Annotated in this window: 96 protein-coding genes (2 of these 96 running past the window's edge); 41 read left to right on the top strand and 55 right to left on the bottom strand. The window is 68.2% G+C overall.

The features are described from left to right. The 4 genes from AC07PU_RS00715 to AC07PU_RS00700 form a co-directional block, all read left to right on the top strand. On the top strand, window positions 1-388 hold the 3' portion of the coding sequence (locus AC07PU_RS00715) for a CopG family transcriptional regulator (RefSeq protein ID WP_495314385.1). The gene continues 38 nt to the left of window position 1, outside the view; 388 of the gene's 426 nt are visible here — the last part of the coding sequence; its start codon lies off the left edge, out of view; it ends in the stop codon at window positions 386-388. Window positions 389-420: 32 nt separating this feature from the next. Next, window positions 421-1,512, top strand: a complete 1,092-nt coding sequence (locus tag AC07PU_RS00710) for an extracellular catalytic domain type 1 short-chain-length polyhydroxyalkanoate depolymerase (RefSeq protein WP_495314383.1) — start codon at window positions 421-423, stop codon at window positions 1,510-1,512. Then, window positions 1,513-2,571 (top strand): serine hydrolase domain-containing protein, encoded by a 1,059-nt coding sequence (locus AC07PU_RS00705; protein WP_495314381.1) that lies wholly within the window; start codon window positions 1,513-1,515, stop codon window positions 2,569-2,571. A 155-nt stretch (window positions 2,572-2,726) separates the two neighbouring features. Further along, the gene (locus tag AC07PU_RS00700; RefSeq protein WP_495314379.1) at window positions 2,727-3,941 is read left to right on the top strand and encodes a GAF domain-containing sensor histidine kinase; all 1,215 of its coding nucleotides are present in this window, start codon (window positions 2,727-2,729) and stop codon (window positions 3,939-3,941) included. Window positions 3,942-3,966: 25 nt separating this feature from the next. Here the strand turns inward: AC07PU_RS00700 and AC07PU_RS00695 are convergent, their stop codons facing one another. Then, window positions 3,967-4,674, bottom strand: a complete 708-nt coding sequence (locus AC07PU_RS00695; RefSeq protein ID WP_495314377.1) for a GntR family transcriptional regulator — start codon at window positions 4,672-4,674, stop codon at window positions 3,967-3,969. 351 nt (window positions 4,675-5,025) lie between these two features. Between AC07PU_RS00695 and hydA the strand changes: the two genes are divergently transcribed. The 9 genes from hydA (at window position 5,026) to AC07PU_RS00650 (ending at window position 14,862) form a co-directional block, all read left to right on the top strand. After that, entirely contained in the window at window positions 5,026-6,459 is a 1,434-nt protein-coding gene (gene hydA, locus AC07PU_RS00690) for a dihydropyrimidinase (RefSeq protein ID WP_495314375.1), read from the top strand. Between the two features lie 62 nt (window positions 6,460-6,521). Then, entirely contained in the window at window positions 6,522-8,138 is a 1,617-nt protein-coding gene (locus tag AC07PU_RS00685; RefSeq protein ID WP_495314373.1) for an ABC transporter substrate-binding protein, read from the top strand. A gap of 73 nt (window positions 8,139-8,211) precedes the next feature. After that, window positions 8,212-9,252: an ABC transporter permease gene (locus AC07PU_RS00680; protein ID WP_203206714.1), complete on the top strand. Its 1,041-nt coding sequence runs from the start codon at window positions 8,212-8,214 to the stop codon at window positions 9,250-9,252. After that, window positions 9,249-10,094, top strand: coding sequence for an ABC transporter permease (locus AC07PU_RS00675; RefSeq protein WP_495314370.1), 846 nt, complete (start codon window positions 9,249-9,251; stop codon window positions 10,092-10,094). The genes AC07PU_RS00680 and AC07PU_RS00675 overlap by 4 nt, the downstream gene beginning before the upstream one ends. After that, entirely contained in the window at window positions 10,091-11,755 is a 1,665-nt protein-coding gene (locus AC07PU_RS00670; RefSeq protein ID WP_495314368.1) for an ATP-binding cassette domain-containing protein, read from the top strand. Before AC07PU_RS00675 ends, AC07PU_RS00670 begins: the two co-directional genes overlap by 4 nt. After that, window positions 11,752-12,693, top strand: coding sequence for an NAD-dependent epimerase/dehydratase family protein (locus tag AC07PU_RS00665; protein WP_495314366.1), 942 nt, complete (start codon window positions 11,752-11,754; stop codon window positions 12,691-12,693). Before AC07PU_RS00670 ends, AC07PU_RS00665 begins: the two co-directional genes overlap by 4 nt. Next, window positions 12,690-13,181 (top strand): ureidoglycolate lyase, encoded by a 492-nt coding sequence (locus AC07PU_RS00660; protein ID WP_495314364.1) that lies wholly within the window; start codon window positions 12,690-12,692, stop codon window positions 13,179-13,181. Before AC07PU_RS00665 ends, AC07PU_RS00660 begins: the two co-directional genes overlap by 4 nt. Next, complete coding sequence (locus tag AC07PU_RS00655; RefSeq protein WP_495314362.1) at window positions 13,178-14,104, top strand: allantoinase PuuE; 927 nt, start codon at window positions 13,178-13,180, stop codon at window positions 14,102-14,104. The genes AC07PU_RS00660 and AC07PU_RS00655 overlap by 4 nt, the downstream gene beginning before the upstream one ends. Then, window positions 14,101-14,862 carry an SDR family NAD(P)-dependent oxidoreductase gene (locus AC07PU_RS00650; protein WP_495314360.1) on the top strand — a complete coding sequence of 254 codons (762 nt, stop codon included), beginning with the start codon at window positions 14,101-14,103 and terminating at the stop codon, window positions 14,860-14,862. The genes AC07PU_RS00655 and AC07PU_RS00650 overlap by 4 nt, the downstream gene beginning before the upstream one ends. Window positions 14,863-14,878: 16 nt before the next feature. Here AC07PU_RS00650 and AC07PU_RS00645 read toward each other — a convergent pair whose 3' ends face one another. After that, window positions 14,879-16,354: an HD domain-containing phosphohydrolase gene (locus tag AC07PU_RS00645; RefSeq protein ID WP_495314358.1), complete on the bottom strand. Its 1,476-nt coding sequence runs from the start codon at window positions 16,352-16,354 to the stop codon at window positions 14,879-14,881. A gap of 128 nt (window positions 16,355-16,482) precedes the next feature. Between AC07PU_RS00645 and AC07PU_RS00640 the strand changes: the two genes are divergently transcribed. Next, on the top strand, window positions 16,483-17,040 hold the full coding sequence (locus tag AC07PU_RS00640; RefSeq protein ID WP_495314356.1) for a DUF308 domain-containing protein: 558 nt from the start codon (window positions 16,483-16,485) through the stop codon (window positions 17,038-17,040). Between the two features lie 142 nt (window positions 17,041-17,182). On the opposite strand, the gene AC07PU_RS00635 is transcribed toward AC07PU_RS00640, so the two are convergent. From AC07PU_RS00635 to pdxR (AC07PU_RS00615), 5 genes are all read right to left on the bottom strand, one after another. Next, the gene (locus AC07PU_RS00635; protein ID WP_495314354.1) at window positions 17,183-17,410 is read right to left on the bottom strand and encodes a hypothetical protein; all 228 of its coding nucleotides are present in this window, start codon (window positions 17,408-17,410) and stop codon (window positions 17,183-17,185) included. Window positions 17,411-17,420: 10 nt separating this feature from the next. Further along, on the bottom strand, window positions 17,421-21,860 hold the full coding sequence (locus AC07PU_RS00630; RefSeq protein WP_495314352.1) for an RHS repeat-associated core domain-containing protein: 4,440 nt from the start codon (window positions 21,858-21,860) through the stop codon (window positions 17,421-17,423). Between the two features lie 207 nt (window positions 21,861-22,067). Next, a complete protein-coding gene (locus AC07PU_RS00625; RefSeq protein WP_495314350.1) occupies window positions 22,068-22,604 on the bottom strand; it encodes a cupin domain-containing protein in 537 nt (178 codons plus the stop codon). Beyond that, the gene (locus AC07PU_RS00620) at window positions 22,601-23,344 is read right to left on the bottom strand and encodes an NAD-dependent epimerase/dehydratase family protein (protein ID WP_495314348.1); all 744 of its coding nucleotides are present in this window, start codon (window positions 23,342-23,344) and stop codon (window positions 22,601-22,603) included. Before AC07PU_RS00620 ends, AC07PU_RS00625 begins: the two co-directional genes overlap by 4 nt. Before the next feature lie 120 nt (window positions 23,345-23,464). Further along, window positions 23,465-24,868 (bottom strand): MocR-like pyridoxine biosynthesis transcription factor PdxR, encoded by a 1,404-nt coding sequence (gene pdxR / locus AC07PU_RS00615; protein WP_495314346.1) that lies wholly within the window; start codon window positions 24,866-24,868, stop codon window positions 23,465-23,467. A 71-nt stretch (window positions 24,869-24,939) separates the two neighbouring features. On the opposite strand from pdxR (AC07PU_RS00615), the gene norR reads away from it, so the two are divergent. After that, window positions 24,940-26,508: a nitric oxide reductase transcriptional regulator NorR gene (norR, locus tag AC07PU_RS00610; RefSeq protein WP_495314344.1), complete on the top strand. Its 1,569-nt coding sequence runs from the start codon at window positions 24,940-24,942 to the stop codon at window positions 26,506-26,508. 12 nt (window positions 26,509-26,520) lie between these two features. On the opposite strand, the gene hmpA is transcribed toward norR, so the two are convergent. The 7 genes from hmpA to AC07PU_RS00575 all read right to left on the bottom strand — a co-directional run bounded on the left by hmpA (window position 26,521) and on the right by AC07PU_RS00575 (window position 33,310). Beyond that, window positions 26,521-27,708 (bottom strand): NO-inducible flavohemoprotein, encoded by a 1,188-nt coding sequence (gene hmpA / locus AC07PU_RS00605; RefSeq protein WP_495314342.1) that lies wholly within the window; start codon window positions 27,706-27,708, stop codon window positions 26,521-26,523. Window positions 27,709-27,893: 185 nt separating this feature from the next. Beyond that, window positions 27,894-28,709 carry a GntR family transcriptional regulator gene (locus AC07PU_RS00600; protein ID WP_495314340.1) on the bottom strand — a complete coding sequence of 272 codons (816 nt, stop codon included), beginning with the start codon at window positions 28,707-28,709 and terminating at the stop codon, window positions 27,894-27,896. A gap of 72 nt (window positions 28,710-28,781) precedes the next feature. Continuing rightward, complete coding sequence (locus AC07PU_RS00595; RefSeq protein WP_495314338.1) at window positions 28,782-29,288, bottom strand: nucleoside deaminase; 507 nt, start codon at window positions 29,286-29,288, stop codon at window positions 28,782-28,784. A gap of 27 nt (window positions 29,289-29,315) precedes the next feature. Then, complete coding sequence (locus AC07PU_RS00590; RefSeq protein WP_495314336.1) at window positions 29,316-30,416, bottom strand: ABC transporter ATP-binding protein; 1,101 nt, start codon at window positions 30,414-30,416, stop codon at window positions 29,316-29,318. A 7-nt stretch (window positions 30,417-30,423) separates the two neighbouring features. Next, entirely contained in the window at window positions 30,424-31,254 is an 831-nt protein-coding gene (locus AC07PU_RS00585; RefSeq protein WP_495314334.1) for an ABC transporter permease, read from the bottom strand. Further along, the gene (locus AC07PU_RS00580; RefSeq protein WP_495314332.1) at window positions 31,251-32,162 is read right to left on the bottom strand and encodes an ABC transporter permease; all 912 of its coding nucleotides are present in this window, start codon (window positions 32,160-32,162) and stop codon (window positions 31,251-31,253) included. Before AC07PU_RS00580 ends, AC07PU_RS00585 begins: the two co-directional genes overlap by 4 nt. 11 nt (window positions 32,163-32,173) lie before the next feature. Then, window positions 32,174-33,310 carry an ABC transporter substrate-binding protein gene (locus AC07PU_RS00575; RefSeq protein ID WP_495314329.1) on the bottom strand — a complete coding sequence of 379 codons (1,137 nt, stop codon included), beginning with the start codon at window positions 33,308-33,310 and terminating at the stop codon, window positions 32,174-32,176. A 245-nt stretch (window positions 33,311-33,555) separates the two neighbouring features. Between AC07PU_RS00575 and AC07PU_RS00570 the strand changes: the two genes are divergently transcribed. After that, a complete protein-coding gene (locus AC07PU_RS00570; RefSeq protein ID WP_495314326.1) occupies window positions 33,556-34,182 on the top strand; it encodes a flavin reductase family protein in 627 nt (208 codons plus the stop codon). Window positions 34,183-34,191: 9 nt separating this feature from the next. Here the strand turns inward: AC07PU_RS00570 and AC07PU_RS00565 are convergent, their stop codons facing one another. The 5 genes from AC07PU_RS00565 to AC07PU_RS00545 form a co-directional block, all read right to left on the bottom strand. Then, entirely contained in the window at window positions 34,192-34,815 is a 624-nt protein-coding gene (locus AC07PU_RS00565; protein WP_495314324.1) for an RNA polymerase sigma factor, read from the bottom strand. A gap of 116 nt (window positions 34,816-34,931) precedes the next feature. Further along, on the bottom strand, window positions 34,932-47,903 hold the full coding sequence (locus tag AC07PU_RS00560; protein WP_495314322.1) for a filamentous hemagglutinin family protein: 12,972 nt from the start codon (window positions 47,901-47,903) through the stop codon (window positions 34,932-34,934). Window positions 47,904-48,219: 316 nt separating this feature from the next. Next, window positions 48,220-49,218: a FecR family protein gene (locus AC07PU_RS00555; RefSeq protein WP_495314320.1), complete on the bottom strand. Its 999-nt coding sequence runs from the start codon at window positions 49,216-49,218 to the stop codon at window positions 48,220-48,222. Between the two features lie 105 nt (window positions 49,219-49,323). After that, complete coding sequence (locus AC07PU_RS00550) at window positions 49,324-49,848, bottom strand: RNA polymerase sigma factor (RefSeq protein WP_495314318.1); 525 nt, start codon at window positions 49,846-49,848, stop codon at window positions 49,324-49,326. A 2-nt stretch (window positions 49,849-49,850) separates the two neighbouring features. Then, window positions 49,851-50,564, bottom strand: coding sequence for a TonB family protein (locus AC07PU_RS00545; RefSeq protein ID WP_495314316.1), 714 nt, complete (start codon window positions 50,562-50,564; stop codon window positions 49,851-49,853). Window positions 50,565-50,727: 163 nt separating this feature from the next. Between AC07PU_RS00545 and AC07PU_RS00540 the strand changes: the two genes are divergently transcribed. Both AC07PU_RS00540 and AC07PU_RS00535 read left to right on the top strand, forming a co-directional pair. Then, complete coding sequence (locus tag AC07PU_RS00540) at window positions 50,728-51,870, top strand: type 1 periplasmic-binding domain-containing protein (RefSeq protein WP_495314314.1); 1,143 nt, start codon at window positions 50,728-50,730, stop codon at window positions 51,868-51,870. A gap of 127 nt (window positions 51,871-51,997) precedes the next feature. Next, the gene (locus AC07PU_RS00535; RefSeq protein WP_296786582.1) at window positions 51,998-52,354 is read left to right on the top strand and encodes a hypothetical protein; all 357 of its coding nucleotides are present in this window, start codon (window positions 51,998-52,000) and stop codon (window positions 52,352-52,354) included. 9 nt (window positions 52,355-52,363) lie between these two features. Here the strand turns inward: AC07PU_RS00535 and AC07PU_RS00530 are convergent, their stop codons facing one another. From AC07PU_RS00530 to AC07PU_RS00510, 5 genes are all read right to left on the bottom strand, one after another. Next, window positions 52,364-52,771: a VOC family protein gene (locus tag AC07PU_RS00530; RefSeq protein ID WP_057589938.1), complete on the bottom strand. Its 408-nt coding sequence runs from the start codon at window positions 52,769-52,771 to the stop codon at window positions 52,364-52,366. Next, window positions 52,768-53,268, bottom strand: coding sequence for a helix-turn-helix transcriptional regulator (locus tag AC07PU_RS00525; RefSeq protein WP_093347260.1), 501 nt, complete (start codon window positions 53,266-53,268; stop codon window positions 52,768-52,770). Before AC07PU_RS00525 ends, AC07PU_RS00530 begins: the two co-directional genes overlap by 4 nt. A gap of 86 nt (window positions 53,269-53,354) precedes the next feature. Beyond that, window positions 53,355-54,029, bottom strand: coding sequence for a L,D-transpeptidase (locus tag AC07PU_RS00520; protein ID WP_093346575.1), 675 nt, complete (start codon window positions 54,027-54,029; stop codon window positions 53,355-53,357). A 17-nt stretch (window positions 54,030-54,046) separates the two neighbouring features. Beyond that, on the bottom strand, window positions 54,047-54,337 hold the full coding sequence (locus tag AC07PU_RS00515; protein WP_208507530.1) for a proteophosphoglycan ppg4: 291 nt from the start codon (window positions 54,335-54,337) through the stop codon (window positions 54,047-54,049). Window positions 54,338-54,545: 208 nt separating this feature from the next. Continuing rightward, a complete protein-coding gene (locus AC07PU_RS00510) occupies window positions 54,546-55,991 on the bottom strand; it encodes an aldehyde dehydrogenase family protein (RefSeq protein WP_296786593.1) in 1,446 nt (481 codons plus the stop codon). Window positions 55,992-56,218: 227 nt separating this feature from the next. On the opposite strand from AC07PU_RS00510, the gene AC07PU_RS00505 reads away from it, so the two are divergent. Continuing rightward, a complete protein-coding gene (locus tag AC07PU_RS00505) occupies window positions 56,219-58,366 on the top strand; it encodes a PQQ-dependent dehydrogenase, methanol/ethanol family (RefSeq protein ID WP_495314309.1) in 2,148 nt (715 codons plus the stop codon). Window positions 58,367-58,441: 75 nt separating this feature from the next. Beyond that, window positions 58,442-59,269 carry a helix-turn-helix transcriptional regulator gene (locus tag AC07PU_RS00500; protein ID WP_495314307.1) on the top strand — a complete coding sequence of 276 codons (828 nt, stop codon included), beginning with the start codon at window positions 58,442-58,444 and terminating at the stop codon, window positions 59,267-59,269. Window positions 59,270-59,311: 42 nt separating this feature from the next. Here AC07PU_RS00500 and AC07PU_RS00495 read toward each other — a convergent pair whose 3' ends face one another. Beyond that, window positions 59,312-59,767 carry an Lrp/AsnC family transcriptional regulator gene (locus tag AC07PU_RS00495; RefSeq protein WP_490875397.1) on the bottom strand — a complete coding sequence of 152 codons (456 nt, stop codon included), beginning with the start codon at window positions 59,765-59,767 and terminating at the stop codon, window positions 59,312-59,314. Between the two features lie 139 nt (window positions 59,768-59,906). Here AC07PU_RS00495 and megL point away from each other — a divergent pair, with 139 nt between their 5' ends. The 3 genes from megL to AC07PU_RS00480 all read left to right on the top strand — a co-directional run bounded on the left by megL (window position 59,907) and on the right by AC07PU_RS00480 (window position 61,856). Beyond that, on the top strand, window positions 59,907-61,103 hold the full coding sequence (gene megL, locus AC07PU_RS00490; RefSeq protein ID WP_495314304.1) for a methionine gamma-lyase: 1,197 nt from the start codon (window positions 59,907-59,909) through the stop codon (window positions 61,101-61,103). A gap of 16 nt (window positions 61,104-61,119) precedes the next feature. Beyond that, complete coding sequence (locus tag AC07PU_RS00485) at window positions 61,120-61,368, top strand: hypothetical protein (RefSeq protein WP_495314302.1); 249 nt, start codon at window positions 61,120-61,122, stop codon at window positions 61,366-61,368. 182 nt (window positions 61,369-61,550) lie between these two features. Next, window positions 61,551-61,856: a DUF1330 domain-containing protein gene (locus tag AC07PU_RS00480; protein ID WP_495314300.1), complete on the top strand. Its 306-nt coding sequence runs from the start codon at window positions 61,551-61,553 to the stop codon at window positions 61,854-61,856. Window positions 61,857-61,972: 116 nt separating this feature from the next. On the opposite strand, the gene AC07PU_RS00475 is transcribed toward AC07PU_RS00480, so the two are convergent. Next, window positions 61,973-62,818 (bottom strand): NAD-dependent epimerase/dehydratase family protein, encoded by an 846-nt coding sequence (locus AC07PU_RS00475; protein WP_495314298.1) that lies wholly within the window; start codon window positions 62,816-62,818, stop codon window positions 61,973-61,975. Between the two features lie 98 nt (window positions 62,819-62,916). On the opposite strand from AC07PU_RS00475, the gene AC07PU_RS00470 reads away from it, so the two are divergent. Further along, window positions 62,917-63,681 carry a helix-turn-helix domain-containing protein gene (locus AC07PU_RS00470; protein ID WP_495314296.1) on the top strand — a complete coding sequence of 255 codons (765 nt, stop codon included), beginning with the start codon at window positions 62,917-62,919 and terminating at the stop codon, window positions 63,679-63,681. Between the two features lie 20 nt (window positions 63,682-63,701). Here AC07PU_RS00470 and AC07PU_RS00465 read toward each other — a convergent pair whose 3' ends face one another. The 5 genes from AC07PU_RS00465 to AC07PU_RS00445 all read right to left on the bottom strand — a co-directional run bounded on the left by AC07PU_RS00465 (window position 63,702) and on the right by AC07PU_RS00445 (window position 68,628). Continuing rightward, on the bottom strand, window positions 63,702-64,472 hold the full coding sequence (locus AC07PU_RS00465) for an enoyl-CoA hydratase/isomerase family protein (RefSeq protein ID WP_495314294.1): 771 nt from the start codon (window positions 64,470-64,472) through the stop codon (window positions 63,702-63,704). A gap of 77 nt (window positions 64,473-64,549) precedes the next feature. Beyond that, window positions 64,550-65,419, bottom strand: a complete 870-nt coding sequence (locus tag AC07PU_RS00460) for an SDR family oxidoreductase (protein WP_495314292.1) — start codon at window positions 65,417-65,419, stop codon at window positions 64,550-64,552. 153 nt (window positions 65,420-65,572) lie between these two features. Then, window positions 65,573-66,793 carry a CaiB/BaiF CoA transferase family protein gene (locus tag AC07PU_RS00455; RefSeq protein ID WP_495314290.1) on the bottom strand — a complete coding sequence of 407 codons (1,221 nt, stop codon included), beginning with the start codon at window positions 66,791-66,793 and terminating at the stop codon, window positions 65,573-65,575. A gap of 18 nt (window positions 66,794-66,811) precedes the next feature. Next, window positions 66,812-67,687, bottom strand: a complete 876-nt coding sequence (locus AC07PU_RS00450) for a MaoC/PaaZ C-terminal domain-containing protein (protein ID WP_495314288.1) — start codon at window positions 67,685-67,687, stop codon at window positions 66,812-66,814. Beyond that, entirely contained in the window at window positions 67,684-68,628 is a 945-nt protein-coding gene (locus AC07PU_RS00445) for a tripartite tricarboxylate transporter substrate binding protein (RefSeq protein WP_495314285.1), read from the bottom strand. Before AC07PU_RS00445 ends, AC07PU_RS00450 begins: the two co-directional genes overlap by 4 nt. A 136-nt stretch (window positions 68,629-68,764) precedes the next feature. Here AC07PU_RS00445 and AC07PU_RS00440 point away from each other — a divergent pair, with 136 nt between their 5' ends. The 3 genes from AC07PU_RS00440 (at window position 68,765) to AC07PU_RS00430 (ending at window position 72,448) form a co-directional block, all read left to right on the top strand. Continuing rightward, window positions 68,765-69,751, top strand: coding sequence for a LysR family transcriptional regulator (locus AC07PU_RS00440; protein WP_495314283.1), 987 nt, complete (start codon window positions 68,765-68,767; stop codon window positions 69,749-69,751). 230 nt (window positions 69,752-69,981) lie between these two features. Beyond that, window positions 69,982-70,431, top strand: a complete 450-nt coding sequence (locus tag AC07PU_RS00435; protein WP_495314281.1) for a DUF4259 domain-containing protein — start codon at window positions 69,982-69,984, stop codon at window positions 70,429-70,431. A gap of 193 nt (window positions 70,432-70,624) precedes the next feature. Further along, complete coding sequence (locus AC07PU_RS00430; RefSeq protein WP_495314279.1) at window positions 70,625-72,448, top strand: AAA family ATPase; 1,824 nt, start codon at window positions 70,625-70,627, stop codon at window positions 72,446-72,448. 255 nt (window positions 72,449-72,703) lie between these two features. On the opposite strand, the gene AC07PU_RS00425 is transcribed toward AC07PU_RS00430, so the two are convergent. From AC07PU_RS00425 to AC07PU_RS00350, 16 genes are all read right to left on the bottom strand, one after another. Next, window positions 72,704-72,991: a hypothetical protein gene (locus AC07PU_RS00425; protein WP_495314277.1), complete on the bottom strand. Its 288-nt coding sequence runs from the start codon at window positions 72,989-72,991 to the stop codon at window positions 72,704-72,706. Between the two features lie 559 nt (window positions 72,992-73,550). Next, on the bottom strand, window positions 73,551-73,820 hold the full coding sequence (locus AC07PU_RS00420) for a hypothetical protein (RefSeq protein ID WP_495314275.1): 270 nt from the start codon (window positions 73,818-73,820) through the stop codon (window positions 73,551-73,553). 288 nt (window positions 73,821-74,108) lie between these two features. Beyond that, window positions 74,109-74,258, bottom strand: a complete 150-nt coding sequence (locus AC07PU_RS00415) for a hypothetical protein (protein ID WP_495314273.1) — start codon at window positions 74,256-74,258, stop codon at window positions 74,109-74,111. A 177-nt stretch (window positions 74,259-74,435) separates the two neighbouring features. Then, on the bottom strand, window positions 74,436-74,777 hold the full coding sequence (locus AC07PU_RS00410) for a hypothetical protein (RefSeq protein ID WP_495314271.1): 342 nt from the start codon (window positions 74,775-74,777) through the stop codon (window positions 74,436-74,438). Between the two features lie 65 nt (window positions 74,778-74,842). Further along, entirely contained in the window at window positions 74,843-75,298 is a 456-nt protein-coding gene (locus AC07PU_RS00405; RefSeq protein WP_495314269.1) for a DUF5990 family protein, read from the bottom strand. A 24-nt stretch (window positions 75,299-75,322) separates the two neighbouring features. Further along, window positions 75,323-78,826 (bottom strand): indolepyruvate ferredoxin oxidoreductase family protein, encoded by a 3,504-nt coding sequence (locus tag AC07PU_RS00400; RefSeq protein WP_495314267.1) that lies wholly within the window; start codon window positions 78,824-78,826, stop codon window positions 75,323-75,325. 20 nt (window positions 78,827-78,846) lie between these two features. Next, window positions 78,847-80,577: an IlvD/Edd family dehydratase gene (locus AC07PU_RS00395; RefSeq protein ID WP_495314265.1), complete on the bottom strand. Its 1,731-nt coding sequence runs from the start codon at window positions 80,575-80,577 to the stop codon at window positions 78,847-78,849. Window positions 80,578-80,643: 66 nt separating this feature from the next. Beyond that, window positions 80,644-81,996: an MFS transporter gene (locus AC07PU_RS00390; protein ID WP_495314263.1), complete on the bottom strand. Its 1,353-nt coding sequence runs from the start codon at window positions 81,994-81,996 to the stop codon at window positions 80,644-80,646. Window positions 81,997-82,007: 11 nt separating this feature from the next. Continuing rightward, a complete protein-coding gene (locus tag AC07PU_RS00385) occupies window positions 82,008-83,177 on the bottom strand; it encodes an acyl-CoA dehydrogenase family protein (RefSeq protein WP_495314261.1) in 1,170 nt (389 codons plus the stop codon). Between the two features lie 83 nt (window positions 83,178-83,260). Next, a complete protein-coding gene (locus AC07PU_RS00380) occupies window positions 83,261-84,079 on the bottom strand; it encodes a helix-turn-helix transcriptional regulator (protein ID WP_495314259.1) in 819 nt (272 codons plus the stop codon). Window positions 84,080-84,110: 31 nt separating this feature from the next. Beyond that, window positions 84,111-85,907 carry a CocE/NonD family hydrolase gene (locus AC07PU_RS00375; RefSeq protein ID WP_495314257.1) on the bottom strand — a complete coding sequence of 599 codons (1,797 nt, stop codon included), beginning with the start codon at window positions 85,905-85,907 and terminating at the stop codon, window positions 84,111-84,113. 21 nt (window positions 85,908-85,928) lie between these two features. Then, window positions 85,929-86,891 (bottom strand): Bug family tripartite tricarboxylate transporter substrate binding protein, encoded by a 963-nt coding sequence (locus tag AC07PU_RS00370; protein ID WP_495314255.1) that lies wholly within the window; start codon window positions 86,889-86,891, stop codon window positions 85,929-85,931. A 61-nt stretch (window positions 86,892-86,952) separates the two neighbouring features. Next, window positions 86,953-87,270: an NIPSNAP family protein gene (locus tag AC07PU_RS00365; protein ID WP_495314253.1), complete on the bottom strand. Its 318-nt coding sequence runs from the start codon at window positions 87,268-87,270 to the stop codon at window positions 86,953-86,955. After that, complete coding sequence (locus AC07PU_RS00360) at window positions 87,267-88,124, bottom strand: fumarylacetoacetate hydrolase family protein (RefSeq protein WP_495314251.1); 858 nt, start codon at window positions 88,122-88,124, stop codon at window positions 87,267-87,269. Before AC07PU_RS00360 ends, AC07PU_RS00365 begins: the two co-directional genes overlap by 4 nt. A gap of 25 nt (window positions 88,125-88,149) precedes the next feature. Further along, window positions 88,150-89,328 carry an enolase C-terminal domain-like protein gene (locus AC07PU_RS00355; RefSeq protein ID WP_495314249.1) on the bottom strand — a complete coding sequence of 393 codons (1,179 nt, stop codon included), beginning with the start codon at window positions 89,326-89,328 and terminating at the stop codon, window positions 88,150-88,152. Window positions 89,329-89,369: 41 nt separating this feature from the next. Next, a complete protein-coding gene (locus AC07PU_RS00350) occupies window positions 89,370-90,347 on the bottom strand; it encodes a Bug family tripartite tricarboxylate transporter substrate binding protein (protein WP_495314247.1) in 978 nt (325 codons plus the stop codon). A 152-nt stretch (window positions 90,348-90,499) separates the two neighbouring features. Between AC07PU_RS00350 and AC07PU_RS00345 the strand changes: the two genes are divergently transcribed. Beyond that, window positions 90,500-91,411, top strand: a complete 912-nt coding sequence (locus tag AC07PU_RS00345) for a LysR family transcriptional regulator (protein WP_395346928.1) — start codon at window positions 90,500-90,502, stop codon at window positions 91,409-91,411. 9 nt (window positions 91,412-91,420) lie between these two features. On the opposite strand, the gene AC07PU_RS00340 is transcribed toward AC07PU_RS00345, so the two are convergent. Next, the gene (locus tag AC07PU_RS00340) at window positions 91,421-92,299 is read right to left on the bottom strand and encodes an aldo/keto reductase family oxidoreductase (protein ID WP_495314244.1); all 879 of its coding nucleotides are present in this window, start codon (window positions 92,297-92,299) and stop codon (window positions 91,421-91,423) included. Window positions 92,300-92,407: 108 nt separating this feature from the next. Here AC07PU_RS00340 and AC07PU_RS00335 point away from each other — a divergent pair, with 108 nt between their 5' ends. After that, entirely contained in the window at window positions 92,408-93,310 is a 903-nt protein-coding gene (locus AC07PU_RS00335; protein WP_495314242.1) for a LysR family transcriptional regulator, read from the top strand. Between the two features lie 21 nt (window positions 93,311-93,331). Here AC07PU_RS00335 and AC07PU_RS00330 read toward each other — a convergent pair whose 3' ends face one another. Beyond that, complete coding sequence (locus AC07PU_RS00330; RefSeq protein WP_495315787.1) at window positions 93,332-93,790, bottom strand: Lrp/AsnC family transcriptional regulator; 459 nt, start codon at window positions 93,788-93,790, stop codon at window positions 93,332-93,334. Between the two features lie 271 nt (window positions 93,791-94,061). Between AC07PU_RS00330 and AC07PU_RS00325 the strand changes: the two genes are divergently transcribed. Next, window positions 94,062-95,483 (top strand): tryptophanase, encoded by a 1,422-nt coding sequence (locus AC07PU_RS00325; RefSeq protein WP_495314240.1) that lies wholly within the window; start codon window positions 94,062-94,064, stop codon window positions 95,481-95,483. On the opposite strand, the gene map is transcribed toward AC07PU_RS00325, so the two are convergent. After that, entirely contained in the window at window positions 95,465-96,259 is a 795-nt protein-coding gene (gene map / locus AC07PU_RS00320) for a type I methionyl aminopeptidase (protein WP_495314238.1), read from the bottom strand. The two genes, AC07PU_RS00325 and map, sit on opposite strands and share 19 nt — an antisense overlap. Next, the gene (locus AC07PU_RS00315) at window positions 96,256-96,534 is read right to left on the bottom strand and encodes a ParD-like family protein (protein ID WP_296740093.1); all 279 of its coding nucleotides are present in this window, start codon (window positions 96,532-96,534) and stop codon (window positions 96,256-96,258) included. The genes map and AC07PU_RS00315 overlap by 4 nt, the downstream gene beginning before the upstream one ends. 157 nt (window positions 96,535-96,691) lie before the next feature. Here AC07PU_RS00315 and AC07PU_RS00310 point away from each other — a divergent pair, with 157 nt between their 5' ends. Next, entirely contained in the window at window positions 96,692-97,882 is a 1,191-nt protein-coding gene (locus AC07PU_RS00310; RefSeq protein WP_495314235.1) for a DUF8607 domain-containing protein, read from the top strand. Between the two features lie 69 nt (window positions 97,883-97,951). On the opposite strand, the gene AC07PU_RS00305 is transcribed toward AC07PU_RS00310, so the two are convergent. Next, entirely contained in the window at window positions 97,952-98,857 is a 906-nt protein-coding gene (locus AC07PU_RS00305) for a LysR substrate-binding domain-containing protein (RefSeq protein ID WP_495314233.1), read from the bottom strand. A 148-nt stretch (window positions 98,858-99,005) separates the two neighbouring features. Here AC07PU_RS00305 and AC07PU_RS00300 point away from each other — a divergent pair, with 148 nt between their 5' ends. Genes AC07PU_RS00300 through AC07PU_RS00275 form a run of 6 tightly spaced genes read left to right on the top strand, consistent with a single transcriptional unit; the run spans window position 99,006 to window position 106,107 of the window. After that, window positions 99,006-100,139 carry a C45 family autoproteolytic acyltransferase/hydrolase gene (locus tag AC07PU_RS00300; RefSeq protein WP_495314231.1) on the top strand — a complete coding sequence of 378 codons (1,134 nt, stop codon included), beginning with the start codon at window positions 99,006-99,008 and terminating at the stop codon, window positions 100,137-100,139. A gap of 28 nt (window positions 100,140-100,167) precedes the next feature. Continuing rightward, window positions 100,168-101,046, top strand: coding sequence for a hydrolase (locus AC07PU_RS00295; RefSeq protein ID WP_208507552.1), 879 nt, complete (start codon window positions 100,168-100,170; stop codon window positions 101,044-101,046). A gap of 27 nt (window positions 101,047-101,073) precedes the next feature. Beyond that, window positions 101,074-102,018, top strand: coding sequence for an ABC transporter permease (locus tag AC07PU_RS00290; protein ID WP_093346492.1), 945 nt, complete (start codon window positions 101,074-101,076; stop codon window positions 102,016-102,018). Window positions 102,019-102,059: 41 nt separating this feature from the next. Further along, complete coding sequence (locus AC07PU_RS00285) at window positions 102,060-102,854, top strand: ABC transporter permease (RefSeq protein WP_495314228.1); 795 nt, start codon at window positions 102,060-102,062, stop codon at window positions 102,852-102,854. Further along, entirely contained in the window at window positions 102,851-104,515 is a 1,665-nt protein-coding gene (locus AC07PU_RS00280; protein WP_495314226.1) for an ABC transporter ATP-binding protein, read from the top strand. The genes AC07PU_RS00285 and AC07PU_RS00280 overlap by 4 nt, the downstream gene beginning before the upstream one ends. A 26-nt stretch (window positions 104,516-104,541) precedes the next feature. Beyond that, entirely contained in the window at window positions 104,542-106,107 is a 1,566-nt protein-coding gene (locus AC07PU_RS00275) for an ABC transporter substrate-binding protein (protein WP_495314224.1), read from the top strand. A 21-nt stretch (window positions 106,108-106,128) separates the two neighbouring features. On the opposite strand, the gene AC07PU_RS00270 is transcribed toward AC07PU_RS00275, so the two are convergent. Further along, the gene (locus tag AC07PU_RS00270) at window positions 106,129-107,595 is read right to left on the bottom strand and encodes an NAD-dependent succinate-semialdehyde dehydrogenase (RefSeq protein WP_495314222.1); all 1,467 of its coding nucleotides are present in this window, start codon (window positions 107,593-107,595) and stop codon (window positions 106,129-106,131) included. Then, the gene (locus tag AC07PU_RS00265; RefSeq protein WP_495314220.1) at window positions 107,592-108,860 is read right to left on the bottom strand and encodes a 4-aminobutyrate--2-oxoglutarate transaminase; all 1,269 of its coding nucleotides are present in this window, start codon (window positions 108,858-108,860) and stop codon (window positions 107,592-107,594) included. Before AC07PU_RS00265 ends, AC07PU_RS00270 begins: the two co-directional genes overlap by 4 nt. A 116-nt stretch (window positions 108,861-108,976) precedes the next feature. Here AC07PU_RS00265 and pdxR (AC07PU_RS00260) point away from each other — a divergent pair, with 116 nt between their 5' ends. From pdxR (AC07PU_RS00260) to AC07PU_RS00245, 4 genes are all read left to right on the top strand, one after another. Next, on the top strand, window positions 108,977-110,452 hold the full coding sequence (gene pdxR / locus AC07PU_RS00260; RefSeq protein ID WP_495314218.1) for a MocR-like pyridoxine biosynthesis transcription factor PdxR: 1,476 nt from the start codon (window positions 108,977-108,979) through the stop codon (window positions 110,450-110,452). 112 nt (window positions 110,453-110,564) lie between these two features. Then, a complete protein-coding gene (locus AC07PU_RS00255) occupies window positions 110,565-111,314 on the top strand; it encodes an extensin-like domain-containing protein (protein ID WP_495314216.1) in 750 nt (249 codons plus the stop codon). Window positions 111,315-111,336: 22 nt separating this feature from the next. Further along, window positions 111,337-112,464, top strand: coding sequence for a hypothetical protein (locus AC07PU_RS00250; RefSeq protein ID WP_495314214.1), 1,128 nt, complete (start codon window positions 111,337-111,339; stop codon window positions 112,462-112,464). Continuing rightward, complete coding sequence (locus AC07PU_RS00245; protein WP_495314212.1) at window positions 112,461-112,970, top strand: endonuclease V; 510 nt, start codon at window positions 112,461-112,463, stop codon at window positions 112,968-112,970. Before AC07PU_RS00250 ends, AC07PU_RS00245 begins: the two co-directional genes overlap by 4 nt. A 17-nt stretch (window positions 112,971-112,987) precedes the next feature. Here the strand turns inward: AC07PU_RS00245 and AC07PU_RS00240 are convergent, their stop codons facing one another. Further along, window positions 112,988-113,529 carry the 3' portion of an ankyrin repeat domain-containing protein gene (locus AC07PU_RS00240; RefSeq protein ID WP_495314210.1) on the bottom strand. The gene runs 91 nt beyond the window's last position, so the window shows 542 of its 633 coding nt (coding positions 92-633); its start codon lies beyond the right edge, outside the window; the stop codon is at window positions 112,988-112,990.

The following is a 113,529-nucleotide window of genomic DNA, read 5'->3' as shown; positions in this document are numbered from 1 at the left end:
CGCCCCCGAATCCGAGAAGATCACCATCAACATGGGCTTCGTCGACCTCGGGCAGGTCGATCTGCTGGTGGCCGAGGGCTTCTATTCGAACCGCACGGACTTCATCCGAACGGCGATACGCACGCACCTCGCGACGCATGCCGACGCGCTGCGCCAGGCGGTGTCGCGCAACATGCTGGTGCTGGGCCTGCAGCGCTTTTCCACGGCCGACCTCGAGGCCGTTCGCGCGGCCGGCGAGACGCTGCAGATCCGCGTGCTCGGCCTGGCCGTCATCGCCCCCGAGGTGAGCCCCGCGCTCGCCAAGGCCACCATCGCTTCGCTCACCGTGCTCGGTGCCCTCCACGCGTCGCCCGCCGTCAAGACCGCGCTGGCGGACCGCATTCGCTGACCTGCCGGTCGGCATCCAACGGACTCTCATCCATGAACACACTTCTCTCGGGCCTGATGCGCGATGCTGCCCAACTCACGCGCACTGGCCGCCTCGTGGATGCCACGCAGCTGATTCAGCGCGCCTTGCGGGGCGACACGTCGCCCGCCGAGGCGCCTCCCACGACGTCTCGAGCGGTGGTGGAAGACGACGTGATCGAAGCGCAGGTGCGCGTGGTCGAGGTGCACCCAACGCCCGAGCCGCGCGGGTCCGAAGCGGCCGACGCCTGGACCCCGGGCAGCTTCACGCACCAGGGCCGCAGCGTCGACTACATGCTCTTCGTGCCCGCATCGGCCTCGGCGCAGCGGGCGGCCGCTCGGCCCCTGGTGCTGATGCTCCACGGCTGCACCCAAGGCGCGGCGGATTTCGCGGCGGGCACGCGCATGAACGAGCATGCGCGCGAGAACGGCTGCATCGTGCTCTACCCCGAGCAGGCGAAGCGTGCCCATGGCCAGAAGTGCTGGAACTGGTTCAAGACCCAGCACCAGCAACGCGGACGCGGAGAGCCCGCCCTGCTCGCCGCGCTGACCGAACACATCGTCGTGCAGCAGCAGGCGGACCGTTCGCGCGTCTACGTGGCGGGCCTGTCGGCCGGCGGTGCCATGGCCGACGTGCTGGGCCATTGCTATCCCGATCTCTACGCCGCGGTCGGCGTGCATTCGGGGCTGCCGCACGGCGCGGCGCACGACATGATGGGCGCGTTGAATGTCATGCGCACCGGGGCACCCGAGGCGCGCGCCGTTGCGGCGAAGGGATCGCAGCCGACCATCGTCTTCCACGGCGACGCGGACCCGACGGTGCATCCGGGCAACGGCCGCGCGATCGTCGCGGGCGCGCTGCCCGGCACGGTCAGCGAAGGCCGCTCCGCGGCGGGCCGGCGCTACACCCGCACCGTGCATCCCGCATCGCCGGGCCGTGGCGATGCCGAGCACTGGCTGCTCCATGGCGCGGGCCATGCGTGGTCGGGCGGCAGCGCCGCGGGCAGCTATACGCAACCCGATGGCATCGATGCCAGCCGCGAGATGCTGCGCTTCTTCCTCGCCCATCGGTCGACGCTCGCCAGCGAGCCGCAACAGGCGCCTTGAATGGGCTCGCGACGCGCCTTCGTGCTGGGTGCATCGGCGCTGGCGTCCGGCATCGGCATACCGGCGGCGGCAGCGGCGGCCTGGATGAAAGCAGGACCCGAGACGCAAGGCTTCGCAGCCGGCGCGCTCGACCGCCTGTTCGAAACGGGAAGCCTGGTGCCCGCGCTTCGCGCCCTTGTCGTGGTCCGGAACGGCCATCTCGTCGGCGAGCGCCACTACGCGGGCACCCGGTCCGACGATCTGCTGCCCATCCACTCGGCGACCAAGAGCATCGTCTCGCTGCTGGTCGGCCAGGCCGTGGCGCAGGGCAAGCTGAACAGCGACCTGTCCCAGACCGTGGCCGAGCTGCTGCCGGACTTGGCCGCCCGCTTTCCCGACGCCGCGGCCAACGGCCTGACGCTGCGGCAGATTCTTTCGGGAACGACCGGCCTCGCCTACGACTACCGGCTTCAAGCCCGCGCGCTCTCGATCTCCGCCGACCCGGCGATCTACGCGATGGGCCTCGAGGCCGATGCCCAGCCACCGGGCCATTGGTCCTACAACGATGCCGCCATCGCGCTGCTGAGCCCGATCCTCGAGCGCGTTCAGGGCCTGGGCCTGGCCGCGCTGGCCCAGCGCGATCTGTTCGACGCGCTGGGGATCGCGCACTCCGCGTGGCAACGCGACAAGACCGGGCGCGCATTCGCGCACCGGGGCCTGTCCCTTCGCACCGCCGACCTCGCCAAGGTGGCATGGCTGGTCGCGGACAGCGGGCGATGGAACGACCAAGCCGTCGTGCCGTCGCGCTGGATCGAGGACAGCACGCGTGCGCAGACGCCGGGCGCCTGGTCGATCCCGCCCATCGGGCCGACGGCGTATGGCTACCTGTGGTTCACCGGGCAACTTCACGGCACCCCGGTCGCGTGGGCCTGGGGCTATGGCGGCCAGTTCGCCTTCGCGGCACCGGCGCTGCGGCTGGCCATCGCGACCGCGGCCACCGATCCCGGGCCCCGGGAGCTGCAGGCGCAGACGACGGCGATCATGGCGCTCGTGGCCCAGGCCGTGGCGCTGGCCGGTTGACCGGGCGCCCCGCCGCCATGTCTTTTGCCATAGGAGCATCCCGACCGTTGCTCGACAATGTCCGCCGACTGGGCCGTCCGCCCGACATGCGGACCCCGTCGATCATCGAAAGACCGATCGGATGACTCCGATCCCCCGAGTCAGGACGACCCCGAATGGAATCCCTGGAACTGGCCGACCACATCCGGCGCGACGTCGAAGCCATCGGCCGGATCAGCGCCGTGCCCTCCATGCTGCGGCTGATCTGCGAACAGACCGGCATGGGCTTTGCCGCCGTCGCGCGCGTCGACGGCGACAGCTGGACCGCCTGCGCCGTGCTCGACCGGATCAATTTCGGCCTCAAGCCCGGCGGCCAGCTCGAAGTCCACACCACGCTGTGCGTCGAGTCGCGCGCGGCGCGCCAGCCCATCGCGTTCGACCACGCGAGCACGCACCCGGTCTTTCGCACGCACCACACGCCCCGCATCTACGGCATCGAGAGCTACATCTCGGTGCCGATCGTCAAGGGCGACGGCAGCTACTTCGGCAATCTCTGCGCGATCGATCCGACGCCGCACGGCGTCGACAACGCCCGCACCATCGCGATGTTCCAGGGCTTCGCCGACCTGATCGGCCACACGCTGGAACTCGAGGACCGGCAGAGCGCCACCGAGGTCGCCCTGTTCGATGCCGAGGCCACCGCCGAGCTGCGCGACCAGTTCATCGCCGTGCTCGGCCATGACCTGCGCAATCCGCTGGCCTCGCTGAGCGCCATCGGCGAGCTGCTGGCCCGGCGCGCGGCCGACCCCGACAGCACGCGCGCGGGGCTGCGCATCCGCGCCACCACGAAGCGGATGGCCTCGCTGATCGAGGACGTGATGGACTTCGCGCGCGGGCGCATGGGCAGCGGCCTCGATGTCCCACGCGAGCAGATTCCCGACCTGGGCCTCGCGCTCGACGACGTGGTGGCCGAGATGCGCGCCGCGCATCCTGCGCGCACCATCGCGGCCGATATCCACGTGACGGACATCGTGCACGGCAGCCGCGGCCGCCTGCAGCAGGTGCTGTCGAACCTGCTGGGCAATGCCGTCTCGCACGGCGCGCCCGACAGCCCCATCGACGTGGCGGCCTGGACGCGCGACGGCTGGTTCGTGCTGAGCGTGAAGAACCAGGGCGAGCCGATTCCGCCCGGCAACCTGCAGAAGATCTTCCAGCCCTACTGGCGGCCCGCCGAGAGCCGCGGCCATGGCGGGCTGGGCCTGGGGCTGCACATCTGCTCGCTGATCGTGAAGTCGCACGGCGGCACGCTGCAGGTGACCTCGACGGCGGAGCACGGCACGAGCTTCGTGGCACGCATTCCGGTGCGGCCGGGGGTCGCGGCCGTCGCCTAGGCGTCCGCGCGGCGGCGCGCCAGGACTAGTTGGCCCCGAAGATGTCCTCGAGGTTGACCTCTTCAGGCTCCTGATGGAGGTTCACGCTCTTCTCGATGTGGTCGAGGTGATGCAGCATCAGCTGCGCGGCGCGCTCCGCGTCCTTCGACTTGATCGCCTCCACGATCAATGAATGCTCGTCGGCCCGGCAGCTTTCCGCCGGGGGCGCGTCGTACACCAGGATGATCAGGCAGGTCAGCGTCGACAGCTCGCGCTGCGTGCGCGCGAGCGTCGTGTTGCCGGCCAGGTCGGCGCACAGGTTGTGGAACTCGCCCGACAGGCGGATGACGGCCCGCTTGTCGCCACGCGTGCGTGCGCCCATCTCCTGGTCCACATGCGTGAGCAAGGCATCGACCACCTCGGGCGTGGCCCGTTGCGCCAGCCGCCGCATGATCGCCGGCTCGATGACGCGGCGGGCCTCGAACACATCGCGCGCCTGCTCGATCGTCGGCCGGGCGACGAACGCCCCCTTGTTCGGGATGAGCTCGACGATCTGCTCGTAGGCAAACCGGGTCAGCACCTCCCGTATGCGGGGCCTGCTCACCTTGAAGATTTCGGCCAGGCGCTCTTCGGCCAGCTTGGTCCCCGGCAGCAGCCGGTGCTCCTGGATCGCGACGTAGATCTTTTCGTAGATCTCTTCGCTGCTGTCGCGCTCGCGGCGCGGCGCGGGGATGGCGGTGGAAGGCGTAGACATGTTTCCAGGCATCGGTTCTTCAGGTGCCAACAATTTTTTAGAAGATTGTAGAAAGTCTAACACCGAGGCCGCGCCCCGCGGGCGCCTCGCTCGACGCCCGGACGACCCTTGCCTCCTCTGCGGAAGGGCCCGATGAGGATAGCCGCACCGCCGGCATGGGCGCCGCGAGTCACCGGCCTTGCGCGTTTCCTTCGAGGGTTTGCCCTCCCTTCCCGCTGCCCATCGACCGGCTAAAGTTATGTCAACAATTTTTTAGACAATGTGGCATATGTTTTGCAAACACTCAAAGCCAATCCACTGAAGTCAAAGAAAGCTCATTTTGTTGAACATTTTTGGTGCGAAAGAACCCAAGTGAGTGCATCCCCTTTTGATCTAGTGATCCGCAACGCCCGCGCGGCGACGGCTTCGGACGTGTTCGACACCGACATCGGCATCAAGGACGGCCGGATCGTCCAGCTGGGGCTGGACCTTCCGCGAGGCAGCCGCGAGATCGACGCGAAGGGCCGCGTCGTCACCCCTGGCGGCGTCGACGCCCATTGCCACCTCGACCAGCCCTCGCCGCCGCCGGTCAGGATGGCCGACGACTTCGACACCGGCACCATTTCCGCCGTCTGCGGGGGCACCACGACCGTCATCCCGTTCGCGGCGCAGCAAAAAGGCGGCAGCCTGCGCGCCGCCGTCGAGGACTACCACCGGCGCGCGGACGGCATCGCCCATGTCGACTATGCGTTCCACCTCATCGTCAGCGATCCGACGCCCGAGGTGCTGAATGCCGAGCTGCCCGCGTTGATCCGCGAGGGCTACACCTCGTTCAAGGCCTACATGACCTACGACGACCTGAAGCTCGACGACGGGCAGATCCTCGACGTACTCGATGTCGCGAAGCGCCATGGCGCGATCGCGATGCTCCACGCCGAGAACTCGGACTGCATCGAATGGCTCACCCAGCGGCTCGAGGCCATGGGCCGCAGCGCGCCGCGCTTTCATGCGCACTCGCGCCCCATGCTGGTGGAGCGCGAAGCGACGCACCGCGCCATCGCGCTCGCCGAACTCGTGGACGTGCCGATCCTCATCGTTCATGTCTCGGGCCGGGAAGCCATCGAGCAGATCCGCTGGGGCCGCGCCCATGGATTGAACATCTTCGCGGAGACCTGCCCGCAGTACCTGTTCCTGACCGCGGAAGACCTGGGCATCGACGACAGCTATCACGGCGCGAAGTGCGTCTGCAGCCCGCCGCCGCGCGACAAGGCCAACCAGGAGGTCATCTGGAACGGCCTGCGAGACGGCCTCTTCAGCGTGTTCTCGTCCGACCATGCGCCCTTCAAGTTCGATGGCCCTGGCGGCAAGCACCCGAACGGCGAAGAGGTGGCCTTCCGCCACATCCCCAACGGCATTCCCGGGCTCGAGACGCGCATGCCCCTTCTCTATTCCGAGGGCGTGCTCAAGGGCCGCATCAGCCTCGAGAAGTTCGTCGAACTGACCGCCACCGGCCCCGCGAAGACCTACGGAATCCATCCGCGCAAGGGCGCCATCTGCATCGGCGCCGATGCGGACCTGGTGATCTGGGACGAGCGCGAGCTGACCATCCGCAACAGCGCACTGCACCACGCGGTCGACTACACCCCCTACGAAGGCATGCGGCTCGGCGCCTGGCCGGCCTTCACGCTGCTGCGCGGCGAGGTGCTGTGGGACGGCAGCTCCTGCGTCGGCCCGAGGAACCAGGGCCGCTTCATCGCCGCCGGTCGCCCGTCGATCCTGCCGCCCGCTCATCTCGCCGCGGCCTGAAGCCCGGCCTCCCCATGCGCCCTTCTCATTTCAACCACCCTCAGAAACTTGGAAAGCCAGCAATGAACATCAAGACCGACGTCGTGCAATCGCTCGCAGGGCCTGCCGCCCGGGCTCTCTTCGCGGCATCGCTGCTCGGCGCGGTCCTCGTGCCCGCCGCGTTCGCGCAGGATGCGAAATCGATCCTCGTGGTGGCCGGTCCCCGGACGCCCGAGTCCCTGGACCAGGAGTACCCGCCGACCGAGGCGACGCACGAAGCGAAGCGCAACATCTACGAGCGGCTGCTGGCCTACGACACGAAGACGGTCGACGGCGTCAAGGTCGAGAACTTCGACAAGCTCGTCGGCGCGCTCGCCGAGCGATGGGAGGTCTCGGCGGACAAGACCTCCATCACCTTCTTCCTGCGCAAGGGCGTGAAGAGCGCGGCCGGCAACGAGCTGCGCGCGGACGACGTGATGTGGTCGTTCGAGCGAGGCTGGAACAAGAACGCCAACTTCCGCTGGTACATGAACCAGATCCTCGGCATCAGCAAGTACGAGGACGCGTTCAAGAAGATCGACGACATGTCGGTCAAGGTGACGCTGCCGAAGACCTCCCCGCTCATCGAGCGCATCTGGGTCAACAACGACCTCGGCATCCTCGACGCGACGGCGGCGAAGAAGAACGCCACCGCCGACGACGCCTGGGCATCGCGCTGGCTGGCGACGCATTCGGCATCGTTCGCGCCGTACCAGGTCACGAAGTTCCAGTCGGGCCAGGAGGTGGTCTACGAGGCCAACCCCAATTACTACCGCGGCGCGCCGCAGATCAAGAAAGTGATCTTCCGCGAGATGCCCACCTCCGCCAACCGGCTGGCTGCGCTGCAGGCCGGCGCGGTCGACGTGGCCGAATGGCTCTCGCCGCGCGAACTCGCCACGCTGGAGAAGAACCCCCAGCTGAAGGTGTGGCAGGTCTTCGGCAACTACATCCACCGCGTGGAGATGAACAACACCACGCCGCCGTTCGACAACCCCAAGGTCCGCCAGGCGCTGAACTACCTGGTTCCCCGCGAGGACATCCTGAAGGCCGTGTACTACGGCAAGGCCCGACCGACCAAGAGCCCGATCTCCGAGATCTATCCGTCCTACACCGACCAGTACTTCAAGTACACCCTCGACGTCGAGAAAGCCAAGGCCCTGCTCAAGGAGGCCGGCCAGCCGTCGGGCTTCAAGACGCAACTCGGTTACCGCACCGGCGACCAGATCGAGGAGGAGATCGCCGTCATCCTGAAGACCGCCTTCGCGCGTGCCGGCGTGGAGGCCGAACTCGTCAAGCTGCCCGCGTCGACGCTGGTCGAGCGCTACTCCAAGGGCACGATCCCGATGTATTTCTTCCGCGACATGGCCATCGTGCCGGACGCCGCCTATGTCGCCAACCTGTGGCTCAACAGCGCATCGCTGATCAACTATCCCAAGTTCAAGAACGCCGAGGTCGACAAGCTGATCAACGAGGGGCTGTCGAGCACCGACGAAGCCAAGCGCGAAGCCGGGATGAAGCGCGTGCAGCAGATCGTGATGGACCAGGCGCCGTGGGTCTTTCTCATGAACCCGGGCTACCAGCTCGCCACGCGGGCCAGCGTGACGGGCTACAGCTGGTACACGCCGAACAGCAACAACTGGTCCGACTTCTCGAAGAAGTGAACCCCGCCGTGCCGGGCGATCCGCGGCTCGCGCGGGCGCCCTGGCACACGCGAGCCATCCAACAAGGAAAGACATGACGCTACGCACGTCGCTGCGATCGCTACCGCGACCGCTTCGAATCGTCCTGGCCAGGCTGAGCATTCTGATTCCGCAGATGTTCGGCGTGCTGCTGGCCACCTTCCTGCTCATCCGGCTGCTGCCGGGCGACCCGGCCCTGCTCATGCTCGGCAACATGGCCACGCCCGAGCAGATCGCCAACCTGCGCGAGAGGCTGGGCCTGAACGGCAGCCTGTGGTCGCAGTTCACGAGCTATCTCTCCACCGTGGTGCACGGCGACCTGGGCACGTCCATGTTCACCGCCAATCCCGTGGCGGTGGACCTGCTCGATCGCGTGCCCGCCACCCTGGAGCTGATCACCTACGCCATGCTGCTGACCATCGTCGTCAGCCTGTCGCTGGCGGTCGTCTCGGTCGTCAAGCCCCGGGGATTCGTGAGCCGCTTCAGCAAGGTCTATGGCCTGGCCGCGGGCGCGGTGCCGGACTTCTGGGTCGGCCTGCTGCTGATCTACTTTCTGTTCTACGTCGCCGGCATCGCACCCGCGCCGTTCGGACGCATCGACGCCATCATGTCGGCGCCGCCCGCGGTCACGGGCTTCCTGACGATCGACACCCTGCTGGCCGGCGACACGGCGGCCTTCGCGTCGGCCGTGGGGCGCCTGTGCCTGCCGGTGCTGACCCTCGCGATCGTGAATGCCGGTGCGCTGATGAAGATGACCCAGATCGTGTTCGCCGACAACTACCGCAGCGAATACATCCGCCATGCGCGCGCCAGTGGCCTGTCGGAGCGGCAGCTCATCAAGAGTGCACTGCGCAACAGCCTGCCGCCGATCATCACGATGGTCGGCTTCCTGTTCGGCTTCCTGCTCGGAGCCGCCGTCTTGGTCGAAACCATCTTCGCTTGGGGCGGACTCGGCCAGTACGCCGTCTCCGCGGTCATGAACAGCGACTACCCGGCGCTCCAGGGCTTCGTGCTCGTCGCAGCCGCATTCATCCTGATCGTCTACACCGTGGTGGACGTTCTCTACGGCATCGCCGATCCGAGGATCGAAGTATGAAGATCATGGTTGCCGCCCATCGGCGTGGCGCGAAGCTGACCCTGGCCATCGGACTCTCGCTGCTGGCCATGCAGTTCCTCGCGATCGTGTTCGCCCCCTGGATCGCGCCGTATTCCCCGGTCGACGCGGACCCGATCAATGCCCTGAAGTCGCCGTCCTTCGCGCACCTGTTCGGCACCGACGTGTCCGGCATGGACATCTTCTCGCGCGTGATCTTCGCGACGCGCATCAACCTGCTCATCAGCGTGACCGCGGTGGCCATCGCCTTCGTCATCGGGGTGCCGATCGGGCTGGCCATCGGCTACTACAAGGGCTGGGCGAGCTCCTTCGCGATGCGCATCTTCGACTTCGTCCAGTCCTTTCCCGTCTTCGTGCTGGGCATGGTGCTGGTGTCGGTCATGGGCCAGGAGATATGGAACGTCGCCATCGTGCTGGCCGTGCTCTTCACGCCGGTGTTCGCGCGCCTGATCCGTGCCGAGGTTCTGTCGCTGCGCGATCGGCCCTTCATCGCCGCGGCGCGCTGCAGCGGCGCGACCGATGGCGCCATCATGTTCCAGCACATCCTCCCGAACGCCCTGACCCCGGCCATCGTCCAGATCTCGATCAGCATCGGGATGGCGATCCTGCTGACCGCCGGGTTGTCCTTCGTCGGCGCGGGCGTGCGGATGCCCACGCCCGAATGGGGTCTCATGGTGAGCAACGGCGCGCAGCAGATGATCCTCGGCGTGTGGTGGGTCGCGCTCTTCCCGGGCCTGGCCATCGTCTTTTCCGTGCTGACATTCGCGCTGCTGGGCGATGCCGCCAAGCAGATGTTCGATCCTCAGACGAGGAGCGCTCCATGAACCCGGTTGCAGAGACATTGCTCGAGGTTCGCAACCTCAGCGTCGGCTTCTCCGATGCACAGGCCTCCCCTGCCCTGCGCGGCGTGAGCTTCAGCTTGCGGCCGGGAGAGATCCTCGGCATCGTCGGAGAAACCGGAGCGGGAAAGTCGCTGCTGGCACGCGCCATCATCGACATGCTGCCGGGCGACGGCCGCATCCTCGACGGCGAGGTCCTCGTTCGCGGCCAATCGGTCTCCCGCATGACGGAGGCGCAGAAGCGCGGACTCCGCGGTGGCGAAGTCGCCCTGATCGGCACGAACGCGAAGTCGCTGCTCGACCCCGTCGTCAAGGTGGGAGAGCAGATCGCCCGCGTGCTTCGCGCCCACCGCGGCATCGACAAGGCACAGGCCTGGCGCGAGGCCATCGCCCTGTTCGAACAGGTCGGCATCGTCAATCCGGAGCGCCGCGCCCATGCCTACCCGCACGAGCTGTCCGGCGGCATGGCGCAGCGGGTCGTCATCGCGATGGCATTGATCGCGCAGCCCAAGGTCCTGCTCGCGGACGATGCCACCCTGGGGCTCGATGCCACGATCCAGCTGCAGGTGCTCGACCTGCTGGTCCAGAAGGGCCGCGAGCTCGGTCTCGCCGTGGTGCTCATCACCCATGACCTGGGCATGGTCGCCGCGTACTGCGACCGCGTGGGCATCATGAAGTCCGGCGAGCTGCTCGAACTCGAGAGCGTGCATTCCTTCCTCACGCAGGGGCCGCGGCATCCCTACAGCCGCGAGCTGCTCGAAGCGGCCAAGGTGCGTCCGCTTCCGATGGTCCCCGACGCTTCCGCGAGCGCGGGCCCGCCGAGCGGGCAGCCGCTGCTCGAGGTCACGGACCTGGTCAAGACCTTCCATGTCGACGGCTCCTCCGACGTGGTGCGCGCCGTCGACCATGTGTCGCTGACCATCGCGCGCGGCGAGACCCTTGCCCTGGTGGGCGAGAGCGGCTCCGGCAAGACGACGATGGGCCAATGCCTCGTCAGGCTGCTGGCATCCGACTCGGGCTCGATCCGCTTCGACGGCCAGGAAACGCTCGCGCTCTCGGACAAGGCGTTCCGGACGGTGCGCCGGCGCATGCAGATGGTGTTCCAGGAACCCTACGTCGCCCTGAACCCGCGATGGCGCGTGCGCGAACTGGTGGCGGAGCCGCTGAAGCTCGGGGAGGCCCTGTCGCGGACCGAGCGCGACGCCCGCGTGATGGAGTTGCTCGACCTGGTCGGCATCGCCAGCGCGAAGGCGAACGCCTATCCGCACGAACTGACGGCCGGCGAGCAGAAGCGCGTCGGCATCGCACGCGCACTGGCCGTGCGGCCCGATTTCGTCATCTTCGACGAACCGACGACCGCACTCGACATTCGCGTGCGCGCCCAGATCATCGACCTGGTGCGCGACCTGCAAAAGCGCATGGGGCTGTCCGCGCTGTTCATCACGCATGACCTGAACTCCGTGCGCTCGCTGGCCCACTACGTCGCCGTGATGCGCCACGGAAAGATCGTCGAGCAAGGCCCGACCGAACAGATCTTCTCGCATCCGAAGGAGGCCTACACGCGCAAGCTGCTGGAAGCCGAGCTTCCGATCGAGGCGAAGGAACCGGTTGCCACCCTGACCCTGGAGACTGCCGAGGCCCCATGACATTCGATCGAACAACCACCAAGCCGGTGCTGGTCACCGGCGCCGCGGGCCTGGTCGGCCGCAAGCTCGCGCGCCGACTGGCCGACCGGCAACGCGCCTTCATCGCGCTGGACCGAACCGCGTCGGTCACCGAGGACGGCATCGAGATCGTCGGCTGCGATCTCGGCGACGTGCACCGCATGTACGCGCTCACGCGGGACGGGATCGACGCCGTGGTCCATTGCGGGGCGTTCTCCGGGCCCATGGTGGCCCGCGATACGCCGCACGCGATGGTGCAGGTGAACATCGTCGGCACCGCCAACATGCTCGAGCTGGCGCGCGTTCACGAAGCCCGGCGCTTCGTCTACTGCTCGTCGACCAGCGCCTATGGCGTCGTTCGATCGCCGGGCCCAGTCGCTGAGGATTGCCTGCTGCAACCCGCGAGCCTGTACGGCGCGAGCAAGGTCGCGTCCGAATACATCACGACGTCCTATGCGCGGCAGTACGGCCTGTCCGCGGCCAGCGTCCGCCTCTCGTGGGTGTACGGACCCGGCAGGACGACGGACTGCGTGGTCCGCACCATGATCGAGGACGCGCTCGCCGCGCGCCCCACGCGCATGGCATTCGGCTCGGACTTTCCCCGGCAGTTCATCCATGTCGACGACGCCGTGGACGGCCTGCTCCAGGCGCTCGATGCCGAATCCCTGCCCAGGACGACCTACAACGTCACGGGCAACACGCGCGTGACGCTGGGCGAACTCGCGCAGTTGGTGCGCCGTGTCTTTCCGACAGCCGACATCGTGTTGCAGCCCGGGCCGGACCCGGTGGACGAGTTCCAGGAACAGTTCAGCATCGAGGCCGCACGGCGCGACCTCGGCTACGAGCCCCGGGTCTCGCTCGAACAGGGCATCCGCTCGTACGCCGAATGGATCGAGGCACGCCGGAGTGGGCGGCCATGATCGAGATCGAGCCGCGCCCTCTCTCGCAAGCCGAGTTCGCGCCCTTCGGACGCGTCATCGAGGCGCCTGCCCTGCCGCGGCGGGACTATTTCGACGCGGAACTGGCCTCTCGTCGATCGCACGCGAACGCTTCGCTGTCCCTGGTCACGAACGATCCGGTGCGCGAAAGCAGGCTCGCGTTCGGCAGCCTCGAATGCCATCCGCACTCGTCCCAGTCGTTCATTCCCATGAACGCCGGCCGTTGGCTCGTGGTCGTGGCGCCCGACGAGTCCGGCCGCCCCGACATGCAGCAGGCGCTCGCATTCATCGCCGGCCCGTCGCAGGGCATCACCTTCCGTCCCGGCGTCTGGCACCTCGGCCTGCATGTGCTCGACAGGCGTTCGACGCATGCCATCTTCATGTGGCGCGACGGGACCGAAGGCGACGAGACCTTCGTCGACGTCGAGCCGACGACCATCGATTTGTCCAAGATCCTGAAAGAGGCTTGATCGTGAACCACCTTCAAAGAGACTTCGTCGGCTACGGCCGCAACCCTCCCGATCCGAAGTGGCCAGGCGGCGCCCGGCTCGCCCTCAACTTCGTCCTCAACTACGAGGAGGGGTCCGAGCCTTCCGTCCACGACGGAGAAGGCCTCACCGAGACCTGGTTCACCGAAAGCCACGGCCTGGCCAACCTCGAGGGGCGAGACCTCGCCGCCGAGGGGCTCTTCGAGTATGGGAGCCGGGTGGGGTTCTGGCGGGTCATGCGGCTCCTGCAGGAGCGTTCGCTGCCCGCCACGATCTTCGGTTGCGCGCTCGCGCTCGAACGCAACCCCGAGGCCTGCGATGCCATCAAGGCATCGGGCTTCGACGTGTGCTCGCATGGATGGCGCTGGATCCAGCACTATCGGTTGTCGCAGGACGAAGAGCGCGAGCACATCCGTCGCGCCGTCGAGTCCCTGACCCGTTCGATCGGCGAGCGCCCGCAGGGCTGGTACTGCCGCTACGCACCGAGCGTCCATACGCGCCAGCTTCTGGTCGAGGAAGGCGGCTTTCTCTACGACTCGGACTACTACGGCGACGAGCTGCCGTTCTGGACGCGGGTCGATGGCAAGCCGCACCTGGTGGTCCCCTACTCGCTGACCAACAACGACGGCCAGTTCGCCGCGGGCGTCAGCACCGGCAACGACTGGTACGGCTTCCTCAAGGATGCCTTCGACATGCTCTACAAGGAAGGCCGGACCCAGCCCAAGATGATGTCCGTCGGCCTGCACATGAGGCTCGTGGGTCATCCCGCGCGCGCCGCTGCGCTGGAGCGCTTCCTCGACTACATCCGCCAGTTCCCCGACGTCTGGGTGACGCGGCGCATCGACATCGCCAGGCACTGGCGCCACGTGCATCCGGCGCCTGCAACCCAGGGAGCCGAATCGTGAAGAGCCCGTTCGATCTTTCCGGCCGCAAGGCCGTCGTCACCGGAGGCAGCCGCGGCATCGGCGGCGCCATCGCCGAGCTGTTCCTCGAACATGGTGCCGAGGTCGCCATCTGCCATCTGGGCGACGAGGCCAACGCCAGCCTGCTGCGCGAGCGGATGGCTGCCAGGGGACACACGCTTCATTGCACCGAATGCGATGTCTCCAGTCCCGCTGCCGTCGACCGGTTCGCCGAATGGGCCACGCAGCGGCTCGGGCAGGTCGACATCGTCGTCAATTCCGCGGGCGTCGGCGGCGGCGACCGGCCCTTCGAATCGACCGACGAGCGCGACTGGGACCTGACCGTCGGCGTGAACCTGCGGGGCACGATGCTGGTGACGCGGGCCTTCTTCGCGGGCATGGCCTCGCGCCAATGGGGACGCGTGATCAATGTCGCCTCCCAGCTCGCCTACAAGGGCGCGCCCGGCCTCGCGCACTACTGCGCGGCCAAGGCCGGCGTCGTCGGATTCACGCGTGCGCTGGCCTATGAGGGCGCCCCGCGCGGCGTGCTGGTCAATGCCATCGCACCGGGGCCCGTGGACACCGATCTGTTGCGCAATCACAGCGAGCAGTGGCTGGCATTCAAGAAGAGCCAGCTGCCGGTCGGCCGGTTCGGCGAGGTGGGCGAGATCGCGCCGACCGCGCTGCTGCTGGCGTCGGAAGCGGGTGCGTTCTACGTGGGGCAGACCCTGTCGCCGAACGGGGGCGACGTCATGCTCTGAGGCTCCGTCAACAGCCTTAGATCAGCCCCCGCGTCGCCGCCTTCAGCGTCGCGGCCGCGCGCGTCGTGCATCCGAGCTTCTGGAACACGCGCTCCACGTGCGTGCGCACCGTGCTGGGACTGATGCCCAGCGCGCGCGCCACCTCCTTCGTGTTGTCGCCCTGGCTGATGCAGCGCAGTACCTCGAGCTCGCGCTGGGACAGTGATGCATCGTCCTGCGCCGGCGCCGCGGGCTTCGGTGGCAGCGCGCCCGGCAGCGTGCTGGCGCACAGCGCCTCGACCACGGCCGCGTCGAAGCGGCCGGCCGCGGCGTCTTCGTTCATGCGCTCGGCCGCCTGATCCCGCGTCAGCGCCTCGCGCCACGGACGGCGCGTGCAATGCGACCACCACTGCTCAGCCGCGGCGACGACCTGCCCTTCCAGCGGCATGGCCGCACCCGAGCGGCCACGGAAATGGCCCGAGCCATCGCGCCGCTCGAAGGCGAAGGACGCGATCTCCGCCTCGGCCGCGAGGCCGTCGATCTGCCCGGCGGCGCGCGAGGTCCAGTACGGCACGAGTCGCACGCGCTCCAGCGCCGAGGCCTGCAGCGGCCCGGGCGCGTTCCAGATCGCATTGGGCACCGAGGCGCGTCCGATGCCGTGGATCAGCCCCGCCTTGTAGGCGCGGCCGCAGCCGGCTTCGTCCAGCCCCATGCGCGCGCCGCAGTCGCGCGCCAGGCTGGCCACGCGGCGCGAATAGCCCGTCATCCACGGCAGCTTGAGGTCGATCACGTCGCCGACCAGTTCCAGCCCCATGGGCCGGCGCATCGAGGCCGGCTGTTCAGCCGCCTCGGCCCAAGGCGCGGCGGGTGCGTCGAGCGCCTGCATCCAGGCCGCGAGATCGGCCGCGCTGGCGTCGAGCAGCGCGGCCGGATAGAGGCTGCCGGCACGGCCGCGCACCAGCGCGAGCGCCTGCTCGATGCCGTAGAGGCGGCCGAAGATCTCGAGGTCGCTGGCCAGCGCCACCACATAGGTCGAGAACGGAACCGCCTCGCCGCGCAGCAGGCCCGGCACGCCGCTACCGTCGTAGGCCTCGAACACCGCGCGCAGCGTGGCTTCGGTGTCGTGGCTCAGCCCCAGCGTGTGGGCGATGTCGCCCGCGATCTCGCAATGGATCTCGGCCATGGCGAGCACGGCGCCGGGCACCGGCGCGCTGTCGTGGGGCTGGCGCATGCGCGGAGCCGACGATGCGAGCAGAGCCCGGCGACCTTCGACGTCGTCGTCGAGGAAGTCGGCGAACTCCTGCGCATTGGCCGTACAGCCCGACCAGCGCAGCAGCGCGGCATGGCGCGCCGCCTCGATCTGCGGCGCGGTGCAGCCGGCCCGCGCGGCGATCTTGCCCGCGAGCCAGGCCGTGCGCAGCGAATGGTCGATCGGCTGGCCCATGCTCAGGTCGCCGATGAAGGCCAGCGCGCGGACGGCGTCGAAAACGGGGATGGTCGTGTCGTCGGACATGGCGCATTTTGCGCGTGTCGGTCATTCGACCGATACCGGCCGCCGGGGTCGCCCGGAAGAATCGTGGCATCCCCATCGCTCGATGGGCAGTCCCTTTTCACTCGCGGCCTCCACCGCCTCTTTTCCTCATGTCCGACATCCTGCAAAACCCATCCCCGCGCGCCGCCTGGCTGCGCAAGCTCTATTTCACCCGCGCCGCCTTCTCCTTCGCCTGGGTCGCGCTGGCCTTCACCGTCGCCAGGCAGTCGCCCGCCCTGGCCACCGTGCTGCTGATCGCCTACCCCGCCTGGGACGCCTTCGCCAACCTGTGGGACGCCCGGATGAGCGGCGGCGCGCAGGCCAATCCCACGCAGATGCTCAACCTCTGGATGAGTACCCTGGTCGCGCTCGCGGTCGCGGCCTCGCTCGTGGCCGGATGGCAGGTCGTGCTGCTGATCTTCGGCGTCTGGGCCATCGTCTCGGGCCTGCTGCAACTGGCCACGGCCATCCGCCGCCGCAAGGCAGAACGCGGCCAGTGGGTGATGATGCTCAGCGGCGCGCAGTCCGCGCTGGCGGGCGGGCTCTTCATCTCGCGGCAGGGCACCGATGCGCCGATTCCGCAGACGCTGGCGGGGTATGCGGCGGTGGGGGCGGTGTACTTTCTGATCTCGGGGGTGGTGATTCTGGTGCGGGAGCGCAGGCGCTGAAGGGGCGGTGCGCCATCGGCCCGCGATAGAAAACCAAAACGCTCCAGCTCAAACCGTCAGGAGCGCCGAGTCATCCATGTCCGATACAGACTTGGCACTCAACTCCCGACGCCTCGATGAGACCCCGCTCCCCGCTTGCCGATCAACGACAAAGATCGACCGCCGCCGCCTGTAGTCGCGCCAGGAACTCCGGAAGCGGGATCCGCGATCCCAGATTTCCGTCCTTGTGAGGAAAGGCGACGCACACGTTCTCTCGACCCTGCTCACGATCCAGCAGCAGGAGAAACTGCCCGTCAAAACTCAACTCCGATACGAGATGCTCGTAGTCCGGCTCGCTCAGGACTGTTGCTTCCCATTTTCCGTCTTTCATTTCTTGTCCTTCATGGCTCGAGAAAGCCGGTGAATTTTCCGTCCGGGCCGAAGCGCGCGCCACGTCCCCCAGGGCTTTCGTGAACATCCGTTCCGCCGTGGCGATTGGGCTTGTCGACACGCGTGGGAGAGTTGACTATGCCATCGAGTGTCTTCTGTCCTTGAGCATTCTTGTCCGCCGGAGTGCCGCGAGCGGGGTCGAATGCGCTGCCTTGGCGATCGCCGTGCTTTTGCTGAGCGCGGCCGGCTTTGGTCAGGTCGCCGCGATCAGGCTCGCTGCCCGACTCTGCATCGGGTGGAGTCGCTCCCGCCGAGAACATCCGGTCCTTCACCCAATCGATGGCTTGCCCACAGGATCGGGCAATGTCATTCACCGCTTTTCGGCACCCAGCGGACAGCGAGCAGCCAACGCCGAGAACACCTGCGCCAGCAGGCGCCAGAACCTGCACGACCTGCCCACGCGGATCCACAGCGCTCAGCGGATTTCCGCCCACATAGCCGAACCTGCTCCAGCCCCCATCCAACCCGATCGGATCGGGCTGGCTGTATCGTCCCGTTCTGCTGTCGTAGCTGCGGAAGTAGTTGTAGAACAGCCCACTCTCCACATCGGCGTACTGCCCCGGATAGCGCAAGTTGAAAACGACATCGGCTGCGGACGTGCTGCCTGCGGCGGGCACGGTCTCCGGCCCGGTGAACCGTTTCGCGGCTGTCGTTGGCGCCTCTTCACCAAACGCGCTGTAGCGCCATTGCCAGGCCGCCTGGCCATCGGCGGTACTCAACCGCCTGGGCGTGTTCAGATGGTCGCTATGCACCGCATACGTCGCGCCGCTGAGCACCGCCGCTATTGGCACTGGCCCGCTGCCCGTGGGCAGATAGATGTACTGGCTCTGCCCCGCGCTGTTCGTACCGCCGCTGCCCACCTCCGCAATGAGCGTGCCTTGCTCGTCATAGACGTAGGTGTAGCCGAGTTGCTCCGCCTCGCTGGTCGCCGGGCTCCACAGCTTCGTGAAGAAAGCGACCAGGCTGCTCCAGAAGCCGGGATCGGCCTCGTCGCCCTGCATCGGCGGGTACTGCGGTTCGGTCTTGAAGACACGCTGGCCCAGCGCGTTGTGCGCGTAGCGCGTGGTGGGACTGCTGTCGGTGGCGCCCGTGGTGGCCGTGCTCAACCGCCCCTCGGCGTTGTAGCCATAGCTTCGCAGTCCATCGCCCGTGAGATCGCCGTTGGCGTTGTAGCCGTAGCTGACCGTGGTGCTGCTGGTGCCGTTGATGGTCTGGCTGAAGCCCGCGAGGCGGTTGCTGGTGCCGACCACGGTGTAGGTCCGGCCGGTCGTCTGGCCGTTGACCACGCGCGTGCTGCTTGTCCGGTTGCCGTTCGCGTCGTAGCCGAAAGTGGCGGTATTGGCCGCGCCCGTGGAAGCATCGAAGCTGACGATGCGCCCGACGCTGTCGTACCCCACGCTCCAGGTGACGTTGCCGCCGGCGATGGTGTCGTGCGTAGGGTCGGTGTCCGCCGGTCCATACAGGTACTGCGTCAGCCCGGAGATGCGGCCGGCGGCGTCGTACACGTAGCTGGCGGTCTCGGTGGCCGTGAGTCGCCCCGCCGTGTCGTAGCTGCGGCTGGCCGCGAGCTGCGGGCTGCTGGTGGTGAAGGCCCAGGTCCACCCCGTCGCCTGGCCCAATGGATTCCAGGTGATGTTGGTGACCAGTGGATTGCCGTTCCAGCTCAGGCCGTTGATGCGGCCCGTCGCATCGTATTGGTAACCCAGGCTGGCCCCACCGGGGTAGCCAACGCCCGCGAGCGTGCCATTGGGGTTGTAGCTGTAGCTGACCTGCTGGACGCTGCCGTTGGCAAGGGTCTGCTTCTTGAGAAGGACCCGACCGAAGGCATCGCGCGTGTACTCGGTGGTGCCGCTGCGGTCGATGATCTCCGACAGATAGCCCTTGCTGTTGGCCGTCAGGTCATAGCGCAATGTCGTGGTCTTCGCATCGGCGAACACGAGGCTGGTCGGTCGTCCCAGTGCATCGCGCACGATGCTGGTGGCCTGCCCCATCGCATCGGTGATCTGGCTCGGCAGGCCCAGGCTGTCGTACTGGGTGCTGGCGCTGCCGATGTCGGCACTGGCCTCGGCGGTGGCGTTGCCCAGGGCGTCTCGGCCATAGGTCGTCGCGACGCCCTTGAAGTCCTGGGCCGCGGTGATGGCATCGAGCGCGTTGTAGCCCTGCGTCGCCGTGGCGTTGGCGGCATCGGTGATCGTCTTGACGCGGCGCAGTCCATCCAGGCCGTACTGCGTGCTCTGGTTCATCCCGTTGGTTTCGGAGATCAGATCGCCATTGGCGTCATAGCCAAAACTCCTGACTTGGTTCACGCCTTCGGTCAGCGTCGCGACGCGATTGAGCTTGTTGATCGTGCGCACAGCCGTCCATACCACGGCGTTGGCGCTGTTGCGGGTCTGCTCGCTCAATCGATTGCCAGCGGCATCCAGGGTGTAGCTGCTGCTCTCGCCACGGTTGTTGCTCCAGCCCGTCAGGCGCTGCGCCGCGTCGTAGGTATAGCTGGTGACCAGCCCACTCGGGAGCGCGATCGAGGCCAGCGTGCCGGTGGGGTTGTAGGTGAAGTTCGTGGTCTGGCTCGCGACGCCACCCACGGTGCGGGTCAGCAGCCGGTCCCGCGCGTCCCAGGTGAAGCTCGTGACGAGGCCATTGGGCTCGGTCTGGCTCAGGAGCCGGCTCGTGGCATCGTAGGTGTACGTGGTGACGTGACCCAGCGCGTTCGTCGCGGTCAAGGCATTGCCCTGGGTGTCGTAGGTGTACGTGGTGGCGGCACCGTTGGGCGCGGTGCGCGTCTGCACCAGGCTCGCGGACGTGTAGCTCAGTTGGGTGGTACGCGCAGTGCTGCTTCCACCGGCGGTGTCGGTGACCGTCTGCTCGAGCAGCTTGCCGGCGGTGTCATGGAGGTAGGCCGTGGCGCGGCCGGTTTCCGTCACCAGCGTCGGCAGCGGGAGCGAGGCGTTCCAATCCGTCGCGATGGTCCGCTGTTCGGGCGCGCCCGATGCCTCCGTGCGCGAGGACTGCAATCCGCGTGTGTTGTAGGCGAAGGTGGTAACGCTGCCGGTCGCACCGGTCTGCGTGGCCAGCAGGCCCCGCGTGTCGTAGGTGAACGAGGAATTGCTCGCCGGGCATCCCGGCGCGGGCTCGCCCTGGATCTGCGAGATGCGCTTGACGCCATTGACGATCGTGTAGTGATACGTCGTGGCGCGTCCAACCGAATCGGTGACGGTGGTGGTCCCGTTGGCGTTGTAGGCGACCTGGGTCAGGCCTGCATTCCCCGCGTGCGTGGTGCTGATCGCGCGGCCGAGGTTGTCGTAGGCGTAGGTCGCGAAGCGGGTGTTCGACTCGTCGGTGATGCCCGTGAGGAAGCGCGGATACGTTGCGTTCTCGTAGTGGTACGTGCGGGCGGTCACGCTCGCGCCCGCGGTCTTGGTCGCCGTGAGCAGCCGGAACGACGTGTCGTACCCATAGGCCACGCTGAAGTTGGGTGTGGTCAGCGAACGCGGCTGGAACTGGCTGTCCTCCGTGAAGCTCAGGCTGTTGCCGAAGCCATCGGCCACGCTCACCGTTCCGTTGGTGCCGTATGTCAGCGTGTGCTGCCAGCCATAGGGGTGCGTCTGCTTGGTCAGGCGGCCGGCCGCATTGAACTCGTACTGCGTGTTGTCGACATCGACGTAGCGCCAGCCGGTACCGTTCTGCGACAGCGTACCGAGCTCGTCCGGATCCGGTGTCACCGTGGCGCCGCTGCGTGCGAAGGGCGACTCGCGGCCATTGGCATGGATGAGCACGACCTCGGAGGCGGTCACCCGCAGCCGGGTGGCATAGCTGTGGCGCCAGTACCCGTCGGCGCTGTTGAAGATGCGCGCGAACCGGAGCGGATAGTGCGTGGAGACGCTGAGGAAGTCCTCCTCCTCCTGCACCTTGTTGCCGAGCGCGAAGTTGATCGGGTTGCCGGTGCACGATTGCGGACCGTTGCGCTCGGTGCCGTCGCCCTTGTTCTTTCGCGGGATCAGGTCGGTCGTGTCGTAGTAGACCGTCATGAAGTCCGACGCGCTGCATCCGCCGACGCTGCCCGAAACGGCGAGGTAGTTCGCGCCGGGACGCAGGGTGACCGGAACACCTCGCGACTGGAGGAAGGACACCACGGCGGTGAACGAGCCCGACTGGCTGAAGAAAGTCGTTCCGTTGAGCGTCGCGCTCACGGTGCCGGCATCGCCCGTGGTGGCATCGCCGCCGCCCGAACCGAAGACGGTGATGTTGGGCGACGTGACCTTGGCGCCCTTGCTCGGCGAGGTGAAGTTCAGCGAACACGCCTGAGCCCAACCGAACGCGCCCATCAGCGTGAGGGCCAACAGCCCGCGCAAGGCAATTCGGTTGCGCTTGGCAACACGATCGAATGACATGGCTTGATCCCTCTAAATCTTTTGAATTAGTCGAATTACCCAATCAGGCAATCTCGAAATCAAGCGTAACTACATGTCTCACACAGTAATTTGAATGTCCTTCTCAATGTCGAGTGAATGTGCGCCAAAGTAATTAGCGAACATCGAATCTCACGCAATTTCGACTCGAAAGTGTTTATTCGAGGCGAGTCGCGCACACCGTCTCGCTCAAGGCGGCAACACCAACGGCCCGCAATCCGAATCCGCGATGAAGGTCGCGATCAGCGACGCCGGCTTCACCGGATCGGGGTTCTCCGCGAACAGATGCAGCGCACGCGGCGGCTCGAACCAGGTCTGGCCGGCCTGGTAGTCGATCGCGGGACCACCCGCCATCTGCGAGCGCACGGTGCCGCTGACCACCACGGCCTGCACCGAGCCCGGGTGCCGGTGCGCGGGGGTGTAGGCCAGCGGCGGGAACTCGACCATGGCGGTGGTGATGGACTTGCCCGGCACGTTCGGCAGCGGCTCGCACGACAGCGGCCGCACGGTCGTCTGCGGGCGCGCGGCGCTGCCCTCGGGCGCGGGTGCCGAGGCGAACATCGGGCGCGTCACGCTGCTGCAGAGGTCGTCGAGCCACGCGACGGTTGCCTGCCTGCCCGCATGCGGCATCAACGCCCATGCGGCCGCGCCGAGGGCGAGCCCCGCGAGCGACAGCGCGACCGCATGTCGCGGCGCGCGCGACGATAGGCGGGCCGCGCTGCTCACGACCTCGCCTCCGCGCCCAGCCTCATCGACGGCGTCCAGCCGAGCAGCCGCTGCGCCTTGCCGCTGTCGACCTCGGGGTTGTCCTCGGTGACGTTGAAGACGCCACCGGCCGAATGGCGCCAGGCCAGCAGCGCGGCCCAAGCGGCCGCTTCGACATGCACGGGGCTCGCGCCCTTGGGCTCGTCGGCGCCGGTGCCCGGGCCGTAGAGCTGGCCATAGCGCAGCACGGTGCCGGTGATGCCGGGTGCGTGAAGCACGGCCTGCTCGAGTGCCACCACGCCGCCCACGCTGATGCGGCGCGCGCCTTCGGCCTCGGTGTCGAGCGGCTGCGCTTCCGCATGCGGCTTGGGTCCCGGCGCGTAGGCCCAGGCGATGCTCTGCGCCACCATGCGCACCGCGCCGGCGGCGCGCGCGGCCTCGACCAGGTTGCGCGTGCCTTCGGTACGCACGCGGGCGTTGCGCGCCGTGGCCTCGGCCATGCGCGCGGGATCGAGGCCGCGCGGCAGGTCGGTGAGCTGGTGGATCACGCCGTGCGGCGCGATGCGCACCAGCGCGGCCTTCAGCGCTTGCGCATCGAACACGTCGACCAGCACCGGCGTCACGCCCTGGGCCTCGAGCGCCGCGGCGCGCTCGGGCTGGCGGGTGCTGCCGTGGACTTCGTAGCCGGCCTCGCGCAGCAGCGGGATCAGGGCCGAGCCGATGGCGCCGGTGGCGCCGGCCAGGAAAATTCTTTCGCTCATGGCGTTCTTTCTCGGATGCGGATGCTTTGGAGCCTCCAGCTTAGGCAGCCGATGGTCCGGCGCACAGTGCCAAGAATCGGTGGATCGGATGGACCATCGCGGCCCATCGCGACGGCGCGTTCAGCCTTGCCGCACCAGCGCCAGCAAGCGCGCGCAGGTCTCGGCCGCGATCTCCACGCGCAGGTCCGCCACGCCGAGCAGCAGCCCCGTGTTCTCGGGCCCGGGCTGCGCGTACCACGGCGACAGCGGCACCGGCGTCAGGCCGTGCGCCGCGAGCGATTGCGCCAGCGCCAGGTCCGACACGCCCGGTGCGAGGCGCAGCAGCACGGTCAGGCCCGCGGCGATGTAGGTGGCCGATGCCGCATCGAGGCAGGCGACCAGTGCCGCGCGCCGCTGCGCATAGACCTGCCGGGTGCGGCGCAGGTGGCGCAGGAAATGGCCGTCGCGCAGGAAGGCCGCCACCGCCAGTTGCACCAGCGGCGCCGGCGCCGGCGGCACCACCGCCGCATGGCGCGCGAAGCGCTCGACCTGGTCCGCCGGCACGACCAGGAAGCCGAGCCGCAGCATCGGGCTGATGGTCTTGCTGAAGGTGCCCACGTGCAGCACGCGCGCGCCGTCGCCGGCGGCCACGAGCGAGGGCGCGGCGCGGGCGCCGAGCTGCAGCTCGCCGAGGTAGTCGTCCTCCACCACCCAGGCCCGCGCGCGCTCGGCCCAGGCGAGGATCGCCTGCCGCCGCCGCGCCGACAGCGCCACGCCGAGCGGTGCCTGCTGCCCCGCGGTGACGACGGCCAGCGCCGCATCGGGCGCGCGTGCCACGCCCTCGTCGACCACCAGGCCTTCGGCATCGACCGGTACGGGCACCGGCTCGACGCCGAGCGCATGCAGGCAGCGACGCGTGGTGGGATAGCCGGGGTCCTCGGTCCAGGCCGAGCTGCCGCGCAGCCCGAGCGCCTGCACCGCGAGCGAGAGCGAACCCGCGTAGCCGGTGGTGACGAAGACCTGCGCTGCCGTGCACGGCAGCCCGCGCGCAAGCGAGAGGTAGGCCGCGATCTCGCTGCGCAGCGCGAGCTCGCCGCGCGGATCGGGATTGATCTGCCGCGCATGCGAGGTGGCGCGCACCGCGCCCGTCATGATGCGCGCCCAGACCTTGGCGGGGAACAGGTCCTGCGCCGGGTTCGCCATCTGGAAGATGCCCGAGCGGCCGGGAAAGCTAGGGATGGTGCCGACGGGCGCAGATGGAACCGCCACGGCCTCGCGCGGGCGCGACGACGGCGGCAGGTGCTCGGCGACGAAGGTGCCGGCCGCGCCCAGCGAGACGATCAGCTGCGCATCGAGCAGCCGCTCGTAGGCCGCGCTCACCGTGCCGCGCGCCACGCCGAGCTGCGAGGCCAGGTCGCGCCACGACGGCAGGCGCGCGCGCGGCGCGAGGCGGCCTTCTCGGATGGCGGCGCGCAGGCCCGCGGCGATCTGTTCGCTGACCGGCTCGCGGGCCGCGCGGTCGATTCGTATCTGCAGCTTCGACATGGGCGGATGTTAAGCAGGTGGCCTTGCGGCCGCTGCGTGCATCGGCGCGCCGCGACAATGGCCACTGCTCCATGACGCCTCCCAGCCTGCTCACCGCCCTGCTGCCCCTGATGGCCGACCTGGCCCAGGACCTGCCCGAGGCCGAACGCCATCGCCGCCTGCTCCAGGCCCTGCGCGCCCTGCTGCCCTGCGACGCCACCGCGATGCTGCGGCTCGACGGCGACTGGCTGGTGCCGCTGGCCGTCGACGGCCTCGGCCGCGACACGCTGGGCCGGCGCTTTCGCGCGAGCGAGCATCCGCGCTTCGCCCAGTTGCTCGAGGCACCCGGCCCCGTGCGCTTCGCGGCCAACTGCGGCCTGCCCGATCCCTTCGATGGACTGGTCGAGGGCGTGCAGGGCCATCTGCCGGTGCACGACTGCATGGGCTGCGCGCTGCGCGTCGACGGCCGGCCCTGGGGGCTGCTCACGCTCGATGCGCTCGAGATCGGCCGCTTCTCGCGCGTCGAGCTCGATGTGCTGCAGGCCTTCGCGAGCCTCGCGGCCGCCACCGTGGTGGTGGCCGCGCGCATGGACGGCCTGGCCGCGCGCGTGGAAGACGAACGGCTGCGCGCCGACAGCTATGCGCGCGCGGGCGGCCAGGCGCCGCGTCAGCTGATCGGCCATGGCGCCGCGCACAAGCGGCTGCTCAGGGAGATCGCGCTCGCGGGCCCGAGCGAACTCTGCGTGCTGATCCAGGGCGAGACCGGCGTGGGCAAGGAACTGGTGGCGCAGGCGCTGCATGCGGCCTCGCCGCGCGCGAAGCGGCCGCTGGTCAGCATCAACTGCGCGGCCCTGCCCGACAACCTGGTCGAGAGCGAGCTCTTCGGCCATGTGCGCGGCGCCTTCACGGGCGCGGTGACCGATCGCCGCGGCAAGTTCGAGCTCGCCGACGGCGGCACGCTGTTCCTCGACGAGGTGGCCGAGCTGCCGTTGCCCGTGCAGGCCAAGCTGCTGCGCGCGCTGCAGAACGGCCAGATCCAGCGCCTGGGCTCCGACCGCGAGCACCGCGTGGACGTGCGCGTGATCGCCGCGAGCAACCGCAACCTGGCCGAGGAGGTGCGCGCGGGCCGCTTGCGCGCGGACTTCTACCACCGGCTCAGCGTCTACCCGCTGCAGGTGCCGCCGCTGCGCGAGCGCGGGCGCGACGTGCTGCCGATCGGCGGCTTCTTTCTCGAGGAGGCGCGCGTGCGCATGGGCCTGGGCGGCGTGCGGCTCGACGCGGGCGCGCAGGCCGCGCTGCTGGCCTACGACTGGCCCGGCAACGTGCGCGAGCTCGAACACCTGCTGGGCCGCAGCGTGCTCAAGGCGCTGGGCCGGCATGCGCAGCGCCCGCGCATCCTCACGCTGAGCGCCGAGGACCTCGGGCTCGCCAGCCCGGCCGCTGCCCCGCCGAAGATCGAGCCCGCGGCCGCGAGCCCCGGCGGCGCCGCGGTCAACGCACAGGCCGGCCTGCGCGAGGCCGTGGCGCAGTTCGAGCGAACGGTGGTGGAGCAGGCGCTCAAGCGCCACGGCTTCAGTTGGGCCGCCGCGGCGCGCGCCTTGCAGGTCGACCCGGCCAACCTCGCGCGTACCGCGAAGCGGCTGGGCGTGGCGCGCCGCTGACCGCGGCGCGATTCACTCGAGCGCCGAAGCCGGCCCGAAGAACTCGAAGCGCGACTGCGCATCGGGCACGCCCCATGCGCGCAACTCGCGCCGCACCTGCTGCATGAAGGGCTTGGGCCCGAGGAAATAGGCATCGACATCGCGCGTGTGCGCGGGCAGCCAGGCCGCGAGCTTCTCGCGGTCGAGCCGGCCGACCGCATGCGGGCGCGCGGCATCGCTCGCGTCGCTCTCGTCGTAGCAATAGAAGCGGCTCAACCCCGGATGCCGCGCCGCCATGCCGTCGATGTGCTCGCGAAACGCATGCACCGCGCCATTGCGCGCGCAGTGGATGAACACTACCTCGCGCTGCGTGGCCAGTGCCTGCTCGAGCATCGCGAGCGTGGGCGTGATGCCCACGCCGCCGCTGATCAGCACCAGCGGCCGCGCGCTCTCGGCCAGCGTGAACTCGCCCGAAGGCGGCAGCAGCTGCAGCGTGTCGCCCTCGTGCACCTGATCGTGCAGGTGGTTCGAGGCCACGCCGCCGGGCTCGCGCTTCACGCTGATTCGATAGCTGCGGCCGTTCGGCGCGGCCGACAGCGAATAGTTGCGGCGGATGTCCTTGCCCTCGACCCGCAGGCACAGGCCGATGTACTGGCCGGGCGCGAAGTCCATCAACGGCCCGCCATCGGCCGGTGCCAGGTGGAACGAGACGATCTCCGCGCTCTCGGCCTGCTTGCGCGCCACCTTGAACGCGCGCATGCCGCGCCAGCCGCCCGGCGCCGCGGCCTGCGCGTCGTACAGCTGCTTCTCGGCGCCGATGAGGATGTCGGCGAGCTGCCCATAGGCGGCGGCCCAGGCATCGATCACCGCGTCGGTCGCGACCTCGGCGCCGAGCACGTCGCGGATGGCGCGCAGCAGGCAGCCGCCGACGATCGGGTAGTGCTCGGGCATCACCTGCAGCGCCACGTGCTTGTTGACGATCTGCGTCGCGAGCGGACCCATGGCCTCGAGGCGGTCGATGTTCTTCGCGTACATCAGCACGCCGTTGGCCAGCGCGCGCGGCTGGTCGCCCCTGGCCTGGTGGGTCTCGTTGAAGAAGGGCCGCACCTCGGGATGCTCGGCCAGCAGCATCCGGTAGAAGTGGGTGGTGAGCGCCTCGCCGCCCTGTTCGAGCAGGGGCACGGTGGACGAAACGATGGCGCGCTGGGTGGCGGTGAGCATGGGACCTCGGGGTGGTGTTGAAAGATGGGGCTTTCAACGCAACCGGTGTGCCATGGGGAAGGGCCTTTCAAATCAACGGGTTAGCGGCTTTCATGTCGAATCGACCGCTCAATATTTCGAGTCGATCCGACTGCCCGTGTCCAATCGACTGGGGGCATCTTCTGCTCGATGCCCGTGCCGCAGCGCTATCCCTTCTTCCGCGGCCGCCCGCGCCCGCCGCCCTTCGTCTGGGGCGCCGGAACCGCCGCGGCCTCGGCTTCCAGGCCGGTGCCCGCCGACGCCGACGCATAGCGCGCCAGCACGTCCCGGATGTCCACGCCCGCGCGAATCGGCGGCAGCGCGCGGTCGGCCACCGCTTCGAGGTGCCGCTGCATCACGTCGGCGGCCGTTGCGAAATCGCCCTTGGCCAGGGCATCGACGATCTCCGCATGCTCGGTCACGGCGCATTCGCTGGAATGCGGCCGGCCATAGGTCGCGAGGATCAGCGAGCAACGCGAGACCACCTCGCGCACATAGCGCTCGAGCAGCTGGTTGCCCGTCATCGCGGCGAGCTGCAGATGGAACTCGCCGGCCAGGCGCATCGAACGCACGGCGTCGCGCCCCGAGGCCTGCTGCTCCTTGACGACGTGCGAGCGCAGCGTGGACTCGTGCGCCGCCGAGAGCTTGCCCGACAGCGTCTGCACCACCGTGCGCTCGAGCCCGTTGCGCACCTGGAAGATCTCGCGGCCCTCCTCGAGGCTCGGGTTGGCCACGAAGGCGCCGCGGTTGGGCTTGAGCTCGACCAGGCCTTCCACCGCGAGCCGGCCCAGCGCCTCGCGCGCGATGGTGCGGCTGGCGCCGAAGCTCTCGCCGATCGCGTCCTCGGGCAGGCGCGCGCCGGGCTGGAGGCTCTGCTCGATGATGGCCAGCCGCAGGGCCTCGTGCACGGTCTCGGTCCGCGTACGGCCGAGCTTGTCGTCGGGGGCGGTGGCGTTGCTCGGCGGGCGTCTGGAGGGTGGCACGGGGCTCGGTGTCGCGTGGCGAAAGGATCGGGAAGCGCGATTATTGCGCCCGCGGCCGTGCCGGTGCCCCGCTCAACGGGAGGGTGGCGGCAGCTTGCGCGGGGCCGCCCAGGCCTCGAGGATCTCGATCGCATCCCACGGCAGGTGCTGCTCGGCGGGCGTCAGGCCTTCGGCGAGCGTGGCACCGGCCACGCGGCGCAGCTCGTCCACGTCGATGGGATGGCGTGCCGCCACGGGCAGGCCCTCGAAGGCCGCGCCCGATTGCACGAGCGTGGCGGCATGAAACAACCGGCGGATGCCCGCCACGCGCATCGCGGCCACGCACATCGCGCATGGCTCGCACGACGAATACAGCTCGCAGTCCGACAGGTCGACGCGCCGCAGCCGCCGGCAGGCATCGCGGATGGCCTCGACCTCGCCATGCGAGGTCGGGTCGAAGTGCGCGACCGAGTGGTTGAAGCCTTCGCCGACCACCTGGCCGTCCTTCACGATCACCGCACCGAAAGGCTCGGTGCCGGGTTTGGCGAGTGCCTGCGCGGACAAGGCCAGCGCCTGGCGCATGAATCTCTCTTCGTACATGTGTGCTGCTCCAAGGTTGATAGGTCGTCAGGCGTTGCGCGGCAACAGCCACGCATGTCTGGGGTCCCAATGCAGGCCCACGCGCCGGCCCGGCGCGAGCTCGAGCGACTCGATCTCGTGCTGCTGCTTCTGGACCCGGAACTCGTGCCCGCCCGGCAGTTCGATGAAGACCGTCTGCGTGGAGCCGACGAACTCCAGGCCCAGCACGGCGCCCTCGAGGCGCGAAGCCCCCGCAGGCGCCTCGGCTTCCGAGGGCCTGAGCGACACGCGGTCGGCCGCCACCACGAAGCTCACGTCGGCGCCCCGGTCCAGCGCGCGCCGCGCCGGCACCGCGAAGCTGCCGAGCGCGCCATCGACGCGCGCCCAACCTTCGGCGTCGAGCGCGCCCACCGTGCCGGTCAGCAGGTTGTTGGTGCCGATGAAGTCGGCCACGAAGGGGTTCACCGGCGCGCGGTAGACGTCCTGCGGCGCGCCCACCTGCTGGATGCGACCCTCGTTCATGATCACGATCCGGTCGGCCAGCGCGAAGGCCTCCGACTGCGCATGCGTCACGTAGACGAAGGTGATGCGCAGCTCGCGGTGCAGCCGCGCGAGCTCGGTCTGCATGCGCACGCGCAGGTGCGCGTCGAGGGCGCTCAGCGGTTCGTCGAGCAGCAGGATCGAGGGCTCGGTGACCAGCGCCCGCGCGATGGCCACGCGCTGACGCTGGCCGCCCGAGAGCTGCGCGATCTGCCGGTCGCCCATGCCGGCGAGCCCCATGCGACCGAGCCAGTCGAGCGCGCGCTGGCGCCGCGCCTCGGCGCCCAGTCCCTTCATGCGCAGCGGAAACTCCACGTTCTGGGCCACCGTGAGAAAGGGGAACAGCGCCAGGCTCTGCCACACCATCGGCGTGTCGCGCTGGTAGGCCGGCACGTCGCGCATGCTGCGCCCGCCGATCAGGATGTCGCCGGACGTGGGCTGGTCCAGCCCGGCCAGCAGCCGCAAGGTGGTGGACTTGCCGCAGCCCGAGGGCCCCATGATGGCGACGAACTCGCCGGCCGCGATGTCGAGGTCGATGCCGCGCACGGCGTGGTGGCCCGCGAAGCGCTTGTCGAGCGCGCGCAGCGAAACATAAGTGTCGTTGTTCATCTTGGTCTCACTCGGTTGCGATGCGTGCGGCCGGTCGTCCGGCCCGCACGCCCATGAAGCGCTGCGCGAGCAGCACCAGCGCCACGCTGACCGCCAGCACCACGGTGCCGATGGCGTTGATCTTCGGACTCACCTGGCCCTGCAGCAGGTTGAGGATGCGCACCGGCAAGGTCTCGTGCACGCCGCCGACGAACCAGGCGATCATGAATTCGTCGAACGAGACCGCCGCCGCGAGGAAGAAGGAAGCGATCAGCGACGACCGGCAGAACGGGATCACGACGCGCACCAGCCCCGTGGCCGGCGACGCACCCATGTTCCAGGCCGCCTGCTCCATGTCGGGCCCCAGTTCGCCGAGGCGCAGGCGGATGATCGCCATCGAGAACGAGGTCGCGATCGCCACGTGGCAGGCGACGATGGCCTCGAGCCGGCCGAACAGGCCGATGCGCGACAGGAAGGCCAGCATCGCCATGCCGAGGATGGTGGCCGGCACGGCCGGCGGAATGGCCACCAGCATCGCGAAGGCCGCCTTGCCGCGGTAGCGATAGCGGTGGTCGAGGTAGGCGGCCGCGAAGCCGAGCACGGTCGAGAGCACCGCGGTGCCCAGCGCGACCACCAGCGTGTTGACGAAGGCGTCGCGCACCATCTCGTCGTCGAGGATCGCGCGCTGCCACTGCAGGCTGAAGCCGCCCCACGGGATCGTGGGATAGCGGTTCGCGTCGAACGAGAACACGACGATGACCAGCATCGGCGCCGCGATGAAGGCGAACAGCAGGGCCAGCCAGGCGTACTGGGCGGCGCGCGAGATCTTCCTGGCGCGCGCGTGGTCGATGCCGGTCATGCCGCACTCCTCGCGCCCAGGCGCCGGGCCAGCCCCAGCACGAGGCCGAGCAGCGCCAGCATGCAGACGCCGATCACCGAAGCCCTCGGCCATTGCGACCCCGACTTGACGGTGTCGACGATCAGGATCGACAGGGTCGGCGGATTGCTGCCCGTCATGAACACCGGGCTCACGTAGTCACCGAAGGCCAGCAGGAAGGTGGTCGAGCCCGCGAGCACCAGCGCCGGGCGGATGGCCGGCAGCAGCACGTGACCCACCACGCGCAGCCGCCTGCAGCCGAGGTTTTCGGCGGCCTCGACCAGCGAGGCATCCACGCCGCCGAGCGCGAACACCAGGATCAGCACCGCAACCGGCAGGCTCAGCGTCAGCAGGCCGATCTGCAGCGACAGCGCGCCACCCAGCAAGGGCAGCGCAGGCACGCCGAACGCGCCCAGCAGCGTGTTCGCGAGCCCCTCGGGGCTCAGCACGATCTGCCATGCATAGATGCGCAGGATGTAGCTCGAGAACACCGGCACCAGCAGCGCCGCGATCGCGGCATCGCGCCAGCGCGCGGGCAGCCGGAACGCGATCGTGTAGGCAGCCGGGAATGCGATCGCCAGCGCGAGCATCGTGGCCGTGGCCGAGACCGCGAGACTGTGCAACGCGGCCTGGTGGAAGCTCGATGCGCCGAGGATGCGCGTCCAGTTGTCGAGCGACAGCGCCGGCTGCAGCTTGAAGGAGCGCACCTGCCAGAAGGTGACGACCACGAGGAACAGCAGCGGCGCCGCGAAGAAGACGAGCTGCCACAGCAGCACGGGCAGGCCGAGCAGCACCGGCACCGTCCTGGGCGAGGGACCGCGGCGCGCGCTCGCACGGCCTCTGGCGGGCACGGGAGCGATCGCCATCGATGGCGTGGAGGAGGCGTTCATGGTGCGCGCGCTCAGAGGCTCTTGAACTGGCTCCACGCGTCGTTCCAGTCCTCGATCGACTGCTTCGAGGGCAGCTGGCGGAACTGGATCTTCTTGGCCTTGTACTCGTCCATCACGTTCGGCCCCTTGAGCGTCATGCGCAGGATCTCGGCCTCCTTCGGCTTGGTCTCGTTGAGCAGCTTCCAGCCGGCCATCGAGGGAATGCTCTTCTTGTTGTCGGCCTTGGTGGCCATGCGCACCTGGCCTTCGGGCGAGGTCGTGTACTGGATGAACTTGCGCGCGAGGTCGCGCTTGGGCGTGCCCTTGACGATCGACAGCGACTCGGTCCACTGCAGCCCGCCCTCCTCCGGGATGATGGTGTCGACCGGCACGCCGTTCTGGCGCAGCCCGAGCGTGATCCATTCGCCGATGCCGGGCACGAGCTGGGCGCGGCCATTGGTCATCGACGAGAAGATGTCGGCGATGGTGTAGAAGCCCGAGGCCTGCGGCTTGAGGCTGAAGAGCTTCTTCTTCACGGCCTCGAAGCGCGCCTTGTCGATGTCGAAGGGCGGGCGGTTGCCGTTGGCCAGGCTGATCGAGCCCATCGACGGCAGGTACCAGTCGAACAGGCCGACCTTGCCCTTGGCCTTCTCGCTCCACAGCGCCGCATAGGAGGCCACCTCCCTGGGCGTGAAGGCCTTGGTGTTGTACGACAGGCCCAGGTAGCCGAAGTCCGTCATGACGCCGTAGAGCTTGCCGTCGAACCAGTGCAGCGGGAATTTCTGGAACTCGGGCCAGTAGTCCTTGAGCGGATAGTCGGCGGGATCGAGCGCCTCGATGAAGTCGGCCTCGTGCAGCAGGTGCATGTACTCGGCGTCCGCGAGCACGACGTCGAAGCTGCCGGGCGGCGACTGGTTGATGACGGCCATCATCTGGTCGCCGCCCACGTATTCCTTGATGCGCACCTTCACGCCATGGGCCTTCTCGAAAGCCTCGATCAGGTAGGGATCGGCATTGCCGGGCCAGGAGAGATAGTTCAGCACCTGGGGCGACGCCGCATCGGCCGGGGTCCAGGCCGCGCCGGCGGCCGCGGCGCCGGCGGCAAGGCCGGCTTGCAGGAAGGTGCGACGGCTGAGATCGCGCGGGGGCGGAAGCGGGGCAGCGGACATGACGACTCCTTCAGAAAGGGTGGAACACGGATTGCATACGATCTTTGCCGCATGCATCCTTCATGCCAAGGGCCACCGGCCGCGAGAATTCCTGAATTCCCCAATGAAATCGACCGATCCTCCCGCATCCACCGAGCCATACACTGCACAACAATGAAGCCTCTAGCGCACATGAACGCACCATTCGCATGCAGAATTAAAAACAAATTGCATGCGATTTCTTAAATAACCGACGCCCAACCTCCATGGAAATCGACTTCCAGACCCTTGACCCCTACGCCCGCTACAAGCTGATGGCGAGCCTCATCGTGCCGCGGCCGATCGCGCTGATCACCACGCTCGAGCCCGAAGGCACGGTCAATGCCGCGCCCTTCAGCATGTTCAACATGGTGGGTGAAGACCCGCCGCTGGTGTTCGTGAGCATCAACCGCCTGCACGACGGCCGCATCAAGGACACGGCCGCCAACATCCTGCGCACCGGCGAGTTTGTCGTGCACCTGACCGACGAGGCGATGGCCGAGCAGATGCATGCCTGTGGCGATTCACTGCCGCGCGGCAGCAGCGAACTCGCGCATGCCGGATTGCATGCGATCCCGTCGAACAGCGTCGCGCCGCCGCGCATCGCCGAGGCGCCCGTGGCCTTCGAATGCGTGCTGCACGAGACGATGGAAACCGAGAGCCGCTACGTGTTCTTCGGCCGCGTGAAATGGCTCGCGGTGCGCGACGGGCTCGTGGACGCGGAACGCTGGCGCGTGCAGCTGCAGGACTACCGGCCCGTGGGGCGCTTCGGCGCGAGCTTCTACGTGGGCACACAGCAGCGCTTCGCGCTCGGCGCCGCGGCTTCGGCAGCCGGCGCCATCGACCAGCTCTAGCGTCTCATCTCAGCACCGGCGCGCCAAGTGCCGGCGCGGGCCGCTGACGCCCACGCACACCGTCTGGCCCGACACCTCGGCGCAGTGGTCGAGCGCCTGGCGCAGGGTCGTGTCCACGCTGCGCAGCGACATCTGCAGCCAATCGGCCACTTCCTCGCGCGTGCGCTCCTCGATGCGCAGCGCCACCAGCACGGCGCGATGCCGGCCCGGCAGGCGCTGCAGCGCGCGGTCCATCGCGCGCATCTCGGAACGCTTCTCCACGATGACATCGGGCCCCGGCGCGGGATCGGCCATCGCCTCCGGTGCCACCGCCTCCTCGCCCGCCGGCTGCCAGAACCGGTTGCGGCGCAGCCCGTCGATGGCCACGTTGCAGGCGACGCGGTAGACATAGGCTTGCGGACTGCGCGTGGGCACCGGGGCCGTGAACTCGCCCAGGCGCAGCCAGGCGTCGTGCAGGCAGTCGCTCGCCAAGTCGGGGCAGCCGAGCTTGCGCACCAGGCGGCGCTTCAGGCTCTCGTAGTGCATGACCAGCACCTCGCGCAGCGCGAGGCCGTCGTCGATGCCGCCGGGGTGCGACGCGTCCGCGTCAGCGGGCCCGGCGACGTCCAGATACTGCATAACGCTCAGGTCCATGGCCGTTCGATCTCCGCATTCAGGGGTTGCAAACTCCGCCGCTGCCGCGCGCAGGAGGCCGCCCTCCGCCCCGCGGCAAGCGGGAGCGGAGGACGCAGGCAGGCGTGGAAGAAGGCCTAGCGGCCTTGCCGCAACAGACGCCGCTCTTCGTTGCTCAGCATCGACAGCACCGCGGCATCGAAGCCGCCGCCATGGCCGAGCACCTGGACCGGAATCCGCGCGTCGGGCCCCGTCGGGGCCGAGGAAGAGAGCGAGCCGGTCTGCGGCGTCGGCTTCTTCTCCTCGCCCGGGCTCGCGCCCGCCGGCTCGTTGCCGAAGCCCAGCACGCGCACCGTGAACACCGAGGGCAGCGCCTGGCGCGCGGTGGCGCGTTCGCGCTGCACCGTGTCCTGCGCGGCCATCGCGGCTTGAGAAGCCGCCGCGCTCGCATTGGTGAGCGCGCCCACGTTGACCGAGGCCACCACCGGCAGGCCCTTCGACTCGCCCTTGACCTGGATGTTGGCGGCGTTCACCACCTGCAAGGCCGCAAGGTTCACGTTGCCCGAGACGCGGATGCCCGCCTCGCCCGCGTCGATGGTGCCCAGGGGCGCGATCAGGTCGACGTCGCCCGGCGGCACTTCCGGGATCGGATCGAGCGTCGCGATGCCCGCGCCCGTGCTCGGCACGTTCGGCGACAGCTTCACGTTGCCCAGCGGGTCGTACTCGCGCTTGGGCGGCGTGTAGACCAGCGTGGTCTTCGAGCCGCGCCCGGCGTTGATGTCGCCCTCTTCCGACCACGCGAGGATGCCGCCGCCGAAGGTGGTCATGATGCGCGACAGGCCCAGCAGGATGCTGCCCTGACTGAAGATCCCGATGTCGCCCGCGCCCTGGGTGACGATGCCCGCGGTCGAGGGCGGCACCTGGCCCTGCACGCCCACCACCACCTGCCCGCCGGGCGCCAGCAGCTCGATGCTGCCGCCGAACAGCGTGCGCACGCCCGAGCCGCCGAACAGGGTGATGTCGCCGTCGCGCTCGATGGCGTTGCCCTCGGCATCGAGCTTCGGGAACAGCGCGGCGATCGCATCGCGCCCGCGCAGGTAGGAGCCGTAGCGCTTGCTGGCCTCGTCGTTGTATTCGCGTCCGCCCGCGCGCAGCTCCGCGAAGTACACCGTGCGCAGGAAGATGTGCTGCTGCTCGGGTGCCAGCGTGCCGAAGTAGGCCAGCGCCTCGGCGGGGCTGCCGCCGAAGCCGTGGGTCTTCTTCAGCCACTCGGCCAGTTCCTGCTCGTAGGTCTTGACCACCTTGCCCGAGCCCGCGAGCGCGGTGCCTTCGGGCAGCAGGTTGGCGGGATCCAGGTACTTCATCAGGCCCGCGTAGGCCGGGCCGCCGGCACCGGTGCCGGCCTGCAGCACGACGTCCGCGCCCGCGCGGTTGTCGCCCGGCACCACCTGGCCGATGCTCACGATCGTGCCCTTGTCGCCCTGGTAGATGTTGCGCCCGGCCGCGACCTCGAGCGTGCCGGGACCGGCGATGCGGGCATTGGCATAGAAGATGTCGCGCCCGGCCTCGATCGACGAGACGTCGGTGTCGTTGGCATTCATGATCACGCTCGGCGCGCCCAGCGGGTCGTTGGCATTCCCGAGACCGAAGCCCACGATGTCGCGCCCCGCGCGCACCTGCGCGGCCTTGGCCGCGAGGTAGGTGGCGGGCCGGGGCGCGCCGAAGGTGCTGGCCGGCTGGCTGGCGCCCAGCGTCGCGCCGACGATGTCGCCGTCGACGGCATACAGCCGGATCGGCTCGGTGTCGCCGCCATGCAGCACGCCGGCCGGCGTGTCCGCGGGCTGGAAGGCGAAGTACCCCAGCGTGGGCGAGTAGGTCGTCGGTCCGCCGACGAAGGGCGGCGGCGCGATGCGCACCAGCGTGTTGGTGCCGTAGCCGTTGATCCCGTCGATGGTCAGCGTGACGATGTTGGACGTGAAGTTCGGTGCGACCAGCAGCCAGGCGGGCTTGAACGGATTGGGCAGCGCGTCGACGCCGGCCCGGGCGCCCGACATGCCGACCAGCGCCGTGGCCTCGCCCGCGCCGCTGGCATAGATCGAATCCGCCGCCAGCAGCTCGAGCTGGCCGCCGGCCGATGGCGTCAACTCGTAGGTGGTGGGCGCATTGCTCTGCTGCGATCCGTAGTAGATGCTGCCGCTGCCGGCCACGGCCCTGAACTGCGCGGGCATCAGGGCGATGCCGTAGACGCCGCCATAGCCTTGTTCGTTGACACTGGTGCCCTGGCCCCAGAACGGCGCCAGGTTGCCGCCGGCGGCGAACAGAGAGACGGCCGTGCGCGGCGTCCACAGCGAGAACCAGCTGCGACCCACGCCGACCTTGGTCGGGTCCGAGGCCAGCGCGCCCAGCACGGTGTAGTTGAACTGGTAGTTCCCGACGGTGCCCGGATCGAGCATGGTGGCATCGCCGTAGCCACCCAGCACCAGGTCGCCGCGGGTGCGGAAGCTCGCCGTGCCGTCGCCGGGCACGATGGCCGGACCGCCGGCACTGCCCGCGAGGCTGGCGGTGTAGAGGTCCACGCCGCGCGGATCCTGTGAGCCCTTGACGCCGTAGGCGAGCTGGAGGCTGCCGATCGACCCCGCGTCGATGGCGATGTCGCCGCGCAGGTCGGCGAAGGTGCCGTTCATCTCGTCGGCGAGGGCCCGGCGGTCCGCGGCCGGCGCCGGATTGAGCGCTCCGCCGATCTTCAGCCGCAGGTCGCCGCCGCCGGTCTGCACCAGCGTGCCTCCGGTCACGACGCCGTCGCGGGTCGTCACCGAGGTCACGCGGCCGGTGGCGCCGACCGCCACCGTGAGGCCGCCCGCGGGCCGGGTGCCGACATCGAGGGCGTTCGGGTCGTAGGCCTCGAGCACGCCGGCATGGCCGTCCACGCGCAGCGTGACGTTGCCGCCGCCCAGCGCGCCGAAACCGTCGAAGCCCGAGACGCCGATCAGCGCGTCGCTGCGGCCCGTGGCGGGGTTGTAGCGCGTGCCGGTCTGCACGTAGGTGCCGAAGTTGATCGACCAGGCCGGCTGCTGTCCCATGCCGTCGCCGCCCTGCGTCCACAGCCAGCTGGCGATGGAGGTGGTCTTGTCGTCCCTCAACGGTCCCCAGTCGGTCAGGTTGCCCTGCGCGGCGATGTAGAGGTCGCCGCCGTGGTCGGGGAACCAGGTGCTGCGATCGTTCAGCGCTGCGTCGTAGGCGGCCACGCCGGTGAGCTTGGCGCGCGGCAGTTCGAAGGCCGCGTTGCCCTCGGGCAGCTCGCTCTGGGTGCCGGCGGTGTAGACGCCGAAGGGCGTGGCCTGGCTGAAGTCGCCGCCGGCCAGGATGTCGAGGTCGCCGGTGCCGGTGCGGATCACGCTGAAGATCGGCTTCTGCGTCAGGCCGCTGAGGCGCGAGTCGTCCAGCGTGATGTTGCCGGCGCCGCGCAGCGCACTGGCCGGTCGCAACGCGCGCGTGTCGGCGGCGGCGAGGTCGGCGCCGCCGACCAGGCGGATCGAGGCCGACGGGCTGCCGGCCGCGAGCATCGGTGCCAGCGCCCACAGCGGCCGCGAGCGCATCGACAGCACGTCCGCCGTGGTCGACACCACCGTGCCCGTGGGCAGCACGGTGCCGGCCGGCAGGTCCATCGACGCGGTCAGGGTGTAGCCGCCGACGAGCACCAGGGGATTGCCCGCCTGCCAGGTGGTGGCGGCGATGTCGAAGTCGAAGGGCAGCGAGGCGCCGGTGCCCAGCGTCGTGCCGCTCGGCAGCACGGTGCCGGCGGGAATGGTCATGCCCGCGGTCCAGGTGCGGGTCGGCGTGGCGATGGTGCCGGTCGCGGTCAGCGCCGCCGACAGCGTGTAGCCCGCGGCCAGCGTCACCGCCTGCGGCAGCGACTTGCCCGCCGCCACCTGGGGCGGCGGTGCCAGCACCACGTCGGCATAGCCGGCCGTGGCCGAACGGAACACCGTGCCGGGGTAGATGACCGCGCCGTCGCCCAGGCCGTAGGCGATGTAGCTGCCCGGGCCGAAGCTGGTGCCGTTCCAGTTCCAGTCGTCCACGCGTCCCGAGACCACCTGGACCGGCTCCAGCATCTCGCCCCAGGAGTTCGCGCCGCCGAAGTAGTAGACGTTCGCGCCCACGTTCGGGTCGTAGGCGGGATGCAGCACGATCTGGCGCGGCGTGGCCTCGCCCGCGCGCAGCACCTCGCCGTCGTGCAGCTCGATGTTGAAGGGCAGGGTCACGCCCACGCCGAGCGTGGTGCCGACGGCCAGCGTCGCGTTCTCCGGCAGCACGTAGTCGGCGTTCAGCTTGGCGCCCGCGAGCAGGAGCACCGTGAAGTCGTCGGGCGAGCCCTTGGGCTTGCCGAAGCCGTCGGTGATGCTGCCCTTGATGTCGAGGTCGCCCGCGGCGCGCACCGTCAGTGCCATCGGCTCGCCGTGGCCGTAGCGGTAGTCCGCGAGGTCGATGTCGCTGGCGATCGTCAGCTTGCCGCCCGAGGCCTCGCTGCTGACGATCTCCACGCCCGGGCGCAGGTGGTAGGCATCGCCATAGGCCTTCAGGCCCGCCAGGCGGCCCTGCAGCGCGCCGTTGGCGAGCGCGTTGGCGTAGAAGACCTGGCTCTTCGCGTCGATCTGGTTCAGGCCGACGGCGCCGGCCGGCACGTTGTCGGCGCCGGTGTCGCGCACGATGGTGCCCGCGGCATCGGTGGGCGCGTAGGTCCAGAAGCCGTTCACCGCGATGCTGGCCGCGCCGCGCACGTTCACCTGGCCCGAGCCATCGACCAGGATGTCGCCGCCCGTCTCGGTGGCGCGCCGCGCATTGAGCACCACGCGCCCGAAGTTCACGCCCGGCGCCGACACGTCCAGCGTGGTGCCGTCGTCCAGCCGCAGCCAGCCCTGGGCCGATGTCAGCTCGATCGCGCCACGGTTCAGGGCCTCGATGGGCTGGCCGTAGCTGTCCACCTGCAGCACCGTGCCATGCGCATCGAGCACCGCGCCGCCCGCGAGGCGCAGGTCGTTGCGCGCGGCCAGCCGGATGCTGCCGGGGCGCTCGCCGGAGGCGTCGATGCGGCCCTTCACCGTGAGGCTGCCGCCATCGACCGAGACCGTGACGTCGCGCGCCTTGAGCTCGTCGCCGATCTCCAGGTTGCCCTGCTTGAACGCGAAGCCGCGGCTGCCGAGGAAGCCGGCGTCGGTGAGCCGGGTGTTCAGGGCCGCGAAGTCGCTCGTGAGCGTGGCGGCGCTGTCGCCGATGCGCTGCGCGCGCAGGTCGATGCCGCCGCCCGCATGGCCCTGCGCGCCGCTGCCGCGCAACGTGCCGTTCAGCCGAACGGCGCCGGCATCGGGCCTGGCATCGGCGCCGTCGTTCAGCGCCGAGACGCGCAGCGTGCCCGCGTCCTCGTGCGCGGCCGACACGTCGATCGTCGAGCCCTGCGCCTGCAGCACGTTGCCGTGCCGGCTCTCGATGACGATGTCGCCGCCCCAGGTGTTGCGCACCTGGTCGAAGAAGGCGAGGCTGCGGCCCGACACGTCGAGCCGCGAGCCCGCGGCCAGCGTGATGTCGCCCTCGGCCGTCAACGTCAGCTTGCCGGTGGGCAGCACGATCGCCGAGGCGATGTCGATGCGACCCGCGTGCAGGTCGATCTGGCCGCCGACCTTGTCGGTGCTGGCGGTGGCGCCGTCGGGCGCGGTCACGGAGAGCGCGCCGCCCGCGTACAGCCCGAGCACCGCGCCGGACTCGGCCGTGAACAGCGGCGTGTTCAGCCGCACCGTGGCGCCGGTGCCGGCATAGGTGGCGGGATCGAAGGCGGTGCTCGGATCGGCGCCGTTCTGGTAGATCGAGACCGTGCCGTTGGCATTGCCGACGATGCGCTCGCTGGCGTTCAGCGCCACGTCCGAGAAGCCCAGCATCAGCCGGTCGAAGCGCTCCGAGCTGTCGGGCTGCGCCGGCGTCGGATAGCCGAACACGATGCTGTTCGCATTGACCTCGAAGCGGCCGCTGCCCGGGCCGCCCGCCATCACGGCACCGGGCGCGGCGCTGCCGTACAGCGGCCGGCTGGCGTTGTCGTTGATGACCTTCGTGAAGGTGTCGTTCCACACCAGCGTGTCGGTGCTCAGACGCACCGTGTCGCCGGCCGCGCCATAGCCGTAGATCGCCGGGCTGTTGAACACCAGCTGCTTCAGGTGCGACTTGCCGGTGGCCGGGTCGATGGTGTCGAGGTCGACCGTGCCGAAGAAGTTGATCGACTTGCCCGCGCTCAGCACCAGGTTCTCGATCGCGGGCACGCCCGCGGCGCGATTGCCGGCGAACAGCGTGTCGAGGATGCCCTGGTCCAGGCTCATGCCCGCCGGCAATTGCGCCACCGCCGCCAGCGCGGCCGCGGTGCCGATGTTGAACGAGGGCACGGCGAGCGACAGGTTGCGCGTGCCGATCTTCGGCGTGCCGACCAGCGACACGCCGAGGTCGGAATAGAAGCCCACCGTGCCTTCGGAGTACAGCGCCACGCCGTCCTTCAGCTCGATGTTGCTGCCGTACAGGCCCGAGGGCGCATCGAGCGTGAAGGTGCCGTTGGACACCAGCAGGATGGCCGTGCTGCCGAAGGGCGAGGCCTTGGGGCCGAACAGCAGGCCGCTGCGCGAATCGAGCCAGCTCGTGCCCTGGCCGAGCGTGCTGATGCTGGCGCCCTCCTCGAGCGTGATCTTGCTGGCGGCGCCGAGCACCACCTGTCCGCCGGTCAGCGTCACGCCGCGCTCGAGCACCAGGTTCTTCGCCATCAGGCCTTCGTTGCCGATCACGCCCTGCAGGGCGATGTTCGGCGTGGTGACGTTCGGCATGCCGCCGATGTAGAGATTGGGCGCCTGCAGCTTGCCGATCTCCGACGCGGCCACGGCGATCGTGGTGGCGTCGTTGCGCGTGGCGCTGCCGTCGGCGGTGATGACGAGGTTGGTGGCGGCGGGATCGGTGTAGACGCCGCCGAGCAGCGAGAAGGCGCCCGGATAGCCGCCCCTGGCGGCCGAGAAGTCGGCGCGGCCGTTGAACACCAGCGCGCTGGCATTGGCGTTGTCGGGCGCGACGCGGGCATTGAAGATCAGCTGCTTGCCGTCCATCTCCAGTTGCGGACGCAGGGTGCCGAAGGTGTTCGCGCGCGCGAACTGGAACTGGTCGTAGCCCTGCTCGTTGTAGCTCGAGTAGGTGCGCAGCGTGGCGCCCGGCGTGACCGTGACCATGGTGCCGAGCGAATCACGGATGGCGGTGTTGGCGATGCCCTGCACGCCGGTCAGCGCGTAGGAGCCGTTGCGCAGCGGCAGCGCGCCCGCGAACTCCTGCACCGCACCGCCGAGCTCGACGCGGAAGGCACCGGGCAGCAGCGCGTAGTTGGCCGGCATCAGCGTGTAGGTGCCGGCGGCCAGGCCGGGCACGCCGTCGGGAAGGGTGATCTGCTGGCCGATGCCGGGCGCAGCGCCGGTCCAGGCCGCGTTGTAGCCGCCGGGCACCGGCGCCGTCTTCGCGCCGGGCACGATGGCGTAGACCTTGCCGCCCGCCTTGAGCGGACTGAGCAGCGTGTCGACCGAGCCGCCGCGGCCGGTGACGAAGGCCGCGCCCAGCAGCTGTCCGCCGCCCGACAGGTCCAGCAGCGAGCCGGCATCGCCGACCAGCGAGGCCGCGTTGATCCGGAGGCCGACCTGGCCGTTGATGCCGAGCTCGTCCTTGGTGAAGACCCCGCCGAACTGGCCCGAGCCCAGGACCGCCTTGAGGACGTCCACGCCGTTGACGGTGTAGTTGACGCCGTCCACCGTGCCGCCGAAGGGCATCGCGAGGCCGCTGGTGCCGACCGAGGTGACGCTGCCGTCGAGCAGCTCGACCTCGCGCGTGGCGTTCAGCGTGAGCGAACCGAAGGGCGCGCGCACGACGCCGCCCTGGCGGATGAGGTCGGCGTTCAGCGTGAGGCTGCCCAGCACCGAATAGGGCTGCGCGGGCACCTCGCCCGTCGAGCGGATCGACAGCACGGACGAGGTCGTGGCATCGGGCGCCTTGCCCGCGCCGGCGCGCGCCACGGCCACCGCGCCGCTGACCGGATAGACCTGCGCGGCGGCCAGCTCGAGATCGCCCCAGGCGCGCAGTTCGGTCGTGCGCCCCGACGAATCGTTGAGCTGCGCCTCGGGCGCCGAGGCGGTGCCGGCGAGGAAGCGCAGGTCGCCGCTGCTTTGCAGCAGCGTGCGGTCGAACTCCATGCGTACCGCGTTGCGCAGGTCGATCAGGTCGGACTCGGCCGTGAAGCTGCCGCCGGTCTCGTGGTCGGGCAGCTTGGCGCCGCCCACCAATGGCACCTGCGAGGACGGCGAACGCCCCACCATCTGGATGCCGCCGTCGAACAGCAGGTAGGGCGCGGCGAGCCGCACGTTGGCGCCGGCCGTGGTCTGGTAGATCAGGCCCTGCTGCAGCGCGAGGCTGCGGCCCAGGCGCAGGTCGACATCGCCGTCGAAGAAGAGGCCGGAGCGCGCCCACAGCGACAGGCTGTCGAAGCCGCCGCGCGCGACCTGCGCGGCGCTCACGCGCGCCGTGCCGACGACGAAGCCGTCGTCGAGCGCGCCGGGCGCCAGGTCGGCCGCGAGGCTGCCGGGCCGGTCGTCCTGCGCCACCATGATCACGCGGCCCGGCCGGGTCAGCGGATCGATGCCGAAGGGGCCGCCGTAGACCGGCGACTCGAGCACCAGCGACAGGCTGCCGCCGCTGGCGCCCGCGCCGCCGGCCGCGGCGCGCAGCTCGCCGTCGAGGAAGAAGCTCTGGTAGGAACTGATCGTGATCGATCCGCCGTCGCTGGCCACGGTCCGCGGCGCGCGCGCGGGACCGGCGGCACCGACGCTGCCGGCCGCGACGTCGAGCACTGCGCTCGCGCCCGAGGCATCGATGCGCGCGCCCGGGCGCACGACCACGTAGGAACTGCTGGACATGACGCCGCTCGCGAGCGGGTTCTTGCCGCCCAGGCTGCCGAGCACGATGGCACCGCCGTCGAGCACGGTGCCGTAGGGCCGGCCCTGCGCGTCGAGCGCGGTGTAGGCGCGGCCCGCGACATCGAGCACCGCGTGTTCGCCGATCCACACCGACATCGCGTCGGCGGGATCGTTGTCCTCGTAGTTCCATTCGTTGGGATGGGCGATGCGCCAGGCCGCGGCCACGTCGTCCAGGTTGCGCGTGTTGACGATGGAGATCGCGCCGCCCGGCGCTACGAAGCTGCCGTCGACGGTGATCTGGCCCTTGCTGGTGAGGTCGATGCGCCGGCCCGGATCGACGCTGACCACCGCCCCCTCGCCGATCACGATGCCGCCGCTGACCAGCGGATTCGCCACCGCGCCCGCGACCGGATTGGGAATGCCGCCGGTCAGCGACAGGTCGGCGCCGGCGCGCTGCTTGAGCGTGCCCTTGAGCGCGTTCTCGGTGAACAGCGGCGGGAGGTAGAGCTGCGCGGCCTCGGCCAGCGCATCGCCGGCCAGCGACTGCTGCGGCGCGCCGCTGCCGAGGCTGGCGCCGGTGAGGCGGTAGATCGGCATCGCCACGTCGACCTTGGTGCCCGGCTTCACGACCGCCCCGGCCGCGCCGCTCAGGTTGTAGGCCGAGAAGCCCTGCTGGAAGAAGGCCTGGGCATCGGTGACCTCGAACACCGGCATGACCGACGCCGCCACCGGCAGCACGGCACCGCGCTGCAAGGCGGTGCCGGCGATGACGTTGAGGTCCATCGCCAGCACGGTGCCGGCGGCATAGGTGGTGGTGCGTCGGTAGATCGGCAGCGGTGCCGTGAAGGCATCGGCCGGCATGACGTAGCCGGCCGGGAAGGAATTCTGGATCGTCACCACGAGGTAGCCGGCCGGGACGAGGCTGCCGGCCGCATAGGCCGCCTGCACGCCCGTCACCGGATCCCTTGCGAACACGCCGTCGATCGGCGTGGTCCAGCCGTTGGGGCCAACGGTGACCGGCTTGTTGAAGGGGATGTTCACGATGGCGTCGGGCGGCACCACCGCGCCCAGCCGGATGAAGTCGCCCGAGGACACCTTCAGCTCGAAGGGCAGCGTGGTGCCGGCCGGCAGCACGAAGTCCGCGCCGACCGTGAGATCGAAGGGCGCCGCCTCGCCGGGCGCCAGCAGGCCGCGGGTCGCCAGCAGCGTGCCGCCGATGGAGATCGCCGCCGGCGTGACGATGCTGAGCTTGCCGCCGCGGGTGAAGCCGTAGGAGGCGATGGTGCCGCCGCCATCGATCACCAGGCCGCCCGCGCTCAGGCTGACGTCGCCGCCCGCGCCGCCGAGCACGCTGCCGTTCGACAGCAACGCCGCACCGGCCGAGGCGTCGATGCGCGAACCCGACTCGAGCTGCAGCGCGCCATTGGTGACCAGCGTCACCGTGCCGCCGTTGCGGAAGGCCGCGCCCCAGGCGCTCGCGGGGTTGAGCGCCGCGTTGGTCCACAGGCCGCGCGTGTCGATCACGACACCGCGCTGGACCGTCAGGCCGTGGAGGTCGCCGAACAGGCCGGTGCCGCCCACCAGGCTCACGGAGCCGCCGCGCGCGCTCAGGCTGCCGTCGAGCGTGACGTTGCCCGAGGTGGTGAAGTCCATCGCGCCGCCCGGCGCCAGCGCGAGGTCGCCGCCGATCGTCAGGTCGCCGAAGGCCACCGTCTTCAGGCCGCCGAGCCCCGCGTCGTTGAGGCGGTCGCGGTTCATCCACACGAGGTTGCCCGTCTTGGCGATCGCGCTCGGCAGCTGCTCGTCCGAGGGGCGCTCGTTGTCGATGCGCACGTCGGAGATGCTCTGCAGGCGCGGACTCGACCCGTCGGTCTTGAGCGTCGGGTCGTAACTCTGGATCACCAGCCGCGCCGGCAGCGCCGCCTGCGTCTGGCTCAGCTTGTAGGCATCGCTCACCGTCAGCGGTCGCGCGTCGGTCTGGCGCGGCCCGTTGTAGACCCGCGCCTCGATGTCGCCGTCGAGCAGCGCGTTGGCCGAGGCGATGACCAGCGAGCCCGCGTCGCGGCCCACGGTGTAGCCGTTCTCCATCTGCCGCTGCGGCGCGATCAGCGGGTTGTAGAAGGAGTCGGTCACGCCCCAGCGCGCGTGCTTGTCCTCGTAGCCGACATACACGCCGCTGTAGACCAGGTCCGCCGGCGCGTTGTTCGCCGTGTAGAGGCGCCCGTCGCTGCCCTTGAGCCAGGTGTTGTGGATGGAGCCGGTCTGCACGTCGAGCGTGCCGCCCGACAGGTTGATGCTCGAGCCCGCCGCGGTGACGGTGCTGTCGCCGGCCAGGTTGACGATGCCGCCCTGCGCCGTCCACTCGCCGATGCCGTGGCCCTGGTTGCCCAGGTAGCCGCTGACCTCGAGCAGCCCGCCGGCCGTGTACCAGCGGTCGCTGTCGTACACGCCCGCGGCCGCGGGCACGCGCACGAGGCGCCGGCGGTCGACCCACAGGTCGCGGTTGAACAGCTTGCCCGCGTCGCGGTTCAGCGGTGCGTCGCGCAGCTCGTTGCCCTGCACGTTGACCTTGACGTCGTTGCTCTCCATCGCCACCCGCACGCCCACGCTGCCCGACACGTCGAGCTGCGCGCCCGAGCGCACGCGGATCGCGCCGAAGGTGGCCGGCGTGGTGGTGGCGACATCCTCCCGCGTGCCGGCCGCCGCGTTGCCGGCCGACACGGCGAGCTGGCCGCCGGTGGCCAGGGTCAGCGAGCCGCCCTCGAAGTCGACCGCACTGCCGCCGACGATCTCGATGCGCGACAGGTCGCGCCGGTCGGTCAGCGTGGACAGGTTGTCGAAGTTCCTGCCGGAGGTGGCGGCCGCCAGGGCGCGCAGCTGGTCGAGTGCCGCCGAGTCCTTGATCAGCGCATCGCGCTGGGAGTCGAGCGCGGTGGTCTTGCCGTCGTCCTCGGTCACGATGGCCGTGACCGCGCCTTCGCCCATGCGCACGGTGCCCTTGGCGTCGTTGGCCGAGGTCAGCAGGTGGACCGTGCCGCGCGTGTTGACCGTGGTGGTGGCCACGGCCACGCCGTTCTGCCGCAGGTCGCGGCCCGTGAGCGTGATGTCGCCCTCGCGCGCCAGCAGCAGGCCGCTGTTGACGACCTTGCCCGCGGTGCTGTCGGCGACGAACTGCGGCGCGACCTCGCTGCCGCGCGTGGTGGAGAAGGTGTTGCCGTCGGTGCCCACGCCCTTGCGGATCAGGAAGCTGTCGCCCGCGGCCAGCAGTGCCTGGCCCTTGCGCGTGGCGATCTCGCCGGCGTTGGAGACCTCGGTGCCCAGCAGCATCACGTAGCCGCCGCCGTCGGTGACCGAGCGCGGCTCGGTGGTCGTGATCTTCGCGCCGGCCTGCACCTCGACCTTGCCGAGCGCGTCGGTGAAGGTGGGGGTCGCCACGCTGGCGCCGTACAGGCCGCCGCTCGTGAACTGGTTGTCGGTGATCCTGGCCGCCGCCGCCACCAGGTTGCGCACGTCGACCTGGCTCGAGCCCGAGAACACGATGCCGTTGCGGTTGGCGATCATCACCGTGCCGTCGGCCTTGATCTGCCCCTGGATCTGCGAGGGCCGCGCCTGCGGATCGTTGACCTTGTTCAGCACGCTCCAGGCCGACTGCTGCTGGAACTCCACCGTCGTCTGCTTGCCGACGTTGAAAGTCTCCCAGTTCAGGATCGCGCGGTCGGCGGTCTGCCGGATCGCGACGTTGGTGCGGCCGTTCGACACGGTCTGCACCGGCGCGTTGGCGTTGAGCCAGCCGGCGGTCAGCGAATCGGTGTCGACCTTGAGGCCGCCGTCGGCCAGTCCGTCGGGAACGGACGTCGGATCGTTCGCGGCGGCCTGCCGTGCCGCGGCCTGCGCGCCCTGCTGCGCCGCGATGGCCTGCGCCGCCAGGTTGAGGTTGCCGATGGAACGCTGCAGTTGCGCATTGGCCTGCTGCTGTTGCGCCTGCGTGCTCGTCAGGCTCGACGCCGGCATGCCGTTGGGCAGCCGGCCCGTGGCGATAGCGGTGTTCTGCGCCATGTTCTTCTGCGCCATCCAGCCCGCGCTGAACGCGCGCTGCGCATGCGCCGTGCCGAGCAGGCCGCCGGCCGCCAGCGCCATCGCGATGGCCCGCGCGATCGGCGCCCTCCGCAGATCGTGCCTCGCCCGTGGATGATGCTTCGCCTGTGTCGCCTGCCTGGCCGCGCCGTTGCGTCCGCCTGTGCTCATGTGATGTTCCCGCCCGCTGGTTGAGTCGTTGCCACGGCCGGCCCCTCGCGCGGCCCGCCATTTCTGGAGAGAACCCCACACCGCTGCGGCAGGAAGCCGCCGATGCAAGGCCCGTCCCTTCTAGATGGCTGGCACCGCGCGAAACCCCGAAGAATTTTTTTCTCCCGGGCCGACGACCGCTGTCATGACGCGGTCATCGAATCCACCCTCAGCTCAGGATCAGCACACCGCCCGGCAACGACCGCGCGCTCAGGTCGAACGAGCGCTGGATCTGCAGCAGCGCCGCATCGAGCGCCTTGAACTGCAGGCGGGCGCTGAGGGTCTTGTGGCGCAGCGATGGCGCCATCAGCACGACGCGCCCGGGCCGGTAGCGGTTGATCTCGTCGATCACCGCGGACAGCGGGCTGCGCTTGAACACCAGCTCGCCCCGGCGCCAGGCCGCCGCATCGGCCGGATCGACCGCGACCGGCGCGCCGATCGACGCATCGTCGTAGCTCGCCTGCTGCCCCACACGCAGCGAGAGACTGCCCGCCGGGTGCTCGACGCGCACCTGCCCTTCGATGCAGGTCACGCAGGCCTTGCCATCGAGAAAGCGCACCTCGAACTTCCCACCCTCGCAGAGACTGCGCCCCTTGCCCGCGACCACGCCGAAGGCGCGCTCGGCGGCGCGCACGTCGACCGCCGCTTCGCCGGACAGCAGGATCAGGCCGACGGTCCGGCCCTCCGCGGCGACCTGGCGCACGCTGGTGCGGGTGTTCATCGTCACGTCGACCTGGCTCGTCAGCGCCACCGAGCGCTGTTCGCCGGCCGCGGTGCGGTAGTCCGCGTTCCACTCGTCCAGCGGCGTCCAGAGCCCCAGCGGCGGATGCACCACGGCCACGCCCGCGACCGCCGCGGCACTCACGGCCGCGCCCAGGAAGACGCGACGACCGAGCGACGACCGCTGCAGCAGCCGCTGGTGGTGGCGCGCGAGTTCCGCGCGCGTGCCCAGCAGCTTGCCGAAGGCGGGCTTCAGCAGGCGCCACTGGTCGCGCGCTTCCTCGAAGGCCTTCTGATGGCGCGGGCCGAGCGCGCGCCAGCGCTGGAACGCCTGCGCGTCCTCCTGCGTCGCCTTGCCCGAGGTCAGCAGCACCAGCCAGGCATGCGCGTCCTGGCGCAGCAGCTCGGGGAAATCGGTCTTGTCGGATGAATCGGAGAGGTCGCGCATCTCAGCTCCTTCGCCTCGCGCTGCCCGTGCGGTCCGTCGCACGCCTGCCTTCTCTCAAGATGGATTTCGCGCGGCGAATCCCCGAACTATTTCTTCTCGACATCTTCATCCCGGCCTGCCGTTTCGCTGCGCGAGGCGGGTCGCGCAGTAGTCCTGGCCCGCTTTCAATTCGTATTCGACGGTGCGCAGCGACACCCCCAGATGCTTGGCGACGTCCTGCTGCGACCATCCCTCCCAGCGCACCAGCAGCAGGATGTCGCGCCGCCGCGCCGGCATCTTCTCGAGGATCTCGTGAAGCGCCTGCAGCTGCGAGCGGTCCTCGGCCACCCGGTCCGGTCCGGCCGCGCCATCGGGCACCAGGTCGAGCAGCACCTGCGCGTCTTCGGGGGACAGGAGCTGCTGCTGGCCGCGCCGCGCCTCGAGCGCGAAGTTGACCGCCATGCGCATCACGTAGGCCTGCGGATTGGCGATCGGCCCCTGGATCTCGCCGCGCTGCAAACGCAACCAGGTGTCGTGCAGCGCATCGTCGGCGAGCTCGTCGTTGCCCACCGTGCGGCGCAGCCGGCGCTTCAGGTCGCCATAGCGCTGGACCAGGAAGCTGCGCAACAGCGGCAGGACGTCTTCGGCCATGGTCAGGGCACCGGCTGGCAGACGCGCGCCTGCGCGACGGCATCGAGCGGCAACACGATCAGCGTCAGCGGCTGCCTGAGGTCGGGCGGCGGCGGCTCGACGCGCAGCGCCGAGAGCGTCGAGATCACGGCCGCGTCGCGCTGCCGGTTGCCGGTCGACGCGAGAAGACGCGCTTGGCGCACCAGGCCGGCGGCATCCACCTGGAAGCGCAGCATCGCGCGGTAGTCGCTGGGGGCGGTGCGCGGGTCGGCGCACAGGGCCTTCCACACCCCGGCCTGCACCGAGCCGTCGTAGCGGCGATGCAGTTCGGCGGGAACATCGCGGACCGCGACCTCCGGAGCTGTCTTCAGCACGAAGGCCGCGATCCGGTCCCGGTGGCCCCCGACGTTCTCCGCCGTCAGGCCGGTTCCGGCGAGCAGCGCATGCAGCGCCGCCAGCGGCGTGTAGCGCCCCTGCACGGCCGCTGAGCTGCGGCCATCCACCAGTTCGTCGTCGAACAGCACCGACTGCCGCGCCGCGTTGGCGAACTGGTCGAGTGCGATGGGCAATGGCTGGGCCGGGATGTTGAATTCGATCTGCGACTCGCTCGATCCCGGCGCGGTGGTTGGGGACTCGATCGGCTGCGCATGCGCGGCGCCCGCTCCGGCCATGAGAGACAGCGAGATCAGTCTTCGTGCCAGCGCGACCACATGACCCAATAGCGGGGAGCCTGCCATTTCCTGTCGCGCAGCCGTCGATTCCAGAAGGGAGGAGCGACGCGAATCGCCCGGGGCCTGAAACTTAAGGACTCAAGACGACACTTTCGTGACAGCCTGCGAGCCCGCCGATGCAAGCGCGGCGGCGAGAACCCATGTCATAAATTCCACCTAGCATGGCCGCATGAGCCTGCATCGCCCCAGCCGCCGCCAAGTCCTTCGTGGTGCGACGGCCATGGCCTTCGCGTCGTCCGTCGGCGCCAGCTTCGCCCAGGGTTCCCGCGCCGCCGAACAGCCGGCGGTGCGGGTCACGCAGCTCATGGACACGTCGCCGAGCCAGCAGGCGCTGTCGCGCGACTATGCAACCGGCTTCCGGCTCGCCTTCGCGGAGCTCAAGGCCACGACGGGGCTCAACGTGCAGCTCAAGGCCGTGGAGGTCGGCGACTCGGACGCCGACGCCCAGGCCGCGCTCAAGGCCATCGGCGAGGACAGCGCACAGGTGGCGCTGGTGGGCACCGTGGGAGAACGCCTCGCGCTCGCGAGCCTCGCGCATGCGGAAAGCGGCCGCCTCGAGATCGCGCATGTCGCGCCCTGGCTCGCCGACTCGCGCTTCGATGCGAACCCGAACCTGTTCGCCCTGTTCGCATCGCGCGAGGACCAGATCCGGCACGTGCTCAAGAACCTCGCGACCATGGGCGTGGCCAAGATCGGCATCGTGTACCCGACCGCCGCTCATGCCACGGCGCTGCAGCCGGGCATGGCGCAGATCGCCGAGCGCCTCAAGCTCGAGGCGCAGGTGCTGACGGCGCCCAAGGGCCGCGACCTCGAAGCCTTCGGCGGCCAGCTGCCCGCCAGCACGCCGTACTTCCTGCTGTTCACGGGCGATGCCATCGAGCTGGCCCTGTTCACGCGCGGGCTCGCCAAACGGGGCGTGCAGCGCACCGTGGTGTGCCTGTCCGACGTCGACACCAACACCTTCCTGCAGCTGAGCCCCGGCAAGGGCGTGCCGATCATCTTCACGCGCGTGGTGCCCGATCCGCGCACCAGCAAGGTGGCGATCGTGCGCAGCTACCGCAACGCGCTGCAGCGCTTCTTCGACGAGGACCCCTCGCCGACCAGCTTTGCCGGCTACCTCGGCGGCCGCTATGCGGGCGCCGTCATCGTCGGCGCGGGCACCGAGCCCGGGCGCGCGAAGCTGCTGACCCAGTTCAAGCGCCGCGCCGCGGTGGACCTCGACGGCTGGCGCTTCGACTACGCGGGCGGATCGCGCGCCAGCAGCCAGGTCAGCCAGATCCTGTTGAACAGCAGCGGGAACTTCGTGGGCTGAAGAACGCGGGGCACGCGGGCGCGCGCGAGCCCGTCGATCGTGACGCTAAGATGCGCGCGCGGCACGGCGACGCCGGGCCGCATGCCCGTCGGCCCCGTGCCGACACGATCGAACAGGGAGAGAAAAAATGAAATTGCTGCTGTCCACCGGCGTGCTCGCCGTCTTGCTGTCTCACGGCCATGCCTTCGCGGAATCGCTCGCGCAGTCCGCGAGCGACCCGCTCCTCGAAGCCGCTGCGTCGCAGGCCGCTTCGTCGTCCTACATCAAGAGAAGCTGGGTCGGGGCCAAGCCGCTGATGGCGTCGGACCCGAACCAGGGGATCTACCCCTCGGCCCGCTGGGAGACGCGCACACGCAGCTTCCTGACCACAGACGGCCTGCCGCCACCCGCCCAGGCCGTGGATGGCCGCGGGCTCGCGGTGGCCTTCGCCCTCAACGCCGTGCTCGACGCGACGGGTGCCAAGGACTACTTCGTCAAGCGCTGAGTCGCGATCTCAGCCGGCGCGCTGGATCATCTTCCACCCGTTGCCCGACGGGTCCCGGAAGCCGGCATCGACGGTGCCATAGCGCTCCACCGGCTCCTGCGTGAACTCCACGCCCTGGGCGCGCAGCCGTTCGTAGCTCGCGCGGCAGTCGTCGACGCTCAGCACCAGCGGCGGCATCGCGCCCTTGGCCACGATCGCCTGCAGCGCCTGCGCCGTGGCCGCGTCATGCACCGGCGGACCGGGCTTGAACAGGCCGAGCTGGAACGCCGGCTGCTCGGGATGCTGCACGGTCAACCAGCGGTAGTCGCCGTTGCCGACATCGGTGTGGACGCGAAAGCCGAGCTTGCCCGCGTAGAAGGCGAGGGCCTCCTCCTGATCGCGCACATACAGACCGACCGTTTCAATACCTTGGCTCATGGAATCTCCTGTGGTTCGGCCTCGTTTGTACCGGCCGCGGCCTGGCGGCGCTTCTCCGAAACTGCTGTTTGGAGATGGGGCCGCTGCGAGGCGCTGACGATGCAGGCGGGCACGGGCCCGAAAGCCTGCGCCTCGCCCTTGCCGCGCGTGCGCACCTCGCCCGGGCTGCCGCCCGTGATGTCGCGGAAGGTGCGCCCGAAGGTGCCGAGGCTGGACCAGCCGGTGGCGAAGGCGATGTCGGTGATCGAGAGTTCGGTTTCGCGCAGCAGCGCGCTCGCGCGTTCGATGCGGCGCGTGAGCAGGTAGCGATGCGGCGGGGTGCCGAAGGCCTGCTTGAACGAGCGCGCGAAGTGGGCTTCGGAAACGCCACTGACCTGCGCCAGCCGCTCGACCGGCCATTCCTCGTGCGAGGCAGCGTCCATGCGGTCCTTGGCGCGCAGCAGGCGGCGCAGCAGCGCGGGGTCCTGAACGGGCGGCGCGGCGTCCGCACTTGCCATGGGTGTGTCTCCTTCGATGAGCATGCCGCCATGCGTCGGCATGCGGCATTGTGTCGCAGGAGCGTGCGGAGGATCTTCGCGGATGCCTACAGCGCCGGCCGCGCAGCGGATGGCGCGCGCGCATCCTTCGCCGGATTCAGGAAATCGAAGCGCGTGGCCACCGGCGAAGACTCGGGCACCACGTAGACCACGCCGCGCCGTTGCCCCAGCGCGGGCTTCACGTAGGCGTCGTAGAAGGCGGCGGGCACGTTGATGCAGCCGTAGGAAATTCGGTTGTCGGCGATGGTGGGCGAGGCCAGCCGCTCGAGCCGGCGGTCGGCCTTGTTGGTGGTGCGCACGCGGTGCATGGAGATCGCGGCGTCGTAGTCGACCCAGACAATGTCCTCGCCGCCCGTGTTGCGCCCCGGCTCGGAAGCGAAGCGTCCGGCCGGCGTGGTGCGTTCATGCGGGCGAATCTTGGCCATGGGGCGCTCGCCGATGCCCGGCACCGAATCGTCGCCGCGCGCGAGACCCAGCAGCACGGGCGATGAGCCTAGCAGCGTGCCCTTCGCGTCGAAGACGAAGACGCTCGCGGCCTTCTTGTCGACCACCGCGAAGGCGCCGCCCGCGTTGTCGCGCGCCGCGACCGCGGCCTGGGCGATGCGCTGGGCATCGGCCGTCAGCGGGGCCGCGGGCATCGCGGGCGGGGCGGCGAACGCCGCCGCGCTCGCGAGCAGCAGCGCTGCCGCCGCCGCCCGCGGATACGGAATGCCTGTGTGCATCACTGAAGCCCGCGGCCTCAGTTGCGGTCGGCGCGCGCCGGACGCATCGGCTGTGCAGCGGCCATGTTGCTGCTGCCCGAGTCCTGCGACATCGCGGAGCCGCGCATCGGAGCCGGTGCCGGGGTGGCGGCCATGGTGTTGTTCTGCGGTGTGGTGCCGGTCGTGCCCATCGGGCCGCCCGCGGGGCTCTGCTGGCCGGCGGCGGTGGCCGGGTTCGGCGGCGCGGTGGTGGGCGGGTTGCCCTGCGCGAAGGCGGCGCCGGCGGCGGTGAGTGCGAGGGCTGCGATCAGGTGAGACGTGCGATTCATGGAAATGCTCCTTGGGGAAATCCGGCAAGGCCGGAAGGTTGAGATCCGCCGGACCGGATGCCCGACATGGATCAACTTAGGCCCCACGAAAAATCGCCAGGTCAGTTCGCGGCGCGGCCTCCTGTAGGAGCGCGACACCCCAAAACGGCACGGGCCGGGCGTGCGCGACGCCCGGCCCGTGCCGGCAAATGCCATCCGGTGGCGTTGGCTACTGCGGCTTCTTCTTGAGGCTGATGACCTGCGGCTGCGTGACCGCCTTGAGCCCGTCGATGCCGAACTCCAGGCCCCAGCCCGAGCCCTTGACGCCGCCGAAGGGCACCATCGGATGGATCGCGCCGTGCTGGTTGATCCACACGGTGCCGGCCTCGATGCGCGACGCAACGGCGCGCGCCTGCTCGATGTCGGTGCCCCACACCGAAGCGCCCAGGCCCACGTCGACGCGGTTGGCCTGCGCGATCGCGTCGTCGATGTCGCGGTAGCGGATCACCGGCAGCACCGGGCCGAACTGCTCCTCGTCGACCAGGCTCGCGCCGTCCGCGATGTCGGTGACCAGCGTGAGCGGATAGAAGTTGCCGGCGCCCGCGCGCGGCTCGCCGCCGCAGACGATGGTCGCGCCGCCGGCGCGCGCCTCGTCGACCAGCCGGCGCACCTTGTCGAACTGCATGCGGTTCTGGATCGGGCCCATCGCGATGCCGGGCTGCGCGCCGTCGCCCATCGGCATCGCCTCGGCGATCGCCTTGAGCTCGGCCACCACCGCGTCGTGCAGCGCATCGGGCACGTACAGCCGCTTGGCGCAGGCGCAGGTCTGGCCCATGTTGAGGAAGGCGCCCCAGAACAGGTCCATGGCGATGGCCTTCGGGTCGGCATCGGGCAGCACGATGGCCGCGTCGTTGCCACCGAGCTCGATGGTGGTGGGCGTGAGGTTGCGCGCCGCGGCGGCCGCGATCTTCGCGCCGGTGGCACTCGAGCCGGTGAACATGATCTTGTCGACGTCGGGGTTCTCGACCAGCCAGCCGCCGACCTCGCCGGTGCCGCTGATGGTGTTGAGCACGCCCGGCGGCAGCACCTCGGCGATCAGCCGCACCATCTCGAGCGTGCCGATGCTGGTGTACTCCGAGGGCTTGATGACCACCGTGTTGCCCGCGCGCAGCGAGGGCACGATCTGCCAGATGGCGATCAACAGCGGCCAGTTCCACGGCGCGATCGCCGCGATCACGCCGAAGGGCTTGCGGTGCATCTCGTCGCGCCGCGTGGCGTCCTCGAACACCACGTCCACCGGCATCTCGAGGCTGGCCGGCACCTGGGTCCAGGCCTCGCAGCCGAACAGCTCGAAGCGCGCGCCCGGCACCTCGGTCGGGCCGACGCCGCCCAGCGGCTTGCCCTGCTCGCGCGTGACCCAGCCGGCCAGGTACTCGGCATTGCCGTGCAGCACCTCGGCCACCTTCATCAGCAGCGCGCGGCGCTCGGCGTCGGGGCGCGCGGCCCAGGCCGGCTGCGCCTTGCGCGCCGCGCGCACGGCCTGCTCGACCTGCTCGGCCGTGGAATGCGGCACGAGGCCGATGGCTTCGCCGGTGGCCGGGTTCTTCGATTCGAAGCTGCGCTCCGAGGTCACCGGACGGTTGTCGACGGTGTTGGGGTAGGTTTGAAGGCTCATGGGGCGCAGTCTGCGAGCCCGCCGCATTCGTGGCATCGCGAACATTCGCGACGGGGTAATCCCGGGGCCTTTCCCCGGGGCCCGGCGCGCCGCCCCTGCGGCAAACCCTATCGCGAAAGCTCGCGATAGCCAGGCGCGCGGGCGCTTTCCAGAATCCCGAGGGCCGCTGCCCTGCCCTCGCCGACCCCGGCCCCCTCACAACAACCGACAAGAAACCAGGAGTCACGATGCCCCACCGCCTTCCGCCCGCTCTCACCGGCCTTCGCCCGCCTGCACGCCTCGCGCTGCTGCTGGCCGGCTGCGCCCTCGCCGGCGCGGCCGCGGCCCAGGCCGTGGACGGCGCGCGCATCGCCGCGGCCGATCGCGAGCCAGGCAACTGGATGAGCCACGGCCGCACCTACGACGAGCAGCGCTTCAGCCCGCTCGCGAAGATCAACGACCGCAACGTCGGCAAGCTCGGCATGGCCTGGACCTACAAGCTCGACGTCGACCGCGGGGTGGAGGCCACGCCGATCGTGGTCGACGGCGTGATGTACACCACCGGCGCCGAGAGCATCGTCTACGCGCTCGACGCGCGCACCGGCAAGCTGCTGTGGCGCCACGACCCCAAGGTCAACGCCGAGTCGCTGAGCCAGGGCTGCTGCGACGTGGTGAACCGCGGCGTGGCCGTGTGGAAGGGCCGGGTCTACGTCGGCGCCTTCGACGGCCGGCTGATCGCGCTCGACGCGCGCACCGGCGAGCAGGTCTGGTCGGTCGACACCGTGCTCGACAAGACCAAGAGCTACACCATCACCGGCGCGCCGCGCATCGTGAAGGGCAAGGTGCTGATCGGCAACGGCGGCGCCGAGTTCGGCGTGCGCGGCTACGTCACCGCCTACGACGCCGAGACCGGCCAGCAGGCCTGGCGCTTCTTCACCGTGCCAGGCGACCCGGCCCAGCCGCCCGAGAACAAGGCCATGGCCATGGCGATGAAGACCTGGTCGGGCAACGGCTGGGTCAAGTGGGGCGGCGGCGGCACGGCCTGGGACTCCATGGCCTACGACCCCGAGCTCAACCTGCTGTACATCGGCACCGGCAACGGCTCGCCGTGGAACTACCAGTTCCGCAGCGAGGGCAAGGGCGACAACCTGTTCCTGTCCTCGATCGTCGCGCTCGACCCCGACACCGGCGACTACGTCTGGCACTACCAGACCACCCCCGCCGATCGCTGGGACTACACCGCCACCCAGCACATCGTGCTGGCCGACCTGCGCATCGACGGCAAGCTGCGCAAGGTGCTGATGCAGGCGCCGAAGAACGGCTTCTTCTACGTGCTCGACCGCACCGACGGCAAGCTGATCTCGGCGAAGAACTACGTGCCGGTCAACTGGGCCTCGCACATCGACCTGAAGACCGGCCGGCCGGTGGAGACCGGTGCCGGCAACTACGGGCCCGGCGAGCAGAAGAAGCTGGTGATCCCGGCTTTCCTCGGCGGCCACAACTGGCACCCGATGTCCTTCAACCCGAAGACCGGTCTCGTCTACCTGCCCGCGCAGGAGACCATGGCCGAGCTCGAGGCGCAGAAGGAACCGCTGTTCCTGCCGACCAAGTCGGTGGTCAACCTCGGCCTGGAGGTGCCCGAGCTGCCCGAGGACCCGAAGATCGAGGCCCAGATCCGCGGCGCCTGGAAGGGCCGCCTGCTGGCCTGGGACCCGGTGCGCCAGAAGGCCGCGTGGTCGCACGACTACGCCAGCGCCTGGAACGGCGGCACCCTGAGCACCGCGGGCAACCTCGTGTTCCAGGGCACGGCCGACGGCCGCGCCGTGGCCTATGCGGCCGACACCGGCAAGCAGCTCTGGCAGAGCCCCGTCAACAGCGGCGCCATGGCCGGCCCGATCAGCTACGAGGTCGACGGCGAGCAGTACGTGAGCTTCATGGTCGGCTGGGGCGGCGCCTTCCCGCACATCACCGGCCCGATCTCGCTGAGCGCCCGTGTGCGGCCCGAGGCGCGCGTCGTGACCTTCAAGCTCGGCGCCAGCCAGAAGCTGCCGCCCGCCAAACTCGCGCCCGCGCTGCCGCGCGCCGCCGACGTGCCGCCGCTCACCGCCTCGGCCGAGCAGATCAAGCAGGCCCGCCTCATGTTCAACGGCCTGTGCGGCTCCTGCCACGGCCTCAATGCCGTCAGCGGCGGCGTCGTGCCCGACCTGCGCTACATGAAGCCCGAGCAGCACGAGCTGTTCGCGGCCACCGTGAGCGGCGCGCGCATCAACCGCGGCATGCCGGGCTTCGCGGGCGTGCTCAAGCCCGAGGACATGCAGCTGCTGCACCAGTACGTCATCAAGCGCACGCACGACCTCAGCGCGGAGATCGCGGCCACGCGGCCGGCCGCCAAGTAGGCAAACCCCATGCCGACGCCCTGCCCGGACTGGCTATCATCCGGCCGACTTGGATGTGCAGTCGGAGATGGGCGCATGAACGACGAAGAGCTGATGGCCGCGCAACGCCAGTTGCGCCGAAGCCTGCTGGATGGCCACGGCGCCCTCCGCTGGCGGCCCGCGCGCGACCTGGCCGCGCACCTGCTGCTGCATCTCGACGAACCCGACGACTGCTGGCGCTTCGCCGCCGGCTGGCTGCGCGAGGCCTTCGACGCCGACCGCGTCGACTGCGGCTTCGGCCGCCCCGACGAAGCCTGCTACCGCCCCCAGGCCGAAGCCCTGCGCCGCGACCGCGACGTGCCATCGGTCATCGGCCTCGCGATCGACGCCGCCGACTGCGGCGTGCAGACCGTCTGGCATGCGCACGGCGTGGTGGTGCTGCGCGACGTCGAGCAGGAGCGCCGGCTCGGCCAGAGCACACGCGCCGAACTGCTGCGCATGGGCACGCGCGTGAAGATGGCCGCGCCGATCATGGACCGCGCGCGGCCGCTGGGGCTGATGTGCGTCGACTGGATGGATGCCTGCGAGCCGGCGCGCGACGAGCGCTGGGCGCGCTTCGAGGAGATTGCGGCGGTGGTGCTGGGGCCGGTGATGAGCACGGCGCAGCGCATGGCCAGTGGCGCGCGCGATGTGGGTCGGCCGGTGCATGGCGGGGATGCGATCGATCTGCTTGAGAGCCTGACGCCGGCTGAGCGCACGGTGGCTCGGCTGGCTGTCGATGGGCTGAGCTACAAGGAGATTGCGCGGCGGCTCAATCGGTCGTTCTCTACCGTGGATCACCAGTTGCGCAGTGCGCGGAGCAAGCTGGGGGTGAGTTCTACGGCGCGGTTGGTGAATTTGATGTCGGGGACGCGGTCTCACTGAGCGGCCCTCACGCGCGATACCCTCCCGGCCTCCCCCGGACGCTCACTCGACGGGCAGCTTGTATCCGGCCTTCACGGCCTTGAGAGAGAAGGACGATTCGATGGAAGTGACGCCCGGAAGCAAGCGCAACCGGGTGCTCACGAACTCGCCATAGTCCTGAAGGCTGCGGGCGACCACGCAGAGCAGGAAATCGGTGCTGCCCGACACGTTGTGGCACCACACGACCTCCGGCATCAACAGCACCTGCTCCTCGAACGCGAGCTGAAGCTTCGGGTCATGGCTCGAAAAGCGGATCTGCACGAATGCGGTGACCGCGTAGCCCAGGGCCTGCTGATTCAGCACGGCGCTGTAGCCGCTGATGCAACCCGTTTCCTCCAACGCCTTGACGCGTCGCCAGGTCGGCGCCTCCGCGATGTGCAGCTGCTTGGCAAGCGCTGCATTGGTGATCCGGCCATCGTCCTGCAAGGCGCGCAGGATCAGGGTGTCGCGTTTGTCCATTTCACACGGGGGTCGATAAAGAATCGAAAGATTCTTACCCAGAAGCAGAGGATTTGGGTAATTTTTAGAAGCACATTACCCGACGAAGAAGCCAGACTTCCAGGCATCGAATTCATCCCTCTTCAACGAGTTCTCGCCCATGGACACCGCTTCCCGCTCCTTCTCCACGCAAGCCATCCACGCCGGATATGCGCCGATGACCCATCAGGGCGCTCTCAATCCACCGATCTACTGGTCGTCCACCTATGCGTTCGAGAACGCCGCCCAGGGATCGGCCCGGTTCGCCGGGGAGGAGGCCGGGATGATCTATTCGCGCGTCACCAATCCGACCGTCCAGGTGCTCGAGGAGCGGCTTGCCGCGCTCGAAGGCGGTGAAGCGGCCCTGGCCTTCGGTTCCGGAATGGGCGCCATCTGTACCTTGATCTGGACCTTGCTGCGGCCAGGAGATGAACTTCTGGTCGACCTCACGCTTTATGGCTGCACGCATGCCTTGGCCAACCACCTTCTGCCCGAGTTCGGCATCGTGACCCGGGCCGTGGACTTCACTCGACCCGACGCGCTGCGTGAGCAGCTGAATGCGCGGACCAGGCTCGTGCTGTTCGAGACGCCCGCCAATCCGAACATGCGGCTGGTGGACATCGAAGCCGTGAGCGCCGTCGTGCATGCCCACAGCACCGCGCTGGTCGCGGTCGACAGCACCTACTGCACGCCGTACCTGCAACGGCCGCTGGCCCTCGGCGCCGACGTCGTCGTGCATTCGCTCACCAAGTACATCAACGGCCACGGCGATGTGATCGCCGGGGCGCTCGTCGGCGGCAGCGAACTGATGGCGCGGATGCGCTTCGTCGGCATCAAGGAACTCACGGGTGCCTGCATGTCGCCGATGGACGCGTTCCTGGTGTTGCGCGGCCTGAAGACCTTGCCCGTGCGCATGGATCGCCACTGCCGCAGCGCACAGCGAATCGCCGAGTTCCTCGAGGCATGTCCGCAGGTGGCGGTCGTCCACTACCCCGGTCTTGCGTCCCATCCCCAGCATGCACTGGCCCGACGCCAGATGACACAACCGGGCGGCATGATCGCGTTCGACCTGCACGGCGGCGTGGAGGCCGGAAAGCGCTTCATCGACGCGCTCCAGCTCGTGACGCGAGCGGTGAGCCTCGGCGACGCGGAGAGCCTGGCCCAGCATCCCGCCAGCATGACCCATTCGCCCTACACCGAGGAAGAGCGCCGCCGGCATCTCATCGGCGACGGGCTGGTGCGTCTTTCCGTGGGCCTGGAGGACGAAGCCGACCTGCTGACCGACCTGCGGCAGGCCCTGGAATCGGCGACGCGCTGAAACGGAGGCCAAGTCCATGTCCTCTTCGGCAAACGATCAGACCGACCCGCTGCGCTGGCACCACGACGACGCCGTGACGACCGTGGTGCTCGACCGCCCGCGACGCCGCAACGCGCTCGACAGCGCGATCGGCCTGCGTGGGCTGACGCTCAGGGTCGACGCTCACGGCACCCGATCGCATCAGGCATGCGCGGCGCTGCTTCAGACCCATCCTGTATCGCTCATTGGGGTCCGTGATCGAGGGATGCCGAAATTCTATTTCTGATCAGATGAATTGGATTCTATTATTTCAATTGAATCCGCAGATTCCGGATCGATCTCGAGACACGTCACTTCTATCAACGCCAATTGAGAAGAGACGATCGTCGATAGTTCTTCCAGGAAGCTGCGTCGATCAGATCGATTGCATATCAGAAAAAATCATTTTTCCAGGCATCCAGAGGTCCAATGAAAGCATACATCGTCGCCCAAATTCACGTCGCAAACCAAACGCTGTACAACGAGTACATAGCACTCGCACCTGCAACCGTTGCAGCATTCGGTGGCAAGTATCTTGCCCGCAACGGGCGCAAGCTCGCACTGGAAGGCGAGCTGCAGGACAGTCGGCTCGTGGTGATCGAGTTTCCTTCGTTCGACGAAGCGAGGGCCTGGTATTCATCTCCCGACTACCAGGAGGTGGTCCAGATCCGGCATCGGGCAGAGCACAGCAGTTCGATGATGTTGATCGAGGGACCGGAACGAGCCGTTATTTGATTCATCGGCAATGGATGCCTGGGTCTGCGCTCGTAGACCGGGTGCCGTAGCGTTCATCGATATCGCGGTTCTCACGGCTTCAACTCGCCGCCAGAAGCGGCCCGTAGGCCTCTTTCTCAACAAATGCGCGTACCGTCGGCGCCGGCGGCCAAAGAATCTGCGAAGCGTGGGTACAGAGGCGAGAAACCCAGTTCGCGCCGAATCCGACGTCCGTCCAGCAGCGCGTTGAACGCCGCGGCATGCTCGGGGTCCGACCCATCGGGCGCGGGCTGGCCGACGGCGTCAAACAGTTCGGCAAGTTCGGGGGCTTCGTCGTCCGTCACGTTGTAGATACGGCTGGCTGGGGACGGCGTCTCCAGTACCCGCCACACCGCTTGTGCGACATCGGCATGATGGCCAACCGACATGCGCTGCGTCGGCGGATAGTGGCGCATGTAGGGCACGATCTCGGCGATATGCGGATCGCCTTCGCCATAGACGAACGGAAGACGCAGGATATGCACGTTCAGGTCCTCCAGCCCCAGCAAGAATCGCTCGGCTGCGAGCTTGCTGACCGGGTACGCAGCCGTTGCCCTGCAAGGCGCATCCTCGTCGACGAGGCGTGCGTCGGTGGATCCGTATACCAGCCCGGTGCTCGTGAAGACGAAGCGCCCAACCCCGGCGGCCCGCGCCGCATCCGCGAGGTGCCGGGTACCCGTGTCGTTAGTGGCGTGGGCCTGCTCTGGTGTGGCGCCGCGGAAGAACGCAGCGCAATGGACGATTGCCTCAACCTCGCGCATGGCCGCGGCAAGCGAGTCGGGGTTGAGCAGATCGCCCGTCACGAGCCTTATCCGCGTGGATGTCAGGTCGGTGGCTCGAGACGGGTCTCGCACGAGGGCATGGACCTCATGGTCACGTTCCGCCAGGCGTCGAGCAAGACGGCTTCCGACCTTTCCGGTCGCTCCAGTCAAAAGTATTTTCATGGAATGAATGTAGGCCGCGACTCGGCTGGCGCATTGGAAAAAACGGACATGCGGGGTCAAGGCTGCGCGGGTCTTGCCAAGGCGGGCACAATCGACAGATGCAAGTTGCCGCCCCATTGGTGCACCATCTCGCTCCGGCCGAATCACCCCTGACCGCCTGGTTCGCGCACGAGTTCGACGAGGACCGGCCAAGGGTCGCCATTCCACGTGCGGAACTGCAGATCGTCGTGCGATTCGGGCCGGTCGCGCGTGATGGCGTCGACATCCACGTTCTCGGCGCGCAGCAGACCGTGCGCCGCAAGCTCGTACGTGGCGTGCATCGGTCGTTGATGGCAAGTTGCAGCCTCGATTCCCCGGTCAAGGTTTTCGGTGTCTCTGGCTCGGAGTTGACGGGACGCATTGCCCCGTTGGAATCCTTGTGGGGCGAGGAAACGACGCTCGCGCTACGCGAGCGACTGGCGAATGCCGCCGATGTCGCACAGGCTGCGGCGCTTTTGCACCGCGCCATCGCTGAACGTGCCGATGCGAACGTTGCAGACGACACCTGCGGGGCCATCGTTGCCGAGGCGGCCCGACGATTGTCCTGCGCGAGCGTGCGCACGGTCGCTAGTGATCTGGGGTTCAGCGAACGGCATTTGCGACGCCTTTTTGGCCGTGCAGTCGGGATGAGTCCCAAGCGGTTCGAGAGAATCGCGCGGTTCCAACGCGCGGTGCGGAGCGCCAGAACGGAGCCTGGCGAGACTTGGGCGAACATCGCCGCCGCAGCTGGCTACTATGACCAGGCGCATCTGATCGGAGACTTCCGCGAGATCGCAGGAAGAACGCCAAGCGACTTCCTTCGCGAGATTTGCGATGAGTTCTGATTGCGGCCAAAAGTTCAGTTTCAGCGACCCATGAAGACAGGTTTTCGACGTTCTGCCATGGCAGCGACCCCCTCGCGAAAATCGGCAGTCCCGAACTGAGTTCGTTGAATCAATAGCTCACGCTGATTGGCTCGAACGATTTCCTCATAGAGGCCCTGTCTCAGAGTCTCCCTTGTGCTGATTACAGCCAAAGGAGCGGAGCCTGCGATCTCCTGTGCCAGGGCGAGTGCACAAGCCACGACCTCGTCGTTGGCCACCAGCGAATCTGCAAGTCCAATCTCCAACGCTTCTTTCCCGCCGATGCGGCAGCCGGTATAGAACAAGCGTGCTGCCTGTTGGTGCCCGATCAGCCGAGGAAGGGTCACGCTCAGTCCGAATCCGGGGTGAAATCCGAGCAGATTGAAGTTCGCGCTGAATCGAGCCGCTTCGCATGTAACCCTGAAATCGGCGGCCAGCGCCAGTCCAAGACCTGCTCCCACTGCCGCGCCTGCAACGGCAGCCACGAGAGGCTTTCGAGTCTGGTAGATCTTGAGCGCCTCAGCGTAGAAATCGGACGGGTCTCTATCCCTGCCTTCCGCCGCCGTAGCACCAAAATCTGCGCCCGCGCAGAAGGCGGACACGCCCGACGAAAGTACAACGGCCCTGCACTCAGGATCGCCGTCCAGTTCGAAAAGCGAGCGGGCCAGCCTGCCCATCACCTCTCCGTTGACATGATTGTGAGGAGGACGAGAGAGAACTATTTGTGCGACCGCCCCATGACGGACGATCTGAATTTCGGCTGAGGATGACATTACTTCTCCAAGATTTCTCTGGTTCGATGCTGGACGTGAGCGAGGCCGCAAGCTACCCGAGGGCATCACCCTCATTTCTACCCAGCACTTCTGGTCGCCTCGTCTCCACGTCGCCTTCCGGACTCGACACGCTCCCAATCGGACGGGGTCCATTGGAGAAGATCCTCGGCGCCAGAGGTGCGAAGGTGCTGACCGCCATCGATGGCGATCATCTCGCCGTTGATGTAAGCGGCGTTGTCGCTTACCAGGAATGCTGCCAGCGTCGCCAGCTCTTCAGGCTTGCCATGACGGCCGAGAGGATTACCGAGCCGACCTTCGGCGGCCAGCCGAGTCGCGGTGGGGTCCAAGCCGCGTCGCGAGCCTTCGGTGGGGAATGGACCCGGTGCGATCGCCAGGCATCGGATCCCATGCGGTCCCCACTCCACCGCAAGGCTGCGGGTCATTGCCAGCATGGCGGACTTCGCCATGGCTGAGGGAACCGTGAAGGCTCGACCCGTGCGGGTGGAAGTGGACAGGATGCTCAACACCACCCCAGGGCGCCCGGCATCGATCCACCGCCTTCCTGCTTGCAGCGTGCAGTACAGGCCGCCGTGCATGGTAGGGGCAAGGATTGCATCGGCGGCACGGGCGCTGAGCCGATCCGTCCTGGCGACAAACGATGCGGCAGCATTGTTGACCAACACATCGATCGCTCCGCCCTGCCATGTCTGCTCGAACATGTGCTCCACTGCCTGTGGATCACGAATGTCGCAGGACACGCTTTGCACGTCGACGCCAAAGCGGGTGGCCAGTTGGTCACGGGCGGTGTTCAACCGATCGAGATTGCGTCCGCAGATCACCAAGGCAGCGCCCTGGCTGGCAAAACATTCGGCCATGGCCAGCCCCAGCCCGGACCCGCCCCCGGTGATGAGAATACGTCGCCCTCGGAGGGCCAAAGAACCAAACATGGCAAACCTTTCAACGTGAGCTGAACTGAACGAACGCGCGAGTAAGGTGGACTGCCCGTCATGCCACGGAGTGCGTTCAGGGGGCAATTCGAGATGCGCTGATAGCGGCATTGAGGCATCGCCGCCCAAGCGATGCGGAGCGCGCTCTCGTGATTACGCGCCCACCGCGTCAGCCACGGGCGACCGCACGACGCCACGGCGCTGGAGATCAGTGATCCGGTCGTCGTCCCATCCGATGCCGCGCAAGACATCAATGCTGTGCTCGCCGATCAATGGCGCTGGCTCAACCGCTGCCTCGGGGCTCTCGCTGAACGATATGGGGAAGGGGATCTCTCGGAAATCACCCACATGGGGATGATTTCGCACGGGGAATTCCGCGACGATTTCGTCAAGGCTCACGATCCTTCCTACCGCGATGCCATGTTCCTTGCAGAAGGCGAGCCAGTGTTCGGTTGGACGCGTTGCGATGATTGCGCGCATCTCGCGATACAGAAAGTCAGCCTCGGTCTGTACATTCCTACCAGCGGACTTCTCGCTGCCGACCAGATCATTGCGTCCACCGTGAGCGAATATGGCGTCGTATTCACGCTGGGAGTAAGGCATGACGTTGACCCAGCCATTGGAGGTTCTTGCAGGGCCTCTGGCGGAACTCAGCACGCGCGTGTAGCCCGGCGGCGAGATTGGAGGAACCGCCAGAGCCCCGGCACCATGCTCCAGCATGGTGAACGCGCGCATGACGTCCAACATGGCAAGGCGGATGTATTGACCACGATCACCACCCGCTCGTTCGCGTTTGTACAGCGCAGCCATCGCAGCATTGGCGACCATCATTCCGCATACCTTGTCTGCCATGATCGTGGGCGCCAAGGTCGGCGTGCCACTTATTCGCATTGCCGCGTCCGCCAGTCCGCACTCAGCTTGAATGATGTCGTCATATGCCGGATCGTTGGACCGGCCGCTGCTCGGTGAGAACCCGACTGCGTGACAGTAGACAACGCGCGGATTCCTTTCGGCCACCTGCTCGTAGGAGAAGCCGAGCCTGTGCAGCGGGCCGGTGCGAAGATTCGTGACGACGACGTCGCATCCCTGTGCAATCTCCAAAAGCGCTTCCTGCCCATCGGCGCTTTTCAAGTCGATCGACAGGCTTCGCTTATTGCGAAAGAGGTTCAGTCCGATGGGAGACAAGTCCGGATGCGCGCACTGGCCCATCAATCGACTCTTGCTTCCCGAAGGCGGCTCCACCATGAGCACATCGGCACCCATGTCGCCCATGATCTGGGTCGAGTACGGCCCCATGATGTGGCTGCTCAGATCCAGCACTTTCACGCCTGACAATGGGCCGCGACTTTCCGGCCTCTTCGAAAAATTGTTCATTTCTTCCCCTGGATCTCGTCAAGAAAAATCGAGTTCAAGCCAGCCGCCATCGAGGACGACCTCTCCGGTTTCGAGGCATGCCTGGAATGCAACCCCTGCGTCTGACAGCCAAGTCTTCACAGCCAGGGTTTGACCGGGGAGCACGGGACGTGCGAATCGCGCGTGCATGCTCCTGAATGCCCCACTTCTTCCAGCTGCGAACCGGTACAGGATCGCTCGCGCACACATCCCATAGCTGCACAGGCCATGCAGGATCGGACGGCCGAACCCGCTGCGCTTGGCATACACGGGATCGCTATGAAGCGGGTTTCTATCTCCCGTCAGGCGAAAGAGCAGCGCCTGCCATTCCACAGTTGGAATGAGCAGAACTTCCGCAGGCATTCCGCTCGCATGCCCATGCGGCTGATTGACTTCGCCATGGGTCCCCTCACCGATCACATCGCGGATGAAAGCGCTTGCTGTTGAGCTGAACAGATGGGTTTGGCAATTGGCGTCGAATCCGTCCGTGATCCGGTGAACCAGCGCGCCGGTGCGTTTGTACTCCAGGCCGGAAATTCTGCTTCGCAGCTCGATTCGGCCCTCCGTCGGGAGCGCGCTGAATAGCCGCAAGGACTGACCCGCGTGAAGTTGCTTTGAGCGATCTACGCCGCGCAACGGGGATTGAGCGCCTACGCGTTGAGCCAGGGTTGCCGCAAACGTCGGAAGCACTTCCAACGTCGCGCCTCCACTGTTCTCTGTCGTCCATTGGAGTTCACTGCATGGGTCTTGCTGACCCGCGCCCACCGCAAGGGCGTAGAGCATCGCATCGCGACTCGTCCATTCAACCTGCAGTGGCTCATGGGTGGCCCCAACAATCTCGGGGCCGAACGGCTTCATCACTTCCGTGGCACTCATTTGAGAATCTCCTTGTAGAGTGCCGTCTCATCGTCGATGAACTTCTTGAGCTTCGCGTCGTCCATTCCCAAAGCTCGACTGTTGCGGTCTTTGTAGGACTGGATCATTTCGGGGCTGTTCGCCGCGGCCCTTGCAACCGAGCGCACTTGATCGGCTATTGCTTTGGGAGTCTTCTTGCTGATGCCGATTCCGGACCAGACGATCAGATTGACGCCGGGGTAACCTGCTTCGGCGAAGGTCGGGACGCTTGGGAAAGCCGTGTTGCGGGTTGGGGAAGCCAATGCCAGCGCGCGAACCTTTCCTCCCTTTATCAGAGGTTCGGCTGACGGCAGATCCATGAAGGCCGCAGAGAAGGCGCCGCCTGCAAGGTCTGTCGTCATCTGAGCAGCGCCTTTGTACGGAACCTCTACGAATTTGACGCCTGCCGCCTTCTCCAGCATCACCCGCGCGCCTCGAAAGCTTTGCGAGTAACTGCCGAAGAATGTGTTCCCGCTATTCTGCTTGGCTTCCTTGATGAGGTCGGACAGGCTTTGCAGCTTGCTGCTGCTGTTCACAAGCAGGACAGCGTCGCTCGCACCAAGGCCAACGACCATCTCTATGTCGCGTGGGTCGTAGGCGACGTCTTTCACCAGGAAGGGCGTCATGTAGAGCATTCCCCCCGTTAGCGAAATCATCGTGTACCCATCGGCAGGCGCAGATAGCGCGTCCCGAATGCCGATCGCAGCATCCGCGCCCGGCTTGTTTTCCACGATGACCGGCTGCTTGGTCTGATCGCCAAGCACCTGCGCGAACTTGCGAGTTGAAGAGTCGAGGCCACTGCCGCCACCCAGCGGAACCACGATTCGAATGAATTTTTGCGGAAACGACGGCGCCTCCGCCCACGACGCCGTGTGAACAGCGAAAACGACGCCTACAAGAACGCAGCGCATCAGCGACTTCATCTGGTTGTCTCCTTTGGATTTCGGCCCATCTGCTGTGTTTGCCTGGCCGTTGTCATAGTCTATGGCGCATGATCTGTTCTAAGCCATGCTCCTAAACGCATAATGAAGATGCTTCATTCACCTAAGAAGGTCGCTCGTGACACATCCGCTTCTTGACACCCAAGCTCCGCTGCACGGTCGAACGCATCTGCGCGGTCAGGACCTCAACCTCCTCCTCGTTCTGCGCATGCTCCTTGAGACCTGCCACGTCAGCGAGACTGCGCGTCTGCTCGACAGCAGCCAGCCGGTGATCAGCCGCATGCTGGAGCGCCTGCGGCACGCGATGGCAGACCCGCTTCTGATCAAGGGTGCAAACAAGATGGTGTGCACGCCCAGAGCGGAAGAACTGAAGCCACTCCTGGCCAGTCTTGCGGGGCTTCTTGACGAGATCTATCGAGTGCCGGCTGACTATCGCCTGGACCAGATTGAGCGCACCGTCGTCATCGGCATGAATGACGCGGTGCAATACGTGCTTGGACCGGGTCTACTGAATCGATTCCGAAGCATGGCGCCACGCGCGTCTTTGAAGCTTGTTCCGCTGGCCCACAACAATCCACGTCAGGCGGTGCTGAATGGTGAGGTCGATCTGATGGTCGGTATGACATCCACAGAGGAAACGCTGCTCAGACGTCAGCCTGTCCTTGCCAGCGGGTACGTGTGCCTCGTCAGCAAAGACCATCCACTACGAGCGGATGCCTTGAGTGTCGAAAGCCTTGCCGACTGGCCGTATCTGGAAGCCTCGAACACGGGGATCATGACTTCCGTAACCGACGAAATGTTCTCGCGCGCTGGTGTCCGTAAGCGCACAGGAGCCCATCTCTCCAGTTTCCTCGCTGCTCCGGAGGTGATTGCTGGAACGGATCTTGTTTGCATCCTTCCTGCCTATCTCATCAACCACTTCTCGAAGTACGACACGGTTCGCAGCCTCAGGGTGAAGAGTGACGTGGAACCCCATTCGGTGAGCATGTATTGGCACAACTCGAAGCACACCGATCCGTTTGTGAAATCTGTTAGAGAGCTGGTCCTCGAGGTCGGCAGGAAAGCCAGTGAGCTTGCAGCCTATCCCGCCGACTCCGCGCGCTAGGGAACGTCTGCACGACGTGAGTTGTAAAGGCGATTGATCGGATCAATGAGCAATGCGACCCCAAGCTTCCTGCGCAGCCCCGGGCGCATCGCCACGTGCCACGCGGGTCTGGCCGGCTTCGGGCCGCTTGTGCACACCCTGGTAGCCGGCGTCAACACGCGCAGTCACAGGGAAAAAGCGGCTCAGCCGAATGAAACACACGGAGCAATCGAGTGATAAATCTGAGATGCATGGGTATGGCTACGCTCGCACTGGTCATGAGCGCTTCGGCCAGTGCAGGAGCATGGGGTGAGGGCCCTTTTGACAACGACGATGCACAAGACTGGCTGATCGAATGCTCGAGGCCGGAGGGGGCGAGCGCTATAGCCGCAGCAATCAATGCCGCGTTGCGGCCTGGCTATCTCGAGGCCGATGCGGGTTCGGTTGCCGTTGCGGCCGCCGAAGTTATCGCCAGTACGAACGAGAAAAGGCCTGCCACGACAAGCGCGGACGTCGAGCAATGTCTTGCAAAGGCGCGCACGCCCGAGGTGTGCGCCCTGGCGCCTCGTGCACGCCAAGCCATGACCCGGGTTTCAGACGTCAGTTCTTCCGAGCTCGCTCAACTATGGTCTGCAAGTAAATCAACCCGATGGGCTGCCGGAATCAGCCAGCTTGCGACGAGGCTCGGCCGGCAACGGTAGCAGCAGGCCTGAGCCAGGCATTCGACATGAGTAGTTCGGCCAAATGCAGATGTAGCAATGCCTCGATTTCTCCCCCAAGCTGTGGCCTGGGGAAGACACGGTCCAGCCTTGCGAACCTTCAAACCAGAGTCAGACTCTTGATCTCTGCCCGGCCTCGCAAAGAGGCCTTGAGTTCAACTTGGGGAAATCTTAGATGCGCGTCAACACCTTTGAAGTTCGGCAGACCGGGCCAATCAAGCTTGTGTCGGCCTCCAATCTGGCAGACGTTGTGGTCCTTGCGGGACCCAACGGAGTCGGCAAAACGAATATCAACAACGCCCTCCTTCGAGCGGCCAGAGATCCAGGCTCAGATGCGAACACCTGGATGATTGTTGAGGCCACAGATGAAACGGAACGGCTGCGATGGAGCAAGTCCATTCTTGACACGCGCCTCGCCGGCGACGCTCAAATTCTACGCGCCGCTCTTCAGCGCAATCAAAGGCGCAACAAATACGAATCGTCTTTCTTGAACTTCGACAGCGACCGCGCGGTCCGCAACGTTCAAACTTTTGGCTTTAGTTGGGACATTGGCGATCCTCTCGCCGAAGAGGTAGGCTGGGATCTTGGATTGCAGTCACTACAGAACCGCTTCAACGACGTGCGACACTCGTTGTTCCGCCTCGTGGAAAGTCAGAAACGGCAGATTGCGGAGAAAGTTCTCGCGATGCAGGCAGGGAGCTCTGGATCGATTACCCTCGATCCATTTCCGGACGTCTTAGCCCCTTACAAGGAAGCGTTCTGGAGGCTGCTCGGCCCCAAGAGGCTGCTAGAAGTGAATACCCGTGACCAAGAAATCTACTTCGAGGACAACGGGAACCGCTTGAGTTTTGGGCATCTGAGTTCCGGCGAACGGGAAGTCGTGAATATAGTTTTCGATTTTCTTTTACGTGGCCCCCGCAATTGCGTTGTCATCTTCGATGAACCTGAGCTTCATCTGCACCCGGAGCTGAGCTATAGGCTTTTGCAGACGCTCTCCAGTATCGGGCGCGGCAATCAGTTCATCTTTTCCACGCATTCGCCTGAAATAATTTCAGCCTCGTTAGAGAACTCGGTGATCTTCATTACCCCGCCTCGCGGCGACGGTGACAACCAAGCCATCGTAGTTCACCGCGACGATGCTACTCATCATGCACTGCAAGCATTGGGCCAGTCGATCGGGGTTATTTCGCTAGGCAAGAATCTTGTTCTAATTGAAGGTAACGAAACCAGTCTCGACAAGCAGACCTATGGTGCTATCCTGAAGAACAGGTTTCCTGAGTTTGTTCTTGTTCCAGTTGGCGGCCGGGAAGGCATTGAGTCATTCGCAGATGTGCGTGCGAGCATCCTCGACAAAACGATCTGGGGTGTCAAATTTTATTTGCTTTGTGATCGTGATGCCTCGATCGCGTTGCCAAACGCAGAATCAATGCCCGAACTCACGGGGAAGGTGCGAATTCTACCTCGCTATCATCTTGAGAATTATTTCTTGGATGAGAAAGTATTGGCCTCCGTGTTCTCACAAATGGAGCCTCCTGATTCATGGCTCCGCAATCCACAATCGATCCGAACGAAGCTTCAAGAACTCGCCTTGTCGGTCGTGCCTTATGCCGTTGCGCTCAATATCTCAGCACGAGTACGGCAGGCGGCGGGAAATGTAAGCATCAAGCCAAAGGGGTCTTCAGAAATGACTTTAGACGCCTTGATCGTCGCTATAGGTGATCGTGTTGACGCCGAACGCCTAAGAACTCAGGTGCTCCTCGATACGGCAACGATTCAGAAACTTGTCTCAGAGGAATTCGATCGATTGAAATGCGCAGTCGAAAGCGATGATGAGAAATGGAAAATTGACATCCCAGGTCGCATAGTCCTCAATAAGTTCGCAGGCGTCGCGAAGATTCAAGTTGGCCGTTTGAAACAGCTTTACCTCGCATCGGCAAATCAGGAAGCCGTCTTCGGAGACATAGTGTCCATTTTCGAGGGATTCCGCAGATCGGGCTAATCGATTAAGTAGTTTGAATTTACTTGAGACTTAAGTGTGCCACTAGCGTTTTGCCTCATTTGGGCCAACACTGAATTCAAAAAATTGGATCGGCTCAACGATTTAAAGGATCGCCCACGCCAATGGAATGTCTGCTTCGGGCCGCCGACTGCAGCCGGTCACGCAGTCGTCGCGAAGGGGCTCGCTACTGACATCCGATCAGAAGCCGCGCATGCCCGAAAGCAGTCTTCGCCGCCTCGTCGATCCAGCGAGAAGTCAAAGCCTGTATGCAGTACCCATCTGCAGATTCACTCGGGCGAAAAACGCGGCAGTGGGTTCCATACAGCCGCGAGCCAGTTGCTCGAGGATTTGGGGCATGAGCCTGTCGATATCCGGATCTGCTGCGCACAGGCTGGCGTGTTCTTTCTCGGTAAGGATGGAAATCTCGTCGACTCCCTCCTCTCCTGCCCAACGCATTCCGCGAAAAAGATACGCGCTCCAGTGCGCGATCTTCTGCGCATCGTTCATGTCGAAATAGCCTTCGGGAGTTGGATGCGCTTGCATGGGGAGACCCTGTCTACGGCGAATGATCCGCGATGTTCAACGGACATGATGATTTCTAGGATGTCGATACTACCGTTCCATCGATAACCTCAACTGAGGCCCTCAATTTTTGAAGAGAGAGCACGAACTCGTGTACTTCCGCGTTAGGAATCTCGACTCGCTGAAATCCATCGCGATGCACTTCTTTCAAAATGGCCTCGGCTTCCGCCAATCCCACTCCGGTTGCGGCTCACAAAGTCGTCGTGCAGGAGCCCTTCAAAAAAGCAGGTCGTCATCCGGTGATCTCGATAGCTGCCATCGTCAAATGGTATTCGCCCAGAAGGCTCCTCCTATGACCGATAGTGGCCATTCGTGCTGGGTCCAGGGATGTTGGCAATCGCTTGTAAGGACGATGCTCGCCCTGGCTGTCGATGATCAGCATGGAGCACATAGCTGTCACCGAGGCCCATCCTGCGAACTTCGACCGAATCGAATCCCCTTCATCAAGAAGGCTTCAGCCATCGTCCCCAAGGACCTGTCCCCTAAGCGGGCCGCGAAACCGCAGCCCGCAGACCAGCCCTTACCCGCCGGTCTCGAGCGCGCCACGTCGCGCCATCTCGCTCAACTGAAACAGCTCCCCGGCCTTGCGGGCGAGTTCCGCCGCGAGCCAGAGAAGGTTGTCCAGCTGGCGAGGCCCGTCACCGCTGCACCAATCGATGTCTTTTCCGTGGGAGGCCCACAGAAGCGCTTCGAGTTGGGAGAGGGTGTTTTCGAGGAGATCCGCCGGGGCTTGGGCGTTTTCTCGGGGAGATACCGGCGTGCGACGCCGGGCTATAGTCTTGGTAGCCATTTTTGTGCGGTCCTTTTGAGGGTGTTGCACGAACTTGGTTAGACGGCTGGGGTGCTCTAACACCCTGGCCGTCGCCTTTTGATACCTCGCATCTGAATCGCTGCTTTCGCACTGACGACCTGCCGCGAGGCGGACAGCCTTCGAACATTTCAGTGGATTGGTGTGTTGCGCCTTTCTTCTCCCCTAGGTGGGGTAGCGAGTGAGAGGGGCATCCACTCTAGGGAAGAAGTGGGCGGGTCGCGGTGCCGTTGAGCATGAAGTTGCGGTAAGCGCCAATAAATACAGCTTCTATAGTGCGCGGAGCACGGGCCTCGAAGAGGTCGTGGCGTGCGGGTCCCGATCGGCGAGAACGCCGCCGAGATGGTTCTCCGTGGTCACCACCTCTTCGGCGATCGCGTTACGGAACACGCGCGCGGTATTGCGCGTGGTGCGGAACATCGGATTGGTGTCTCGCCGAAGTCGCGCCATAGCGCCGCAACACTACACGCCACACCATGCCAGAAGCCCTGATCGACGCGGCAGCGGGAAGAAGTACATGCGAGGAACTTCGCAATCGAGGGCTCTTGAAACTGTCCACAGTTTCGCGGCAAGAACAAAAGCGGGACTGGGCCCCCCCTAGCGTGCGAGTCCAAACCAGATTGCCCATAGGCAAAAGGCAATCATCAGCGAACACAGGATGGCGCGAGTCCATCCCCATACTTGGTATGCCATCGAGTGCGGTTCGATCGATACCGGCCGAGGGAAAGCGACCCACGGCGCGATCAGAGCAAAGTAGCCGAACATCAATACGTAGATGATCAGGCCCACCACGGGATCAGTGGATGGATACGCCCTGCCAATAACCACCAAGGTGAGACCCACAGCCGCCAACACTCCGAGGAACCGCCATCCATTGGGGCGCCGAAAAAGCTTGGTCAAACGGCTGGCGTAGCCTGCGTAGAGCTTTGGTGTCGGCATTGGGTCAGCATGGATTTGTATGACTGCATTCTGTTGGAGGAACTCCCTCAGGCCCACTCACCGACTCAATCCAACCGCGTCACCACTCGCCAAGAAATCTGCGGCGCCCGAACGCTCGCACACACCGGCCCCCCATCCTTCATCGTTCCTTCGATGCGTGCCTCGATCGCGGCATTCGGGTTGCCCACTGCGCTTTCCACCAGCGCGATCGGAATGTCGGCCAGCTTGATCTTCGCCCTTCGCTCCCACGGGGTACCCATCTGGCCTGCGTAGAAACCGGAGTTCACGTACACGAATCGATCCGCGGGCGTGCCTTGCGCGAAAGGGCCCCGGAAGTTCGGGGACCCATCGGCAAGCGAAGGGCCAAGTGACAACGTGACGGCGAACGACACCGCGTCCGCCGTCGTGAGGAATGGCTTCACCAGCTCATCGCGGCCGCGCTGGACGGCGAAGTCGACGCCTGGCGGCGGCGACAGCACGGTGAGGATGAGTTGAAGGTTCGTTGAGTGGTCGGCCTGCATGGGTCGAAGTTTAGAGCCCGGTCGTCATGCGGCACGCGCCAGTGGCTCGCGTGCCAGCTCGAGTTCCCGCAGCAGCTCTTGCCGCATCAAGGCCGCCTTACTGGCCTGCGCCTCACGCACATGGCCATACCCCCGGATGCTTTGAGGCAGCGAAGCCAGCTTGGTCACGATGGGCAGGGTCTCGGCACGCAAGTCGGACAGGGCAGCACGCATGTCGTCCTCGTACTGCGCCAGCAGCTGACGATCAACCACACGCTCCGCCGCGTTGCGGAACGGGTCGAGCCAGGTCCCTCTCAGGCCGCGCAGCCGCGCCATGCATTTCATTGCCAGAAGCACCCAGGGACCCGCTTCGCCTTTGACGGGCTTGCCGCTGTGCGGATCCTTGCGTGCGAACGGCCAGACCCCGAGGTGAAAGCGCAGCCGGACGGGGCCTTCGAATTCCTGCGCCAGCGCCGATCGAAAGTCGGGGTGCGTGAACAGCCGGGCAACCTCCCACTCGTCCTTGGTCGCCAGCAGCCGGTGGTGGTTGTGCGCCACGGCCCTGGCCAGGGCGTCGCCCGCATGGAGGCCGGCTTCCAGCTGGCGCGCCTGCTCCACCAGCTCCTTGTAGCGCTGCACATGCAATTCGCCGCTGTGGGCACGCAGGTGTTCTATGCGGTGCGCGACGGTCTGGTCGAGTCCCCGGGTCTGCCGTGGCATGAAGGTGATGACCTGCGTCGGTTGCTCGGCCTTCAGATGGCGCTCGACCGCCGGCTGGTCATGGGCAACGCGTCGCCCCCAGAGGAAAGCCTCCTTGTTCATGGCCACGGCCACGCCGTTGAGCTCGATGGCTCGCTCGATCGCGGCCCGTCCCAAGGGAATGAAACCACGTTGCCAGGCCAGGCCCAGCATGAACATGTTGATGCCGATCGGATCGCCGACCAGCGCGGTGGCCATGCGCTCACCCTCGATCAGCACGAGATCGGCCGTGCCCGCCGCGGCCTCGATGCGCTCGATCAGCATCTTCGGGTCGAGCTGCCAGTCGGGATTGCGCGCGAAATCGCTGGTCGGCACGAGGCCTGTGCTCACTACCGCACGCCCGCGACCGGCCGGCAGCCGCGTCAGCGATTCGTCCGAGGCCGCGACGACGAGGTCGCAACCGATCAAGGCATCGGCCTCGCCCTCGGCGATGCGCGTGGCATGCAGCATCCCCGGGTCGGGCGCGAACCGCACGTGCGAGGTCACGGCGCCGTACTTCTGCGAGAACCCGGTGACATCGAGGTTGGAGCTGTAGCGGCCCTCCAGGTGAGCGGCCACGGCCAGGGTCTGGCCGATGGTCACCACGCCCGTGCCGCCGATGCCGGAGATCAGCACGCTGCAGACGCGTCGCAGCGGCGCGATGTCGGGCTCGGGCAGCGCCTGCGTGTACGGGCTCGGCGATGCCGCCTGTGCCTCGACGCGCGCCGCGGCGCGGCGCGGCTTTCCGCCTTCGACGCTGACGAAACTGGGACAGAAGCCCTCCACACACGAATAGTCCTTGTTGCAGCTTCCCTGGTTGATGCGGCGCTTGCGGCCGAGCTCGGTCTCCAGCGGCTCGATCGACATGCAGTTCGAAGCCACGCCGCAATCGCCGCAGCCCTCGCACACGGCGGGGTTGATGAACAGGCGCCGATCGGGATCGGGCAGCTTGCCGCGCTTGCGCAGCCGGCGCCTTTCCGCCGCGCAGGCCTGGTCGTACAGGATCACCGAGACGCCGGGGTATTCGCGGAACTCGCGCTGCACGGCGTCGAGGGCCGTGCGGTCGTGCACGGCCACGCCCTCGGGCAACTTCACCGCGGCGTAGCGCCGCGGCTCGTCCGTGACGACCGCCATCTTGAGGATGCCTTCCGCCGCGAAGCCCGCGAGGATCTGCGGCGGGCTGAGGTTGCCCTCGACCGCCTGTCCTCCGGTCATGGACACGAAGCCGTTGTACAGGACCTTGTAGGTGATCGGCACCTGCGCCGCGACGGCCTGCCGAATCGCCAGGTAGCCCGAGTGCGCCAGCGTGCCATCGCCGATGTTGGCGAACACATGGCGCTCGGCGGTGAACGGTTGCTGGCCGAGCCACATCACGCCTTCGGCACCCATGTGCGACCAGGTGGTGGTCTGCTGCGGGTTCACCAGCAGCGCCATGCTGTGGCAGCCGATGCCGGCCAGCGCGCGGCTGCCTTCGGGCACCTTGGTCGAGCGGTTGTGCGGGCAGCCCGAGCAGAAGCCGGGCACGCGGTTCGGCCCTGGTGCCTTCACGGGTGCGCTCGCGCACTGCGCGGGCACGGGCACCTCGCGGCCCAGCACGCGCGCCAGCACTTCCGTGACCCGTATCGGCGAGATCTCGCTGGCATTCGGAAAGGCGACGTCGGCGGGACCCGATTCGAAGAGCCCGCCTTCGAACAGCTTGCCCACCAGGCGCGGTGCATTCGCACTGCCGTAAAGAATGGTGCGCACCTGGTCTTCGAGGATGGGGCGCTTCTCCTCGACCACGACGATGGTGTGCAACCCTTGCGCGAACTCGCGCACGATCTCGGGGTCCAGCGGCCAGACCAGTCCGATCTTCAGCAGCTTGAGGTCGGCGAACCCGCTCACAGTTGCTTCACTCTCGCGCCCCAGGGCCTGCAATACGTCCTGCCAGGCCTTGCCCGCCGCGATGACGCCGACACCCGCCCCGGCAGGGTCCGCGACGATGCGATTGAGGCGGTTCGCCCGGGCATAGGCGAGCACCGCGCCATGCTTGTGGTTGTAGAGCCGGTCCTCCTGCGGAAGCGGCATGTCGAAGCCGCGGATGTTGTAGCCCGCGCCGAACGGGTCCACCGGCCGACTCGGTGCCTCGGGCACGGTGATGAGGGGAGCGTCCGTCCCCACGTAGACCGAGCCCCCGCCCTCGACGACGTCGGTCACGACCTTCATGCCCACCCAGCAGCCCGAGAAGCGGCTCATGGCGATGCCGTGCAGGCCATAGTCCAGCAGCTCCTGCGTGTTGGAGGGATAGAGCACCGGCATGCCGACCGCCATGAGGATCGGATCCGAGAAGTTGGCGACCGAGGAACTCTTCGCGCCGTGGTCATCGCCCGCCAGGCACAGCACACCGCCCTTGGGCGAGGTGCCGGCCTGGTTGGCGTGCCGAAGCACGTCGCCCGAACGGTCCACGCCCGGGCCCTTGCCGTACCAGATGCCGAACACGCCATCGACCCGCGCGCCCGGAAAAGTCCCCACGTACTGCGAGCCCCAGATGGCGGTGGCAGCCAGGTCCTCGTTGAGGCCGGAGCGGAACACCACGTTGGCGGCCTTCAGTTGCTTCTCGGCGGCCCACAGCTCCATGTCGTAGCGGCCCAGCGGCGAACCGCGGTAGCCCGAGATGTAGCCTCCCGTGTTCCATCCGGCCGCGGCATCGCGCGCGCGCTGCTGCAGCGGCAGGCGCACCAGCGCCTGTATGCCGGTCATGTAGACCCATCCGTCATCGACGCCATAGCGGTCTTCGAGCGCCGCGACGTCACGTACCAATGCAATGTTCAAGATCCGTCTCCTGTGGGTTTTCAGTGCTGGGCGGCCGGCACGTCGCTGCCGCTGCGGCCCACCAGGAATTGCAGGTCGCAGCCGTCATGGGCCTGGTTGACGGTGTCGACGTACAGCCTGACGTAGCCTCGGGTGGCCACGTCGGCGGGCGGTGTCCACGCGGCCAGCCGCTGCTGCAACTCCTGCTCGGACACGAGCAGCTCGAGCCGCCGGGCCTCGACGTCGAGCTCGATCAGGTCGCCGTCGCGCACCACGGCAAGGGCGCCGCCCACGGCCGCCTCGGGCGACACGTGCAGCACCACGGCCCCGAACGAGGTACCGCTCATGCGGGCGTCCGAAATGCGGACCATGTCCGTCACGCCCTGCTTCAGCAGCTTGGCGGGAATGGGCAGCATCCCCAGTTCCGGCATGCCCGGAAAGCCCTTGGGACCGCAGTTCCGCAGGACCATGACTGAGTCCGCATCGATGTCGAGATCGGGATCGTCGACACGCCGGCCGAGGTCGTCCTGGTTCTCGAACACCACGGCGCGGCCCCTGTGCTTGAGCAGGCGCGGCTCGGCGGCCGAAGGCTTGATGACGGCGCCGTTCGGGCACAGGTTGCCGCGCAGGATGGCCACGCCCGAGGTCGCCATGAAGGGCTTCGCCACGCTGTGGATCACGTCCGGGTTCCAGCAGACGGCGCCGGCGTTGTTCTCGGCCAGCGTCCTGCCGGTCACGGTCAGCGCATCGCCGTGCAACAGGCCCGACTCGCACATGTCGCGCAGGATCACGGGCAGCCCGCCGGCCTCATGGAAGTCCTGCATCAGGTAGCGGCCCGAGGGCTGGAGGTTGAGCAGCGTGGGCACGTCGCGCCCGACCCGGTGCCAGTCCTCGATGTCGAGCGGGACCTCCATGCGCCGCGCCACCGCCGTGAGGTGGATGACGGCATTGGTCGATCCACCGATGGCCGCGTTGACCGCGATGGCGTTCTCGAAGGCTTCGCGGGTCAGCACCTTGTCGAGCCGGAGGTCCTCGCGCACCATGTCGACGATGCGGCGGCCCGCCATGCGCGCGAGCACGCGGCGCCTGGCATCCACGGCGGGAATCGATGCGTTGTCGGGCAGCCCCACGCCGAGCGCCTCGACCATCGACGCCATCGTCGATGCCGTTCCCATCACGTTGCACACGCCCACCGATCGGGTGAGGCAGCCCTCGGCCTCCTCGAAGTCCTCGTTGACGGCGCGGCCGGCGCGCAGGTCCGCCGCCAGGTTCCACGCATCCTTGACGCCGAAGGACTTGCCACGGAAGCTGCCGTTGAGCATGGGCCCGCCGGACACGCCGATGGTCGGCAGGTTGACGCTGGCGGCGCCCATCAGCAGCGCGGGCGTCGTCTTGTCGCAGCCCATCAGCAGCACCACGCCGTCGAGCGGGTTGGCGCGCAGCGTCTCCTCGACGTCCATGCTGCACAGGTTGCGCAGCAGCATGGCCGTGGGCCGCGTCAGCATCTCGCCGGGCGAGATGACCGGAAACTCCATCGGCACGCCGCCCGCCTCCAGGATGCCTTCGCGCACATGCTGGGCCAGATCGCGGAAGTGCGAATTGCACGGCGTGAGATCGGACCAGGTGTTGCAGATGCCGATCACCGGCCGCCCGTCGAAATGATCCATCGGCACGCCGCGGCTGCGAACCCAGCCCCGGTTCGCGAAGTTCCTGGCGCCCCGGCCTTCGAACCAGGCTTGCGACCGCAGCCTGCGCTTTTCTTCATCGGACATACGCTTGTTTTCCTATCGCTATCACATGAGATGGATCGACTCCGCGGAGCCAGGTCACGCGGGGTGCTATCCGGTGCTCCGCGCCGACGATGCGGCGCCGTTCGATCGCATGCGCCGCTCCAACACGGCCAGCACCGGCGCCAGCAGCACCACGATCAGCAACGGTGCCGCGGCGGCACACATGGCGACCTTCACGCCCATCTGTTGCACCAGCAGCGCTGCCGCGATCAGCGGCGCAGCACTGCTGCCGAAGCGCGAGACCGCCCCCTTCCAGCCGACCGCGGCGCTGCGCAGCGCGGCCGGATAGACGATGGGCGTGATGATGTTGAGCGACTGGTAGGTGCCGACGACGAAGAAGCCGGCGCTGACGATCACGGCCACGAAGCCAGCGGTGCCGAACGGAAACAGGCCGAGCCCGGCGAGCGACAGCGCGCCCAGCAGCGCATACACGGCGGTCACTGGATAGCGCCCGAAGCGGTCGATCACGAAGCCCGTGGACAGGCCTGCGACGATGGACGCCAGCCCGGCCATCGACGCGTAGGCCGCGAAGCTGGCGACCGGCACGCGCCCGAATTCATGGAAGAAGACCGCGCCGATGCCGAACAGGTTCACGGCAATCTGGCCGCAGATGCAGGAGAACCAGAGCGCCGCGGTGAAGAGTGCTCGGCGGTCGCCGAAGATCTCGATGATCGAGATGCGCGCGCCGGTTCGCCGCGCCGGCCCGCGAAGCCTGGTGCCGGCATCCACCAGGATGCCCAGCTTGCGCAGCGCCTTGAGAATGTCGGTAGGCGGTGCGCCGGTGCGCGCCAGATGCAGCGGCGACTCCGGCATCCACAGCACGATCGGCAGGATCATCAGCAGCGGCGCCAACGCGCCGATCAGGTACATGCCCTGCCAGCCGATGCGGTCGAGCGCGAGGGCCACGAGCCCGCTGGCGCCAACGGCGCCGATGGCCACGCCGGCATAGACGATGCCCACCATGGTCGAGCGGCGCTTGACGGACGAGATGTCGGCCACCAGGCTGGCGGCCGCGGGCAGCAGGCCACCGCCCAGCATGCCGGCGATGAAGCGGGTCGCGCCAAACCCGAAGACCGAAGTGGCGAACACGCTCTGCAGCGTGGCGACCGAGAACAGTGCCAGCAGCGCGATCAGCATGCGCTTGCGGCCGAAGTGATCGGCCAGCGGCGACAGCAGCAGGCCACCGATCGCCTGCCCCATGGGCTGCAGCGCGAAGGCCCCGGTCAGGCTGGCGGTCGGCACGCCGAGCGTCGATGCGATCGCGGGCAGCATCTGGCCGGTCACGGCCAGGTCGTAGCCATCGATCAGCAGCACGAGGAACAGCGTCGCCACGGTGAGAACGTGGCCGCGCCGCACGGGCGATGCGTCCAGCAGGCCGCCGAGGTCGGTCTTGTCATTCATGGCGCGGCGCTTCAGATGCCCAGCTGCCGGGCCGCCAGGTCCTTGAGGATTTCCTCGGAGCCGCCGCCGATCATCATCACCTTGGCTTCGCGATAGATGCGCTCGGAGCGGGTGCCGCGCATGTAGCCCATGCCGCCGAGGATCTGCACCGCCTGGTCGGCGCAGAACTGCATGGCCTGCGTCGAGAGGATCTTCGCCATGCAGGTTCGCGCCACGAGCTGCTCGGGATCGCCATGCCGGTGCTCGAGCCGCCACGCCAGCTCGTAGACCAGCGCGCGGGCGGCGTCGATCTTCAACGCCATGTCCACCAGCTTGTGGCGAATGACCTGCCGCTGCGACAGCGGCTGCCCAAAGGTCACCCGGTCGCGCGCCCAGGCCAGGGCCTCGTCGAGACAGGCCTGCGCGAACGCACAGGCGGCGGCCGACATCGACAGCCGCTCGCTGTTGAAGTTGGTCATGAAGACCTTGAAGCCCTGGTGCTCGGTGCCCAGGAGATGGCCGACCGGCACGCGCACGTCGTCGAAATGCAGATGCGCGGTGTCGGAGCACCACCAGCCCATCTTCTTGAGCGGCGTGCGGGTGAGCCCGGGCGAATCCGCATCCACCAGCAGGGCCGACACGCCCGCGGCGCCCTTCGAGCCCGCATCGGTACGCACTGCGACGGTGATGAAGTCGGCACGCATGCCGGAGGTGATGAAGGTCTTCTCGCCGTTCAGCACATAGTGCTCGCCGTCTCGCCGCGCGGAGCATTTGAGCGACGCGACGTCGGACCCGCCGCCGGGCTCGGTGACCGCCAGCGCGGCAATCTTCTCGCCGGCGAGCACGGGCGGCACGACGCGCCGCTTGAGCGCTTCGCTGCCATGCGCGGCCACGGGTGGCAGGCCGATGGTGTGCGACAGCAGCGAGGCCTGCACGCCGCCACAGCCCGCGCGCGCCACCTCCTCGATCGCGACGAGGTAGTGGAAGATGTCGGCCGCCGTGCCGCCGAGCGCTTCGTCGTAGCCGATGCCGAGGGCACCCAATGCACCGAACTTGCGATAGAGATCGCGAGGAAAGGTCTCGGCCTCGTCCCAGTCGTTCGCGAAAGGGACGATCTCGCGGTCGACGAATTCGCGAAGCGTCGATCGGAAGACTTCATGCTCGGCGCTGAAGTAGTGAGGGAGTGGACGTGTTTCGATCATCGTGTCCCCATCTTCTTGCGGTGCGAGATGGCCGTCTTGCGCGCAGCGGCTGGCGTGTTCGACGTCGGGTCGAAGGCCGATGACTAGAGCGCCTGCGCGATGATGCGCAGCTTGCGCGAGCCCGCGATGATGTCCCTGGGCTTGAGCCCGTAGACCTGGCGGATCGAGTGGCTGAAGTGCGTCGAATCGGGATAGCCGATGTCGAGCGCGACGTCGACCAGGCTGGCGTCCGTGTGCACATGGTGCAGCAGGCTGCGCGCCCGTTTCCAGGCCCGCACGTTGCGAAACGGAATGCCCACCTCTTCCTTGAACAGATGGCGGAAGCGCGAGATCGACAGGTTCACGCGCGAAGCGCATTCGTCGGAGGCGACGGCACCAGTCGGATCGGCCTTGATGCGCTCCAGCACGCTCGCGATGCGTTGGTCGAGCGCGCGCGCGGGCAACGGTGCGCCGAAGAAGCTCTGGTCGAAATCGCACGGGCGCAGGTCGAGCGCGCCGCCTTGCGAAGCAAGCCGGCGATGGACCTCGCGCACATGCACCGCGAAGTCGGGTGCATGCACCGCGCCGCACAGGCGCAGCAGCGGCGGCAGCGCGCTCGCGTCGACCGTCTCGGGCTCGATCAGCACGATGAGCACGTTGCGGCCCTCGCAGGCGATCTCGTAGGGAACGTAGGGCTGGACGATCGCGACTTCGGTCGATTGCCATTCGCCCCCTTCGAGCCGCACGCGCAGTCGGCCGTCGATCGCGACGTATGCGACGAGGGCCCCTTGCGTGTGCAGGCTTCGGGCACCGAGAAGGCCGGCATAGAAGAGGCGGTCCTTCGTGATCCACATGACGCGGTCGGCGCTGGTGCAGCGCCTTGGAACGAAGGCGTCGTCGCCCGTGTCGATGTAATCGCTCATCCCGCGCCCCCGCTCTTGCGATCCCGCTGGCTCAAGCACCGTTGGCGGGAATGATGGGCAGCAGGATGAAGGGCTCGTTGCCTTCGCCGAAGTGCAGCGTGTTCTCGCCGCCGAAGACCTCGGGCGGCCGGTCCTGCGGATTCGCGTGGCGGAACGGGCCGACGCCCGTCATCGGATAGGGCTGGTCCGAGAAGCCTGCGTCGCCGAGTCCGTGGTCGTAGTCGCAGCCCCGGATGTTGAGGGCCAGCGTGTAGCCGGGCGGAATCACGATGGAGGTCGGCAGGATCTCGATGTCGAGCACGACCGGCTCGCCCGGCACGAGCGGCTGCAGCTCGTCGTGCGTGTGGTACGGGCGGTAGGGAAGCGACTTCGCCGTGTCCAGCTTGCGGTGCGAGGCGCGCAGCCATCCCAGCGCGATCGGCACGCGCGGATCGTTGGAGCCGACGAACAACACCTCCTTGCCGTCCGGCGCGTAGAGCCGCAGCGCCAGGAAGAGATCGGCATCCGCCGTCCTGGAAGACACCACGAGCCGCGCCGCGATCGGGCCGGTGATCTCGATCTCTTCCCTGGCCGGCGGGAGCTTGAACACGAGCCCTTCGCTCATCGCCTGGTAGGCGATGCTGGCGCCGGCGGCCGGCGTGGTGCCCAGGGTGCGGGTGGCGGGCTCGAGGTAGTACTTCGTCCACTGCGTGCGGGCCAGCGGCCATTCCTGCTCGTCGCGGATCGTGAAGTGCTCGCCCGGCCGGCGGATCTGCAGCTGCACCGGCGGCTGGCGGTCCCAGCCCGTGTCCTTGCCTTGCAGGAAGTGGCCGAGAAAGCGCTTCTGCAATTCAACGCCCTCGGCGCGGTAGAAGGGACTGAAGTGGCTGTTGCCGTGCACCTCCAGCCATTTCTGGCTCGAGCCCGCGTCCAGATAGCCCTCGAAATTGCCGCGCGGATGCACGCCCATGCCGCCCCAGTTCGCGGCCGACAGCAGGGGCACCTGGATGCGGCTCACGTCGGGCTTGCGCGAGGAATAGAACTCGTCGTCGAGCGGGCGGTTCAGCGACTCGTTGGACATCTTCGGCGCACGGTTGGCCGCCAGTTCCTCGTCCGACAGGGTTTGCGGGCCGCAGACCAGCTCGCCGTTGTTCGGATTGCGCGCGCCGCGCTCGCCATAGCCGTGCTGGATGCGCAGCACCTGGCGCTCATACCAGCCTTCGCCGAACTGCGAGTAGATGCCGCCGTGCCGGGCCGCGTCGCGATAGCGGTCGACGAAGCCTTCCCATACGCAGATGGCGGCGAGGTGCGGAGGCCGCAGCGCGGCCACGTACCACTGGTTGCTCGCGTAGTAGGAGATGCCGTTCATCCCGATCTTGCCGTTGCTCCACGGCTGCGTCGCCACCCACTCGATGCATTCGTAGATGTCTTTCGTCTCCTGCTCCGAGGTCGGGTCGAGCACGCCCGGCGAGCGGCCCGCTCCGCGGCTGTCGACGCGGATGCAGACGAAGCCGTCGGGCACCCACTTCTCGGGATCGATGACTTCCCAGTTCATGTACTTGTTCGACGAGCCTTCGGCGATGTCGGGGAAGTCGCGCACCATGCGGTCGTAGGCGCTCTTGTAGCCCACCTGCATGGGCACGCCCTTGCCATAGGCGCCGTAGGAGAGCAGTGCCGCATGGCGGCCGGGTTCCGGCGGGAGAAAGACGTCGGCGCGCAGCACGACGCCGTCGCTCATCGGAATCGGCACGTCCCAGAGGATGCGCATGCCGTCGGCATGGACGGCCTCGGGCATGTCGTTGGAGAGCGCGCCGTCGGCGCGGCCCTGGTTCGGGTTCGTTTGGTTCATGGTGATCTTTCCTTCTGAAACTCAACTGATCTGGATGCCCAGCGGCGGCAGGATCCTGGCGAAGCGGTCGATCTCAGAATCGACATAGGCCTTGAAATCGCGCGGCGCCATGGCCTCGAGCACGCCGCCGCCGTCCTGGATGTACTGCCGGTACTTGGGGTCCTGGCCGAGCTTCGCGAACATGGCGTGGAGCGAATTGGCCGCGGCTTCGCTCATGTTCTTCGGCCCCCAGATGCCCGACCAGGCGGGGATGTCGGGCACGTCCAGCCCGAGTTCGGCAAAGGTCGGCGCGTCGGGAACGATCGGCGAGCGCACGTTGCCCGAGAGGCCGAGCGCCCGCATCTGCTTGCCCTGGATCCAGCCCTGCGCGGAGACCGGCGCGAGGAAGGTGCAATCGACGACGCCCGATACCAAGTCGTTGCTCGGCGCGCCCTTGTAAGGGACATGGACCAGGTCCACCCCGGCGTTCCTGCAGAACAGCGAGGCCATGATGTGGGTGGGATTGCCCAGGCCCGAGTTCGCGATCGTGAGCTTGCCCGGCGAAGCCTTCGCGGCATCGATGAACTGCTGCAGGGTCTTGAAGCGGGAGTTCGCTCCGACCAGCAGGGCCCATCCGTAGTAGGTGGCCAGCCGCGTGATGGGCGTGAAGTCCGACTTCGAATCGAAGGGCAGGCTCTTGTAGAGCACCGCGTTGGTCGTGTGGCCCGCGGAGTTCAGCAGCACCGTGTTGCCGTCCGGCTTGGACCGCGACACGTCCAGCGATCCGATCACCGCGCCCGCGCCGGGCTTGTTGTCGATGATGACGTTGCGGCCGCTCGTGGTTTCGAGGGTGTGTGCCAGCAGCCGTCCGGTGACATCCATGCCCGATCCCGCGGGAAAGGGCACGACGATCCGCAGCACATCCGACTTGGCCGGCTGGGCCATCGCCGGCAATGCGCTGCCGAGTACCGCACTGAGGAGGGTCCTGCGATTGATGTTGCTCATTGCCTTGTCTCCGTATTTGTTTTTCGAGGTGCCGCTTCGCGCATCGGCGCCAGGTGCGCCGCTAGCGGGGCGAGAACGAGGTCGGTTTGAGGATCTGCGACTCCTGCTGCCGCAAGGCGCCCAGCTCCTTCGAGCGGGCCCTGTATTCCTGCCAGGCCGGATCGGCCTCCATGGCCGAGCGCCGTTGCTCGCGGTCGGCCAGGCTGTCGAATCGCCACAGATGCACGATCTGGTTCAGCGGGCCGATCTCGCTGACGTAGAAGCCGACGAGGCCTCCCAGGTACTTGTTCTGCAGCGGCAGCGCCATGCGCTCGTAGAGCTTCAGGAAGTCGGCGGCGCGGCCGGGTTCGGCGGTGTAGGTCCTGAGCTCGAAGATCATGGCTGCGCCTCGTTCTCCACGGGATTCGACAGGACCCCGATGCCTTCGATCTCGATCTCGATGGTGTCGCCTGCCTTCATCCACACGGGTGGCTTGCGCGCATAGCCGACGCCCGCGGGCGTGCCCATCACGACCACGTCGCCCGCCTCGAGCGTGAGCGCCTCGGTGAGCAGGCACAGCGTTTCGGCGACGGGGAACAGCATCCGTGCGGTGTTGCTGCTCTGCATGACCGTGCCGTTCAGGCGCGACTCGATCTTCAGGCCGGCGGCACCGGGCGGCAGGTCTGATGCGGGCACCAGCCAGGGCCCCAGGGCGCCGGTGGCATCGAAGTTCTTGCCGATGGTCCACTGCGCCGTCCTGCGCTGGTAGTCGCGCAACGTGGCATCGTTGAAACAGGCATAGCCGGCCACGGCCTCGAGGGCGTCGGCTTCGCTCAGGTGGCGCGAGGTCCTGCCGATCACCACGGCCAGCTCGGCCTCGAAGTCGAGCTGGCTCGAAACACGCGGCTGCCGGATCGCCGCGCCGTGCGCCACGAGCGAGGACGCGCCGCGCAAAAAGAAGCTGGGGTAGTCGGGCCGCTGGTTGCCGCCTTCGGCCGCGTGGTCCGCGTAGTTGAGCCCCAGGCAGATGATCTTGCCGGGCCGTGGCACCACGGGCAGCAGCCTCGCGCTGCCGAGCGGGATGCGGGCCGCGGCGGGCGCGGAAGCGGCCTCCTTCGCGGCGGCGGCGAAGCCGGCCGCGCCGCGGGTGCAAAGGGCCACCATGTCACCGGGCAGGGTGACGATGGCGCCATCGACGACCGCGCCCAGGCGGGGCGTCGGATCGGAGTCGGTATGGAAGGTGACGAAGTTCATGGGCTTGCGAGAGGAAGGAGATCGATCAGGAGGTTTTCAGCCCGGCGCCGACCGAGCTCATCAGCGCGTGCAGCGCGCCGTGGCCCTCGAAGCCGATGCCAGGCCGCTGCGGCGGATGCACGAAGCCGTCCTCGACCCGCGTGTCGTCGGCGAAGCCGCCGAAGGAGCCGAACACGCCGGGATAGGCCTCGCAACCGCCGAGGCCCAGGCCGGCCACCAGCGCCAGCGACATCTGGTTGCCGCCGTGCGGGAAATGGCTGCCGGCCCCCCAGCCCTGCGCTTCGAGCGCCAGCGCCATGCTGGCGAAGGCATGCAGGCCATAGGACTGCGGCGGGTCGACCTGGATCAGGTCCTTCTCGCTGCGCCAGCCACCGAGGCGCACGAGGTTGGTCACCTCCTGGCTGCCATAGAGGTTCTCGCCGACCGCGAGCGGTGGCGCGTACACCGAGGCCAGCTCGGCCATCAGCGCATAGTCGTTGGGATCGCAGGGCTCCTCGAACCAGCGCAGGTCGTACGGCGCCAATGCCTTCGCATAGACGAGCGCCTCGTCGCGCTGGAACTTGCAGTTGGCATCGACCGCCAGGTGGCTGCTGTCGGGCAGCACGCTCAGCGCGCAATCGATCCGGCGCAGGTCCTCGTCGAGCGACGCACCGCCCACCTTGATCTTCACGTGGGTGTAGCCGGCGGCCTGGTGGCCGCGGATCTCGTCGGCCACGTCCTGCGGCACGCCGCCCGGCCGGTACCAGCCTCCGCCCACGTACACGGACACCTTGCGCTGCATGGTCCCGCCGCGATAGCGCCGCGCCAGCACTTCCGCGGTCGGCAGGTCCTGTGCCTTGCCGATGGCATCCCACAGCGCGGTCTCGATGGTGCCGATGGCGATCGAGCGTTCGGCATGGCCGCCCGGCTTCTCGCCGACGAGCATCGCCGTCACGGCCCTGGCCGGATCGAGCACGCCATCGCCGTCGAGCAGCGACTCGGGCCGGGCCCGCAGCAGCCGGGGGAAGAAGCGCTCGCGCATCGGCTGCCCGCAGGCGTAGCGGCCGGTGGAGTTGAACGCGTAGCCGGTGACCGGCGCCGCGCCGCTCCCCGGGTCCAGCCGTACCGCGACGATCGAGGTCGTCATCTCCGCGAAGGAGAACACGGCGTTGCGCATGGTGCTCTGCACCGGAAAGGCCGCTTCCTGGAGGTCAATGATCCGCATGATGCTTTCTTGTGTGTCCTGAACTTCTTTGTTGAGCGGTCTCAGCGCGACGGCTCGATGCCGGCCGCCCGGATGAACTGGCCGTAGCGCACCAGCTCCTCGTCGATGTGCTTGCGGAAGGCTTCCGGCTTCGCCGGTGCCGCGGGCAGGAAGCCCATGGCCAGCAGCCGCTCGCGCGCTTCGGGCTGGCGCAGCACCTCGCCGACATCGGCGTTGATCTTCTGCACGATGGCCGCGGGCGTGGCGGCCGGCGCCACGAAGCCCAGCCATGCGCCATAGCGAAAGCCCGGGAAGCCGGACTCGGCCATGGTCGGGACCTTGGGCAGCACGGCCAGTCTTTCCGAGGTGCCGACGGCCAGCGGCACGAGCCGGCCCGACTGCAGGAACGGCAGCACGGCGGAGACGCCGGCGAACATCACCTGCACCTGGCCGCCCACGACCGCCGTGGCGGCTTCCGCCGCGCCCTTGTAGGGCACGTGCAGCATCCGGATGTCCGCGCTGCGCATCAGGATCTCCATCGGAAGATGCTGGGCGCTGGCGACGCCGCTGGAACTGAAGTTGATTTCACCGGGCCTGGCCTTGGCGGCATCCACCAGCTCCTTGACCGAATGCACCTTCAGGCTGGGCGACGCGACCAGCACGAAGGGGGTTTCGCCGATCAGCGCGATCGGCGCGAAATCCTTGAGGGGGTCGTAGGGCAGCCTGGCATACAGCGCCGGGTTCGCCGCCAGCGTGGTGTCGTTGGGCACCAGCAGCGTGTAGCCGTCGGCCGGTGCGCGGGCGACCTGCTGCGCGCCGATGATGCTGTTGGCGCCGACCTGGTTGTCGACCACGGTGCCCTGGCCCCAGCGCTGCGCGAGCTTGCCCGCCATGAAGCGCGAGGCCATGTCCGCGCCCGCGCCGGCCGCGAACGGCACGACGATGCGCACGGGCTTCTCGGGATAGTCGGCGTGGGCCGGGGCGCCCAGCGCCAGCGCGGACAGCGCCATGGCTGCGCAACGCAACGCGGTCTTGATCATCCTTGTCTCCATCTTTCTTGTCTGGCCGGCGTGCCCTGCGATCGCGCCCCGTCCGGCAGGCGCAATTCTGGAGGGGTTGATACCAACGCAAAAGAAGAGATTTCAGCTGCCATCCATCTAAAATTTAGCTGGACTAGCTTTGGAGACGAACCATGGATCTGCGGCAGGTGCGCTACTTCCTGACGGTGGCGGAGAAGGGAAGCATCAGTGCCGCCGCCGCGGTGCTGCACGTGGCGCAGTCCGCGATCAGTCGGCAGATGCGCCTGCTCGAGGAAGACCTCGGCGGCCCCCTCTTCCACCGGAGCATCGCGGGGGTGCAACTGACCGACAGCGGCCTCATGTTCCTGGAACGCGCGCGCTTCATCCTGCGCGAGGTGGAGAGCACGACCCTGGACGTCTCCAACTTCAACCGCGGCATGCGCGGCTTTCATCGCGACGTGCGAGGCACGGTGCGGATGTCGTCGGCGCCCACGGTCGGGCAGGCGATCCACGGCCGCCTCGCGCTGGACTTCCGCCAGCGCTTTCCGCAGGTCCGGCTGGAGCTGACGGAAAGCCCCACCGACGACGCGCTGCACCGGCTGACCGCCGGCACCATCGAGCTCGCCATCGTGTCGAATCCCGGCAATCAGGAGCACATCCATTTCACGCCGCTCGCGCGGCAGGAAATCGCTGTCTTCTGTCTTCCGGGTTCGAAGCTGGCCGCGCGCCCGAGCGTGCATGCGCGCGAACTGCGCAAGCTGCCGATCATCATCTCCCTCGGCCTGCGGCACAGCCTCGAGACGGAGCACGGGGTGATGCAGCCGGTCATCCAGATCGACGGCAACGAAGGGGCCGCGCAACTCACGCGGGCGGACCTCGGCTTCGCCGTGCTGCCGAAATCGGTGGTGCGCACCTCCAGCATCTGGCAAGGCCTCGTGGCGGTGCCGGTGCGCGGCTTCTCGGTGGCCCGCATGCTCGCGGTGGCCAAGGGGCGACCCGTCAGCCTGGCCGCGAAGGTCTTTCGCAGCGCCGTCGAGGAGCAGATGGCGCTGTGCGTCGGCGAAGGGCTCTTCCTGCCGCCCTGAAGCCGTGCTTCAGTGTCCGGACCCGACACCGATCGTGTCGAGCCGCGCCACCGCCTCCGCCGGCAACTCCAGCCCAGCCGCCGCCAGGTTCTCCCGCAGATGCCCCAGCGACGAAGTCCCCGGAATCAGCAGCAGGTTCGGCGAGCGCTGCAGCAGCCAGGCCAGCGCCACCTGCATCGGCGTCGCACCCAGTTCGCTGGCCACCTCCGACAGCACCCCCGACTGCAGCGGCGTGAAGCCCCCCAGCGGAAAGAACGGCACGTAGGCAATGCCCTCGCGCGCCAGCTTCTCGATCAGCGCGTCGTCGGCGCGGTTCGCGAGGTTGTACATGTTCTGCACGCCGACGATCGGCACGATGCGCTGGCCGTCGTCGACCTGTTTCGCGGTCACGTTGCTCAGGCCGATGTGGCGGATCAGGCCCTGCTGGCGCAGCTCGGCGAGCGCGGTCAAAGGCGCCTCGAGCGAACCTTCGGCCGGCCCGTGCACGCCCAGCATGCTGCGCATGTTGACGACATCGAGCACGTCGAGGCCGAGGTTGCGCAGGTTGTCGTGCACCGCCTGGCGCAGGTCGGCCGGCGAGGCCGCGAGGTTCCACGAGGCGTCGGACCCGCGCGTGGCACCCACCTTGGTGACGATGGTCAGGCCGTCGCGGTACGGGTGCAGCGCCTCGCGGATGATCTGGTTGGTGACGTGCGGGCCGTAGAAATCGCTGGTGTCGATGTGGTCCACGCCGGCCTCGATCGCGGCGCGCAGCACCGCGACGGCGGCGGCACGGTCCTTCGGCGGGCCGTAGACGCCGGGGCCGGCGAGTTGCATGGCGCCGTAGCCGAGGCGCTTCACCTCGCGGTCGCCGAGGCGGAAGGTGGAGATGGTGTCGAGCGGGTTCATGGGCTTTCCTTTCAGGTTGAAGCTGAATGTAGGCACCGCGGCGGCGTACGATAAGCCGGCTCAATGCGCACGGGTCGTGCGGAAAAACGAACAATCGAAAGACAGGCGATGACGGAACAGCTCGGCGATCTGGCGGTCTTCGTGGCGGTGGCGCGCGCGGGCGGCTTTCGCGAGGCGGCGCGGCTGCAGAGCGTCAGCGCCTCCAGCCTCAGCGCGGCGGTGCGCCGGCTCGAAACGCGGCTGGGCGTGCGCCTCCTGCATCGCAGCACCCGCAGCGTGGTGCCCACCGAGGCCGGCGCGCGGCTGCTCGACCGGCTCGGGCCGGCGCTCGGCGAGGTCGAGGCCGCGCTCGACGTGGTCAACGGCTTTCGCGACAAGCCCGCGGGCACCTTGCGACTTAACGTGCCGGCGAGCGCGTCGCGGCTGGTGCTGCCGGCGATCGTGCCGCCCTTTCTCGCGGCCTATCCCGAGATCCTGCTCGAGGTGGTGGTCGAGGAGAGCTTCGTCGACGTGCTGGCCGCGGGCTGCGATGCCGGCATCCGCTACGAGGAACGGCTCGAGCAGGACGTGATCGCGATCCCGATCGGCCCGCGCCGCCAGCGCATGGCGACCGCGGCCTCGCCGGCCTACCTCGCGGCGCACGGCCGCCCCGTGCATCCGCGCGACCTGCTGCAGCACGCTTGCCTGCGCGGGCGCTTCGCGAGCGGCGCGATGGCGGGCTGGGAATTCGAGCGCGAGGGCGAGGTGGTGACGGTGGACGTCGACGGGCCGTTGATCGTGCGCCTGGGCGGTGGCGTCGAGCTCGCGGTCGACACGGCGGTGGCCGGCATCGGCGTGATCCACCTGTTCGAGGAATGGCTGCAGCCGCAACTGGCGAGCGGCGCGCTGGTGCCGGTGCTCGAGGACTGGTGGCAGCCCTTCACCGGGCCCTTTCTCTACTACCAGGGCCGTGAGCGGCTGCCGGCGCCGCTGCGCGCCTTCGTGGATTTCGTGCAGTCGCGGCGCGGCTGAGACCGCGCTTCAGCGTCGACTTCAGCGACCGGCCTGCGCCAGCGGCAGCGCCGCGCCGCCCTTGAGTTCCTCGAGGCACACGCTCGAACGCACCATGCTCACGCCGGGCAGCGCCGAGAGCTTCTCGGTCAGGAAGGTGCTGAGCGCCTCGAGGTCGCGCGCGATCACCTTGAGCACGTAGTCGACGTCGCCCGTCACCGAGTGGCATTCGAGCACGTCGGGCAGCTGCGTCACGGCCTGGCGGAAGCGCTTGAAGTCGCGCACGTGGCCGCGCTCCATCGCGATGTGGACGAAGGCCATCACGCGCAGGCCCACGGCCGCGGGCCGCAGCCGCGCCTCGTAGCGCGCGATCACGCCTTCTTCCTCGAGCCGGTGATGCCGGCGGCTGCATTGCGCGGGCGAGAGCCCGACCGCGGCCGCGAGCTCGAGGTTGGAGATGCGGCCATGGCCCTGCAGCACCTCGAGCATGCGGGTGTCCATCGAGTCCAGCGGTACGGGTTGCAAGATGTTCTCCTGTTTGGTGGGAATGGCGAAAGAACTTCTCTTCTTCGAGGGGTGATCCCCAGGCGCGATGAAAACCCATTGCGCGAGCCGGGCGAAAGAATCGTTGCGAGCTCGACCCAGGGGCGAGAGCAGGCGAGACATCTTCTCTCGATAGGCAACGAATGCGCAACTGCATTGCATCGCCACTCGCGAATGCCCGGGGTCAGCCATCCGATCCATCCGCACCGAGCTTCGACCAGGAGAACCCATGAAGCGCATCCCCGAACCGTTCCGCATCAAGACCATCGAGCGCATCGCCCTGACCAGCCGCGCGCACCGCGAACAGGCCCTGCTCGAAGCGGGGCTCAACCCCTTCCTGCTGCGCAGCGACGACGTCTTCATCGACCTGCTGACCGACAGCGGCAGCGGCGCGATGAGCGACCGCCAGTGGGCCGCGATGATGGCGGCCGACGAGGCCTATGCCGGCAGCCGCAGCTACTACCGGCTCGCCGACACCATCGAGAAGGTCTTCGGCCATCGCCACACGGTGCCCGCGCACCAGGGCCGCGGGGCGGAGCAGCTGCTCTACCCAGAGCTCGTGAAGCGCCGCGGCGCGAAGCAGCCGGTGTTCCTGTCGAACTTCCACTTCGACACCACCAAGCTCCACATCGAGCTGGCCGGCGCGCGCGCGCTCAACGCACTGACGAAGGAGGCACTGGACACCGCCACCTACCACGACTGGAAAGGCAACTTCGACCTCGACGAACTCGCGCGGTTGATCGAGACCCATGGCGCGGCCAACGTGGTGGCGCTGGTGGCCACCGTGACCTGCAACACCAGCGGCGGCCAGCCGGTCGCGCTGGCCAACCTGCGCGCGGCCTCGCAACTCGCGCGCGAAGCAGGTATTCCGGTGGTGATCGACGCCACGCGCTTCGCGGAGAACGCCTGGTTCATCCGCGAACGCGAAGCCGGACAGGCGCAGCGCGACGTGCCCGGCATCGTGCGCGACATGATGGCCTGCGCCGACATCGCAGTGATGTCGTCGAAGAAGGACGGGCTGGTCAACATCGGCGGCTTCTGCAGCTTCCGCGACGACGAAGACCTGTTTCGCGCCGTGCAGGAACGCTGCGTGGTCAGCGAGGGCTTCATCACCTACGGCGGCCTCGCCGGCCGCGACATGGAGGCGCTCGCGGTCGGCCTCGAGGAGGCCATGGATGCCGATTACCTGCGCTACCGCGTCGGCCAGGTCGCCTACCTCGGCGAGCGGCTGCGCGCGCAGGGCATCCCGATCCAGCACCCGACCGGCGGGCATGCGGTGTTCGTCGACGCGGCCGCGCTGCTGCCGCACCTGCCGGCCGAAAGCTTTCCGGCACATGCGCTCGCCTGCGAGCTGTATCTCGAAGCGGGCGTGCGCGCGGTGGAGATCGGCTCGCTGCTGCTCGGGCGCGATCCCGCCACCGGGTTGCAGGAGAAGGCGCCGCTCGAATCGATGCGGCTCACGATCCCGCGGCGCGTCTACACCAACGACCACATGGACTACGTGGCCGACGCGCTGGCCGAGGTGGCGCGGCGCGCCGCGCGCATCCGCGGCATGGTCTTCACCTACGAGCCGGTGCTGCTGCGCAACTTCACGGCGCGTTTTCGCTGGGCGGAGACCGACGCGGCCCGTGCTCAGGCAATCGGCGGATAGCTGCCTGTGCCTTCGGGCCAGGGCGTGAGGACCTCGAAGCCCTCTTCAGTCACCGCGACCATGTGCTCCCACTGCGCCGACAGCGAATGGTCGCGCGTGACCACGGTCCAGCCGTCGGGCAGCTCGCGCGTCTCGCGGCGGCCCGCGTTGATCATCGGCTCGATGGTGAAGACCATGCCGGGCGCGAGCCGCAGGCCTTCGCCGGGCCGGCCGTAGTGCAGCACCTGCGGATCGTCGTGGTAGATCTGCCCGATGCCGTGGCCGCAGTACTCACGCACCACGCTGAAACGCTCGCGGTGCGCCACGCTCTGGATCGCATGGCCCACGTCGCCCAGCGTCGCGCCCGGGCGCACGGCCAGGATGCCGGCGCGCATGGCCTCGTAGGTGGTCTCGACCAGCCGGCGCGCGAGCGGGCTCGGCTCGTCGACGAAATACATGCGGCTGCAGTCGCCGAACCAGCCGTCCTTGATCACGGCCACGTCGATGTTGACGATGTCGCCCTTCTTCAGCGTCTTCTGCGCCGAGGGAATGCCGTGGCAGACCACGTGGTTGACGGAGGTGCACACGGTCTTCGGGAAGCCCTTGTAGCCCACGTTGGCCGGGATCGCGCGCTGCACGTTGACGATGTGGTCGTGGCAGAGGCGGTCGAGCTCCTCGGTGGTGACGCCGGGCTTCACGTGCGCGCCGATCATCTGCAGCACCTCGGCCGCCAGGTGCCCGGCCTTGCGCGACAGCGCGATCTGCTCGGGCGTCTTCAGGGGCACGGCCATGTTCATTGCACGACCTTCGCCGTTCGCCCCGCCGCGCGGCCCGATGGCCGCGGCGCATGCGGCTCGCTCGGCGCGCAGGCCATCGCGAGGTCGAGCCCCCCGGCCATCTCGGCGCGCACCAGCAGCTGGCACAGCTCGCGGTGATCGAGGTCGGGATGCAGCTCGGCCAGCATGCCGATGCGCATCCAGTGCTCGGCCTGCGCGTTGATGGAACGGCTCAGCGCGGTGCCTGCGACGCGCAGGTTCTCGTGCATGAGGTCGGAGATCTTGACGATGCCCATGGTTTTTCTTCTATATGAAACGTATACGAATCATATAGCAAGTGTCGCAGCAAGCCTTGCACGGTCACGAAGTCCTTGGGTTCAAGGCGCGTCGCGACCCCGGGCCGCGACGAATGCGTGGATCGCTCGCCTACAATTTTTGAAACAGGAGGATTCGATGGCAGGAGAAGACCCGAAGATCGTCAAGCGAATGACCGGACTGGTAGCCACTGGCGCGTTACCTGGCGCGGCGGTGGGATTTCTGGGCGACCTCCTGACGCCGCGCGGTGGCTGGATTGCCGTTGGCCTCCTCGGCATCGTCGCGGTGGCGGTTGCCATCTACCTGATCGCCTCGCTGTGGGGTCGCGAGGAATCGGCGCCCGCCCCCTGGTGGCACCGCCTTTCGAACAAGGACTCGGAACTCAACTGGATCTGGTCGGGCCCGAATCCCTTTCTAGCGCACGGGGTGCACGTCGTGATGCTGTTCGCGCTCAGTTGTCTCTTCTTCAGCGCCAAGTCCTTTGCCAGCGCCGACGAAGGCGGCATCCTCGCCAAGAACGTGACGGCGATCGCCGTCGCACAGAAGCAATTGGGTATTTCTCAATCGATGCTGGACGAGCAGAAGAAGACCACGACGATCCTCTCCTCCATCAACGAGAAGACCGCTACCTTGAAGCGCGAAACCAGCGACGACCCACGCAAGGAACTTTCCAACTCGGGCGTGCAATGGGACCATGGCCGTCTCTATCAATCGCTGCGTGAAGGCGACGCCCGGGTGGTCTCGCTCTTTCTGCAGGGCGGCATGCGATTGACCTCGAGCGACGTGGCGATGGCTTTCGAGCGCTCGCCGCCGGAAGTCCACAGCGCGATCGCTGAATACCGGCAGCTCTTCAACACGGCCGATTGCAAGAGCGCGTTCGCGGCGATCGGTGCCAATGCGACGCTCTCGGCAACGCCCTCCGCCATCAAGATGGTGCGAACCCTGTGCGCCAACCCCGATGCCAAGGCCCAGGTGCAGGTCGAGGTGGAACGATGGCAGGCCTCGCATGCCCGACAGGTGGCAGCCTATCGCAAGGAAGAGGCTGCACGCCAAAGCCCGGCCGATTGCGTGAAGCACGAGATGCGCAATGGTGGCCGCACCCTGGCAGACGAGGGGGCCGGCTTCAACCCCTTGAGCGCGACGACATACACCACCCGCCAGGAAATGCTGGCCAATATCAATGCCGCCGCGATAGTGGGCCTGACATCCGACAAGCTGGAGGCCATCGTCCGCGCCTATTGCGACAAGCAGGCCACGGCCAAGCCGAACATCGACATCGACGATCAGCAGGTGCGCCGCTGGAAAGCCGTGGCGGACTGGATTTCGTAGGCCCCGCTTCTCTGCCAGCCCGCCTCCTGACCCGAGGCCTTCAACGCCGCTGCGATCGCCGCCGCCCCCTCAAAGCCCCGCCGCCGCCGCCGGCTTCATGCGCCGCAGATGCGCCAGCATCTCCTCGCGCACCACCCCCGTCACATGGCTGCGCTTGCCGTTCTCGAGCATGCCGAGCCGCCGTGCCACGGGCCGGCCCGGCAGGTGCAGCACGCACAGCGCGGGGTCGCTCTCCCAGTCGAAGTTCTTCAGCAGCGGCGCCATGGTGAAGCCCACGTTCTTGCGCACCAGCTCCGCGATGGCCAGCAGCGAGTTGAGTTCGAGGAACTCCTTCGGCACGTACTGCAGCCGCCGCAGGATCTTGTCGATGCGCGCGCCGGTCGGCGTGCGGCGGTCGAAGCGGATGAAGGGATGGTTCGCGAACAGGCTCGCGATCGGCGTCTCTGCCGAGGCGATGCCCGAGTTGGCGATGACGGTCAGCGCCTCGTCGTAGCAGGGCGTCCACAGCAGGCCCGGCACCTCGGGCCACTGGCGCTCGACCACCACGGCCGCGTCGAGCTCGCCGCTGATCACGTCCTGCATCAGCTGCGTCTGCTCGCGCACGCGCAGCTCCACCTCGAGGTTCGGATGCAGCGACTTCAACACGGCCAGCGTGCTCGACAGCAGCCCCATCGCCGAGATCAGCGAGCCGAGCTTGATGGTGCCGGCGATCTGCCGCTGGTCCTGCAGGTCGCGCCGCATCGACTCGTACTGCGCGAGCAGCTCCTCGGCGCGCGGCAGCAGCAGGTGGCCGGCCGGGCTCAGCACCATGGTGCGGCCGGTCTTGTCGAACAGCGACTTCTTCATCTCGGCCTCGAGCGCGCGCATCTGCTGGCCCACGGCCGCCTGGGTCAGCGCGACCTGGTCGGCCGCGGCCGCGAACGAGCCGCCGCGGGCCGCGGCGACGAAGGTGCGCAGGAAACGGATGGTGCTCATGGGACCTGAACGATAAACAAATCCTTTATTAACTCTAAACGATTTTTAAATTTATTTTTTCCTGTGCCTGCCAAACAATGCGGGCCATCGCCACCGCCGCGCCGTTCACTACCGCCTTCGCGCGGCAGGCCGATGACAAACCAACGCCATGACCACCCCTGAATACTTTCCCCTCGTCGATGTTTCCGGCACGCCGCATGAGCGCGGCGTGCAGCACGGCCGCGCGGTGCCCGAGCGCGTGGCCGGCGGCATCGCGCTCTACCGCGCCCAGCTGGGCCGCCGCGGCCTGGACGACGCCACCATCCGCCAGCTCGCGCAGTCGATGCTGCCGGTGATCGCAGCCTACGACGCGAGCTACCTCGAGGAGATGCGCGGCATCGCCGAAGGCGCGGGCGTCGCGCTCGAGGACGTGGTGATGATCAACTGCCGCACCGAGATGCTGTTCGGCTATGCCGACATGAAGCAGGCCACCGCGCCGGCCATCGACGCCGCATCGAGCGAGGACGGCGACTGCACCGGCCTCGTGGTGCTGCCCGCGCGCTCGGCCAGCGGCCGCCTGATGCATGCCCACAACTGGGACTGGCGCCAGGAATGCGTCGACACCGGCATCGTGCTGCGCATCCGCGCGGAGAACGGCCCCGACATGCTGAGCTTCACCGAGGCCGGCGCGCTCGCGCGCCACGGCTTCAACAGCCAGGGCGTGTCGCTGACCGGCAATTCGCTGACCTGCGACGAGGACTTCCGCAAGGGCCCGGGCGTGCCGCTGGTGCTGCTGCGCCGCCGCGTGCTCGAAGCCGCCAACCTGGCGCAGGCGATGAAGACCATCTGGGCCTCGAAGCGCTACTGCGCCAACAACATGATCCTCGCGCAGGCCAGCGGCAACGACGGCTCGGGCATCAGCCTCGAGACCTCGCCCGGCGAGATCTTCTGGACCCTGCCCGAGAACGACCTGCTGGTGCATGCCAACCACTGGATGTCGCCCGCGGCCACGCTGAAGCTGCGCGACCCCGGCCTGCCGCAGCGGCCCGACAGCATCTACCGCCAGCACCGCGTGGAGAACGCGCTGCGCCGCGTCGAGGGCCGCATCGACTGGAGCGATGTCAAAGCCGCGCTGGCCGACGAGTTCGGCAAGCCCGACGGCGTGCTGCGCACGCCCAAGCCCGCGGACTTCAGCAGCATCTCGGCCACCGTGGCCACCACCCTGATGGACGCGGCCAACCGCGTGATGTGGGTGGCGCGCAAGCCCTACGAGGCACGCCACTTCCGCGAATACACGCTGTAGTCCCTCCCCCTTCCTCCTGCCTTCCCTCATGACCGACACCACCGAAGCCCCCGCCGCCCTCGCCGAGCGGCGCGCCCGCACCCTCTACGACCTGGGCCCGAGCACCATCTACGCCGCGCGCAGCGACCCGCGCTTCTCCTACTGCACCTACGTGCCCGAGCACGTGGGCCAGCCCGGCACGCGGCCGATGCAGCTGGTGGTGGTGGTGCACGGCACCGGCCGCGCCTTCGTCAACTACCGCGAGGCCTTCAGCGGCTTCGCGAAATGGAACGACTGCATCGTGCTGTGCCCGCTGTTCCCGGCCGGCGTGCGCGGCGACGGCAACCGCGACGGCTTCAAGCACCTGATCGAGGCCGACATCCGCTACGACCAGGTGCTGCTCGACATGGTGGCCGAGGTGGGCGAGAAGTTCGGCTGCGACTTCGGCCGCTTCGCGCTGTTCGGCTATTCGGGCGGCGGGCAGTTCGTCAACCGCTTCGCGATGCTGCACCCCGAGCGCCTGTGGGCCGTGTCGATCGGCGCGCCAGGTTCGGTCACCCTGATCGATCCCGAGCAGGGCTGGTGGGTCGGCACGAAGGACTTCGAGACCCGCTTCGGCAAGCCCATGGACCTCGAGGCGCTGCGCCGCCTGCCGGTGCACATGATCGCGGGCAAGGCCGACATCGAGACCTGGGAGATCACGCACAAGCCCGGCGGCAAGTTCTTCATGCCGGGCGCCAACGATGCCGGCCGCACGCGGCCCGAGCGGCTCGAGACGCTGCGCCGCTCCTTCGAGGCGGCCGGCGTGAAGGTGGCCTTCGAGCTGCTCGACAACGTGCCGCACAACGGGCTGGCCTGCGTGGGCCATGTGCAGGACTTCTTCGCCAAGGCCCTGCAAGAACTGCGCGCCGCGCCGTCGCCGGCCTGACCCCACCCACCACGAGGAAGAAGGCCCATGTTCCGTTTCGCAGCGGCCCGCATCGCGATGGCCGTCCCCACCCTGCTGATCGTGGCGGTGTCGGTGTTCGTCCTGATCCGGCTGATTCCCGGCGACCCCGCGCAGCTGCTGCTCGGCGACCTCGCCACGCCCGCGAGCCTGGCCGACCTGCGCGCGCGGCTCGGCCTCGACCGCTCGCTGCCGGCGCAGTTCGGCATCTGGTTCGGCCATGTGCTGCAGGGCGACCTCGGCACCTCGATCAACAGCGGGCAGGACGTGCTCTCGCTGGTGGCCGAGCGCTTCCTCATCAGCGGCCGCATCGTGCTGGTGGCGGTGGCGCTGGCCGCGCTGGTGGCGGTGCCGGCCGGCATGGTCGCCGCGTGGAAGCAGAACCGCGCGCCCGACCTGCTGCTGGTCGGCTCGGCCACCTTGCTGGTGTCGATCCCGACCTTCTGGCTCGGCCTGCTGTTGCTGCTGCTGTTCGGCCTCAAGCTGGGCTGGCTGCCGGTGGTGGGCTACGTGGGCATCGCCGAGGACTGGAAGAACGGCCTGCTGTACCTGGTGCTGCCGATCCTCACGCTGTTCCTGCACGAGATCGGCGTGCTCATGCGCATGGCCCGCGCCAGCACGCTCGAGGTGCTGCGCCTGGACTACATCACGCATGCGCGCGCCAAGGGCCTGTCGGAGCGCGCGGTGCTGATGCGTCACGCCTTCAAGAACGCCTTCGGCCCGACCTGGACCCTGATCGGCCTGGTGCTGGGCAACCTGCTCGGCGGCATCGCGGTGGTCGAAACCGTGTTCACCATCCCGGGCCTGGGCCGGCTGCTGGTCGACGCGATCTTCGCGCGCGACTACCCGGTGATCCAGGGCTGCCTGCTGTTCGTGGCGGTGATCTACGTGGTGGTCAACCTCGTGATCGATCTCTGCTATCCCCTGTTCGACCCCCGCGTCGCCGTCGAATAGGCACGAAGATGACCCGCAACAAACGCCTTCCCCTCAACGCAATGGTCGGCCTCGTCATCGTCGGCCTGGTCGTGGCCGCCGCGCTCCTGAGCCTGGTGTGGACGCCGCACGATCCGCTGCGCATCAACTTCGGCTCGCGGCTCAAGCTGCCCGGCGCGCGCTACCTGCTGGGCACCGACGAGTTCGGCCGCGACGAACTCTCGCGCCTGATGGCCGGCGCCGCCACCAGCGTCTGGATAGCAGTGCTCACGGTGGGCTTCTCGATCGTGGTGGGCAGCATCGTGGGCGTGCTCACGGGCTTCCTGCGCGGCTGGACCGACCGCATCGTGATGGCCTTCAACAACGCGCTGCTGGCCTTCCCGGGCCTGCTGCTGGCGCTGGGGCTGCTCGCGGTGGTGGGCGCCAACCAGTACGGCATCGTGCTCGCGCTCGGGCTGGCCTACACGCCCTCGGTGACGCGCATCGTGCGCGGCACGGTGCTGTCGCTGCGCGAGAAGGAGTTCATCGAATCCTCGCGCGTGCTCGGCAACTCCGAGCTCTACACCATGGTGCGCCACGTGCTGCCCAACTGCACCGCGCCGCTCACGGTGCTGGCCACCTCGATGTTCGGCTGGGTGATCCTGGCCGAGAGCGCGCTCTCGTTCCTCGGCCTGGGCGTGCCGCCGCCGGCGCCGACCTGGGGCAACATGCTCGCCTCGGCGCGGCCGTTCATGGCGCAGGCCAGCCACCTCTCGATTCTTCCGGGCCTGTGCATCGCGCTGACGCTGCTGGGCATCAACCTGCTGGGCGACGCGGTGCGCGACTGGCTCGATCCGCGCATGAAGGGCGTGCAATGACTTCCACTCCCACCACCGCCGCGCTGGTCAGCGTCGAAGGCCTCACGCTCGCCGTCGGCCCCGGCGGCCGCGAGATCGTGCGCGACGTGAGCTTCGACATCGCGCCCGGCGAGATGGTCGGCATCGTCGGCGAATCGGGCAGCGGCAAGACGCAGGCCGCGCGCGCCCTGATGGGCCTCACGCCGCCGCCGCTGGTGCGCACCGCGGGCCGCATCCTGTTCGAGGGCGAGGACCTCGCGCTCGCCAGGCCCGCGCGGCTGCGCGAGCTGCGCGGCGCGCGCGTGGGCATGGTGTTCCAGGAGCCGATGACCTCGCTCAATCCGTCGATGACCATCGGCCGCCAGCTCGAGGAAGCGCTCGCGCTGCACCGCCGCGAACTGTCGCCCGCCGCGCGGCGCACGCGCGTGCTCGACATGCTCGCGCGCGTGGGCATCCGCGATCCGCAGGGCGCGCTCGCGGCCTGGCCGCACGAGTTCTCGGGCGGCATGCGCCAGCGCATGATGCTGGCCTCGGTGATGCTGCTCGAGCCCGCGCTGCTGATCGCCGACGAACCGACCACCGCGCTCGACGCGGTGGTGCAGCGCGACGTGCTCGAGCTGATGGTAGGCCTCACGCGCGAGCACCGCACCGCCGTGCTGATGATCAGCCACGACCTGCCGATGGTGGCGCGCTTCACGCAGCGCATGGTCGTGATGCGGCATGGCGAGGTGAAGGAAACCGGCCGCACCGAGGACCTGCTCGAGCAGCCGAAGCACCCCTACACGCGCGAGCTGCTGCAGGCCATGCCGCGCCGGCTGCCCGCGCGCGCGGTGGCCGACGAGCCGCCGGTGGTCGAGGTGCGCAACCTCGTCATCGACTACCCGGGCCGGCGCCGCCTGTTCGCCAAGACCGCGCCCAGGCGCGCGCTGCACGGCATCGACCTCGTGGTGCGTCCGCGCGAGGTGGTCGCGGTGGTCGGCGGCTCGGGCTCGGGCAAGACCACGCTGGGCCGCGCCATCGCCGGACTGCTCAAGCCCGGCGGCGGCGAGATCCTGTTCCGCGGCCGCCCGATCGCGCGCTCCGACCCCGGCTGGGCCGACTACCGGCTGCAGTGCCAGATGGTGTTCCAGGACCCCTACGCCTCGCTCGATCCGCGCATGACCATCGGCCAGCTGGTCGGCGAGGGGCTGCGGCTGGTGCCCGGCATGTCGACGGCCGACAAGGCGAAGCGCGTGGCCGAGGTGCTCGACGAGGTCGGCCTCGGCACTGCCTACGCGCCGCGCTATGCGCATCAGCTCTCGGGCGGCCAGCGCCAGCGCGTGGCGATCGCGCGCGCGCTGGTGCGCCGGCCCGCCTTCGTGATCGCCGACGAACCGGTGTCAGCGCTCGACGTCACCGTGCGCGCCCAGGTGCTCGAGCTGTTCGCCGAACTGCAGAAGCGCCACGGCTTCTCGTGCCTGTTCATCAGCCACGACCTCGGCGTGGTCGAGCAGGTGGCCGACCGCGTAGTCGTGATGCAGGACGGCCGCATCGTCGAGCAGGGCACGCGCGACACCGTGTTCGACACGCCGCGGCAGGACTACACGCGCCGGCTGCTGTCCGCCATCCCGGCGCTCGAGCCCACCGAGGCCGGCGGCGTGCGGCTGCGCTGGCGCTTCGGCGCCGAGAGCGCCCTCGCCTGAAGTTCTTTTTTTCGCAGGAGTCCTCCATGTCCCGTCCCTTCTTCCGACTCGCGGCCCTCGCCGGCGCCAGCCTCGCCTGCGGCGCCGCGCTGGCCCAGACCACGGTGACGGTCGCCCAGCCGGCCGACATCCGTTCCACCAACCCGGGCGTGAACCGCGACAACACCACCGACGGCATCGTGCTCAACATGGTCGAGGGCCTGGTCGGCTACCGGCAGGACGGCAGCGTCGGCCCGCTGCTCGCGCAGTCGGTCGAGGTGTCGCCCGACGGCCTGACCTACACCTTCAAATTGCGCCGTGGTGTGAAGTTCCACAACGACGCGCCGCTGACCTCGGCCGACGTGACCTGGAGCTGGAAGCGCTACATGGACCCGAAGACCGACTGGCGCTGCCTCAGCGAGTACGACGGCCGCAACGGCCTCAAGGTGGTCGAGACCGCGACGCCCGACGACGCCACCTTCACGATGAAGATCAACCGGCCCTCGGCCGTGTTCCTCGATTCGCTGGCGCGCTCCGACTGCGGCATGACGGCGATCCTGCACAAGAGCTCGGTCAAGGCCGACGGCAGCTGGGACAAGCCCGTGGGCACCGGCCCCTTCAAATTCGGCGAATGGAAGCGCGGCGAGTACGTCACGGTCACGGCCTTCAAGGGCTACACCTCGCCGCCGGGCGCGACCAAGGTCGACGGCTACGTGGGCCTGAAGGCGCCGCTGGTCGACACGGTGCGCTTCCTGGTCGTGCCCGACGCGGCCACGGCCGCCGCGGGCCTGAAGTCGGGCGCCATCGACGCGGCCCAGATCACCTCGAGCGACGCGCAGGAACTCAAGACCGACCGCAACCTCGTCGTGCAGGCGCCGACCGAGGCCACCAAGAACGCGCTGCTGATCCAGACCCGCGATCCGCTGCTCAAGAACCAGAAGCTGCGCCAGGCCATCGCGGCCTCGCTCGACATGGAGCAGATCGTGGCGGCCGCCTCCGAGGGCCTGGGCACGGTGAACAACGCCGCCATCCACAAGAGCTCGGCCTTCTACGGCCCGGTGCAGAAGAAGGGCTACCACTACGACCCGGCGCTGGCCGCCAGGCTGCTGCGCGAGGCCGGCTACAGGAACGAAAAGATCGTCATCCAGACCAACAAGCGCGCCCATGTGCCGAGCTACACGGTGGCGGTGCTGGCGCAGGCCATGATGCAGTCGGTGGGCATCAACGCGCAGATCGAGGTGCTCGAATGGGCGACGCAGCTCGACCGCTACAACAGCGGCAACTACCAGATGAGCTCGTTCACCTATTCGTCGCGGCTCGACCCGGCGCTGAGCTACGAGCAGTTCTCGGGCCCGAAGGACAAGCAGTCGCGCAAGGTCTGGGAAGACCCGCAGGCGCTCAAGCTGCTCGACGACAGCTTCGCCGAATCGGACCCGAAGAAGCGCCAGGCCCTGTTCGACCAGATCCACGCGCTGATGATCCAGCAGGTGCCGATGATCATGCTGTTCAACGGCATCGACGCCTGGGGCGTGCGCAAGCGCCTGAGCGGCTTCTCGGTGTGGGAAGGCAAGCCCCGGCTGTGGGGCGTGTCGGCGGCCGCGAAGGCATCGTGAGCGGCCGCCGCGCCGCCATGCTCAGTCCTGCAGGCAGAGGTACTTGAGCTCGAGGTAGTCCTCGATCCCGTGCCGCGAACCCTCGCGGCCCAGGCCCGACTGCTTCACGCCGCCGAAGGGCGCGACCTCGTTCGAGATCAGGCCGGTGTTGATGCCGACCATGCCGGTCTCGAGCTGCTCGCCCACGCGCCAGAGGCGGCGGCGGTCCTCGGTGAACAGGTAGGCGGCGAGGCCGAACTCCGAATCGTTGGCCATCGCGACGACCTCCTCCTCGGTCTCGAAGCGGAACAGCGGCGCCAGCGGCCCGAAGGTCTCCTCGCGCGCCACGCGCATGGCCTGCGTCACGCCGGTCAGCACGGTGGGCTCGAAGAAGCTGCCGCCCAGCGCATGCGGCTTGCCGCCGGTGCGCAGCTCGGCGCCCTGCGTGAGCGCGTCGTCGATGTGCTGGCGCACCTTGGCGACCGCGCGGCCGTCGATCAGCGGGCCCTGCGTGGTGCCGGCCTCGAGGCCATTGCCCACGCGCATCGCCTCGACCGCGGCCACCAGCCGCGCGGCCACGGCGTCGTAGATGCCGGCCTGCACGTAGATGCGGTTGGCGCAGACGCAGGTCTGGCCCGCGTTGCGGAATTTCGAGGCCACGATGCCCTCGATGGCGCGGTCGATGTCGGCGTCGTCGAACACGATCAGCGGCGCATTGCCGCCGAGCTCGAGCGAGAGCTTCTTGATGGTCGGCGCGCACTGCTGCGCGAGCACGCGGCCCACGCCGGTGGAGCCGGTGAAGCTGAGCTTGCGCACGGTCGGGCTCTCGCACAGCGCGGCGCCGATCTCGGGCGCGTTGCCGGCCACGATCTGCAGCACGCCGGGCGGCAGGCCGGCCTCGAGCCCCAGCACGCCGAGCGCGAAGGCGCTCAGCGGCGTGAGCTCGGCCGGCTTGACGACGATGGTGCAGCCCGCGGCCAGCGCGGGGCCGACCTTGCGCGTGATCATCGCGGCCGGGAAGTTCCACGGCGTGATCGCGGCGCACACGCCGATCGGCTGCTTGAGCACCACGATGCGCTGGCCCGCGCGCTGCGGCTGCAGCACCTCGCCGTCCACGCGCTTGGCCTCCTCGGCGAACCATTCGATGAACGAGGCCGCATAGGCGATCTCGCCGCGCGCCTCGGCCAGCGGCTTGCCCTGCTCGAGCGTCATCAGCCGGCCCAGGTCGTCTTGGTGCGCGAGCATCAGCTCGGCCCAGCGGCGCAGCACGCGTGCGCGCTCGGGCGCGGTGCGCGCGCGCCAGGCGGGCAGCGCGGCCGCGGCGCCGGCGATGGCGCGCTCGGTCTCGGCGCGGCCCATCCGCGGCACGTCGGCCAGGTGTCGGCCGGTGGCGGGGTCGTTGACGGCGAAGGTGGCGCCATCGTCGGCCGCGACCCACTGGCCGTCGATCAGGCCGGCGCCGCGCAGCAGGTCGGGGCGCTGCAGGCCCAGGGTGGATGGGGAGTTCATGCCGAGAACGCCTCCTCGACGATGGCCAGCGCGCGTTCGAACTGCGCGTCGGGAATGGTCAGCGGGTAGAGGAAGCGGATCACGTTGCCGTACATGCCGCAGCTCAGCAGCACCAGGCCCTGCGCCAGCGCCTTGGCCTGCACGCGCGCCACCGCTTCGGCATCGGGCGCACCCGTGGCCGCATCGCGCAGTTCGACCGCGACCATCGAGCCCTGCGCGCGCACCTCGGCCAGCGCCGGGTTCGATTCCTTGATCTTCAGCAGCCGGCCGACCAGGCGCTCGCCCAGCGCGGCGGCGCGTTCGCAGAGCTTCTCGTCGGCGATCACGTCGAGCACCGCGTGCGCCGAGGCCACCGCCAGCGGATTGCCCGCGTAGGTGCCGCCGAGGCCGCCGGGCGCCGGCGCATCCATGATGGCGGCGCGGCCGGCCACGGCCGACAGCGGCATGCCGCCCGCGAGACTCTTGGCCATGGTGATCAGGTCGGGCTCGACGCCGTGGTGCTGCATCGAGAACAGCCGGCCGGTGCGCGCGAAGCCGGTCTGCACCTCGTCGGCGATCAGCACGATGCCGTGCGCGTCGCAGAGGCGGCGCAGGCCCTGCAGCAGCGCGGTGGGCGCGACGTTGAAGCCGCCCTCGCCCTGCACCGGCTCGATCACGATCGCGGCCACGCGCCTGGGGTCGATGTCGGCCTTGAACAGCTTCTCGATCGCGGCCAGCGAATCGTCGGCGCTCACGCCCTGCAGCGCGCTCGGGAACGGCACGTGGAACACGTCGGCCGGGAACGGGCCGAAGCCGGTCTTGTAGGGCGCGACCTTGCCGGTCATGGCCAGCGCCATCAGCGTGCGGCCATGGAAGCCGCCGCCGAAGGCGATCACGCCGGCGCGGCCGGTGTGGGCGCGCGCGATCTTCACCGCGTTCTCGAGCGCCTCGGCGCCGGTGGTGAAGAAGGCCGTCTTCACCGGGCCCGAGATCGGCACCAGCGCGTTGAGGCGCTCGGCCAGCGTCACCACGCTCTCGTAGGGAACGATCTGGTAGGCCGTGTGCGTGAAGCGCCCGAGCTGCTCCTGGATCGCGGCCACCAGGCGCGGATGGCGGTGGCCGGTGTTGAGCACCGCGATGCCGGCGGCGAAGTCGATGTATTCGCGGCCTTCGATGTCCCACAGCGTCGCGTTCTCGGCGCGCTGGGCATAGAAGCCGCACATCACGCCCACGCCGCGCGGGGTGGCCGCGAGGCGGCGGGTCTGGAGTTCGGAGTTGGTGGTCATGGCTGAAGGCGTCCGGGAAAGGCTGGAGGTCGATCGGAAGTTCTGATTGAATGCGCAATTGGCTCCATCAAAAAGATCCACTTCCTGCAATCAGGATGGAGCCAATCCAAAAAGCCATGAAATCCATCTGCGCCGACCTGGTGCTGCAGCGCATCGCCCCCGCCGCCGGCGCCGCGCTCAACCGCCAGCTCTACGACTGCCTGCGCGGCGCCATCCTCGACGGCAGCCTGCCGCCCTCGAGCGCGCTGCCGGCCTCGCGCGACCTGGCGCGCGAGACCGGCATGTCGCGCAACACCGTGCTGCATGCCTACGAGCAGCTGCGCGCCGAGGGCTACGTGCATTCGCGCGTAGGCAGCGGCACCTTCGTGGCCGAGACCACGCCCGAGAGCCAGCTGGCCACCGGCCGCGGCGCCGCCACCGCGCCGGCCCGCGCCGCGCCGGTGCGGCTGGCCCGGCGCGCCCAGGCGCTGGTCGACGATGCCTCGGCCGCGGCGCGCCAGTGGGGCGCCTTCATGCCCGGCGTGCCCGACGTGACCCAGTTCCCGCACCGCGCCTTCGGCCGCATCGTCGCGCGCCTGTGGCGCGACCCCGCGCCCGAGCTGCTGACCTATTCGCATGGCGGCGGCCACCCGGCGCTGCGCGAGGCCGTGGCCGAGCACCTGCGCGTGGCGCGCGCGGTGCGCTGCGATGCCGACCAGGTGCTGATCACCGAGGGCGTGCACCAGGCCATCGACCTGTCGCTGCGCATGCTGGCCGACCCGAGCGACACCGTGTGGGTCGAGGAGCCCGGCTACTGGGGCTTCCACAAGCTGCTGCAGATGGGTGCCTGGCGCGTGCGGCCGCTGCGCGTGGAGGCCGAGGGCGACGGCCCCGGGGCCGGCTGGCCGCGCGGCGGCAGCGCGCCACGGCTGATCTTCGTCACGCCCTCGCACCAGTACCCGCTGGGCTCGGTGATGAGCCTGGCGCGCCGGCGCGAGCTGCTCGACTTCGCGCGCCAGTCGGGCAGCTGGATCGTGGAGGACGACTACGACAGCGAGTTCCGCTTCGCGGGCCGGCCCATTCCCTCGATGCAGGGGCTCGAGGACGACAGCCCGGTGATCTACATCGGCACCTTCAGCAAGACTCTGTTCCCGGGCCTGCGCGTGGGCTACATGGTGCTGCCGCGCGCGCTGGCCGCGCATTTCCGCACCGCCCATGCCGACCTCTATCGCGAGGGCCACGCCATCACGCAGGTGGCGCTGGCCGAGCTCATCGGCCAGGGCCACTACGCCGCCCACATCCGCCGCATGCGCGTGCTCTATGCGCGCCGGCGCGCGCTGCTGGCCGGGCTGATCGCCGAGCACCTGGGCCCCGACCATCTGCATCCGCAGGCCAGCAATGCCGGGCTGCACCTGGTGCTGCGGCTGCCCGAGGACCGCGACGACGTGGCGATCATGGAAGCGGCGCAGGCGCGCGGCGTGCTCTCGCGGCCGCTGTCGCGCTACTACCGGCGCGGCGACGGGCGGCGCGGGCTGCTGCTGGGCTATGCCTGCGTGGAGGAGGCGAACATCGAGCCGGCGTTCCGCGTGCTGCTCGACTGCATCCGGCCTTGAGCGGCACCCGCCCGGTTCGCATCGGCCTACACGCGCTGGCCGATCATCCCGACAGCGCCGCGCGCGCGGTCGGGTCCCAATGAGGCTTTCGCATTCACCGCCTTCGTTCCCCGTGCCCCTGCCGCCCGCGCAAGATCGACCCGCCCGCCTCGGACGCCGACTGGCCCTCGCGCTGGTCGTCGCCATCGCCGCCGGCGTGGTGGCCGTCTTCACGGGCGCCATCGAGGTGCCCGAGCGCCACGATCCCTGGGCACCGCTCGACGTGACGGCGGCGCCCAACTGGCTCACTTCGTACAAGCTGGCCCGCGCACGCGGCGACCCCGTGCGCTGCCAGGCCGCGCTGGCCGACACCGGCATGCAGTACGAGCGCGTGCCCGACCGCATCACCGGCCCGGGCTGCGGCTTCGAGAACGCGGTGCGCCTGCGCTCGGCCGGCGTCCGGCTGGGCAGCGCGCCCACGCTGAGCTGCCCGATGGCGCTGTCCTTCTTCATGTGGGAGAAGCATGCGCTGCAGCCGGCGGCCATGCGGCACTTCGGACAGCCGGTCGCCGCGGTCGACCACCTCGGCAGCTATGCCTGCCGCAACGTGAACCGCGGCGAAGGCGCGATGCCCGGTGCGCCACGCAGCCGGCATGCCACGGCCGATGCCTTCGACGTGGCTGGCTTCGTGCTCGCGGACGGACGCCGCGTCAACGTGCGCAAGGACTGGCGCATCGACGCCACGAACCCTTCGGCCGCGCTGCTGAACGATGCCCACCTGGGCGCCTGCCGGTTCTTTCGCGGCGTGCTCGGGCCCGAGTACAACGCGGCGCACCGCGATCACTTCCATCTGGAGACGGGCGGGTTTCCGATGTGCCGCTGAGCCCGTCTGCTAGAAAGCCCCCATGAGCGCTTCCCTCGCTGCCTCTCTCGTCGATCTCGTGCTGGGCCTGGAACTCGGCGCGCGCGGCGATGCCGATCCGAACCGCTTCGCGCTCGAGGGCGTGCGCTGGACCACGGGGCAGGACGGCACGCGCGAACTGCGGATCGCGCGGCTCGAAGCGACGGCCCTGCGGCTCGCCACGGGCGCGCTGGTCCTGGAGATCGAGCGCATCGCCGTGCACGAGCTGGTCGCGCGCGTGCATGCCGAGAACGGGGCGCTGCGCGTCGGCACCATCGAGGCCCGCGACGCGGAATTCGCCGGCCTGAAGTTGCACGGCCCGCTGGTGCTGCCGCGGCAGTTCCGCCAGCTGTGGGAAGCCACCCATCCCGCCGACGGCACGACGCTGCCGCCGCCGGCCGATGCCTGGCAGCTCGGCCCGCTCGGCGAGATCGACGGCACCCTGCGCGGCCGCATCACCGACGCGCACCTGCTGTTCGATGCCGACGTGACCGTGCCGATCCGCCACGGGCTGGTCGACTTCAACGACGCCACCGTCGAGCACGTGGGCCCCGACTCGCGCATGGGCGTGAGCCCGCTCGGCTTCTACGTCGACGCGCCGAACGGCCGCAGCTACCTCTACCAGTTCGCCTCGGCGCCGCTCGCGGGCGTGGAGTTCGAGCGCCGCAAGAGCCTGATCGGCCCGTGGATCTCCGAGCGCGGCAAGCTCCGGCTGCGGCCCTTCGCCGAATCGATGCTGCGCCAGGGGCTGGGCACGCAGGCCCAGGGGCTGACCGCGCAGGCGCGCACGCTGCTCGGGCGCACGGCCCTGTCGGGCGAGCTGCGGCTCGGGGACGGACTGCTCGCGCTGCCGGGCCTGCAGGTGTCGATGGACGGACACGAGCAGGGCCTCAACACCATCGTGCTGCGCTCGGAATCGGTGGGGCGCGGGCTGGGCGCGGAGATCGCGGCGCTGTCCGCACGCGACATCACGGCGAGCTGGGGCGGCGCACAACTCGCCGGCGAGGCCATGACGGCCAAGCTCGGCGTGCAGGTCGTCGTCGAGGGCGACACCCTGCGCTTCGTGCTCGCGGTCGCGAACGGCCGCATCACGTCACCCCGCATCGGCTTCGCGGCCGTCGAGCCCGCGTGATCCTCGCCGTCGATGTCGCCTACGCCGAGTCGGGCGGCGCGATGGCCGCCGGGCTGCTGCTCGCGGACTGGCACGACACCGCGCCAGTGCGCGAGATCCTGGTGCCGGTGCCGCAGGTCGAGGACTATGTGCCCGGCGCGTTCTACCGCCGCGAGCTGCCCTGCATCGAGGCCGTGCTCGCGCAGGTCGCCGAACCGCTCGCCGGCATCGTCATCGACGGCTACGTGACGCTGGGCACGCCGCCGCGCGACGGCCTCGGCGCGGTGCTCTGGGACAAGCTCGGCCGCGCGACCCCGGTGATCGGCGTCGCGAAGACGAGGTTCGCGGGGGCGCCGCCCGAGACCGAACTGCTGCGCGGCGAGAGCGCGCGCCCGCTCTTCGTGACGGCCGCGGGCATGCCGCTCGAGCAGGCCAGGGCGCACATCCGCGCGATGGCCGGTGCCTACCGGCTGCCCGAGATGCTCAGGCGGGTCGATGGCCTGTCGCGCCAGCGCGCGCAGGTCTAGCCGACGCTTGCGTGGATCTACGCGGGACGCGATCGCTTCGATCGCTCGAGCCGTTCGATGAGCTCCTTCGGCAGACGCCGCGCCCGCGCGATGTCGACCCCATCGCGCCCCTGCTCGTCGGCCACGGACGCATCGGCACCGGCAGCTATCAATAGCGCCAGGGTCTCGAGCCGCTGCAGACGGGCCGCATAGAAGAGCGGCGTTTCGCCGTGCACACGCAGGTTCAGCGCGGGCCTGTTCGCGAGCAGCACGCGGCACATCGCCGCGTCGTCGCGCCACACCGCGGCCCACAGCGACCAGCTCGTGTTCGCGCCACGCTTGGCGAGGAACTTCACAAGCGGCAGGTTCTCGCCGCGCGCCACCGCGTACCAGATCGGCGTGGCGCGGAAGTCGCCCTCGTCCTCGTTCATGGGCACCTCGGCCTCGAGGTCGGCACCCGCATCGAGCAGCGCGGTCACGGTCTCGATCCCATGCGGTTCCGCGCGCTGCGCGCCCTCGGCCTTCACCGTGCAGGCCAGATGGATCGCCGCGCGGCCGCGCGGATCGGTGGCACCGACCA

This window comes from Variovorax sp. GW821-FHT10D07 (assembly GCF_059415325.1).
The sequence above is the reverse complement of the archived record's forward strand: the minus strand, read 5'-3'. Positions and strand labels throughout refer to the sequence as shown.

What these genes read in the sequence shown, in the direction of transcription:
- AC07PU_RS00710 (WP_495314383.1), top strand. Translation starts at nt 421, where the DNA reads ATGAACACACTTCTCTCGGGCCTGATGCGCGATGCTGCCCAACTCACG.
- AC07PU_RS00705 (WP_495314381.1), top strand. Translation starts at nt 1,513, where the DNA reads ATGGGCTCGCGACGCGCCTTCGTGCTGGGTGCATCGGCGCTGGCGTCC.
- AC07PU_RS00700 (WP_495314379.1), top strand. Translation starts at nt 2,727, where the DNA reads ATGGAATCCCTGGAACTGGCCGACCACATCCGGCGCGACGTCGAAGCC.
- AC07PU_RS00695 (WP_495314377.1), bottom strand. Translation starts at nt 4,674, where the DNA reads ATGTCTACGCCTTCCACCGCCATCCCCGCGCCGCGCCGCGAGCGCGAC.
- AC07PU_RS00685 (WP_495314373.1), top strand. Translation starts at nt 6,522, where the DNA reads ATGAACATCAAGACCGACGTCGTGCAATCGCTCGCAGGGCCTGCCGCC.
- AC07PU_RS00680 (WP_203206714.1), top strand. Translation starts at nt 8,212, where the DNA reads ATGACGCTACGCACGTCGCTGCGATCGCTACCGCGACCGCTTCGAATC.
- AC07PU_RS00675 (WP_495314370.1), top strand. Translation starts at nt 9,249, where the DNA reads ATGAAGATCATGGTTGCCGCCCATCGGCGTGGCGCGAAGCTGACCCTG.
- AC07PU_RS00670 (WP_495314368.1), top strand. Translation starts at nt 10,091, where the DNA reads ATGAACCCGGTTGCAGAGACATTGCTCGAGGTTCGCAACCTCAGCGTC.
- AC07PU_RS00665 (WP_495314366.1), top strand. Translation starts at nt 11,752, where the DNA reads ATGACATTCGATCGAACAACCACCAAGCCGGTGCTGGTCACCGGCGCC.
- AC07PU_RS00660 (WP_495314364.1), top strand. Translation starts at nt 12,690, where the DNA reads ATGATCGAGATCGAGCCGCGCCCTCTCTCGCAAGCCGAGTTCGCGCCC.
- AC07PU_RS00645 (WP_495314358.1), bottom strand. Translation starts at nt 16,354, where the DNA reads ATGTCCGACGACACGACCATCCCCGTTTTCGACGCCGTCCGCGCGCTG.
- AC07PU_RS00640 (WP_495314356.1), top strand. Translation starts at nt 16,483, where the DNA reads ATGTCCGACATCCTGCAAAACCCATCCCCGCGCGCCGCCTGGCTGCGC.
- AC07PU_RS00635 (WP_495314354.1), bottom strand. Translation starts at nt 17,410, where the DNA reads ATGAAAGACGGAAAATGGGAAGCAACAGTCCTGAGCGAGCCGGACTAC.
- AC07PU_RS00630 (WP_495314352.1), bottom strand. Translation starts at nt 21,860, where the DNA reads ATGTCATTCGATCGTGTTGCCAAGCGCAACCGAATTGCCTTGCGCGGG.
- AC07PU_RS00620 (WP_495314348.1), bottom strand. Translation starts at nt 23,344, where the DNA reads ATGAGCGAAAGAATTTTCCTGGCCGGCGCCACCGGCGCCATCGGCTCG.
- pdxR (WP_495314346.1), bottom strand. Translation starts at nt 24,868, where the DNA reads ATGTCGAAGCTGCAGATACGAATCGACCGCGCGGCCCGCGAGCCGGTC.
- norR (WP_495314344.1), top strand. Translation starts at nt 24,940, where the DNA reads ATGACGCCTCCCAGCCTGCTCACCGCCCTGCTGCCCCTGATGGCCGAC.
- hmpA (WP_495314342.1), bottom strand. Translation starts at nt 27,708, where the DNA reads ATGCTCACCGCCACCCAGCGCGCCATCGTTTCGTCCACCGTGCCCCTG.
- AC07PU_RS00595 (WP_495314338.1), bottom strand. Translation starts at nt 29,288, where the DNA reads ATGTACGAAGAGAGATTCATGCGCCAGGCGCTGGCCTTGTCCGCGCAG.
- AC07PU_RS00590 (WP_495314336.1), bottom strand. Translation starts at nt 30,416, where the DNA reads ATGAACAACGACACTTATGTTTCGCTGCGCGCGCTCGACAAGCGCTTC.
- AC07PU_RS00585 (WP_495314334.1), bottom strand. Translation starts at nt 31,254, where the DNA reads ATGACCGGCATCGACCACGCGCGCGCCAGGAAGATCTCGCGCGCCGCC.
- AC07PU_RS00580 (WP_495314332.1), bottom strand. Translation starts at nt 32,162, where the DNA reads ATGAACGCCTCCTCCACGCCATCGATGGCGATCGCTCCCGTGCCCGCC.
- AC07PU_RS00575 (WP_495314329.1), bottom strand. Translation starts at nt 33,310, where the DNA reads ATGTCCGCTGCCCCGCTTCCGCCCCCGCGCGATCTCAGCCGTCGCACC.
- AC07PU_RS00570 (WP_495314326.1), top strand. Translation starts at nt 33,556, where the DNA reads ATGGAAATCGACTTCCAGACCCTTGACCCCTACGCCCGCTACAAGCTG.
- AC07PU_RS00565 (WP_495314324.1), bottom strand. Translation starts at nt 34,815, where the DNA reads ATGGACCTGAGCGTTATGCAGTATCTGGACGTCGCCGGGCCCGCTGAC.
- AC07PU_RS00560 (WP_495314322.1), bottom strand. Translation starts at nt 47,903, where the DNA reads ATGGCGCTGGCGGCCGGCGGCCTGCTCGGCACGGCGCATGCGCAGCGC.
- AC07PU_RS00555 (WP_495314320.1), bottom strand. Translation starts at nt 49,218, where the DNA reads ATGCGCGACCTCTCCGATTCATCCGACAAGACCGATTTCCCCGAGCTG.
- AC07PU_RS00550 (WP_495314318.1), bottom strand. Translation starts at nt 49,848, where the DNA reads ATGGCCGAAGACGTCCTGCCGCTGTTGCGCAGCTTCCTGGTCCAGCGC.
- AC07PU_RS00545 (WP_495314316.1), bottom strand. Translation starts at nt 50,564, where the DNA reads ATGGCAGGCTCCCCGCTATTGGGTCATGTGGTCGCGCTGGCACGAAGA.
- AC07PU_RS00540 (WP_495314314.1), top strand. Translation starts at nt 50,728, where the DNA reads ATGAGCCTGCATCGCCCCAGCCGCCGCCAAGTCCTTCGTGGTGCGACG.
- AC07PU_RS00535 (WP_296786582.1), top strand. Translation starts at nt 51,998, where the DNA reads ATGAAATTGCTGCTGTCCACCGGCGTGCTCGCCGTCTTGCTGTCTCAC.
- AC07PU_RS00530 (WP_057589938.1), bottom strand. Translation starts at nt 52,771, where the DNA reads ATGAGCCAAGGTATTGAAACGGTCGGTCTGTATGTGCGCGATCAGGAG.
- AC07PU_RS00525 (WP_093347260.1), bottom strand. Translation starts at nt 53,268, where the DNA reads ATGGCAAGTGCGGACGCCGCGCCGCCCGTTCAGGACCCCGCGCTGCTG.
- AC07PU_RS00520 (WP_093346575.1), bottom strand. Translation starts at nt 54,029, where the DNA reads ATGCACACAGGCATTCCGTATCCGCGGGCGGCGGCGGCAGCGCTGCTG.
- AC07PU_RS00515 (WP_208507530.1), bottom strand. Translation starts at nt 54,337, where the DNA reads ATGAATCGCACGTCTCACCTGATCGCAGCCCTCGCACTCACCGCCGCC.
- AC07PU_RS00510 (WP_296786593.1), bottom strand. Translation starts at nt 55,991, where the DNA reads ATGAGCCTTCAAACCTACCCCAACACCGTCGACAACCGTCCGGTGACC.
- AC07PU_RS00505 (WP_495314309.1), top strand. Translation starts at nt 56,219, where the DNA reads ATGCCCCACCGCCTTCCGCCCGCTCTCACCGGCCTTCGCCCGCCTGCA.
- AC07PU_RS00500 (WP_495314307.1), top strand. Translation starts at nt 58,442, where the DNA reads ATGAACGACGAAGAGCTGATGGCCGCGCAACGCCAGTTGCGCCGAAGC.
- AC07PU_RS00495 (WP_490875397.1), bottom strand. Translation starts at nt 59,767, where the DNA reads ATGGACAAACGCGACACCCTGATCCTGCGCGCCTTGCAGGACGATGGC.
- megL (WP_495314304.1), top strand. Translation starts at nt 59,907, where the DNA reads ATGGACACCGCTTCCCGCTCCTTCTCCACGCAAGCCATCCACGCCGGA.
- AC07PU_RS00485 (WP_495314302.1), top strand. Translation starts at nt 61,120, where the DNA reads ATGTCCTCTTCGGCAAACGATCAGACCGACCCGCTGCGCTGGCACCAC.
- AC07PU_RS00480 (WP_495314300.1), top strand. Translation starts at nt 61,551, where the DNA reads ATGAAAGCATACATCGTCGCCCAAATTCACGTCGCAAACCAAACGCTG.
- AC07PU_RS00475 (WP_495314298.1), bottom strand. Translation starts at nt 62,818, where the DNA reads ATGAAAATACTTTTGACTGGAGCGACCGGAAAGGTCGGAAGCCGTCTT.
- AC07PU_RS00470 (WP_495314296.1), top strand. Translation starts at nt 62,917, where the DNA reads ATGCAAGTTGCCGCCCCATTGGTGCACCATCTCGCTCCGGCCGAATCA.
- AC07PU_RS00465 (WP_495314294.1), bottom strand. Translation starts at nt 64,472, where the DNA reads ATGTCATCCTCAGCCGAAATTCAGATCGTCCGTCATGGGGCGGTCGCA.
- AC07PU_RS00460 (WP_495314292.1), bottom strand. Translation starts at nt 65,419, where the DNA reads ATGTTTGGTTCTTTGGCCCTCCGAGGGCGACGTATTCTCATCACCGGG.
- AC07PU_RS00455 (WP_495314290.1), bottom strand. Translation starts at nt 66,793, where the DNA reads ATGAACAATTTTTCGAAGAGGCCGGAAAGTCGCGGCCCATTGTCAGGC.
- AC07PU_RS00450 (WP_495314288.1), bottom strand. Translation starts at nt 67,687, where the DNA reads ATGAGTGCCACGGAAGTGATGAAGCCGTTCGGCCCCGAGATTGTTGGG.
- AC07PU_RS00445 (WP_495314285.1), bottom strand. Translation starts at nt 68,628, where the DNA reads ATGAAGTCGCTGATGCGCTGCGTTCTTGTAGGCGTCGTTTTCGCTGTT.
- AC07PU_RS00435 (WP_495314281.1), top strand. Translation starts at nt 69,982, where the DNA reads ATGGGTATGGCTACGCTCGCACTGGTCATGAGCGCTTCGGCCAGTGCA.
- AC07PU_RS00430 (WP_495314279.1), top strand. Translation starts at nt 70,625, where the DNA reads ATGCGCGTCAACACCTTTGAAGTTCGGCAGACCGGGCCAATCAAGCTT.
- AC07PU_RS00425 (WP_495314277.1), bottom strand. Translation starts at nt 72,991, where the DNA reads ATGCAAGCGCATCCAACTCCCGAAGGCTATTTCGACATGAACGATGCG.
- AC07PU_RS00420 (WP_495314275.1), bottom strand. Translation starts at nt 73,820, where the DNA reads ATGGCTACCAAGACTATAGCCCGGCGTCGCACGCCGGTATCTCCCCGA.
- AC07PU_RS00415 (WP_495314273.1), bottom strand. Translation starts at nt 74,258, where the DNA reads ATGTTCCGCACCACGCGCAATACCGCGCGCGTGTTCCGTAACGCGATC.
- AC07PU_RS00410 (WP_495314271.1), bottom strand. Translation starts at nt 74,777, where the DNA reads ATGCCGACACCAAAGCTCTACGCAGGCTACGCCAGCCGTTTGACCAAG.
- AC07PU_RS00405 (WP_495314269.1), bottom strand. Translation starts at nt 75,298, where the DNA reads ATGCAGGCCGACCACTCAACGAACCTTCAACTCATCCTCACCGTGCTG.
- AC07PU_RS00395 (WP_495314265.1), bottom strand. Translation starts at nt 80,577, where the DNA reads ATGTCCGATGAAGAAAAGCGCAGGCTGCGGTCGCAAGCCTGGTTCGAA.
- AC07PU_RS00390 (WP_495314263.1), bottom strand. Translation starts at nt 81,996, where the DNA reads ATGAATGACAAGACCGACCTCGGCGGCCTGCTGGACGCATCGCCCGTG.
- AC07PU_RS00385 (WP_495314261.1), bottom strand. Translation starts at nt 83,177, where the DNA reads ATGATCGAAACACGTCCACTCCCTCACTACTTCAGCGCCGAGCATGAA.
- AC07PU_RS00380 (WP_495314259.1), bottom strand. Translation starts at nt 84,079, where the DNA reads ATGAGCGATTACATCGACACGGGCGACGACGCCTTCGTTCCAAGGCGC.
- AC07PU_RS00375 (WP_495314257.1), bottom strand. Translation starts at nt 85,907, where the DNA reads ATGAACCAAACGAACCCGAACCAGGGCCGCGCCGACGGCGCGCTCTCC.
- AC07PU_RS00370 (WP_495314255.1), bottom strand. Translation starts at nt 86,891, where the DNA reads ATGAGCAACATCAATCGCAGGACCCTCCTCAGTGCGGTACTCGGCAGC.
- AC07PU_RS00365 (WP_495314253.1), bottom strand. Translation starts at nt 87,270, where the DNA reads ATGATCTTCGAGCTCAGGACCTACACCGCCGAACCCGGCCGCGCCGCC.
- AC07PU_RS00360 (WP_495314251.1), bottom strand. Translation starts at nt 88,124, where the DNA reads ATGAACTTCGTCACCTTCCATACCGACTCCGATCCGACGCCCCGCCTG.
- AC07PU_RS00355 (WP_495314249.1), bottom strand. Translation starts at nt 89,328, where the DNA reads ATGCGGATCATTGACCTCCAGGAAGCGGCCTTTCCGGTGCAGAGCACC.
- AC07PU_RS00350 (WP_495314247.1), bottom strand. Translation starts at nt 90,347, where the DNA reads ATGATCAAGACCGCGTTGCGTTGCGCAGCCATGGCGCTGTCCGCGCTG.
- AC07PU_RS00345 (WP_395346928.1), top strand. Translation starts at nt 90,500, where the DNA reads ATGGATCTGCGGCAGGTGCGCTACTTCCTGACGGTGGCGGAGAAGGGA.
- AC07PU_RS00340 (WP_495314244.1), bottom strand. Translation starts at nt 92,299, where the DNA reads ATGAACCCGCTCGACACCATCTCCACCTTCCGCCTCGGCGACCGCGAG.
- AC07PU_RS00335 (WP_495314242.1), top strand. Translation starts at nt 92,408, where the DNA reads ATGACGGAACAGCTCGGCGATCTGGCGGTCTTCGTGGCGGTGGCGCGC.
- AC07PU_RS00330 (WP_495315787.1), bottom strand. Translation starts at nt 93,790, where the DNA reads ATGGACACCCGCATGCTCGAGGTGCTGCAGGGCCATGGCCGCATCTCC.
- AC07PU_RS00325 (WP_495314240.1), top strand. Translation starts at nt 94,062, where the DNA reads ATGAAGCGCATCCCCGAACCGTTCCGCATCAAGACCATCGAGCGCATC.
- map (WP_495314238.1), bottom strand. Translation starts at nt 96,259, where the DNA reads ATGAACATGGCCGTGCCCCTGAAGACGCCCGAGCAGATCGCGCTGTCG.
- AC07PU_RS00315 (WP_296740093.1), bottom strand. Translation starts at nt 96,534, where the DNA reads ATGGGCATCGTCAAGATCTCCGACCTCATGCACGAGAACCTGCGCGTC.
- AC07PU_RS00310 (WP_495314235.1), top strand. Translation starts at nt 96,692, where the DNA reads ATGGCAGGAGAAGACCCGAAGATCGTCAAGCGAATGACCGGACTGGTA.
- AC07PU_RS00305 (WP_495314233.1), bottom strand. Translation starts at nt 98,857, where the DNA reads ATGAGCACCATCCGTTTCCTGCGCACCTTCGTCGCCGCGGCCCGCGGC.
- AC07PU_RS00300 (WP_495314231.1), top strand. Translation starts at nt 99,006, where the DNA reads ATGACCACCCCTGAATACTTTCCCCTCGTCGATGTTTCCGGCACGCCG.
- AC07PU_RS00295 (WP_208507552.1), top strand. Translation starts at nt 100,168, where the DNA reads ATGACCGACACCACCGAAGCCCCCGCCGCCCTCGCCGAGCGGCGCGCC.
- AC07PU_RS00290 (WP_093346492.1), top strand. Translation starts at nt 101,074, where the DNA reads ATGTTCCGTTTCGCAGCGGCCCGCATCGCGATGGCCGTCCCCACCCTG.
- AC07PU_RS00285 (WP_495314228.1), top strand. Translation starts at nt 102,060, where the DNA reads ATGGTCGGCCTCGTCATCGTCGGCCTGGTCGTGGCCGCCGCGCTCCTG.
- AC07PU_RS00280 (WP_495314226.1), top strand. Translation starts at nt 102,851, where the DNA reads ATGACTTCCACTCCCACCACCGCCGCGCTGGTCAGCGTCGAAGGCCTC.
- AC07PU_RS00275 (WP_495314224.1), top strand. Translation starts at nt 104,542, where the DNA reads ATGTCCCGTCCCTTCTTCCGACTCGCGGCCCTCGCCGGCGCCAGCCTC.
- AC07PU_RS00270 (WP_495314222.1), bottom strand. Translation starts at nt 107,595, where the DNA reads ATGAACTCCCCATCCACCCTGGGCCTGCAGCGCCCCGACCTGCTGCGC.
- AC07PU_RS00265 (WP_495314220.1), bottom strand. Translation starts at nt 108,860, where the DNA reads ATGACCACCAACTCCGAACTCCAGACCCGCCGCCTCGCGGCCACCCCG.
- pdxR (WP_495314218.1), top strand. Translation starts at nt 108,977, where the DNA reads ATGAAATCCATCTGCGCCGACCTGGTGCTGCAGCGCATCGCCCCCGCC.
- AC07PU_RS00250 (WP_495314214.1), top strand. Translation starts at nt 111,337, where the DNA reads ATGAGCGCTTCCCTCGCTGCCTCTCTCGTCGATCTCGTGCTGGGCCTG.